Raw genomic sequence first — 115343 nt, forward strand, 5'->3', positions numbered from 1 at the left:
CTGAAAACGAATTGAACATCATCAACTGTCACCTAGGTAACGGTGCGTCTGTATGTGCGATCAAAAATGGTCAATCTGTAGACACTTCAATGGGTCTTACCCCACTTGAAGGTTTGGTGATGGGTACCCGTTGTGGTGATATCGATCCTGCAATCATCTTCCACCTTCATGACACCTTGGGGTATAGTGTTGAGCAAATCAACAACATGCTGACCAAAGAGTCTGGTCTGCAAGGTCTAACTGAGGTGACTTCTGACTGTCGTTTCGTTGAAGATAACTACGAAACTAAAGAAGAAGCAAAACGCGCAATGGACGTATTCTGCCACCGCCTAGCAAAATATGTTGCAGGCTACACTGCATCTCTTGAAGGTCGCTTGGATGCGATCGTATTCACCGGTGGTATCGGTGAAAACTCTGCACCAATCCGTGAGATGGTATTGAACCGTCTTGCAATCTTGGGTGTAGAAGTAGACAGCGAAGCGAACCTAAAAGCTCGTTTCGGCGGTGAAGGCGTGATCACCACTGATAACAGTCGCGTACCTGCGATGGTTGTATCAACCAATGAAGAACTCGTGATTGCACAAGATACTGCTCGTCTAGCAGTTTAAGTGTAAGCACAGATGGGGCGGCTGACTTAGGTCAGCCGCTCTTTTATAGGCATAGGTCGCCGTCGGTTGTGCGCCTCGGCCTTACCATGTTAAAGAGGAAACTAGAGTGTCCCGTACTATTATGCTTGTCCCAATCGGCGCTGGTGTTGGTTTAACCAGTGTGAGTTTGGGTGTGCTCCGTGCCATGGAACGCAAAGGCGTTCGTGTTTCATTCTTCAAGCCAATCGCGCAATCTCGCCAAGGTGGTACTCAACCTGACCTGACGTCTTCTATCGTGCGCGCTAGCAGCAACCTTACCGTTGCTGAATCATTCCCAATGGCTGAAGCTCGTGAGCTTATTCGTAACGACCAAGTTGATGTTCTTCTTGAGAACATTGTTGCGCGTTTCAAAGAATCAACCAAAGACAGCGAAGTTGCGCTGATCGAAGGTTTGGTGCCAACGCGTAAACATACCTTTGCTAACGAAATTAACTTCGAAATCGCCAAAACCCTTGATGCAGAAATCGTGTTCGTTGCCGTACCTGGCACCGATAGCCCTGCCATGCTTCAAGAGCGCATTGAGCTTGCATGTTCAAACTTCGGCGGTTTGAAAAACAAACAAATTTCTGGCGTGATCGTCAACAAGCTAAACGCACCTGTTGATGACGCAGGCCAAACTCGCCCAGACCTATCTGAAATCTTTGATGATGCAGATATGGCCAAAGTGGCAAACGCGGAAATGCCTCAACTTCTAAGCAACAGCCCTGTTCGTATTTTGGGTTGTGTGCCTTGGAGCATCGATCTCATCGCGACTCGCGCTGCTGATCTTGCGTCTCACCTTCACGCAGAAATCGTGAACAAAGGTGAACTTGAAACGCGCCGTATTAAGAGCATCACTTTCTGTGCACGCTCTATTCCAAACATGGTTGAACACTTCCGTCCAGACTCACTGCTTGTGACTTCTGCAGACCGTCCAGACGTGATCGTTGCAGCATGTCTTGCAGCGATGAACGGTGTGAAAATCGGTGCCATCCTGCTGACTGGCGGCTACGAAATTCCACAGCAAATCCTTGATCTTTGTAAAGATGCATTTGCCACTGGTTTGCCTGTATTCAGCGCACCTGGCAACACTTGGCAGACCTCTTTGGCACTGCAAAGCTTCAACCTAGAAGTACCAGCAGACGATAAAGAGCGCATCGAGTTCGTATACGATCACGTTGCAAGCCATATCGATGCACAATGGGTTGAGTCTATGCTTGAAGGCGCTGTACGTTCAGCTCGCCTAAGCCCACCAGCATTCCGTTACCAGTTGACCGAATTTGCACGCCGCGCGAACAAGCGCATCGTGCTACCAGAAGGTGATGAGCCACGTACCGTGAAAGCGGCTGCAATCTGTGCTGAGCGCGGTATTGCGGAATGTGTGCTTTTGGGTAACCCAGAAGAGATCAAACGTGTTGCAGCGCAACAAGGCGTTGAGCTTGGCGCTGGCGTAACCATCATCGATGCTGATTCAGTTCGTGAGAACTATGTGGCTCGTTTGGTTGAGCTACGTGGCGCGAAAGGTATGACTGAAGTCGTGGCTCGCGAGAAACTACAAGACTCAGTATTCCTTGGCACCATGATGCTTGAAAATGATGAAGTTGATGGCTTGGTTTCAGGTGCTGTGCATACCACTGCAAACACCATCGTTCCACCATTCCAAATCATCAAAACAGCACCAAGCGCGTCAATCGTATCTTCAGTCTTCTTCATGCTACTGCCTGATCAAGTACTGGTTTACGGTGACTGTGCGATCAACCCAGATCCAGATGCAGGCCAATTGGCTGAGATTGCAATCCAATCTGCTGATTCTGCGGCTGCCTTTGGTATCGAACCACGCGTTGCGATGATCTCTTACTCAACTGGTGAGTCAGGTAAGGGTGCAGACGTTGATAAAGTACGTGAAGCTACACGTATCGCTCAAGAGAAACGTCCTGATTTGATCATCGACGGTCCACTTCAGTACGACGCTGCAATCATGGAAAACGTTGCTGCTTCTAAAGCACCAAACTCTCCTGTTGCTGGTAAAGCTACTGTATTCGTATTCCCAGATCTAAACACCGGTAATACCACATACAAAGCAGTACAACGCTCGGCTGATCTCGTATCAATCGGTCCAATGCTGCAAGGCATGCGTAAGCCTGTGAACGACTTGTCTCGTGGTGCTTTGGTTGACGATATCGTCTACACCATCGCATTGACTGCGATCCAAGCGGATCAACAAAACGCTTAAGACAGACCCTATCTGTTGAAAAAGCCGCTCACTTGAGCGGCTTTTTTTATTTTCAGCACACATCATGGCAATGCTCAGCGTGCACAATTCCCATATTCAGTCACTATTGGCTGTGATAGGGTAACCCCTAGCGCAAGAGGCGCAGTTTGAATTCTGTTGTTCATGGATGATACAAATGTCTGAATGGTTGGCCCTTGGCCTGTTATTGCTTGGCGCGATCCTCGCCAATTTACTCTCTTCTCTTTCTGGCGGCGGTGCGGGCCTTGTTCAATTTCCCCTATTGCTGCTGTTAGGACTGCCCTTTTCAACAGCGCTTGCCACCCACAAAGTAGCCAGTGTGGCGCTTGGTATTGGCGCGACGCTCAAGCATTATCGTGCCGGTACCATTGATTGGCCCATTACCCTTTATGTCACGGTTGCAGGCACACTTGGGGTGATCATTGGCGCTAAGGTGATTTTATTTGTACCCAGTGAGATCGCCACCCGCGCATTGGGCGCACTGATTTTTTCGCTCGGCTGTTACTCCTTGCTGAAAAAAGATCTCGGTATGACGCCCGCACCCAAACACCGGAACCCTTTTGGACTAATCATGGGCGGACTTGGCCTTGCCAGTATTGGCATTCTCAACGGCTCGCTGACTGCGGGCACTGGGCTTTTTGTCACCCTCTTTCTCATTCACTGGTTTGGTTTTGCTTATCAGCAAGCGGTGGCAATTACGCTGGTCAGTGTCGGCCTGTGTTGGAACGGTATTGGCGGCCTCACCTTGGTCTATCTCAATGCCCCCATCTACTGGCCATGGCTGGCGATTTTACTGCTCGGCTCCTTTATTGGCGGCTATGCCGGCGCACACTTAGCGACCACCCATAGCAACAAACTCATTAAGCGCTGTTTTGTCACCCTCACCCTATTCATTGGTGCCAAACTCCTACTCGGGCTTTAAGTGCAAGCTAGCAATACAGCCCCCCAAATAAGCGACAAAGGAATGGATATGACGGATCAACACCCCCAGCAAGATCGCAACAAAGCGACTATCGATATCTACTACTGCCGTCAATGTAATTGGATGCTGCGCGCCACTTGGCTCAGCCAAGAGCTGCTACACAGCTTTAGTGAAGAGCTTCATTGCGTCAGCTTACATCCTGACACGGGTGGCTACTTTGAGATTTTCTGCAATGGCATCTCCATTTGGGAGCGCAAAAGAGATGGCGGCTTTCCTGAAGCCAAAGTGCTGAAACAGCGCGTGCGCGATCTTATCGCCCCTGATCGCGACCTAGGCCATAGCGATCGCACGCCAGTCTAATACTCACCAATGGATTCAAGCCAATGGATTCGAGCCCAAATAACGGCCACAAAAAAACGCAGCCTTGGCTGCGTTTTTTTATCACGACTTTTGCATGCACAATTTAGAGCGCGCCACTGACAATGGTATCGCCAGCAAAACTCATCACTGTAAATTGGCCATCTTGATACAACCCATAACTTGGCGCATAACCGCCCTTCGGGATCGTGGTCGAGCCGGGGTTAAAGATAAATTGCTCGCCCTGATACTGAGCCACGGGAATATGAGTATGACCATGCACCAAAGCATCGCCAGCGCGCATCGGCGGGCGTTTATCAGCATGATACAAATGGCCATGGGTCAAAAAGAGCCGACGCCCCTCTGGCAGCAATACCCAGTGGTGATCGCCCATCATGGGAAAGTGCAGCAACATTTGGTCTACTTCGCTATCGCAATTGCCACGCAGCGCAATAATTCGGTCAGCATAGGTGTTGAGTAATTCCGCCACTTGCGCCGGTGCATAATGCGCAGGCACCGCATTACGAGGGCCGTGATTCAGCAAATCACCAAGTAAAATTAAATGCTCAGCGCCGCTTTGTTCAAAAGCATTGAGCATGGTTTGAGTACTGGCCAAACAACCGTGCAGATCGGACGCAAAAAATAGTTTCATCAGCCTATCCTGTATCATGGATGGGAAAAGCCGCTATTTTACGGCTGGGGTCGCAGCATTGCTACCCTTTACCCATTGCCAAATCAGGTCTAGCTTCTTAGGCTAGAGATAACAACTTTTCGCTCAATAAGGATGTCCCGATGCGCGTGTTACTGACAGGTGGAACTGGATTTATCGGCAAGCATTTAAGCCGCTATCTCAATCAAGCACACCTCACTGTGGTCAGCCGTAATCCGACCCGCGCCAACGAACTTTTGGGCGACAACATTCAAATCATCTCCAGTCTTGAAGCGCTGCGCCATCTCAACGATTTTGATGCCGTCATCAATCTTGCCGGCGAGCCCATTGTCGATAAACGCTGGACCAAGGCGCAAAAACGCAAAATTTGCCAAAGCCGATGGAAAATGACCCGTGAGCTGGTCACCCTATTTAAAATGTCCACCCAGCCACCCAAGGTGTTTTTAAGTGGCTCTGCCATTGGTATTTATGGCGACCAAGCATGCCGAAAAATTGATGAAAGCTGGCATGATTTTCACCCCGGATTTACCCATGATGTATGCGCCGAATGGGAGCGTATTGCGCTCTCTCTTGAAGGCGTCACCCGCGTTTGCCTGCTTCGCACTGGCGTCGTTTTAGGCGCAAAAGCGGGCATGCTGAAAAAGCTACTGCCCGTCTTTAAACTTGGCTTAGGCGGGCCCATTGGTCGCGGCGAGCAGTTTCTCTCATGGATTCATATTGAAGATATGACCCGCGCCATTTTGTATCTACTCAATCATGACGCGTGCCACGGGGTATACAACCTCACCGCGCCCAATCCGGTCACCAACTTGGAATTTAGCGCCGCCCTTGCACAAGCGATGCATCGCCCGCTGATTTTTCGCACCCCTGCATGGACCATGAAACTAGCGCTGGGCGAAGCCTCAAGCCTCGTGCTTGATAGCCAACGCATCTACCCCAAACGCTTAGAGCAAAGCGGCTTTCACTTTCACCATCCCCAGCTATCCCCCGCGCTCAATCACCTATTGAGTCATGAGACCTGTTAGGCCAGGGCCTTCGATAAGCAATTCATCGAAGCCACTTATTTAGCAATTCAATATTCAGAGATAACCGGCCAATACAATTTCGCCTGCTCAAACATGGCTGATCTCGCAACAGTTTCGCGGTCAATCAAAGAAACGTCGGTAGCGAAAAGCCGACCTGACGCCTAATGCACTGTGATGTGATTGATAGACTCTTTCAACATAAAACAGCTAAAATACGCCCTCGCGGCTGCACATGAATTCCAGTCAACTTTAGAGAAAATACGATGATTGTAGAAAATGTGCTTCCTGAAAATTACGCAGAAATGCTGCGTGTTTGGGAAAACTCAGTCCGAGCAACTCATGACTTCATTACAGAAGAAGATATTGAGTTTTTTAAACCCATTATCATTGAGCAGGCTTTTCCTGCTGTCACCTTAAGATGTGTGAAAAATGACAGTGGTTCAATTTTAGGTTTTGTGGGTATTAACGACGCAAAGATTGAAATGCTGTTCATCTTAAACGAGGCAAGAGGACAAGGTATTGGTAAGGTACTACTGCAATATGCAATAGAGCAGTTAGGCGCAACCAAAGTCGATGTAAACGAGCAAAACCCAAAAGCAGTCGGCTTCTACGAGCATATGGGTTTTCAAGTTATTTCTCGCTCACCACTTGATGATCTGGGAAAACCTTTTCCAATTCTGCATATGACACTTTAAAGCTCGGTTTGTCGTAACCAGTTTGCCAGAAGAAACGCCCAAAGCTAATAACTTTGGGCGTTTCCGTATTCAACAAAAATCACATCGCAAAGCATTGCAGACTGATTCCTAACGCTTGCCATTCTCAGCTTACTTTGAGTTCAGAGATTATGTCACAATGGGTAAAGCGGCTAGCCTTGTTAACGCCTTAATTTAGCGTTTAAATTCGAGAAACCAGCACCTACACATGGAAGCTCACCAATGATACTCCCCACGGATTTATACCAAAGCGACGCCTTTCGCCTTGCCATAAGCGAGTGCCAACTTTTTCGGCTGAAATATCCGCAAGGGGGTCAATGCAATGATGGTTTTGCGCTGCTAGGTGAGCTTACATTTGTTGATGGCGCCGCGCTTTTAAAAGCCTTAGATACTTTGCAAGTGACCTATCACATCCATCGCGAAAAACCACCGATTTGGAGCCCGCCACCGCTGACTGTTGACGCTGAACAAATCTGGATCACCTATGCGCGATCCTGCGTTTGTTTGGGCTATCAGACACAGATCAAAATCAACACATCTATCCCTTCACTTGAATTCAATTTTAACGCTAAGAGTTGGTACGAGGTGACTTTGGATGATGTGAAAAGAGCGGTTTCCTTTGAGAAGATGCTGCGCTCACTTGGACTGCTTTGAACAAAAATAGCGCAAAACAGTTCACTGACTGATGCCAAGTTCTCTTTTTTGCCCCGTTCATTTTACTGCTAAGTGATTTTGATGCATTATGCTAGCTATAAGTGATTGTTAAATATGTGATTTATAATCAAATAGCTTAGGTGTAATATGAAAGATGTAGAACAATTTAAAACATCACTAGGCATTGAGCTCGCCAACTACTTCACCGCACAATTACCTTTCTTTGCTGACCACGAAATTAGAATTCTCGATTTTGAGTTATATCCATGGCACGACGGGCAATTGCTGATTAACTTTTTGGTGACGGGTGAGGATGCCTGTGAAGAAAAAGCAGCGCCCGACAGCGAATACTATACGCCCGATTGGCAATTCTTTTCCTTTAATCAAGATTTTGATGGTCATGAAAGTGAAGCGCTGAATGCCGTCATTTATGACTTTTTAGGCATCGATGCACAAAGCGTCATATCCGATGATGATCTCTTTCGATTATTTGCTAGTGTTGTGAAATCTGATCGAGTCATGGCTGCGATTCATCAATACAAGCTATCGAGTCAATTTGAAATTCGAGTCCGCGATCCAGACGATCAGGATAACGATTATTTTAAGTAATTCGATGTGAGTGCTCCTTCGCATATAGCCCTCGATGGGGAATCCCCGCTTATCGATATAAAAAAACCGCCCTTTCAGGCGGTTTTTTTATATCTGTGCAAATGCAGTCAGCGCTTAGTTACGACGACCCATAATACGCAAAATACGGAGGAACAGGTTGATGATGTCCATATAGAGCGCAGCGGCGCTATCAATGGCATTGTCTACGGTTTTCGGAATCATATTGGCACGTCCCCAATCGACACCGATATAACCACAGAAAATCAGCACCACAATCCAATCAATAATTTCGGGGTCTTGCTTAAAGAAGAAGATCATCACCAGTTCAACCACAATCACCACCAGCAGCGCAATACTCAAGGTGCGGGCAATGCCTTGGAAAAATGCGGGGAACAGGGTGCCCAGAACCATCATGATACCCGTCACCATGGCGGTCACTTGAATCGCTTGCATCACTAAGCTTGGATCGTATTGGCTCACCACTAGGTTAATAATGAAACCAAATGGCACCACCACAAGGTTGTAACCAATAAAACTCACCCATGGCTTATCTGACATACCAAACAGCATCACACCAGTGAAACAGGAAGCAAAATAGCCGATAAAAAAGACCCAAGGATTCACACTGGCAATTGTATAGGGCGAAATATTGGCGACCATCCACCAGTTCACCAAAAATCCCCAGCTCAGGGTAAGGCCAATCAATAGGTTATAAAGGTGACCACTAATAATAGGGTTACTTGTACTTCTGCGATCAAATACGCCAATGTCATCGGTCATAGCTGCTCTACTCATCTTGACGCAGGTTTGCGTCCTGCGCGTTGTTTTAGTTTGGTTGAGGTGTTTTGATATAAAATCAATCACATAGTATATGTGGGTCTTTTGCAAAATACTGCAACAACTTGAATTGATTGGTCATTTTACGAACAAATGCTGTTTTTTGACTGGGCGATGGGTAGATTACAATTTGCAATCAATCCTTTAGAAAATATCGACAAGGGTGTATAAACTCAAAAGGTTCAGCCACACTGATGGCGCCAATATAAAGAGAAACGCTATGAATCTTACTCGTATTGACAACAAAAAACGCCGTATTCGCAAAAAGCTTTACATGGGCGAATTCGCCATCCAAGGCTTTGAGATTGTTTGCCACACCTCAGTTGCTGATTTTGACCAGTATGATGTGTTTATCGACGATTTTATCGATTTTCTAGAAAGCATTGACCTTTGCTTTGCAGGCGGTGGTTTTGAAGTATTTGATGGCTTCATCTGCTCGACTGAACGTTATGGCTCAGCCACCCAAGCACAGCGCGACCAAGTTGCTGCATGGCTTGAAGCACGCGCTGAAGTGAGCCAAGTAACTACCGGTGAGTTGGTAGACGCTAACTACCTATAAGCCCATTACTTATAGACCAAGTCGTTATCGGCATGTCGTTATCGACCATGTATTTATCGGCTAATGAGTGGTAGGCCAACTGTCATTTACTTTGATTGACCTCGCCCGGCCTAAAAGCTCGATACTGGCAACTAAAATACGCAGCCCCTGGCTGCGTTTTTTTATGGCGGCTCACTGGTAATCTCACTTCACAGTGCTACCTTGATGTCATTGATAATTTGCATATCAAAGGCAGCATCATGACCCATACATACCAACCTCACGGACTCACCCTTGGTCTTCATCAAGAACAGGATCAATGGCTCTTTGAATTGACCGCTAAAGGCACCCTCACCCATGAGGATTACCAATATTTTACGCCACTTCTGAACTTTGCATTTGAGCGTTCACATGATGATCATGCCCTATTTTTGGTTGATATCAGCGAGCTTCGTGGCTGGACGCTACAAGCGGCGTGGGATGACTATCAAATCGGCCAAAAACATGGCAAACAATTTCAGAAGATCGCGCTCGTTGGTCACCACCAATGGCAAACCCTTGCGGCGAAAGTGAGCCAGTGGTTTACCGCCGGTGAGGTAAAAAGCTTTACCGATCGCGCGCAGGCTCGTGAGTGGCTTCTGGGCACTGAGGCGAGCAATTCATAACTGATTTGAAGCGATTGATATAACAGCTTAACGGCGTCATTTCAGCACGAATTAAACGTGGCTTTTGTAGCTATAAAACATGGTTTTCCAGTGATAAAGCGGGGTACACTCGCTTTATCGCGATTTCATCGCTGATGCCGTTTTCTGTTTTGCAATCTAACTTGCAGCTTCTTCTCATGGTCGAGTTTCATATTGATGATCCAAATTCTATCTGCCACCTATCAGGGACAACAGCGCGCCCATATTCGCGCCGTACGTGAGCATGTGTTTATTGAGGAGCAAAATATCGCGCCTGAAATTGAGTTCGATGCCCTCGATGCCAATGCCTTTCATGTACTGGCCTACGATCAAGCGCGACCTGTCGCGACGGGGCGCATGCTCAGTGATGGTCACATTGGCCGAATTGCCGTAGAAGCCAGCCATCGCCATCTTGGCATTGGTAAACAAATCATCGAAGCGCTACTTACTCAGGCAAAAGCACAGGGGTTAGCGCGCGTCTTTTTAGGCGCGCAGCAAAGTGCCATTCCCTTTTATCAAAAGCTGGGATTTGAGCCCTACGGCGAGCCCTTTATGGAAGCCAATATTGTTCACCAATCCATGGCTTGCACGCTTAAATAAGACACCAATAAAAATGCCGCACCCTTGAGTGCGGCATTTTTTAAATCAAAAACTGAAGTTTGGTCTGAGGGCTTAACCTCGATTCATCGCGCTATGCATCGCCAAGCGCTATTTATCACCGAACGCTATTCATAACCCAGTTCAAGTAGCTCAGGTGATAAAACCTGCTCGCAAATTCGTGTGAGCAACCAGTTGCCATCGGCTTGTCGTTTGAGCTCAAAAGTCACGGTGGTAGGAAACGCTTCGCCTTGTGTTTGCATCGTCACCTGCTCCTCACCCTGCCACTGCGCGCTCATCTGCTCTAACTGCTCAAAATTAAAAAATACAGGCGCAAAGTAAGATGGCTCTTGGGTAAAGACGCGGCAATGCGAAAGATCGACATTGGGCTGAGCATGAATGGCATTGATTTGCGCCAGCATTGGCGGCCATTCATCTTCCGTGTAATAAGGCTCATCGCTAAGCGACAATTGCGTCATGCACAGCGAACGCATAAGTTGCCAGTGCTGACAATAAAGCTGAATACGCTGAGTCGGCTCCATCACATGCTTGGCGATGTCCATGAGCTCAGTATTGGCTTTCAGTAAGTCTTCAAGCATCTGCCTATCTTCAGTGTCGTCAAAGATGTCGTCTGCTTCGAAGGCATATTGATCATATTCATCGCATTCATCAACACTTGCGTTGTGATCTTCATATACGCCCTCCTCTTGCTCGCCTTCATCAAGGGCAAGTTCAAGCAGCCAATCAAGATAAGGCCGCGCGAGACTGATATGTAACATCGAGGATTGATAATCCCCACCCAAGCGCAGCACAGGTGATAGCGCATAGACTTCATTGCGCTTTAATGAACCATGACACGCACGACTTTGCGCCAAAAGCTCAGATTGGAAAATTTCACGCTGCACCTCAGGATCAAGGCAGCACTCATTAAAGAAACTCGCGAGATCATAGGCTAAAACGCTCGTGCTTGAAGTTTGCGTATCGATATAAGCGACATCGCAAATAGCTTCATCAAGCTGGCGATAATAAATCAAACCACCAAATGCGGTAAGGGCAATGGGCAGACGGCTCATATCGGCTTCATCACGCATCAACCATCCCCAAAGATTGTCGCGATAATCATCGGGATTAATCAGCTGCAACAGGCCATCGCCATAAAAACCAAAACCGTGGGTTTGCCACAAATCCAAAAGCGATACAGGCAACCAGTCACGATAGCGATCCACCATCTCAGGCGCCGCAATTTGATTATGTGCAGATGGCGCAAGCGCCTGAATAAATGCAGAAAAAGACATAGCAACCCCGAACAATAAAGTTATCGCACCAAGTTGTATCAAAAGAGAAAGTCATAAAACCAATTTAATTCAGATAGTTACAACCACTATCACTCAATTTATTTCGATATTTCATTCACTTACAAAATAATCCCGCTGGCATAACAATCACCAGCATAGCGATCATCGGTATAGCAATCACCCTGTCATCGACAGCGATTGAGCCATAACAAAAAAGCCACCCGAAGGTGGCTTGTTTGATATGGATGGCGGGCGATTGCCTATGCCCTCTCAACTCATTGCTATGCCGACTGAGCAGCGCTTCGCGCCGCATGGCGAATAAAGACCGCCACAATCGCGCATACGGCCAATACCATGGCGTAGTAAGAATGGGTGATCACATCTACTGGCGATAGTTTAAAACTTGCGCCCACCAGCAGTGCCTGCGCGCCGTATGGAATCAGGCCCTGAACCACGCAGGAGAAAATATCCAGCAAGCTCGCGGCGCGTTTAGCGCTCACGTCATGACTCATCGCCAGCGATTTTGCGACCTGACCTGAAACAATAATGGCCACGGTGTTGTTGGCCACACACACGTTACTGGCGCTGACCAGAGTGGCAATACCCAATTCACAAGCGGGACGGTTTTTACCTTGACCACGGCTAACGCGCTCAATCACACGGTTAATCCACTGGTGCAAAGCCGCCAAGCCACCTTGCTTGCGCATCAACTCACCCAAGCCGCCGACCAATAGTGAGAGCAAGAAGATTTGCTGCATATTGGTAAAGCCTTTATAGATATCTTGCACATAGTGGGTCAGCTGATAATCAGGCATGGTTACAAGCCCTAAACCGCCGGCCATCAAGATACCAATGGTCAGGACCACAAACACATTCATCCCAGCCACGGCAAGTACCAGAATGGTCAAATAAGGCAGCACCTTGATCCACTCAATGGACTCAGGTACCGCTGGGACTTCGGTCACTTGATTGAGGCTAAAAAACAAAACCAACACGATGATCGCTGCGGGTAGCGCGATCCACAGGTTGGCTTTAAATTTATCGCTCATATTACAACCCTGAGAGCGGGTTGCCGCGATGGTGGTATCAGAAATAATCGATAAGTTATCACCAAACATGGCACCACTGAGCACCACGCCAGCCATCAGTACAGGATCGATCCCTGCACTTTGCGCAATACCATACGCAATGGGCGCGATAGCGCCAATGGTGCCCATGGAGGTGCCCATGGCGGTGGCAACAAAAGCAGAGATAATAAAGATGCCAGGCAACATCCATTGCGCTGAAAGCAGTGATAAGCCCAAGCCGACGGTGGCATCTACCCCGCCGGTGGCATCGGCAACGGTAGCAAATGCACCGGCGAGTAAATAGATCAAACACATCGCAATGATATCGCTGTGGCCCATGCCACTGAGGAAGCTTTCAATGCTTTGCGACAAACTGTGGCGATAACGCACCGCACCCAAAACGATGGCCAAAATAATCGCAGGCAAAATCGCAACTGGCGCTGGCAATTGGTAGAACGCGTAGTCCACACCTTGATGTGTTAAGTAAGCGCCCACCCCGACAAATAGGGCGATAAATAGGGCGAGCGGCGTGAGGGCTAAGAAGGATGCTTTGATCTCAGCATCTTGTGTTGCAGTCGTCATAATTATCATGATCTTGTTGTATGAGCAGCCTGCAGGGTAGAGACAATTATAATTCGAGTCAACATCTAGACGTCTAAACTTCTATAAGTTATTACCCCATCACTGAACATTGGTCTATTTATCAAGAGGGTGCGATGAAGCGCACAAGTTACGGTCAATTGACCTACCATTTGAGTGACAAATCTCCCACAAATGGACGCAGTTGCATAAAACACACAGGTGAACATTATCCCTCTGCCCAGCGTGATATGCACAGTAATCCATACAAATATGGAACGCGTTTTATCCTTTTCTTTCGCCCCACCCTTTCTTCAGAAAACGCACATTGACAGAAATATTAAGCAAAAAGTGAAAGTTATTGAGGCGATCACAGTCGTTGATTAATTAATCAATAAAACATGATGCTCAGCCAAGATATATTTGACTGGTTTTTTTATCATCAGCATCTGTTTATTCCATAGTGAAATATGCAACAGATCATGAACTTAACACTAAAACAAAAATTACTAGCAGCCTTTTTAAGCGCAATCTTAATTGCTTGCGTCTCATTAGCTACCTTTGCTTCAAACGCGCTTTTTCAACAAACACGCGACTCAATTGAGACACGTGCGCAAAGTCTTAGTTTGATTGCATCAGAGTCCATCTCCAGCTGGCTGGAGCAAAAACAACATATGATCGCCACCTTGGATTTTCTCAATCCATACAATGAACAAGCGGTGGATCATGACATGCTGGCGCTAAAAAAAGCGGGCCAGTTTTCCGATATTTTCTTTGGCCGACTCAATGGCGATTTTTATGTCGCTGGCCTCAATGGTCGCCATCCCACCATCGACGCGCGCAAAGCTGGATGGTTTCAACAGGCGCTCAAAGCAAACCAACTGATCATCACGCCTGTGTATGAAGGATCAGACAATAAAGGCGCCATGGTCACCATCGCGATCCCCATGCGCGCACAGGAACAAGTGATTGGCGTGGTCGGCGGTGATGTGCCGCTATCACACCTGCAAAAAGTGATTAGCCAATACAATGCGGGTACCAATACGCTCTCGATGCTGGTCGACAGCGATGGCCGTTTGCTTTCTCATCCGGAACCGCAGTGGCTTGGCAAAAATATGATGACATTTAATCCGCAAATGGATCGCGAGCTGGCTTATCAAAGTGCCAAAGATCGCAGCATGATGACCGTTGAGCGAGATGATGAACAAAAGCTCTACTTCTTTACTCCCATTCGCGGTAACCATTGGCTCTTTGCCATTGAACTCGATGAAAGCACGGAAGAAGCCGGATTCTACGCCCTGCTAAAGCAACAGATTATCTTCTCCATTGTGTTTATGGCGGTGGTGATTGGCCTACTCTCTTGGCTGGTCAACTATCTCTTCGTGAATCTCAAGCAAGTGTCTAACGCTATGGTTGCCATTGCGGCGGGCGATGCTGATCTCACCCAACGCATTGAGGTACATACCCAAGATGAAGTGGGCGAGCTCGCGCGCCAATTCAACGCCTTTTGCAGCAAAATGCATAGCATGATGAGCCACCTTCGCCAAGTCAGTGATGAGTTATCGTCGCAAGCCGATGATACCGCACATCACGCGCAGATTCGTGCTGAGCGTATCTCGCAACAGCAAGGGGAGATCAATATGGTGGCAACGGCAATGACAGAGATGGCCTCTGCGACCACGCAAATTGCCAGCCATGCGGAAAACACGGCGCACACATCAGGGGAAACCGTCGATCATGTTGAGCAAGGCCGCTTTGTGGTGAGTCAGAGTCAGCAGTCAATCACCAACCTTGCTAGTGAAGTGGACAATGCTACCACGGTGATTGCTGAGCTCAGCAACCATGCCAATAATATTTCGAGTATTTTGTCGACCATTCAGGATATCGCCGATCAAACGAACCTTTTGGCGCTTAATGCGGCGATAGAAGCGGCGCGCGCTGGTGAGCAAGGGCGTGGATTTGCCGTGGTAGCCGATGAAGTGCGGGTGCTCAGTCAGCGCACCCACGCCTCCACCTCGGAGATTCAACAAACCATCGAAACCTTGCAGCAAATTACCGAGCAAGCAGTGACACTGATGCGCGGCTCAAAAACGCTGGCTGAAACCAGTGTTGAAGATGCCAATAGCGCCAATGATAGCCTCAGCCAAATCAATCAGTCCGTCACCCGCATTAGCGATATGGCCACGGAGATTGCCTCTGCGGCTGAAGAGCAAAGCGCCGTGACCGCTGAAATTACTCAAAACACAGAAACCGTTCGCGAGGTTGCCGAAGAACTGGCACAGGAGGCAACCGATGCCCTCAATCAAGCCAACCAACTGAAGCATTTAGCAACAAGTCTTAATCAAGAAATTGGCCGCTTCAAACTTTAATTAGAAGCCAATCCGGCCGCACCTGTTCGGCGAGTTTTGCTGCCACTCTTCCATCAGCAAAACTCGCCTTTTTTATTGCTTTTTTTCACTGCCACCCATATTCCAACGCGAAAAGCACGCATAAAAAAACCGCTCAGGCTGAGCGGTTTTTGATGGATCTTGATACAGATTTTTATATCAGCGTCGGGGCTAAGCGTTAGCCACCCGATTTTTTAGCCAATGGCGATTGGGCTAAAGCTTTTTACCAAATCATCCAATTGTTTTACCTGCGCCAAGAATGGCTCAAGTTGATCCAATGGGAAGGCTGATGGGCCATCACAACGCGCATCATTTGGTGTTGGGTGCGCTTCCATAAATAGACCCGCAATCTTGGTCGACATCCCCGCAAAGGCAAGCTCAACTGTTTGCTCACGACGACCGCCAGAAGCTGCGCCCAATGGATCGCGACACTGCAATGAATGTGTTACGTCAAAAATAATTGGCGCGCCTTTGGTCGCTTTTTTCATCACGTCAAAGCCGAGCATATCGACAACAAGGTTGTCATAACCATGGCAGCTACCGCGCTCACAAAGAATGATGTTCTCGTTGCCACACTCAGCAAATTTCTCAGTGATGTTGCCGGTTTGACCTGGGCTCATAAACTGCGGTTTTTTCACGTTGATCACTGCGCCTGTTTTTGCCATCGCTTCCACAAGATCAGTTTGACGCGCCAAAAACGCAGGTAGCTGAATCACATCAACCACTTCAGCAACGGGTTGCGCTTGCTCAATTTCATGCACATCGGTAATTACTTTAACGCCGAACTCTGCTTTTAGATCAGCAAAAATGCGCATCCCTTCCTCAAGACCAGGACCACGGTAAGAGTGCACAGATGAGCGGTTTGCCTTGTCAAAAGAGGCCTTAAAGACATAAGGGATCCCCAATTTGTCAGTCACTTTCACATAGTGCTCACAAATACGCATGGCTAAATCACGTGATTCCAGGACGTTCATCCCGCCGAACAAGACAAAAGGCATATCGTTGGCAACCGTAATGTCACCAATTTGAACTCGTTTTTGTTGCATCATTCTATTTCCATTAGTGAATGGTCAGGGGCTGCTGCGCCAATAATTTCACCTGCGCTTTTAAAATATCGGCCGCGGGATCTTCAGGGCAGTGCTCAATAAAGTAATTAAAATCGCTCAGCGCGGCATGGTAACAGTCCAATTGCTGAAAAATAAAACCACGATCACGAATTTCGTATGGATCATCGGGCGAAAAGCGCAGCGCAAGCTGACTACATTGTAGTGCCAATGCAAATTGCTCTTCGCGCATTAGGGCACTTTTCATCACCGCGAGCCAGCGACCAATCAATTCAGCATGACCGGTCGGCGCCAAGTGGGCTGCAGTGAGCAAAGTAAAAGGCCCCTCATTACCCTTGAGCCAAGCTTGCAGTACATGTTCGCTGACAAACTCACCATCAAATGGGTTGATAAACTGGCGCGGCGCATCCGGCCAATCCACACGAAGTAAAAATTGGGTGGGAAAGCCCACTGGTGAAATCGGTAACTCAAGTTTGGTGGCTAAGTGCAGAAAAATAGCACCCAAACTAATAGGGATCCCACGACGGCGCTCAATTACGCGGTCGATAAACACATTGTCCGAGCTAAAATATTGCTCGCGATCGCCGGCAAATCCCCATTCGCGATAAAACAGGCGAAGCAATCCCTCTAAACGCAGCGGTAGGTGGGACTCTTGCGCCAATAGATGCTGCGCCTCTTGGTCAAACTTTTCTAATTGAAATAGTGACCATTGGCGGCGATCAGAAATACCAATTTGCTCTGCGAGCGCCAGCGCTCCCTCGGCAAGGGAAAGAGAATCAATATAGGTATCTGTCAGTTGTTGCATAACTTATCTTTATGAATTTAAACCGCAATCCATCGTGGTAAGCAACGATGGCAAAACCAAATCTATTTTATCGATACAACATAGAAAAGCAGTGCGCTTTGCTGAGCACTGCTTTTGATTAACCAAATAGATAGCTTTGCTTGGTCAATGAAAGCGTCACTGCCATCACCACCCAGCCAAGGGCACCTAAGCCACAAAATGTACGGAACAATCGGCCACGCGCTTGGTTCATCGCCATAACGCCCAGTGCAATATAAGCAAATAGGCAGGTGAATTTTTCAAGTAACCAACGGTGCTCTGGCGCTAGTGGGTTGATCTGCAAACTCAGCATCAACATTAAACCAGTCACAATCAGCAGTGTATCGACTGCGCGTGGCAGCATTTTCATCATTCGATGCTGTTGCCACGGCTGACGAGCAAGAGATGGCACCAGCAAGGTAGAAAAACGAAAAGTGAACAAGCTGACGCTCAAGATCACCAGAATAATATGGCTGTAGTGCATGATGGAAATCATTGTGACTCCTTATTGTTGTTCTATTTTGTGCTGCTATTTTTGTTCGGCTATTTATTGTACTTCTATGGCTGCCATTGACCTAAGGTGACGCGATCGCGACCACCATAGTCTTGTTCGGTGCGAACTTGGCAATACCCTTTTTGTTGTAGTAGCTGTCGAACTGCCAAACCCTGATCGTAACCATGCTCAAAGGCCAACCAACCACCGGATTGCAAATGGTCAATGGCATGCGTGCTAATCCAATCGATATCCGACAAGCCGTGATCACCAGCCACCAAGGCAGAGCGAGGCTCAAAACGTACATCACCTTGCTCAAGATGGGGATCGGCATCATCAATATAGGGCGGATTAGAAACAATGAGATCAAAACGCTGACCAGCCAAGGCATCAAACCAGTTGCTCTGTACAAAGCGAACCTGTGGCAGGTTGAGTTTTTGTCCATTGCACTGCGCAAGCTGCACCGCACCTTCAATGCGATCCACCCCAGTCACCGCACAATCGCGACGCTCACTAGCTAACGCTAAAGCAATCGCGCCTGTACCTGTACCTAAGTCCAAAATACTTGCCGCTGATGCGGGAAGCAGTTCCAGCGCAACTTCAACCAAGCGCTCGGTATCAGGCCGTGGAATCAAGGTATCGGGGGAGACAGACAAAGGCAGTGACCAAAATTCACGCTCGCCAATTAAATAAGCCACGGGCTCACCTTGCTGACGACGGCTAATCAAGTTTTGGTATTGCTGCCACTGGACTTCTGAAAGCTGTGCATCAGGCCAAGTAAAGAGATAGCTGCGCGGTTTATCCAGCACAAAACACAGCAAAAGCGCCGCATCGAGTTTGGCGCTTTCACTTTCAAATTGGGCGCAGGCAAATTGCTGCGCCTGTTCAAGGTTTGGCAATGCTGCCATTAGTTTTGCTCAGAGAGCGCCGCCAATTGGTCGGCTTGATACTCTTGCAATACCGGCTGCACCATACAATCCAAATCACCTTCCATCACTTCAGTCAGACGGTAAACCGTCAAGGTGATGCGGTGATCGGACACGCGGCCCTGTGGATAGTTGTAAGTACGAATGCGGTCAGAACGGTCGCCCGAACCAAGCAGGTTACGACGGGTACTCGCTTCTTCCGCCTGACGTTTGTCTTTTTCAGCTTGCGTGATACGCGCTGCAAGTACAGACATCGCCTTGGCTTTGTTCTTATGCTGTGAACGCTCGTCCTGACACTCCACCACAATACCTGTTGGCAAGTGGGTAATACGAATGGCTGAGTCCGTGGTGTTAACGTGCTGACCACCCGCGCCTGAAGAGCGGAAGGTATCGATTTTCAGATCGTTGGTGTTGATCTCTGGAATTTCAGCTTCTGGCACTTCAGGTAGCACGGCAACCGTACAAGCCGACGTATGCACACGCCCCTGAGATTCGGTTTCAGGAACGCGCTGCACGCGGTGACCGCCTGATTCAAATTTCAGTACGCCGTAAGCACCATCACCATTGATTTTGGCGATCATCTCTTTGTAACCACCATGCTCAGCATCGTTCGCGCTCATCACTTCCACACGCCAGCCACGCTTTTCTGCATAACGGCTATACATGCGGAATAGATCGCCAGCAAAGATACCCGCTTCATCGCCACCAGCACCGGCGCGAATTTCCACAAAGCAGTTGCGATCATCATTTGGATCTTTTGGCAGTAGCAAAATTTGTAGCTCAGCCGTCATGGTTTCCATGGCTGCTTTCGCCGCTTTGATCTCATCTTGCGCCATTTCACGCATCTCAGGATCATCTTCCTGCGCCATCTCAAAAGCGGCATCTAAATCTTGCTGTGCTTGCTGATAGTTTTGGAAACACTTGGTCACTTCCTCGAGCTGCGAGTACTCTTTTGAAAGTGCGCGGAATCGGTCTTGATCGCCAAGTACGCCCGGATCACCCAATAGGTGTTGCACTTCTTCATAGCGCTCAACCAAGGCTTCTAATTTGGCTAAAATCGATGGTTTCATAGGTTTTGTTTCACTCTTGAGAATCCAAACCCAAACTCTCGCAAATCACACGCAATCGGTCTGGATCACCCGCTTTCGCTGCCGTTTGCATGGCAACGGTGGGGGCATGGATCAATTTATTGGTTAACTTACTAGTCAAAGTCTGCAGCACACGCTCTGGGTCTTGACCATTGGCAATTTGCTGCAATCCCTGTTGTATCAATTCTTGGCGCATTCGCTCTGTTTGCTGGCGATATAACTTAATATGATCCACCGCAAGCAAGGCACGTAGCTGCTGCATAAATTCAGCGCTATGCTCAGTCACCATCACTTCCGCTTTGACCGCTTCAACGCGGCGCTGTGCTTGGTTCTGAGCGATAATGGCGTCAAGCTCATCTAAGGTATAGAGGTAAGCATCATTGAGCTCGCCCACCTCAGGTTCAATATCGCGTGGTACCGCAATATCCACCAGCAGCATTGGCCGCTGACGGCGTGTTTTTAATGCACGCTCCACCATCCCTTTACCAACAATTGGCAGTGGGCTTGCTGTGGAACTAATGACGATATCAGCGCGAGCGATTTGCTCGCTAATTTCTGGCAAACCAATCACCTGAGCTTGATATTGCTCAGCGAAAATTTGCGCATTATCTAAATTACGGTTCGCCACAATGAGCTGGCGACAGCCATGCTCATGAAGATGCTGAGCGACCAAAGCGATGGTCTCGCCTGCGCCCACCAACATCACAGTGGCTTGCTCTAAAGATTCAAAAATCTGACGCGCCAAAGAGCATGCAGCATAAGCCACAGATACCGCGTTACCGCCAATATCTGTTTCTGTACGCACCTTTTTAGCAATGGCAAAGGTACGCTGAAAAACGCGCTCAAGCGTCGAACCAAGACAGCCGCCTAGCTTGGCGTCTTGGTAGGCCTTTTTCACTTGGCCTAAAATTTGAGGTTCCCCGAGAACCATGGAGTCTAAGCCGCAGGAAACACGCATCAGGTGTTTCACCGCCGCTTGCTCTTCATGGATATAAACACTTGGCATCAACTGCTCTAAAGACACTTGATGAAATTGACTCAGCCAGTCCAGCATGACTGCCGCGCCTGCTTGTCGCATCGCGCAATAGAGTTCCGTTCGATTACAGGTAGAGACAATCACCACCCCATCTACATCTGGGTGGTCTTTCAGTTGAGTTAGTGCCTGCGTTAATTTCTCTGGGCCAAACGCCACCTGCTCTCGCAGGGCTAAGGGCGCAGTTTGATGATTGATGCCAATCGCAAGCAAAATCATAACGTGGAATGGTCTCGTAACAGCAAAGGAAGCAAGTGCGCCTCTGAAAAAAAAGCTATCGGCGGATTCTACTTGATGGCCGCCTTCATGAAAAGCAATGACACGGGTCATTCACAGGAAAAGCCCGCTAATGGTACACTGTTTGTTCGTTTATCAAGATATTATCAGTGTTGCGCTGCTTTGCCGCAAATTACATCACAAGGATAAATGGATGTTTAGCACCCTATTTTCGCGCAGCTCTCGTCTGCTCAGTTTGGCACTGATTTTACTGGTCAGTGGTTGTAGCATTACCCCCTCAGACCAATCTGTGAATTGGCCCGAACAAGTTCAAGCACTCAAGCAAGTCGACAACTACACGGTGCGTGGCAAACTGGGCTATATCAACACCCAACCCAAAGAAAAATTTTCGCTATCACTATACTGGCGTCAGCAGCAGCGTGATTACCAAGTGCGGCTCACGGATTTTATGGGCCAAACTCGCCTGCTACTGGAAGTTGAAGGCGGCACTGCCACTTTGATTGATGATGACGACCAGACCTATGTGGGCACCAATGCCCCAGCACTCATTTGGCAACTCACTGGCCTACAACTACCAGTGGATACCCTGCGCGATTGGCTCAAAGGCCTGCCGACCGATGCCGACGATATTGTCTTTGACGACAAAGGCCGCGTCGCACAGCTCACCAAGTGGCATCAAGGTCAGCACTGGACGTTGGTCTATCACAGCTACCAAGATGTGGTGGTTGATGGTCAGCTTTATGTATTGCCACTGAACCTCACGCTATCGCACGACACCTTAAAAATAAAAATCGCCATCTCCGAATGGCAGCTAGACCAATAAGCGAAAACGTAACCAATGAGCATTGCTATGACTGCAGCACAGAATCCCTATCTCAATCAAACAAGCCAATGGCCAGCGCCCGCCAAGCTCAACCTGTTTTTGTATATTACGGGGCAGCGTGCCAATGGTTATCACGATCTGCAGACCCTTTTTCAATTTTTAGATTATGGGGACACCCTCACCATCACGCCCAATGCCAGTGGCGAGATCACCCTGACCCCTGAATTTGCCGATGTACCGCTCGAGCAAAACCTCATTTATCGCGCGGCCAAACACCTCAAAGAACACAGCCAATGCGAGCTTGGTGCACACATTCATATCGATAAAATTTTACCCATGGGTGGCGGTTTAGGTGGCGGTTCGTCTAATGCGGCAACCACCTTGGTCGCGCTCAATGCACTATGGCAAACCCAATGTTCGCCGCAACAACTGGCTGATTTGGGTCTGAGCTTAGGTGCTGATGTGCCCATTTTTGTACACGGCCATGCTGCGCTTGCAGAAGGTGTCGGTGAGCTCTTTACCCCCGCAGAACCAAAAGAAAATTGGTATTTGGTTGTCAAGCCAGATGTACAAATTGCCACGGCGAGCGTCTTTGGTCATCCACAGTTGACACGCAACACACCAAAGCGTAGCGCTGAAGCCTTATTTGACGCGCCTTACGGAAACGATTGCGAAAATATCGTGAGAACTCTGTATCCTGAGGTTGATATGGGACTTTCATGGCTGCTAGAATACGCGCCGTCTCGATTGACCGGAACGGGTGCTTGTTTATTCGGTGAATTTGCCGATAAGCAGCATGCACAGACTGCGTTTCAAGCGAGACCGCACTGGTTAAGTGGATTTGTTGCCAAAGGATTGAACCAATCACCTTTACTCGCGGCACTCAAGCGCAACACTTAACCGAACAACAATTTAAATGGATGCAACCCTGAGGTTTCCACCGTGCCTGATATGAAGCTGTTTGCCGGTAACGCGACACCGGAACTAGCCCAACGTATTGCCGACCGCTTATACATCTCCCTTGGCGACGCCACCGTAGGCCGTTTTTCTGACGGCGAAGTTTGTGTACAAATCAATGAAAACGTACGTGGTAGCGATGTTTTCATCATTCAATCAACTTGTGCACCAACCAATGATAACCTAATGGAACTGGTGGTGATGATCGACGCCCTTCGTCGTGCATCAGCAGGCCGTATTACCGCAGTTATCCCTTATTTTGGCTATGCCCGCCAAGACCGCCGCGTTCGTAGTGCTCGTGTGCCAATCACCGCAAAAGTTGTTGCTGATTTCCTATCAAACGTTGGCGTTGACCGCGTATTGACTGTTGACCTTCACGCAGAACAAATCCAAGGCTTCTTCGATGTGCCTGTAGACAATGTATTTGGTAGCCCAGTGCTACTTGAAGATATGTTGGCTAAGAAACTTGAAGATCCAGTGGTTGTTTCTCCAGATATCGGTGGCGTTGTCCGTGCACGCGCTATCGCGAAACTTTTGGATGACACTGATATCGCAATCATCGACAAACGTCGCCCACGTGCAAACGTGTCTCAAGTGATGCACTTGATTGGTGATGTTGAAGGTCGTGACTGTATCATCGTGGACGACATGATCGATACTGGCGGTACCCTATGTAAAGCGGCTGAAGCGTTGAAAAACCGCGGTGCAAAACGTGTATTCGCTTACGCAACGCACCCAGTATTCTCAGGCACTGCAGTAGAAAACATTCGCGAATCAGTATTGGACGAGATCATCATCACTGACTCTATTCCACTTCGTGAAGATATTCTGGCAACCGGTAAAGTGTCTCAATTGACTCTTTCTGGCATGCTTGCTGAAGCGATTCGTCGTATCAGCAACGAAGAATCTGTTTCTGCGATGTTTGAACACTAATCGCACCTCAGGTTGAAAAAACGCCTCGCAATGCGAGGCGTTTTTGTTTCTCGTTTGAGCTCATCGCGTGGTTAGTGATAACATAACGCGCTTTTTTGGGCCGAGGCCCTTTGACCATCAAGGATTTCTCATCGTGAACGCAGATATTTGTCTTCTCGTCGGTTTGGCCAATCCAGGCCAACAATATGAGGCTACACGCCATAATGCGGGTGCATGGGTGGTACAAGAGTTGGCACGCCAACATCAAGTCACACTTAAAGAAGAAGCGAAATTCTTTGGCTACACTGGCCGCATCAATACCGCGAAAGGTGAGTTACGCTTATTGATCCCAACAACGTTTATGAACCTTTCAGGAAAAGCGATTGCGGCCATGGCGAAATTTTATCGCATCAGCCCAGAGCAAATTCTGATCGCGCATGATGAGCTCGATCTCCCACCTGGGGTTGCTAAATTTAAACTCGGTGGTGGTCATGGTGGTCATAATGGCCTACGCGATACCATCAGCTCGCTAGGCAATAATAAAAACTTCTATCGCCTACGTATTGGTATTGGTCATCCGGGCCATAAAGATAAAGTGGCGGGCTATGTGCTTACCAAAGCACCCACCGACCAACAAATTTTATTGGATCGCAGCGTCGATGAATCCGTACGCTGTTTGGATATTTTACTCTCAGAGGGTTTAGCCAAAGCGCAAAACCGTCTTCACGCTTTTAAAGCAGACTAACAAAGGGCTCTATCATGGGTTTTAAATGTGGCATCGTTGGCTTGCCTAACGTCGGTAAATCTACCCTATTTAACGCACTCACCAAAGCTGGTATCGAAGCGGCAAACTTCCCTTTCTGTACCATTGAGCCAAACACAGGTGTGGTCCCTGTTCCTGATCCACGTATGGAAGCGCTGGCAGAAATCGTAAAACCAGAGCGCATCCTGCCAACGACAATGGAGTTCGTGGATATTGCAGGTTTGGTTGCTGGCGCTTCAAAAGGTGAAGGTCTTGGCAATAAATTCCTTGCCAATATTCGTGAAACCGATGCCATTGGTCACGTGGTTCGCTGCTTTGAAAACGAAAACATCGTACACGTTGCTGGCCGTATCAACCCACTTGAAGATATCGATATCATCAACCTAGAACTCGCCATGGCTGACCTTGACACCTGTGAGCGTGCCATGCAGCGCCTTGCAAAACGCGCAAAAGGTGGTGATAACGATGCGAAATTCGAAATCAAAGTGCTAGAAAAAATGCTGCCAGTACTGACCGAAGGTGGCATGGCGCGTTCTATGGATCTGAGCAAAGAAGAGATGGCAGCCATCGATTACCTGCACTTCTTGACACTCAAACCAACCATGTACATCGCCAACGTCAATGATGATGGCTTCGAAAACAACCCATTCCTTGATCTTGTGATGGCACGAGCAGCAGAAGAAAACGCAGTTGTGGTCCCAGTTTGCGCGGCAATGGAATCAGAAATTGCTGAGCTTGATGATGCTGACCGTGAAGAGTTCTTGGCAGATATGGGCATCGAAGAACCAGGCCTTAACCGTGTGATCCGTTCTGGTTACGAGCTTCTTGCGCTGCAAACTTACTTCACCGCTGGCGTGAAAGAAGTCCGTGCATGGACCATCCCTGTGGGTGCAACAGCGCCAAAAGCAGCGGCAGTGATCCACACCGACTTTGAAAAAGGCTTTATTCGTGCAGAAGTCGTCGGTTATGACGATTTCATCACCTACCGCGGTGAAAACGGTGCGAAAGATGCCGGTAAATGGCGCTTGGAAGGTAAAGAATACATCGTCAAAGATGGTGATGTAATGCACTTCCGCTTCAACGTTTAATCACGTTTAGCGCAATAAAAAACGCAGCTTCGGCTGCGTTTTTTTATGTGTTTTATTCAAAATTTCGACGCAACATTCTTTTCTAGTCACCAACTATTCTTTTCTAATCACGAACGGGCTTATAGCTAAGCGCCTAAATCTAGCCAGCAAAATATGGGAAGATCCTAGGCAAAGCGCAACAAAACGCCAAAAAATAAGACAAGGCAACACAATTTTGCCTGTCAGCAAATCACTCACGACGAAAGCACGTCAATATCATTGGCTATATCTTCAGCGACATTTGCAAACACGCTTTTCAGTCACCTCTTTTGCTTCGCCCGAACGCCATGATGCATGCATTTAATTTACAAACCAGCAACCGATTTTTGATGTTTTTTACAGCGACTTTTGTCGCACTATCAATCGCTTTGTTTAAAATCCACGCGAACGCGCTGAGAATCGCGTTTTTTCCAAAAAAATGGTTGACGCTTTTCCCTGAGATTAGCATAATGCGCCCCGCAGTCAGGACGGAGACCACAAAGCAGTGAGCCACCGACCGATGCAAAATATGTAGGCTACGTAGCTCAGCTGGTTAGAGCACATCACTCATAATGATGGGGTCACAGGTTCAAATCCCGTCGTAGCCACCATTCTCACCTAAACGTGAGAACACAATTTGAATGCGGAAGTGGCGAAATTGGTAGACGCACCAGATTTAGGTTCTGGCGCCGCGAGGTGTGAGAGTTCGAGTCTCTCCTTCCGCACCATTCAAGTTGTAATAGTTCATTCAGTTGAACACTGTAGGTCTATCGCCAAGCGGTAAGGCAACGGGTTTTGATCCCGTCATCCCCTGGTTCGAATCCAGGTAGACCTGCCACAAATTCTTTGTTACACTGCTCCGCCCTTGTGCTAGCAGGGTAAGAAAACAAGATGGCTACGTAGCTCAGCTGGTTAGAGCACATCACTCATAATGATGGGGTCACAGGTTCAAATCCCGTCGTAGCCACCATTCTCACCTAATCGTGAGAACACAATTTGAATGCGGAAGTGGCGAAATTGGTAGACGCACCAGATTTAGGTTCTGGCGCCGCGAGGTGTGAGAGTTCGAGTCTCTCCTTCCGCACCATTCAAATTGTAAAGTTCATTCAATTGAACACTGTAGGTCTATCGCCAAGCGGTAAGGCAACGGGTTTTGATCCCGTCATTCCCTGGTTCGAATCCAGGTAGACCTGCCATATTTTAGTTGTTTTGCTGATAAGCGGAATGACGATAAAAATTTGCGGAAGTGGCGAAATTGGTAGACGCACCAGATTTAGGTTCTGGCGCCGCGAGGTGTGAGAGTTCGAGTCTCTCCTTCCGCACCATAATTTAGATAGTAAAAACTATCGCTGTAGGTCTATCGCCAAGCGGTAAGGCAACGGGTTTTGATCCCGTCATCCCCTGGTTCGAATCCAGGTAGACCTGCCACAAATTCTTTGTTACACTGCTCCGCCCTTGTGCTAGCAGGGTAAGAAAACAAGATGGCTACGTAGCTCAGCTGGTTAGAGCACATCACTCATAATGATGGGGTCACAGGTTCAAATCCCGTCGTAGCCACCATTCTCACCTAATCGTGAGAACACAATTTGAATGCGGAAGTGGCGAAATTGGTAGACGCACCAGATTTAGGTTCTGGCGCCGCGAGGTGTGAGAGTTCGAGTCTCTCCTTCCGCACCATTCAAATTGTAAAGTTCATTCAATTGAACACTGTAGGTCTATCGCCAAGCGGTAAGGCAACGGGTTTTGATCCCGTCATTCCCTGGTTCGAATCCAGGTAGACCTGCCATATTTTAGTTGTTTTGCTGATAAGCGGAATGACGATAAAAATTTGCGGAAGTGGCGAAATTGGTAGACGCACCAGATTTAGGTTCTGGCGCCGCGAGGTGTGAGAGTTCGAGTCTCTCCTTCCGCACCATAATTTAGATAGTAAAAACTATCGCTGTAGGTCTATCGCCAAGCGGTAAGGCAACGGGTTTTGATCCCGTCATTCCCTGGTTCGAATCCAGGTAGACCTGCCATTATTCTCTAAGGTTTGCCTTAGAAAAGTTGGCTACGTAGCTCAGCTGGTTAGAGCACATCACTCATAATGATGGGGTCACAGGTTCAAATCCCGTCGTAGCCACCATTCTCACCTAATCGTGAGAACACAATTTGAATGCGGAAGTGGCGAAATTGGTAGACGCACCAGATTTAGGTTCTGGCGCCGCGAGGTGTGAGAGTTCGAGTCTCTCCTTCCGCACCATTCAAATTGTAAAGTTCATTCAGTTGAACACTGTAGGTCTATCGCCAAGCGGTAAGGCAACGGGTTTTGATCCCGTCATCCCCTGGTTCGAATCCAGGTAGACCTGCCATATTTTAGTTGTTTTGCTGATAAGCGGAATGACGATAAAAATTTGCGGAAGTGGCGAAATTGGTAGACGCACCAGATTTAGGTTCTGGCGCCGCGAGGTGTGAGAGTTCGAGTCTCTCCTTCCGCACCATTAATTAGATAGCACTGGCTGTCATCTGCAGGTCTATCGCCAAGCGGTAAGGCAACGGGTTTTGATCCCGTCATTCCCTGGTTCGAATCCAGGTAGACCTGCCACTTTTCTCTAAGATTGAAAAATCTTAGAACTGACAACGAAACAATTGCACCAGAGTTCAACTCAGCCACGCAATTGATTCTACAAACATGCGGAAGTGGCGAAATTGGTAGACGCACCAGATTTAGGTTCTGGCGCCGCGAGGTGTGAGAGTTCGAGTCTCTCCTTCCGCACCATGATTGAGCCCAGCAGTGATATTCATTGCTGGGCTTTTTCTTTATCGATATTTTTCCCTTCATAGCCTCACATCAAATCAGGCAACATAACGCTCTAATCACGCGACTGAGCTATATGTTTTCGCTCCGCCCCCATAAGCGACAAACCTTAGATATAAAAAAGCCGCATCACTGCGGCTTAGAACAAGTTGCCTCACTTAAACGCGAGGATCGCATTGACTTAAAGTCCTAGGGCATAACTCAGGGCCAGTTTTTTCAATGGCCCGGCTCGCTGAGCGAGCGCCAATCCCGCATTGCGAGCGATCTTCAGCGGCAAACAGTCATTACTAAAACCTAAGTAGAAACTATCCATAGCACTTTGCATCAGCCAGTTATCGGGTTGTCTGCGCTGCTGATAGACTTGCAAGGTCTCTTGCTGACACCAATGCGCCTGACGCTTTTCCATCTCTTCGAGTAGCACGGCCACATCTTTAAAGCCGAGATTCACACCCTGCCCCGCTAATGGATGAATGGTATGAGCTGCATCCCCCAATAACGCCAGACTCGGCGCGATATAGGTTTTGGCATGGCGACGACGCAGTGGAAAACTGCCACGAGAAATAATCGCGACTTCACCAAGCTTCTCTGGAAATGCCTGCATCACCTGCTCGCTAAGCTGTGATAGATGCATCTGACTTAACGCTTGAATGCGTTTAGGATTGTCATACCACACCAAGCAAGTGTGCGATTCACTGAGTGGCAGTAAAGCGCGCGGGCCGGATGGTGTAAACCACTGCCAAGTTTGCTCAAGGTGCGGTGTTTGCGTTTCAGCAATCATCAGTAAGCAGTGCTGCCGATAATCAAATTCAGACAGACCAATCATCGCTTGCTGGCGGACCCAAGAATTGGCGCCATCGGCACCAATAAGCCAGCGCGTTTCAATCGCACGGCCATTTTCAAGCATCAGCTGATAATGGTCGCCACATTGAGCATTTTCACGATGCTGAGCATGAGGACTGCGTTGCCAAGACGCGGCTTTGCTTTCAACCAATTCAACCTGCGGATATTGTTTGAGCTGCTGCCACAGTGCCCATTGAATAGCGCGGTTTTCGACCATATAACCCAGCATATCGCGATCGAGGGCTTTGGCATCAAAACTCACCTTTGATTGGCCCAGCTCCCAAGTAGCAAGACTGCGATAAGGCGTTGCGCGTTGCGCTAAAACATCAGGCCAAGCACCCAATGACTCCAGCAAAGCAATGGAGCCAGCGGAAATCGCAGAGATGCGTAAATCATAGGGTTCGCTTGCGGCCACCGACTTTGGTGGCATTGTTTCTAGCAGCGCAACTTTCAACCCTAATCGAGCGCTACCAAGCGCCATCGCGGCACCCACCATGCCACCGCCAATAATGGTGATATCAAACATTTTGTCATCATCAATATGAAACCTTGACTCAAGTGTACCTAGCTCAAGTCCATCCAGCTAGTTTCACGATATTCACAGCAGATGATTCGAAATTTTACCGACAAATCTTAGGGTTATTTTCCACACAATTGGAAGCAAAAGTGACACAGGTCAGCATCTAGTCAGCACGGTTTGAAACGAGTACAATACGCCGCTTGCTAGCGATGTCAGCAGGAAGATCCGCACCCTATCTGGGTTGCAGGCTCAACACGAAGCACACATAAGTATGAGCGATAGGTAAAATGTCAAAGAAATTACTAATCAAAACCTGGGGCTGTCAGATGAACGAATACGATTCATCAAAAATGGCCGATCTTCTCAATAGCACCAATGGCTACGAGCTGACAGAGATCCCAGAAGAAGCTGATGTGCTGCTTTTGAATACCTGTTCAATTCGTGAAAAAGCGCAGGAAAAAGTATTCCATCAGCTCGGTCGTTGGAAAACACTCAAAGATGCACGCCCACACATCGTCATTGGTGTTGGTGGCTGCGTTGCTACCCAAGAAGGCGATCACATTCGTGAACGCGCACCTTACGTTGACGTGATCTTTGGTCCACAAACCCTGCACCGCTTACCTGAGATGATCAAACAATCTCAAAGCGATGAAGCGCCAGTGATGGATATCTCATTCCCTGAGATTGAGAAATTCGACCGCCTGCCTGAGCCTCGTGCAGAAGGTCCAACGGCTTTCGTATCCATTATGGAAGGCTGTTCTAAATACTGTACTTACTGCGTGGTGCCTTATACCCGTGGTGAAGAAGTGAGTCGTCCAATGGATGACGTACTTTACGAAATTGCGCAACTTGCAGAACAAGGTGTGCGTGAAGTAAACCTATTGGGTCAAAACGTAAACGCTTACCGCGGCGCAACGTTTGATGGTGAAATCTGTAGCTTTGCTGAGCTACTTCGCCTTGTGGCATCCATTGATGGTATCGATCGTATTCGTTACACCACCAGCCACCCAATCGAATTTACCGACGATATCGTTGAAGTGTACAAAGACACCCCTGAGTTGGTGAGCTTCCTACATCTACCGGTACAAAGCGGTTCCGATCGTATTTTGACCATGATGAAGCGCCCACATACAGCGCTTGAGTACAAATCAAAGATTCGTAAGCTACGTGAAGCGCGCCCTGGTATCGCCATTAGCTCTGACTTTATTGTTGGCTTCCCAGGCGAAACTGAAGCTGACTTTGAAGCAACCATGAAGCTGATTACGGATATCGATTTCGATATGAGCTTTAGCTTTGTCTTCTCACCTCGCCCAGGGACACCAGCGGCAGATATGCCAGATGACACCCCAGAGCAAGCGAAGAAAGAGCGCTTGTACCGTTTGCAACAGCAAATCAACAGCCAAGCGATGCGCTATTCTCGCTTGATGCTTGGTACTGAGCAGCGTATTTTGGTTGAAGGCCCATCGAAGAAGAACCCAATGGAGCTTCGTGGCCGTACTGAAAATAACCGTGTGGTGAACTTTATTGGCCAGCCTGAGCTGATTGGTCAATTTGTTGATGTCACCATCACTGATGTATTCCCGAACTCACTCCGTGGTGAGTTGGTTCGCACCGAGCAAGAGATGGGTCTACGTAGCATCACCTCACCTGCTGAGATGATGAGCAAAACCCGTCGTGAAGATGAGCTAGGTGTTAGCGTCTACACACCTTAATATTTCGATGCCGCCCTTCGGGGCGGCAGCTATGAGGCTAATGTGAACAAACTGACAACCTTAGAACTGTCCCTCGAACCTGCTGATAACCACCGTCTTGCCAATCTTTGTGGCCCTTTTGATGACAATCTAAAGCTGCTTGAACGCCGCCTTGGCGTTGAAATCAACTATCGCGGCAATCAATTTTCTATCGTTGGCGAACCGCATACCAGTGAAGCGGCAAAAGCCATTTTGACCCGTCTTTATGTCGATACTGCGCCAGTCAAAGGCCAAATCGGTGACGTAGAGCCAGAGCAAATCCATTTGGCAATCAAAGAGTCTGGTGTACTTGAGCAAAACCTAGAGAGCAGTATTCCCTACGGCAAAGAGGTGATGATCAAAACCAAAAAAGGAATCATCAAACCACGGACCCCAAACCAAGCCCAATATGTGATGAACATGGTCACCCATGACATCACCTTTGGTATTGGTCCTGCGGGAACCGGTAAAACCTACCTTGCGGTTGCTGCAGCGGTTGATGCATTGGAGCGCCAAGAGATTCGACGCATTTTGCTGACGCGCCCTGCGGTTGAAGCCGGCGAAAAATTGGGCTTTTTGCCTGGCGATCTCAGTCAAAAAGTCGACCCATATTTGCGCCCGCTCTACGATGCCCTGTTTGAAATGCTTGGTTTTGAGCGTGTTGAAAAACTGATTGAGCGCAATGTAATTGAAGTCGCGCCGCTGGCTTATATGCGTGGCCGCACCCTCAATGATGCCTTTATCATTTTGGATGAAAGCCAAAACACCACGGTTGAGCAGATGAAAATGTTCCTCACCCGTATTGGCTTTAACTCACGCGCGGTGATCACCGGTGACGTTACGCAAATCGACTTACCTCGCCATACGAAATCTGGCCTGCGTCATGCTATTGAAGTGCTCGCAGAGGTCGATGAGATCAGCTTTAACATGTTCCAATCCACCGACGTCGTTCGCCATCCTGTGGTTGCGCGTATTGTCGATGCCTATGAAAAGTGGGATGCAGAACAAGCAAAAATTCAAAAAGCTGCAGCGCAAGCTCGACGTGATGCGGCAGAACACACAGCAAAACCAGAGGTTGAATAATGGAGCTGTATCTTGATCGCCAAGTCGCATGCGATGAAAGCAATCTACCTAATCAAGCTGAACTGGAAACTTGGATTCGCGCCGCATTAAGCGGTGCTGATTATCAAGATCCTGAGGCTGAGCTCACCATCCGTTTTGTGGAGCCAGCGGAAAGCCAACAACTGAACTGTGATTACCGTGGCAAGGATAAACCGACCAATGTGTTGTCCTTTCCATTTGAAGCACCTCCAGGTGTGCCAATGCCACTCCTTGGCGATCTCATTATTTGTAAACAAGTAGTTGAAATTGAAGCCAAAGAGCAGGAAAAACCAGAAATCGCACATTGGGCGCATATGGTTGTACATGGCTGCCTGCATCTGCTAGGTTATGACCATATCGAGGATGAGGAAGCCGAAGAGATGGAATCCCTCGAAACACAAGTAATGATCGGGCTTGGTTTTGCTGACCCCTATCTGGCTGAAAAAGAGTAAGCCACTTGTTGCCCGCTGCGGGCGATGCGCAGTAATTTGTATATAAGAGAGACAATGAACGACGACCATTCGCAAAGTTCTGAAGGTCCCAGTCGAAAGACCTTCTTTGGACGACTTGGCCAACTTTTTCAAGGTGAACCCAGAGACAAACAAGATCTAGTCGATGTGTTCCGCGATTCAGAAGAAAATGCCCTTATCGATCACAACACCCGCGATATGCTTGAAGGGGTGATGGAGATCGCCGAGATGCGAGTTCGGGACATTATGATCCCTCGCTCCCAAATGATCACCATTGAGCGCTCTCAACCGCTGGAAGAGATCATCGATATCATCATCAGTGCCGCACATTCGCGTTATCCGGTGATCAGCGATGATAAAGACCATGTGGAAGGGATTTTGCTTGCCAAAGACCTACTTCGCTATCTACGCTCAGATAGTGAAGCCTTTGATCTCGATAAGGTTCTACGTGAAGCTGTTGTTGTTCCTGAAAGTAAACGAGTGGATCGTCTACTCAAAGAGTTTCGTGAACAGCGCTATCATATGGCCATTGTTGTGGATGAGTTCGGCGGCGTGTCCGGCGTTGTCACCATTGAAGATATTTTGGAAGAGATTGTCGGCGACATCGAAGATGAGTTCGATGACACCGAAGGCGATGATATTCGCGCACTCAACAAACATACCTTCTCGGTCAAAGCGTTGACCACCATTGAAGATTTCAATGACATGTTTGCCACCCACTTCAGTGATGAAGAGGTGGATACCGTGGGTGGTTTGGTGATGACAAGCTTTGGTCATTTGCCATCACGCGGTGAAGTGGTGACCATTGCGGGTTACCAGTTTAAGGTCTCTGCGGCCGATAATCGCCGCGTGCTGCAGCTTCAGGTGACCATTCCTGAGGATGCGCCCGCGCCTAACCTCACGGCGTAATTCAATGTCATGATGAGCAAATCAACGCGAATCATTCATGCCCTACTGGCGCTGCTTTGCGGCGCCAGTGCTACATTGGCCTTTGCCCCTTATGGCATTTGGCCTTTGGCGTTTTTTAGCGTCACCGCATTCTTTATCTTAATCAATCAGCGCAGCGCGAAATCCGCAGCCTTGCTTGGTTTTTTCTGGGGTCTAGGCCAGTTTGGCACTGGCATCAGTTGGGTCTATCACAGCATTGCCAAGTTTGGCGGTTTACCGCTACCAGCAGGCATTGTGATTATGTTACTTCTGATTGCCTATTTAGCCCTTTACCCAGCCCTTTTTGCCTACCTCACCAATCGCTTTTTTAATCCGCAGCATTGCCGCCCATGGCTCAGATATTTAATCGCCATGCCCTTGCTCTGGCTACTTTGCGATGCGATTCGTGGCAGCCTATTTACCGGCTTCCCTTGGCTTTATTTAGGCTATAGCCAAATTGACAGTCCCCTATCGGCCATTGCCCCTGTGTTTGGCGTTCAAGGGATCACCTTAGCCATTATTTTATGCGCTAGTGCCTTGGCTTGGAGCCTAAAATGGCGCAGCCTAAAGCCACTAACCACCCTTATGGTCGTCGCGGGTGTGTGCGCGCTCTGCTGGTGGGGACAGCCTAAGTGGCTCAAAGCTGGCGAACAGAGCTATCAGGTCAGTATGATTCAGGGCAATATTCCGCAGCATCTTAAATGGCAACCACAAATGCGTGGCATCACCCTGATGCGCTACTTCGAACTGACCCGTCAACACTGGGACAGCGATATCATCATTTGGCCTGAAGCTGCACTGCCGGTGTTTGAAACCGATGTACCAGAATATCTTGCGAGTGTGGATAGTGCCGCGCGCAAAAATGGTGTCAGCGTACTAACGGGGATTATCGATCTGCGGCCAAATCATGGTGATATCTACAATAGCATTTTGGTATTAGGTGACAGCGAGCAAGACAGTTACAACTACGATACCGCGCAGCGCTATAACAAGAACCATTTAGTGCCCTTTGGTGAATTTGTACCCTTTGAGTCGTTGCTGCGAAAACTTGGCCCGCTCTTTAACTTACCCATGTCTTCGTTTAATCGCGGACCTCGTATTCAGCCTAATCTGATTGCTCATGGACTCTCCATGGCATCTGCGCTTTGCTATGAAATCGCCTTTTCTGGTTTGGTACGTAGCAATGTGCACGCGAATACCGGCGCGATTCTAACTCTGTCCAATGATGCTTGGTTTGGTAATACCATCGGCCCACACCAGCACCTCGAAATTGCACGAATGCGCGCCTTAGAGCTTGGCCGCCCAGTACTTCGCGCGACCAATACAGGAATTACCGCAGCCATTGACCTTAATGGCCAACTGATGGCAACGCTGCCGCAATTTAAAACCCAAGTGCTGACCACCACCATTCATCCCGGGGTAGGCGCCACACCATTTTGGAAATGGGGCTATCGCCCACTGTGGATTGCCAGCATATTGCTCACCATTTGGGGCCTGTGGCAGCGACGCAAGCAGAAAAAAGTGCTCAGCCAAAGACAGTAGCGCAATCAGCCAGAACAAGAGCCCCCCAAATCAATGGCTCAGCATCTGAATCACTGGCGTCATAAAAATCGGAATAAAAAAAGCAGCCTAGGCTGCTTTTTTCGATTATGGCTCAAAGGATTTTCGATGAAAGCGCTGGCAACCACACTCGGGGCAAGCATCAATCACCTCAGGATAAGTGATCATTTTTTGCCAGTGGCACGACTCGCAGCACAAACGGCCAAAACCAATCATCTCACCGGCATGATAAACACCATGATGCTCTAAATCTTGAGTCAGCTCATGCCACTCCACTTGGGTCTTATCGGTAATATCGGCAAGCCCAGCCCAAATCGAGTCACTGACCAGCTGATAAAATGGACTGTCAGTAAAAGAGCTTTCCTGACTTTCCTTTAAATCCTTGCGAAACTCACTCATATCACGTTTGACATAAGCAGCAATTAAAGACCATTCATCCTTGGTCATCTCTTCCAGCGCATCCAAATAGGGTGCCCCTTGGTCTAACCAACGCTTCAACTCCTCGGGACTGTTGGCCATGCTGCGGGTAATTTTCGCCAATAAGGCTTCATAATCGGCTTTTTGTTTACTCATAAAGCACCTTTCTCATTCAGCTATTGTTGACACTAGCGCCTTTGGTTATCCTATGCCGATTAAGTATTATCGGTTCCAACCGAACTCACAAATCTGAAGATAACCGGACATCACTGATGCAAGATCAATATAACCCGCAAGAGATTGAACAGAAGGTTCAAAAACACTGGGATGAAAACCAGACCTTTGCCGTCACGGAAGACGACAATAAAGAGAAGTTCTACTGTCTATCCATGTTCCCGTACCCAAGTGGTCGACTGCACATGGGTCACGTGCGCAACTACACCATTGGTGATGTGATCTCTCGTTATCAACGTATGCAAGGCAAAAACGTGATGCAACCTATTGGCTGGGATGCCTTTGGTCTGCCTGCGGAAAACGCTGCGGTGAAAAACAACACAGCACCAGCGCCTTGGACTTACGAAAACATCGAATACATGAAAAACCAGCTCAAACTCTTGGGCTTTGGTTATGACTGGAACCGTGAATTTGCCACCTGTACCCCTGAGTACTACCGCTGGGAACAAGAGTTCTTCACTAAGCTTTACGAAAAAGGCTTGGTTTACAAAAAGACCTCTTCAGTAAACTGGTGTCCAAATGACCAAACCGTGCTTGCCAACGAGCAAGTGGAAGATGGCTGCTGCTGGCGCTGTGATACCCCTGTAGAACAAAAAGAGATTCCACAGTGGTTTATTAAGATCACCGCTTACGCGCAAGAGCTGCTAGACGATCTTGATAGCCTTGAAGGCTGGCCTGAGATGGTAAAAACCATGCAGCGCAACTGGATTGGTCGCTCTGAAGGTGTGGAGCTAAAATTTGCAGTTGCAGGTCAATCAGACCTTGAGGTTTATACCACACGTCCAGATACCCTCATGGGTGTGACTTATGTAGGTATCGCAGCAGGTCACCCACTAGCAACACTCGCAGCGCAAAGCAATCCAGCACTGGCGGCATTCATCGATGAGTGTAAAAACACCAAGGTTGCAGAAGCTGAGCTTGCGACCATGGAGAAAAAAGGGATGGATACCGGCCTGACCGCGATCCACCCACTCAACGGTCGTGAAGTGCCAATCTATGTCGCCAACTTCGTATTGATGGATTATGGTACAGGCGCTGTCATGGCGGTTCCTGCGCACGACCAACGTGACTTTGAATTCGCAACTAAGTACGGCCTAGACATCATTCCTGTGATCAAGCCAGCTGATGGTAGCGCACTAGACGTCTCAGAAGCAGCATACACCGAAAAAGGCGTATTGTTTGATTCTGGCGAATTTGATGGTCTTGCATTCCAAGAAGCATTCGATGCCATCGCAGCCAAGCTTGAAGCTGAAGGCAAAGGCGTGAAAACCGTGAACTTCCGTCTTCGTGACTGGGGTGTTTCACGTCAACGTTACTGGGGTGCGCCAATCCCAATGGTGACCACTGAAGATGGTGTTGTTCATCCAGTACCAGCAGAACAACTACCCGTGATTCTGCCTGAAGATGTGGTGATGGATGGTGTAACAAGCCCTATCAAAGCGGATAAAGAGTGGGCGAAGACCACCTTTAACGGTGAGCCTGCGCTACGTGAAACTGACACCTTTGATACCTTTATGGAATCATCTTGGTACTACGCACGTTACTGTAGCCCTCAAGCCGACGATATTTTGGATGCTGATAAAGCCAACTACTGGCTACCGGTTGACCAATACATCGGTGGTATCGAACACGCCTGTATGCACCTTTTGTACTCACGTTTCTTCCACAAGTTGCTGCGTGATGCAGGTTATGTAACGTCAGATGAACCATTCAAGAAGCTACTTTGCCAAGGTATGGTGCTGGCAGATGCCTTCTACTACACCACAGACAAAGGTGGTAAAGAGTGGGTGGCGCCAACAGATGTTCGTGTTGAGCGTGATGGTAAAGGCCGCATCGTTGCTGCGACCGACAATCACGGTCGTAACGTTGAACACTCTGGCATGATCAAAATGTCGAAGTCGAAAAATAACGGCATCGACCCACAAGAGATGGTAGATAAATACGGCGCAGATACCGTTCGTCTATTTATGATGTTCGCATCACCTGCTGAAATGACCTTGGAATGGCAAGAGTCTGGCGTTGAAGGCGCGAACCGCTTCTTGAAACGTATTTGGAAACTGGTTCACGACCACGTGAGCCAAGGTCCAGTAGACGCGCTCAATGTTGCAAGCCTCAATGGCGATCAAAAAGCACTTCGCCGCGATGTGCACAAAGCGATTGCCAAAGTAAGTGATGATGTGGGTCGTCGTCAGACCTTCAACACCGCAATCGCTGCGATCATGGAGCTGATGAACAAGCTTGGCAAAGCGCCACAACAAGAGTCGCAAGATCGCGCCATCTTGGATGAAGCACTAAAAGCAGTTGTTGCCATGCTTTACCCAATCACCCCGCACTTTAGCTTTACCCTATGGGAAGCGCTGGGTGAAGCAGATGTGGATCACGCACCATGGCCGAATTTTGATGAAAGCGCTTTGGTTGAAGATGAGAAGCTTATTGTGGTGCAAGTGAACGGTAAAGTTCGCGCTAAAATCACAGTTGCAGCAGATGCATCTTCTGAGCAAGTGCAAGAACTTGGCCTCAGCGATGAAAATGTCGCTAAATTTACTGAAGACAAGACCATCCGTAAGGTGATCTACGTTCCGGGTAAATTGCTCAACATCGTTGCCAACTAAGGTTGGCAACCCTGTTTCGCAACATCATTCGGACCGAATAAAAGGAACTCAATATGCCCCGTACTTTGCTGCGTTGGAGTGTGATTATGCTGGTCGCCTTGGTGACCAGCGGTTGTGGTTTTCACCTGCGAGGCTCCTACAGCCTACCTGCAGAAGTGACTGAACTCTCCATCACCAGTTTTGACACATACGGCACCTTAACGCGTTATTTGAAAAACCAAATTCGTCAACAAGATGTAACTGTGGTTGCGCCGCATGCCAGCGTTCCCAATTTGCATCTTCAGTCTGAATCCTTTGGTGAACGCACCGTGTCGCTTTATCAAAACGGCCGCGCAGCTGAGTATGAGCTGAGTTTAACTGTGGCTTATTCAGTCACAGTTCCCGATATGGGCACTCGCCAGTATTCCACTATGGTGCATCGAAATTATTTAGATAACCCATTAACGGCGCTGGCAAAATCTGTTGAGCGCGACAAGATTGAAAATGAGATGCGCCAGCAGGCGGTACAGCAGATCATTCGTCAATTGGGTCGTCTCAACACCACCTATGATGCTCAGCACGATCCCGATTCGGTGAAAGTGCGAACCCTTGAAAGTGCGCAATAGTTTCAATGCGCACTTATCCAGAACAGCTTCAGCAAAAATTAAATCAAGGCCTTCACCGCAGTTATCTTATCTGTGGTGATGAGCCTTTGCTAAAACTTGAAAGCCAACAAGCCATTATTCAGGCCGCAAAAGCCCAAGGCTTTTTAGAGCGGCATGCATTTACCCTTGATGCCAGTCTTGATTGGCAGCAAGTCTATGACTGCGCAAATGCATTAAGCCTTTTTGCGCAAAGACAGATCATTGAGCTACAAATTGGCGACAAAGGTATTGGTAAACACAGCCAAGCCCTGATTGAGCTCTGCCATATGTTGCATGATGATCTCATTTTGATTGTCAGTGGCGAGCGTCTCAACAAACAGCAGGAAAATAGCAAATGGGCCAAAGCGATCATGGCTCAGGGTTTATTTGTCCCTTGCTTGACGCCAGATAGCCAACGTCTGCCACGCTTTGTTCAGCAGCGCTGCCAGCAAGTGGGATTCAAAGCGGATACCGCCAGTATTCAGCTGTTATGCCAATGGCATGAAGGCAATTTACTCGCGCTGAGCCAAAGCCTTGAAAAACTCTCACTGCTCTACCCTGATGGTCTATTAACACTGCCACGGCTTGAAGAGGCGCTTAGCCGCCACCATCACTACACACCATTTCAATTGGTTGATAGTCTTTTGGCAGGCCAAGGCAAACGCAGCTTACGCATTTTAGAGCAGCTTGAAGCAGAAGGCGTGGAGCTCACCATTTTACTGCGCACGCTCCAAAAAGAACTGGCACAACTCATCACCCTAAGCCAAGCCATGGCACAGGGTGAAGCCATGAATCAAAGCTTTAATCGCCTACAAATTTGGCAAAATAAGCGCCCCCTTTACCAGCAAGCACTTAGCCGTTTTTCGGCCGAGTATTGGCGCCAAACTTGGCACCAACTGGCCATGCTTGAAATTCAAGTCAAACAAGATTTTGATGGCCAACATTGGCCCATGCTAAAACAATTTTGCCTGCGCTGGTGTCCACCTCATGTGAACCAGCCCCATAGCCTCACATTTGGGCATATGCAGACAGCACAATAAGGCAAAACGCCGTGCTATACTGCGCCCCTCAAGTTTTATCGGAAGGAATTTTCGTGCAAATCGAACACCTAGAACAATTCGCGGTCGAAGCAGTGGATGATATGAAAGCTGAAGCGATCGTCACCCTCAATGTAGAAGCTTTTAGCTCAATCACCAGCCGTATGGTGATTTGTACTGGTACCTCCAATCGCCATGTACATGCCATTGCCCACCATGTGGTGGAAAATGCAAAAGCACTGAAGCTGTCTGTATTTGGCACCGAAGGTGAAAAAGAGGGCGAATGGGTCGTGGTCGATCTAGGCGATGTCATGGTGCATGTGATGCAGCAAGAATCTCGCGAACGCTACCAACTCGAAAAATTGTGGAGTTAGTCGCGGCATGAAAATTCAATTAATTGCCGTGGGCACCAAAATGCCAAAATGGGTAGAGCAAGGCTTTGCTGAGTATCAACGCCGCTTTCCCAAAGATATGCCGCTTGAACTGGTTGAAATTAGCGCAGGCAAGCGTGGCAAAAATGCAGATATTGCCCGTATTTTACAAAAAGAGGGACAAGCAACGCTGACCGCAATTCCCAAGGGTAACCGAATCGTCACCCTCGATATTCCTGGCAAACCGTGGACCACACCACAGCTTGCAGAACAATTAGAACAATGGAAATTGGATGGCCGAGATGTCTCCATTTTGATTGGTGGTCCTGAGGGACTATCGCCTGAATGTAAAGCGGCGGCCGATCAAAGCTGGTCGCTTTCACCCTTAACGATGCCCCACCCTTTGGTGCGTATCGTGATGGCTGAAAGCCTCTATCGCGCTTGGAGTATTACCACCAACCATCCCTATCATAGAGAGTAGTTGTGCTGTCCTATCGTCGCACTGAAATTCGAGACCACAATGCGGAATCGGCGCTGTTTTTCCGTCGCGCCGTGGTCTCTTTTGCCGGCATTCTTGCGCTGGTCGGCGTGTTATTGCTCAATCTTTACCATATTCAAGTAAACGAGCATCGCGATTATCAAACGCGCTCCAATGACAACCGCATCAAGGTCGTTCCTGTAGCGCCGAACCGCGGCCTCATTTACGATCGCAACGGCATTCTGCTGGCAGAAAACCGCCCTGTCTTTAACTTGGAACTGACCCCTGAAAAGGTCAAAGATATTCCAGACACATTGGCTCAGCTCAAACAATTGCTGGATCTCTCCGATGATGATCTCAATCGTTTTGATCGCGAACGCCGTCGCACCCGTCGATTTGAAACCGTACCGATTAAAACCCAGCTCACTCAAGAGCAAGTCGCGGTCTTCTCGGTAAACCAACACCGCTTTCCTGGGGTGGAAGTCAAAGCCTATCTCAAACGCTATTACCCCTATGGGGATGCACTGACCCACGTTCTTGGCTATGTTGCGAAAATCAACGACAGCGATCTCGCGCGCTTAGATAAAGAAGATAAACTCGCCAATTACAAAGCCACACGTGATATCGGTAAGCTTGGCATCGAGCGTTTTTATGAAGATACACTTCACGGCACAGCTGGCTATCAAGAGGTAGAGGTCAATAGTCGTGGTCGTATCATCCGCACCTTGAAATACGTACCGCCAGTACCCGGTAAAGATATCGTACTTAACTTAGATATCGACCTGCAGCTGTATATTGCCAAGCTACTGGACAACCGCCGCGGTGCTGTGGTCGTCGTCGACCCGAAAGACAGTGGCATTCTCGCCATGGTCTCAAGTCCAAGCTATGATCCAAACCTGTTTGTGCATGGTATTTCAGGCCGTGAATATGGTGCCCTGCTCAATGATTTAGACCGCCCATTGGTCAACCGAGCCACCTTGGGAATTTACCCCCCTGCTTCCACGGTGAAACCTTTCATTGCTGTTGCTGCGCTCACTGAAGATGTGATTACCCCAACCACCACCCGTAATGATCCGGGGATTTGGCGTATTCCAAATTCAAAAACCCGACCATTCCGTGACTGGCTTCGTTGGGGCCATGGCCCTGTTAATATAGTCAAAGCCATTGAAGAGTCAGTGGACACTTTCTTCTATCAAATCGCTTATGACATGGGCATTGATCGCTTATCCGCATGGATGAAACTTTTTGGTTTCGGCCACCAAACAGGCGTCGATATCCATGAAGAAAGCCCAGCGAATATGCCAACCCGCGAATGGAAACAAGCCCGTTACCGCCAACCTTGGTATCAAGGTGACACCATTCCGGTCGGGATTGGCCAAGGCTACTGGACTGCAACACCGCTTCAGCTTGCTAAAGCCACCACAGTGCTGGTCAACGATGGTGTGGTGCGTGCGCCGCATCTACTTCGTGGCCGCATGGTCAACGATCAAGTTGCCATTAAATCGGTTCCTGTAGAGCACACTATTGTCGGTGTTGACCAAAGTTATTGGGATATTGCCAAAGAAGGGATGCGTCTTGTCGATCATGGTCGCAAAGGGACTGCGCGCCGCGCCTTTGCCAAAACGCCTTATATGACAGCAGGCAAATCAGGCACTGCGCAGGTCTTTGGCCTAGGTGAAGATGAAGATTATGATGCCGATGAAGTGGCTGAGCATCTACGTGACCATGCCCTCTTCACAGCCTATGCCCCTTTCAAGAAACCAGAAGTAGTGGTCTCTATGGTGCTCGAAAATGCCGGTGGTGGCTCCAGTAATGCTGCGCCAATTGTACGTGAAATTTTTGACCACATTTTAGTGGATACAAAAAAGGATAAGAAATGAGTTTGGTTCATTCGCATCGTCAGTCACTGTCGCAGCGTTTTCATATCGATATGCCTCTGCTCTCTGCGATTTTAATCTTGATGGGCTTTGCGTTGATCGTCATGTATAGCGCCAGCGGTCAAAGTATGGGGATGATGGAGCGCCAAGCATTTCGTATGATTTTGGCGCTGGGCGTAATGTTTTGTCTTGCCCAAATTCCGCCGCGCCACTACGAAAATTGGGCACCGCACCTCTACTTTGTCGGTATCTGCCTGTTACTTGGCGTATTGCTCTTTGGTGAAACTTCAAAAGGTGCCCAGCGCTGGCTCAATTTAGGGGTGATTCGTTTTCAGCCCTCAGAGATGATCAAGCTCGCAGTGCCACTGATGGTTGCTCGCTATATCGGTAATAAACCACTGCCGCCAAAGTTACGCTTTATTGCCGTAGCGCTGATGATGGTCTTTGTGCCCACTATTTTAATTGCGAAACAACCCGACTTGGGGACATCAATTCTCATTGCCGCCTCTGGGGTCTTTGTGATCTTTTTATCTGGCATCAGCTGGCGTTTACTGGTGTCTGCAGCCGCTGCTGTAATGGGATTTTTGCCTATCCTCTGGTTTTATCTGATGCATGATTACCAGCGAACCCGCGTGTTAACGCTGTTTAATCCAGAGTCTGACCCACTAGGCGCGGGCTACCATATCATCCAATCAAAAATTGCCATCGGCTCTGGTGGTTTATTTGGTAAAGGCTGGATGCAAGGCACGCAATCACAACTTGAATTCTTGCCTGAGCGTCACACTGACTTTATCTTTGCGGTAATCGCCGAAGAGTGGGGATTAATTGGCGTCATGGCTTTGCTTTGCCTCTACCTTTTTATTATTGGTCGCGGCTTAGTTTTGGCCTCGCGCGCGCAAACTGCTTTTGGCCGAATGATGGCAGGGAGTATTGTTTTAAGCTTCTTCGTCTATATTTTTGTAAACATCGGCATGGTCAGCGGCATCTTGCCCGTGGTTGGTGTGCCACTGCCTCTCGTCAGTTATGGCGGCACCTCCATGGTGACCTTGATGGCAGGCTTTGGTATTTTGATGTCCATCCACACCCATAGAAAATTACTATCGCGAGCGAACTAATGCGTCGATTCCTGTTTATCTTCACAGCCTTACTTTTAGCGGGCTGTGCAAAAGAAGCACCAAAAACTGACGGCCGTTATGAGCTTGCCAATGATGTTGCGCCTGCGCAGCTACCAAGCCATATTCATCAAGAGAGTGCGGTGCCACGTTATGAGCCGCCAAGCCTTGCCGGCAACAAAGACTACACTGTGCGCGGCGTACGCTATCAGGTCCTCAAGAGCCCAACAGCGTTTAGCCAAACCGGCGATGCATCTTGGTATGGTGAAAAGTTTCATGGCCATAAAACCTCCAATGGTGAGGTTTATGACATGTACTCCATGACTGCAGCGCATAAAACATTGCCGCTTCCAAGTTATGTGCGTGTGACCAACTTAAATAACCAAAAAAGTGTGATCGTCCGCGTCAATGATCGTGGCCCATTTCATCAAGGTCGCATTATTGATTTAAGCTATGCCGCTGCACTTAAGCTAGATGTCATTCGAACTGGTACCGCGCCAGTTCAAATTGAATTAATTCCAATGACGCCACCGAATGATAAAGCAGAGTGGCAGTCGAGCAGCACGCACAATTATTGGATTCAACTTGTCGCACTTTCCAATGCAGAAAAAGCAAAAGAAAAAGCAATGGAACTTTCTAAGCAATTTGAGACACCAATAAAGGTTCGCAGTGAAGGTCAAGTTCATCGCTTACGTGCTGGTCCATTTACAAATCGCCATGATGCACTAATGTGGCAGCAAAAATTACAAGCAAAGGGTTTTGACCAAGCGTATATCCTGACCGAAGCCCATTAATTTTACCAATGCTGACATTTGAAGCTGAGCACTGTCTTGGTTTCTTTGGTATAGTATTTGGTAATTACACTCGAATTTAACTTAAGCACTTAAATTTCAATGATGAAAATCTCAACAATTCTAAAAACAGTGGCCACTGGTGCCATGCTCATGTTGTCATCTACCGCGATGGCAGTGCCTTCTGTTGTGCCGGATGCACCTGATATTGCAGCCAAAGGCTATGTCCTGATGGATTTCCATTCAGGCAAAGTGATCGCGTCTAAAAACGCAGAAACACGCCTGCACCCAGCAAGCCTCACCAAGATCATGACCAGTTATGTGATTGGCCAAGCGATCGCTCGTGGCGACATCAGCCTTGACGATACCGTTGTGGTCAGCAAAAACGCATGGTCAACCAACTTCCCTGACTCATCGAAGATGTTCATTGAAGTCGGCACCGAAGTTAAAGTTGCTGACCTGAACCGCGGTATCATCATCCAATCAGGTAACGATGCCTGTGTCGCTATGGCAGAACATGTTGCAGGCTCAGAAGATGCCTTTGTTGATTTGATGAACGCTTGGGCAAAACAGCTTGGCTTGACCCACACTCATTTTGCTAACGTGCATGGCTTGGATAATCCAAACCTATACACCACACCAATGGATATGGCGAAACTAGCGCGTGCGCTGATTCGTGATGTACCTGAAGAGTACAAAATCTACGGCGAAAAAGAGTTCACCTATAACGGCATCAAACAATACAACCGTAACGGTCTATTGTGGGATACCAGCTTGCATGTTGATGGCATGAAAACGGGCCATACCAATAAAGCAGGTTATAGCCTAGTCAGTTCAGCAACTGATGGCGACATGCGTCTGATTGCAGTGGTAATGGGCACAGCGAACGCCAATGCACGTAAAGCTGAAAGTAAAAAGCTATTGAACTATGGCTTCCGCTTCTTTGATACCGTTTCACCACACAAAGCCAACGAAACGCTGATTTCTGAGCGTGTATGGATGGGTGATACCGACGAAGTTGCTCTTGGCGTCAAAGAAGACACCTATGTCACGCTACCTCGTGGTCAAGTGAAAGACCTCAAAACTAACTTTGAAATGAGTAAAGAGTTGGTTGCACCAATCAAAGAAGGTGATGTTGTCGGTACACTTTATTATCAAGTCGATGGTAAAGATGTTGCCAAATATGATCTTGTTGCATTGAATACAGTAGAAAAAGGCGGTTTCTTTAGTCGTTTGATCGACTACATTTTGATGCTGATTCAAAGCTGGTTCTAAGCACATTGAATCTAATGAATAAAGGCACCCACGGGTGCCTTTATTATTTGAGATATTACTTGAAACTTTGTTAGTTAGACCAAATTGCTTCAGACTTGAGTTCTGATGCGAACCCCATTAAGATGCACAGCCACAAATTTCGGCCTGTGAGGAGTACCTATGGAACAGCAAGCCACACTTCGAGATCTACTCGAGTTCCCTTGTCAATTTAGCTATAAAGTCATGGGTCATGCTAATCCTGAACTTGTTGGACGCGTGCTTGAAGTGATTCAGCGTCATGCGCCAGGTGATTACAATCCCAAAGTGACACCAAGTGCAAAAGGGAATTGGCATGCCGTGTCAGTTACCATTACAGCCACAAATATTGATCAAGTCGAAACCCTCTATAAAGAGCTAGGCGAAATCGATATCGTCAAAATGGTTCTGTAATACCCCTACTTTTTGGCGGCTGATCTTTCGGCCGCCAATGGTATACTGCCTCCATTGACCTTGATGGAGTGCCTTATCAGTGTCTCAAATTCTAATAAAAAATCTTGGCCAATGTGAGTATTTACCCACATGGCAAGCCATGGTGGACTTCACCAATCAGCGCGATCAACATACAGATGATCAAATTTGGTTAGTGGAACACCCTGCTGTTTTTACCCAAGGACAAGCGGGTAAAGCAGAGCACCTCCTCAATACCGGTGATATTCCTGTCGTGCAAAGTGATCGCGGCGGACAAGTGACTTACCACGGACCGGGTCAAATTGTCGCTTATGTTCTTATTGACCTAAAACGCGCAAAAATCACTGTGCGTGAACTGGTCAGCGCCCTTGAAAATAGTGTGATTGCTACACTCGCCCATTATGGCGTTGAATCGCGCGCACGCGCAGATGCCCCGGGAGTGTATGTTGGCGATGACAAAATTTGTTCATTGGGACTACGAATTCGTCGCGGCTGCAGCTTTCATGGATTGGCACTTAATATTAATATGGATCTTCAGCCTTTTGAGCGAATCAACCCCTGTGGTTATGCGGGCATGAAAATGACCCAGCTCAGCCAACTGGGTGGGCCAACACAGATAGAAGCGGTCATTCCAGTGTTAACCGAAGCCCTTATAAAAGAAATCAACCGCAACCAGCATTCAATGGAAAGCAATTTATGAGCAAACCAATCGAAATGGAACGCGGTGTTAAATACCGCGACGCCGATAAAATGGCGCTCATTCCAGTCAAAAATATGCAGGTCGAAGAAAAACCTGTATTGAAAAAACCAGACTGGATGAAAATCAAGCTCCCTTCGGACAGCAAGCGCATCCAAGAGATCAAAGCAACCATGCGGGAGCATAAGTTGCACTCTGTTTGTGAAGAAGCATCCTGCCCAAACCTAGCTGAATGTTTTAACCACGGTACGGCGACCTTTATGATTTTGGGCGCCATCTGTACCCGTCGTTGCCCATTCTGCGATGTTGCCCATGGTCGTCCATTAACACCAGACGCCAATGAGCCAGCCCATCTTGGTACCACCATTCAAGCAATGAAACTCAAATATGTGGTGGTGACCTCAGTGGATCGCGATGATCTTCGAGATGGCGGCGCGCAGCATTTTGCTGACTGCATTCGTGAAATTCGCGGCCAGAATCCAGGTATCAAAATTGAAACCCTTGTGCCCGATTTTCGTGGTCGTATGGATGTGGCATTGGATCTACTCAAAGACAATCCACCGGATGTCTTTAACCACAACCTAGAAACTGCACCGCGCCTTTATCGTCGCGCACGTCCAGGTGCCAACTACAAATGGTCTTTGGAGCTACTGAAACGCTTTAAGGAGATGCATCCTGAAGTACCAACCAAATCTGGTTTGATGATGGGTCTAGGTGAAACCAAAGAGGAGATCGTTGAAGTTCTCAAAGATCTTCGCGCGCACGGTGTCACCATGCTCACGCTTGGCCAATATTTAGCACCAAGCCGCCATCACCTTCCTGTGGAGCGCTACGTGCCACCAGAAGAGTTTGACGAGCTCAAGGCCATTGCACTAGAGCTTGGCTTTACCCATGCAGCCTGTGGTCCATTTGTACGTTCGTCGTACCATGCTGACCTACAAGCGCAAGGTGTGGATGTAGGCTAACGACAGAACAGCCATGCCATTTGCAATAAAAAAGCGAGCTTCAAGCTCGCTTTTTTGATGTCGATAAAACTTACGCAGCATCATTATGCGCGAATCAGATCGTCACCAATACCAATCCATTTATAAGTCGTTAACGCTTCCAGCCCCATTGGGCCTCGGGCATGAAGTTTTTGCGTACTTACGGCCACTTCTGCGCCCAAACCAAATTGGCCGCCATCGGTAAAGCGAGTCGAGGCATTGACATATACAGCCGCCGCGTCCACTTCATGGGTAAAACGCTCTGCATTGTGTAGTGATTGCGTCAAAATCGCCTCTGAGTGCTGTGACGTATGCTGACGGATATGAGCAATGGCTTCATCCAAATCAGCCACAATCTTGGCATTTAGATTCAAACTCACCCACTCTTGGTCAAAATCACCGGCTTTTAGCGCTTCAACGCTCATACCACCTTGCTCAAGCCAAGTTTTTGCCTCGCCTTCCGCATGACCAATCACCTTTGATTGGGCCAAGGTTTGCGCAAGCTTCGGTAAAAACTGCTGCGCCACGGCTTGGTGAACCAATACAGTATCCAGTGCGTTACACACGCTTGGGCGCTGCACTTTGGCATTTTCAACCAGCGCGACCGCTTTATCCAAATGTGCACTTTCATCAACGAACATATGGCAAATGCCAATCCCACCGGTGATTACTGGAATCGTTGATTGTTCTTTGCAAAGCTGATGCAAACCTGCGCCACCGCGAGGAATAATCATATCCACATATTGATCAAGCTTAAGTAGCTCAGCCACATAGCGGCGGTCTGGATCGCGAATATATTGAATCGCAGTGGCTGGCAAACCAGCGTTTTCAAGACCCGCTTGAATTTGCTCAATCAACACCAAATTAGAATGAATGGTCTCTTTACCACCGCGCATAATCACTGCGTTGCCCGTTTTCAGGCACAAACCCGCAACGTCTATGGTTACATTTGGGCGCGCTTCATAAATCGTGCCCACCACGCCAAGCGGAACGCGGCGACGGCTTAAGCGCAAACCATTTTCAAGCGCGCAGCCATCAATCACCTCCCCCACAGGATCAGGTAGTGCAATCACATGGCGAAGGTCAGCAATAATGCCAGCTAAACGACCTTCATCAAGCAATAAACGGTCTAACAATGCATCAGATAAACCATTGGCACGCCCTGCTTCAATATCTTTGCCATTGGCCGCAAGGATCGCCGATACATTTTGCTCAAGCTGAACCGCAATGGCTTCAAGCGCTTGGTTTTTTTGCGCGGTATTCAGCATGGCAAGCTGATAACTTGCTTGGCGCGCATCGGCGCCCATTTTTTGCATGTCCATGGGGTTATCCTTATATCAAAACAAGATCGTCACGGTGGATTGCCACGTGACCATATTCATAGCCCAAAATTTCACCAATGCGATCGCTGTGCTGGCCCATAATCAGTGCCATCTCTTTGGCATCATAACGGCATAAACCGCGACCAATGACATGACCTTCAGCATCACACAAACGCACTAAACAGCCACGGCGAAAATCACCACGAATCGCAGTGATCCCCTTCGGTAGTAGACTGCTATTTTTAGTCGTGACAGCAGCGACAGCGCCAGCATCCAGCACAATATCACCCGATGCTGGCGGCCCAGCTAAGATCCATTGTTTACGACTTTCAAGCGGCGAAGTCATAGCCAGAAAACGCGTGCCCTCGGCATCACCATTGACCACATCCTGAATCAGCTGTGGCTGACCACCAGCGGCAATCGTTACTTCAATTCCAGCGCGGCGCGCGATATCCGCCGCTTGTAATTTAGTCGCCATACCGCCCGTACCAAGCGTCGTGCCACTGCCACCCGCAAGTTTGCGCAAGGTCTCATCAATGGTATGAACTTCGCGAATCAGCTCTGCATTTGGGTTTGTGCGTGGATCAGCAGTAAATAAACCGCGCTGATCAGTCAACAAAATCAGTTTATCGGCATGTGCCAAAATGGCCACCATGGCGGACAAATTGTCATTATCTCCCACTTTAATTTCAGTGGTCGCCACCGCATCATTTTCGTTAATGACAGGAATAATATCGTGTTCAAGCAATGTCATTAAGGTATCACGGGCATTCAGGTAACGACCGCGATCATCTAAATCCGCGCGCGTTAACAACATTTGTCCAACGTGATAGCCATAAATAGCAAAGAGCTCTTCCCATACATGAATCAAGCGACTTTGGCCCACCGCTGCAAGCATCTGTTTACTTGCCACGGTTTTGGGCAATTCCGGGTAACCCAAATGTTCGCGACCCGCAGCAATCGCTGCAGAGGTGACGACAATGACTTGGTGCCCTTGGCGCTTAAGCGCAACGCACTGGCGAACCAATTCCAGCATATGGGCGCGATCAAGCTTTAATGAACCGCCAGTAAGCACGCTGGAGCCAAATTTTACCACCACACGTTGTGATGGTCGGGTTTCCATTTCCGAAAGCCGCTGTTGCATGGGTTTTACTTCATCAATAAAAAAAGAATGGACACTTCTTTTATCAATCACGCCATCAAAGGGCAAGTGCTTTATTGCAATTGATATTTTGGTCTTTGGATAATGATGTAAAAGCGCCTTTCATTAGAGAAGGATGCCAGTTTTTCAGTGCTTTTTAACCGATCCTTTGGCGCACAAAAAAGACCACCTTGGTGGTCTTTTTGAGAGCGGCAACAGCTTAAATCAACTCACTGAGCTGAGCGCGGCTGAAGCGCGCAATTGTAATTGCCACTGGTCTTCCACCACAGCACTCAATTTATCGAGAAAATCGTGCAGCGATTGATCCACGTCCGATTTGCGTTTGGCGGGTATTTCTGTGTCCAGCCACTCTCCGCGCTCATCATATTTGCCATAGTGAACTTGATACTCAAAACCTTGTTCAGAAGGCGTTAAATAGAGCCACCACCCCCAAAATTCACGCGCTTCAGGCGCTTTTTTGGCATTTAAACAAAACGAAAGACAATCAAAAAAATAACTGGATTCACTACTTTTCTGCTCACGCAAATAGGGGCCAATGGCATTAAATTTAGTAATGGTACGGCCATAACTGAGCGGCTGAGCTGATGGCGTTGTTGTATTTGGCATAAGCGACATCCCTGTTGTTGTTATCATGACTAATGAATTGTTATGAAATCAACACAACAATTAACATCTTTATAACACACAAGATTCTCACGCTAAGGTTCAAATCTCAACAATTTGAGATGTCACACAACTATTTGTCTTAAAGAAAAGACTTACACCAATCAATCGCTGTCGCAATGCATTGGTCATAGGCATCCAACAAAGGTTGCTTACTCACCATTTTTGCGGTGCCTTTTTGGCTGGCACGCGCCAGCAAATCTAAATCCGATTTAGGGCAGGTGAGATCATCATGGATTCCCAATGCTAAAATAGGCACTGACGTTGCACGACCTGACAATAATCCCTGCGTTTTCAGCGACCATGCTGGCAATTGGCGCAGCAATGAATCTCGCTTGATATTTTGCACGCCCATGCGTGAAGCAAAAATATCCAAATACATTTGTGGCACTGGCCAGTGTTTCGGGGCATTGGCTAAAAGGTGATGAAACATTCCTTGCAGCACCACCACACCTTTGAGTTGTGAAGGCGCCATAAAGGCCAAGCGCGCTGCAACATTGCCGCCAAAGCGAAAACCAAAAGCAAAGACCTGATGATGATCTACCCATGGTACTTCTGGTAAATAATCCAACAATGATTGGTGCAAATGACTGGTGTCTTGGGTTAAAGAAAAACTCTGATTGGTTCCCATAGAAGGCATATCTAGGGTTAACATCGCAATCCCTGCCGGCGCTAAATAATGCTCAAACAACTGCCAATAATCGCTCTGTAAGCTATCCAAACCACCGCAAATAATGGCCACAGGCTGCGTGCGCTCCGTAGTGGTCAGGTGCAGCGTTGCCTGAATGGTTTTACCTTGGTAGATCCATTCCAACTGCTTAACCGGATAATCTTGCAGTGTCATTGCCTCTTTATAGGCTTTTTGTGCCAGTGTTTCAGATTTGGTGGCAAGCACATCCCCTTTGATATGTGGAAAGCCCGCAATACTAAAATAGAGACTGGCTTTGAGCTGCTCTTGCTTGGCGCGCTCACGGTCCTCATCCATCTTGGCTTGAATCGCCAATTTTTGATGTGCCATGGCCTGCTGATTCCACTCGTAGCCCCAGTTACCAGGAACATCGCCAATCACGGTATCAAGCCAGCTTGCTTCACTCCGTGGATTATCCGACGCCGCAATACGCGCCAAAATTTGTTCAACTTCAACAGGATCAGTACCCAGCCATGCCCAATAGGCGCGGCGTAAATGGCGATACCAAGCCCCCTCAATCGGCACTTGGTTATCCTCACCAACGCAGCGCACCAAGGTCGATGTCTCTGGTACTTTATATTGGGGTTTAAAAAGCTTTTCCGATAAATTCTGTCGCGGCACGACGACCTCTCCTCAATCCTTTACCGACCATAAAAAAATGGCCCATTAGGGCCATTTTAGGTAATTATTTCTCGGCAAATCAATGTTTGCTGATCGGCTCAATGTAACCAACCACCATATCCCATGGTTGCTCGATCCATGTGTCTTGCGCAATATCGACCACGTAGTCATCAACCAGATGCGCACCCGCAGGTTTTGCACACACAGTAACAAATTTGGCCTTTGGATAGATCTCACGGATCACTTGCGCAGTGCCGCCACTGTCCACTAAGTCATCGATCACGATAAAGCCTTCACCGTCACCTTCGGCTTTTTTCAACACACGCATATCACGTTGATGATCATGGTCATAGCTAGAGATACAAATGGTATCTACATAGCGAATACCGAGTTCACGAGCGAGAATTGCAGCTGGAACCAAACCGCCACGACTTACCGCAATAATGCCTTTCCACTGCTGTGCAGGAAGAAGACGACTCGCAAGCTCGCGGGAGTACATTTGCATGTTGTCCCAGGTGATGATGAATTTTTTAGTCATAATTTAGAACTACCTTCGGGTCGAAACCCTTATCTTTCTTTAAGTGCTGCATCTGCAGTGGCATTAAGCCACTGCAGCAAAAATCATTTGGCTCGCATCACCCATTTGTGGCAATAGCATTGAGACCGCTTCAGCAGCTTCTTTTACTGTTTCATCAGCAAAGAAGGTCTTTTGTAAGTAAGGTACAAGATACATCAGAACAAACACAGTTGAGATGATCCATGTCCCAACGCTGATTTCACGAGCGCGGCCACTGAAAACTTTAATCGCAGTATACGAAATAAATCCAAGAACGATACCGTGAGCAATCGAGTATGTTAGCGGGATCATGAGTGCCACAATTACCACAGGTGCCGCTTCAGTCAAATCACGCCAATCAACGCTCACCAAACCAGCCATCATCAAAATCGCAACATAGAAAAGTGCGCCAGCTGTGGCATAGCTTGGAATCATCCCCGCCAGCGGTGCAAAGAACAGGCTCACCAAAAATAGGCAACCGACAACCACAGCCGTTAGACCAGTACGACCACCAGCAGCCACACCGGCCACACTTTCAACATAAGAGGTGGTGTTTGATGTACCCAACACAGCACCGACAGTGGTTGCCGTACTATCCGCAATCAAAGCGCGACCCAAACGAGGAATACGGCCATCTTCTTTAATCATATCGGCTTTTTGCGCGACGCCTACCAAGGTGCCAGCGGTATCAAAAAGGTCAACAAAAAGGAATGCAAAAACAACCGTGGCAAAGGAGATCACCGCCGCCATGGTGGTTGGGTTTTTCTCAGTCACGGTATACATCGCACTGAAATCAAGCTGGGCAAAAGTTGGCGCCAAGCTCGGTGGCATGCCGATGATGCCCGTAAATTCGTGGTCGGTGAAAATCAAACCAATGGTGGTGATCAGCAAAATCACCAACAAAGTTGCGCCGCGGACGCCGCGCACAGACAGGGCTACGGTCAAGAAGAAGGCCAGACCCGCCATTACTACTGGGAACTGCGCCAAATTACCCATAGAGACCAAAATACCTTGCGCATCAACCACCAAACCTGTGCCCTGCGCTGCAATAAAGGCAAGGAACAAACCGATACCTGCCGAAATGCCAAGGCGTAAAGATTTTGGAATAGAGTTAATAATCAGTTCACGAATGCCAAAGAGGCTAAGCAAAATGAACAGCACACCTGAACAGAATACGGCAGCCAACGCAGCTTGCCAGCTATACCCCATGCCAAAGCAAACGCTAAAGGTAAAAAAGGCGTTCAAACCCATACCTGGTGCTTGCGCCACAGGATAGTTCGCCAAAAAGCCCATCACAAAACAGCCAATCGCAGCAGCCAAAGCGGTAGCAACAAAGACTGCGTCTTTATCCATCCCTGTCATCGACAATAAATTTGGGTTAACCGCAAGAATATAGGCCATTGCAAGGAAAGTGGTGATCCCTGCGGTGATTTCAGTGCGCACCGTGGTGCCGCTTTCTGAAAGTTTAAACAGTCGCTCTAACATGGTTCTCGGTTCCTTGGAGAATAAACGATTGATTTTTTAGTGACGGCAACGTTTGCGTTGCTCATATGGCGGGCGATTATAAGGTCGAAAAACGGTGTTTTCCACTCATTTAATAACAATTTCCTGAATAATGCGTTAAAGGCAGAAGGAAGCTTTTCAGGCACTTTGCACATCATTTTGAATTGAGAGCAAAAGCAAGTTTTATATCAATTAGATAGATAAATAGAGGGGTAAAAAGATTGGCTAAACAAGCGGGGTTATGAATCACATTACAGGCTTAGAGCAAGCGTTTACTTGCGTGTGAAAAGTGTTCTTTTTATCGCACATCCTCACCAACACTCCAGATACGCAAGGCTCGGGGGAAATTGAGGATAAAAAAAACCAGCCGAGGTCGGCTGGCACGAATATCAAAATTTAACTTCCATGAAAAGTTAATCTGTTCAACAAAAAGAAATAGGGGGTGAAACAAACATCAGTCACACCAGTTTCAATACTATTTAGTAACCAAAACTAGTTGGGTAAGGAAACATCCCCGTATACACATTGGGCATGTTCCAAAATTGGTGAGATACAAAACCACTCATCACAAAAACCTCAATCAAATAAAACACTTAAAAGTGTCTAAACCAGCTACAAAAGTAGCTTCCCTGATCTCGGTTCCATGGAGAATACTCTCATCCTTGCAACGTCAATGCGATGTCCATTGACGATGATTGCAGTATACTTGTTTGTAATTTAATTACAAGACTTTTTGTAAATTGACGATCAAAAAAACAAAACAAGCGCATTAATGCACCACAAAACACTGCGTTCTGTAATTTAATTACCATAATTTCATCATGGGAAAATTAGACCGCTGGTCGAGCCAGATCTCCGGTGTTATGCTAAACGCTTCGTTCTACATTGACCAAGGAGTCACTGTGTCTGACATCAGTAAACTAGAACCACAACGCCTATGGCGCTGGTTTGATACCATCTGTCAAATTCCTCATCCATCCAAACATGAAGATGCGCTCGCTGCACATATCGTGTCTTGGGCACAATCTCGCCAGCTAGATGTAAGCCGCGATTCAGTTGGCAACATTCGCATTGCTAAACCTGCGACAGCAGGTATGGAATCGCGTGCGGGTGTGATTATGCAGGCGCACCTTGATATGGTGCCGCAAAAAACAGATGACAGTCACCACGACTTCACCACAGACCCAATTTTGCCCTATGTCGATGGCGAATGGGTGACCGCCACACAAACCACCCTTGGTGCTGACAATGGCATGGGGATGGCAGCTTGTTTAGCAGTGCTTGAAAGTGATGATATCGCGCATGGTCCGTTAGAAGTCCTACTCACCATCGACGAAGAAGCGGGCATGACCGGTGCCTTTGGTTTGCAATCAGGTTGGTTACAGGGCGAATACTTGCTCAATACCGACTCTGAACAAGAAGGTGAAATCTATATGGGCTGCGCCGGTGGCGAAGATGCGCTCATCACCTTGCCCATTACTTGGCAAACCGCGCCTGCAGATACGACCCATCTACGAATTGAAATTAGCGGCCTGAAAGGTGGCCACTCCGGTTGTGATATCGATACCGGTCGTGCCAATGCCAACCAACTGCTCGCACGTTTACTCAGCAAGGCACAAAATCAATTTGATTTTGAAATCAGTGCCCTCTCAGGCGGTACGCTTCGCAACGCAATTCCACGTCAGGCTGAAGTGATCCTTCATAGCAAGCAATCTTTGGCTGATTGGCAAAGCTTTGTCTCTGCATTTGAAGCAGAACTTAAAGCGCATTTGGGCCATACCGAAACTGGGCTGCAATGCACCCTTGAAAGCAGCGATGCAGCGAAGCAAACACTCACCGCCGCGAGCCAAATTCGCCTGATCTCTCTTTTAATGGCAGCACCAAATGGCGTGATGCGTATGAGTGACGTGATCCATGGCGTGGTTGAAACCTCCCTCAACCTTGGGATTGTTCGCCTTGAGTCTGATCATGCCAGCCTTTGTTTCTTGATCCGCGCACTGCTTGATGAAGGCAAAGAGATGGTGAAACATCAGCTCACCAGCCTTGCATCACTTAGTGAAAGTGATATTGCTTTTGCTGGCAGCTATCCTGGCTGGGCACCGGATGATCAATCACCCTTGATGCATTTGGTAAAAGCTTGTTATGTCGATGCCTATGGCTTTGAGCCAAAAATCAATGTGATTCACGCCGGTCTTGAGTGTGGTCTATTCAAACAGCCTTATCCGCATTTGGATATGATCTCCTACGGTCCAACCATCAAGTTCCCGCACTCACCTGATGAGAAAGTGGAAATTGCAAGTGTGGCTAAATTCTGGCAACAAACACAGCTGATTTTGGCGAACATTCCACAAGCGAAATAACCGCTCGCAATCCCATTGAGAACGGTCATAAAAAAGAGGCGTTATGCCTCTTTTTTATAGCTTGCGCGATACACTTTGTTAAAACAAACCATCTACCTTATCTTTGGCTTCATCGGCTTGGTCATCCATTCCCTCTTTCATCTCATCGCCATAACCGTCGACTTTATCCTCGACATGATCCATATCTTTTGTCGCATCGTGCTCCATATCTTTCACTTTATCTTCCATCTCAGCCATTTTGGCTTCTTTTTTCTCGTGTGCTTTTTCCTGCATATCTTGGTTTAGATTGGTGCTAAAGCTTTCGTCATGCTCTACGGCATTGGCTTGCTGAAGCGGTTTTTTCAAGGACTCTGGCACACCATCAAGATGACTTTTTGCTTCATCGACCATCTCTGAAATGCTTTGTGAATCGTGACCATCTGCCCAAGCAATATGGGCACTAAAGGCCATCATCAGCGCTGTCGCAACACTCATTGTTGTTTTCACTAAACTCATTCACCCTACCTCTGCTGATTTAACATCCCTTCAAGTGTGTGCGAAAAACAAAGGGACACCAGCGAAGTGATGACTTAATTTTGAAACGCTGCGATAAAAAAACAGCCTGCATCCGTTAGAAAATGCAGGCTGGCGCCAAGTCAGTAAGCCAGATTAAAGCTCAAATCTCGCCACCAATGTACCCAGCTGATTGGAAAGCTGTAATAGCTCGTCGCTGGACAGATTCAAGGCTTTAGTCATCTCTGCCGTTGTTGCGATCCGTTGATGGATATCTTCCACATTTTGATTGATATCGTTCACCACACTGGATTGTTCTTCTGTGGCTGTTGCCACTTGAATATTTTGATCATTGATACTGGCCACATGCTGATGGATACGATCCAGCACTTCAGTCACACGCGTGGCAAACTCCACCACCTGAATATTCTGCGCCTGCCCTTTTTCCATCGCTTGAACTGCGCGCTGTGATTCCCCCTCAAGGGAGTCAATCACCCGCTGAATCTCTTCCGTTGATTCAGCCGAGCGACTGGCAAGCGTGCGCACCTCATCTGCAACCACGGCAAATCCACGCCCCTGCTCACCTGCGCGCGCCGCTTCAATGGCAGCATTGAGCGCTAATAAATTAGTTTGTTCTGAAATGCCGCGAATGATGTCGAGGATATCGCGAATCGCATAAATCTGAGTGGCAAGCGTCGACACCACTTGCGCCGCTTGATTGAGCTCTTGATCAAGTACTTTAACGTGGCTACGTGCTTGACCCATAATCTGCTGCCCCTGATCTGCATCCACATTGGCAAGCTTGGCGCTCTCTGCAGCATGCGCGGCATTATTCGCAATTTCGCCCACAGTCGCCCCAAGCTCATGCATGGCTGTTGCGACTTGCTCTACACGATCGCGCTGCTGCATACTATTTTGCTCCGTATCCTCGGCGCGCGAATAGATGCCTTGAGAGACCTTGGCAAGCGTCTGCGCCGATTGACTCACCTCGGTCAGCGCTTGATGAATATTGCCTACAAATTGGTTATAACTTTTGGCAATGGCCGATAGCTCATCTTGCCCTGACAATTCTATATGCTGTGTTAAACACAAATTTTTCGTTGCATCATCAATACCGCGGCGCAGCATATCCACTCGCAAGCGCATTTGATAAACAATCCAGCCAGCACACCCCATGGAAATGAGGAGTCCAAGCCCGACAACAATCGGCTCTTCACGATGCGCCGTTTGCGCAAATGACTCAGCTACTTGATATTGCGCTTTCGCCTCTTGAACAATGCTATCAAGCAGTGATTCCGCCTCTTTTCTCGCGCTGCCATAGCTCGACGCATAACGCGCATAGTAGCTTTGCGCCGTCACAAAATCGCCAGCCTCAAGCGCAACAAACATCGGCTCCAGCTCTTGGCTCACCATCTGATTAAAGTGTGATTGAAATGCCTTCGTTTGCTCTATGAGCTCAGGCTTCACCTGTGATTGAATCGCAGTTTCAAGCGCTTGCTGCATCTGCGGAATATCTTCATTACGCGCATCCTGAATACGCGAGATCACACCGCGTGCATCACGCAGTCCCGTTTGCTGTAAAAACATCATGTCGATGCCAACGCGCATACGTGGAATTCTGGAGGAAACTTCAGCCATGGAACGAAGCGGCATCACGCTATTGCGGTATAAATGATCCGATTGAACTTGCATCGCAGAGATGGACCACATGCCAAGAATGCCAACGCCAAGCAAGGCAATACATGGAATTGCAACAGCGATAACCAATCGCATTCTGATAGTTAGACGATCGATAAACATACATTTTCCCTTATCAATGATGGGCGCCATGCCCGCATCGTGCTTTCATGAGAAAACGAAGCAAAAGGGATGCTCAAATTGACCAATTGGTATTTTATCGTTCAGATTTTCGCCAGATATCACAGCGCAAAGTTAAATAGTAAAGGGTTACATGAAAAACTCAGCAGCGCCGCATAAATATTATTTTATTTATAAAATACAAAATGATACAGAGCAAAGATAAAGGGGGGCTAAAGCTTAAAGCGGCAAAATTTTGTCAGAAAAAAACCAGCCCGAGGGCTGGTTTTATGCATTGAGAATATTGAATTATGAAAATTTAGATACGTCGCCAAGTGGTCCCTTGCGCGCCATCTTCAAGGACAATGCCTTTTGCCGTAAGCGCATCGCGCGCGGCGTCTGCTGCAGCCCAGTCTTTACTGGCGCGAGCATCGTTACGCGCTTTGATCAGCGCTTCAATTTCAGCCACATCATCATCGCCGCCTTGTGCGCCTTGGAAAAAGGCTTCGGCATCTTGAGTCAGTAAGCCCAGCACTTCACCGAGCTGACGCAAACGCGCAGCAAGCCCATTGGCCGCGGCAACATCATCTGCTTTCACGCGGTTGATTTCTCGCGCCAAGTCAAAGAGTACTGAATAGGCTTCAGGGGTATTAAAGTCATCATTCATCGCAGCTTCAAAGCGGCTGACAAATTCTTCACCACCCGCCGCTTCAACTGAGCAGTCCAAACCACGAAGCGCCGTATATAAACGCTCCAATGAAGCACGCGCTTGATTGAGGTTCTCTTCGCTGTAGTTCAGCTGGCTACGATAATGACCAGACATCAAGAAATAGCGCACAGTTTCAGCATCATAATGGCCAAGCACATCGCGAATGGTAAAGAAGTTACCCAATGATTTAGACATCTTCTCGCGATCGACCATCACCATACCACTGTGCATCCATGTGTTCACATAAGGGGTATCGTGAGCACAGCAAGATTGTGCGATTTCGTTTTCATGGTGCGGGAATTGAAGATCCGAGCCGCCACCGTGAATATCAAAGTGATCACCAAGCACGGCTGAGTTCATCGCTGAACATTCGATATGCCACCCAGGACGGCCAGGCCCCCATGGCGATTCCCATGTTGGCTCGCCAGGTTTTGACATTTTCCACAATACAAAGTCTAAAGGACTGCGTTTTGCTGTTTCAATATCAACGCGTGCACCCGCTTGTAGCTGATCCAAATCTTGTTTTGAGAGCTTGCCGTAATCATCAAATTTCGAGACTTCAAACATCACATCGCCATTGCTTGCAACGTAGGCAAAACCACGTGCAATCAAACGCTCAACCAAGGCAATGATCTCAGCAATATACTGGGTTGCACGCGGCTCAATATCAGGACGCGCAATATTTAGGGCATCGAAATCCTGATACATGTCTGCAATCAGACGCTCAGTCAGCTCACCACAGGTTTCGCCGTTCTCTTGTGCGCGTTTAATGATTTTGTCATCGATATCCGTGATATTGCGGACAAACGTCAGGTCATAGCCCAAATAACGTAGATAGCGAGCTACCACGTCAAAGGAAACAAAGGTGCGACCGTGACCGATATGACACAGATCGTAAATGGTTACCCCACACACATACATGCCAACTTTGTTGGCTTCAATTGGCTGAAATTTTTCTTTTTGGCGGGTCAACGAGTTGTAGATCTGTAACATAAAGGGTCAAACTCACATAAAAAATGAAGTGTATTATTACACCGTGAAAGCAGTACTGACGCAAGTGTTCACAATCGCTTGCATGAAGAAATATGCTGCTGCGTGCTACTTTCAAGGCAAGACGCAATCCGTTAGAATCGCCAACGAGTTAACAATCCGCAAAGGACACAACATGGTTATCCTGCACACCACTTATGGTGACATCACCATCAAGCTATTTGAACAAGAAGCACCTGAAACCACTGCAAACTTTTTGCAATACTGCCGCGACGGTTTTTACACTGATACCCTATTCCACCGCGTCATTGACGGTTTCATGATCCAAGGTGGCGGCATGACTTCAGGCCTTCGCGAAAAAGAAACACGTGCGCCAATCAAAAACGAAGCGAACAACGGCCTGAGCAACAAAATTGGTACTTTGGCCATGGCGCGTACCATGGAACCACATTCAGCAAGCTCTCAATTCTTCATTAACGTCAATAATAACGACTTCCTTGATTTTCGCTCAGAAACATCACAAGGCTGGGGTTACTGCGTATTTGGCGAAGTGGTTGAAGGCATGGATGTTGTGAACAAAATCAAAGGTGTGACCACAGGTAACTTTGGCTTTGTGCACCAAGATGTTCCTGTTGATGAAGTGTTCATCACTGGCGCAACCATCACTGAATAATTGTTTGTAAGGACTCGCTGTGCGCACCACCCTATTTATTGCTGACTTGCATCTCAGTGAAACCACACCCGCAATCACCGATTGTTTTTTGCGGTTTCTCGAGACCGAAGCCAGTCAAGCTGAAGCCCTCTATATTCTTGGCGATCTCTTTGAATATTGGGTGGGTGATGATGATAACAGCGATTATTTTTGGTCCATCAAACAAGCGCTCAAAGCGTTGGTCGAGCGCGGTGTTTACTGTGCCTTTATTAATGGCAACCGTGACCTGCTGATTGGCCATCGCTTTGAACAGCAAACTGGGGTCAAAGTCTTACCTCAAGAAACCTTAATCGATCTCTATGGTCGCCCCACATTACTCTTGCATGGCGATACCCTCTGTATCGATGATGTTGCCTATCAAGCCTATCGTGCCAAAGTGCATAATCCACGCAATCAACGCATCTATTATTGGTTGCCCTTGTGGCTTCGCCGTCGTCTAGTGGCAAAAATTCGTGCCAAAAGTAAACAAGGCAAACAGCAAAAATCAGCTGAGATCATGGATGTGAATGAAGCAGAAGTTGCGCGTGTATTACGCCAATACCATATGCCTTTAATGATTCATGGCCACACCCACCGCCCCGCCATTCATCAAATTGAGCTCGACGAGCAAACCACTCAGCGCATTGTGCTCGGCGATTGGTATACCCAAGGTTCAGTACTTCGCGTTACTGAACAAGGGGTTGCCCTTGAACAACTGGCATTTAAAAAATAGCCGCCAAATTTGCAACTGCGAGCCATTCTCTTTAAATTGGGATCACCTTTAAGCAGTATGGTGACATCGAGTCGATGAAACTTGATGATTTAAATTTCTTCCGTCATGTGGTGGAGCAAGGGAGCTACACTGCCGCTTCTCGCAAAACTGGGGTTCCAGTCGCGACGCTCACCCGCAGAATCCAAGCCTTAGAAGAGTGTCTAAATATACGTTTGCTCAATCGGCATGCACGTAAATTATCGCTCACCGAGGCCGGCGAACGCTTTTATCAAGAGTGCAGCCCACTCCTCAAACAACTGATTCATGCCAGCCACCAGCTCACCGATGACTGCCGTGGCGCCGCAGGTCGACTGCGCATCGCAGCACCATCCAATCTCACTAAAGTTTTGCTCCAGCCAATGCTCAACGCATTTATGGCGACCTACCCTGATATTCAATTGGCACTAGGCGTAAGCAATCAAACCGAGCAACTTGACCCAACGGATTGGGATGTCATTTTCCGCGTTGGACCGCAGCGAGACTCCACCTTAATTGCCCGCAAAATTAGCCAAGTGGAAGATATTCTGGTCTCTACCACCTGCTATTTGGCGCAATATCCAGCCCCAGCCCACGCACAGGACTTAAGTGAGCATATGCTGCTCAAAGGTCATCCATTGATGCGCTGGCGTTTGAGTCACCAGCCGAGCAATGAGCTCATCACCATCAATGAGCAGGGTCGCTTTGAAGCCAGTGAGCTTGGTGTCGTTCGTGAAGCCTGTTTGGCTGGGTTAGGGATCGCGCTACTGCCAAATATCATGGTGCAGTCCTGTTTAGAGGACAATGCCTTGGTTCGCGTCTTACCCCAGTGGTCAGCCAATACGCGAGATGTCTTTTTGCTCTATAACCATCGCGAGCACCAACCCGAAAAACTGCGCCTATTTATCGACTTTGCCAGCCAATACTTTTCGCTGGGTCAAAGTGATACGCATGCTTAAACTTGCTCACAGCTGATTTTCACGAAATAAAAAACCCGCGTCGCTGCGGGTTTTTTATGATCGTTGTTCACTCAGCGGCTTAAACGCCTTCGTTGTAAAGCTCTAAGCTGGCGAGATCTTGCTGAATATTTTGTTCCGTTTTCGCATCATCACTGCGAAGCGACTCAAGGTGCTCAAGATAGGCCTGATCGACGCCATCCGTGATGTACTCACCATTAAACACTGAGGTCTCAAATTGGGTGATCTGCGGATTCCCTTCAGCCACAGCGGCTTCTAAATCGCTGAGATCTTGGAAGATCAAACCATCAGCACCAATGATACGGGCAATTTCTGCAACATCACGGCCGTGAGCGATGAGCTCATGCGCTGATGGCATGTCGATACCATAAACGTTCGGGAAGCGAATCTCAGGCGCTGCAGAAGCCATATACACTTTCTTTGCGCCCGCTTCACGTGCCATCTCAATAATTTGCTCTGAGGTGGTGCCACGCACGATGGAGTCATCCACCAACAAGACCGCTTTATCTTTAAACTCAGCATTAATTGCATTGAGTTTACGACGCACCGACTTACGACGCTGGGTTTGCCCCGGCATAATAAAGGTACGGCCCACATAGCGGTTTTTCACAAAACCTTGGCGATAAGGCTTATCAAGAATTTGTGCAATCTCTAGAGCGATATCGCAAGAGGTCTCAGGGATTGGGATCACCACATCGATTTCGAGATCATCCCACTGACGGCGAATCTTCTCACCCAGCTTTTTACCCATATTAACGCGCGCAGCATAGACCGAGACGTTATCAATAAAGCTATCAGGACGCGCAAAGTACACATATTCAAAGATACATGGATTGAGTTGCGGGTTATCTGCACACTGCTGGGTAAAGAGTTCCCCTTCAAAGTTGATATACACCGCCTCACCTGGGGCGATATCACGCATAAAGTCAAAACCGACAGAATCTAAGGCCACAGACTCAGAGGCCACCATGTACTCAGTGCGGCCATCAACAAGCAATCGTTTGCCTAAACAAAGCGGACGAATACCATGAGGGTCGCGAAACGCCACCATACCGTGACCAATGATCATCGCCACCACGCCATAAGCCCCCGAAACTTTACGGTGCACTTCGCGAACAGCTTGGAACATATCGGCCGCCATCAGCGGGTAGTTGGTGGTGAGTTCTAGCTCATGAGCCAGCATATTAAGTAATACTTCAGAATCTGAAGTGGTATTGACATGACGACGACCTTTGGCAAATAGATCATCACGCAAATCATTGGCATTGGTCAGGTTACCATTGTGCGCCAATGTAATGCCGTAAGGCGAGTTCACATAGAATGGCTGCGCTTCAGAAGCACTTGAGCTACCCGCGGTTGGGTAACGCACATGGCCAATACCTACAGTCCCTTGCAAGCGTTGCATATGCTTGGCTTCAAATACGTCGCGCACTAAACCATTGGCTTTGCGCAGACGAAAACGATTGCTTTCGATGGTAATAATACCGGCCGCATCCTGGCCACGATGTTGTAACACCGTCAGTGCATCATAAATCGCTTGATTCACTGGGGTAAAACCAACAATTCCTACAATACCACACATGTTATAAGTACCTTACTCACCTTAGCTGGAGAGCCTCAAACTGGCGTTTGAGGCAGAAAACTGGATGTATCTTTCAAATAGGTAAAGAACCACTCAATCACCACAGCAAAGCGTGGAATGAGGACAGAGTCGCGCCACCAATCCGAATCGGAGAAGGTGGTAAAGGCATCAAGGAAAAACAGCACCGCAGCGACAATCAAGACACCACGAACGCCACCAAAGACCACACCAAGAACGCGATCCGTGCCAGAAAGGCCGGTCTTTTGTACCAATTGACCAATGATGTAATTCACCATGGCACCGAGAATCAGCGTTGCAATAAAGAGCACAGCAATCGCCGCGCCGTTTCGCAACAGCTCATCTTGAATTTGGGTAAAGTATTGTGCCAGTTGCGGATAAAACTGACTGGCGACAAAAAAGGCAGCAAACCAGATCACCAACGATAGCGCTTCTTTGACAAAGCCGCGGATCAAGCTCACTAGAGCAGAAAAGGCAATAATGCCGATAATGACGTAATCAACCCAGATTAACATGCTTGTTTTTTATTCCGTAGGGATGAATGGCGCGCATTCTAACAGAAAAGCGCGCCAAAAAACGACTTTTATAGTGCTCTTTTATGGCGCTAAAGGATCAAAACGTAAAACCTGACCTTTCAGGCCGGTCAAAGTCTCAAGTTTCACCACTTGCTTTTCAAGTGCCCCTTTATCGAGCGCAGGCCCCACCACCACACGGTTGAGGCTACTATCAGAGACCCCTTTGGTGATCACTTGCGCATCAAACCCTTGGCCCTGAAGTTTTTTCACCAAGCGCTGCGCATTATCATGATTGCTAAAGACACCCAACTGAATCACCCAAGCACTCTGGCTAAAATCAGCTTTCGGATTCGCAGGCGCTTCCAGCGTCACTGAGACTGGCTCAGATACAGCCTCGTCCGCCGAATCAGGCTCCATTGGCTCATTTCCTTGCTCAGCACCATTGGATGCATCCACAGTCATCGACACGGTTTGCGTTTGCGTTGGTGCTACCGTTTCGATGCTATCCATGGCTTCAGGTGCTTGCACCACTAGGTTCTCATGATTTACATCAGGCGAGAGTGGAATCGGCTCAAATTGCTCACTGTGCTGCGCTTTTTCACCATCAAACAGATCAGGCAAAATAATGACCCCAAGTGCCACCAAAATAATGGTGCCCACTAAACGGCTTTGAAATTGACTAGCCATGTTGCTCCTCAATTTGCGTCAAAATTTCATCGCGAACTTCGCCCACGGTATGAAATGAGCCAAAGACAATAATTTGATCTTCAGGCATCGCATCGGCACAAGCGACATGCCACGCGGTCACGGGATTGTGAAAAGACATCGCCGTTGGCAAATGCTGACACAATTCATCCGCTTTTGCCGCGCGCGGCCCACTGAGATCAGCGCAATACCAGGCATCGACGCTATCTTGCATCACCGCTAAAGTCCCTGCGATATCTTTATCATGTAACATACCAACCACTGCCAGTACTCGCCCTTGAGGGCGACACAGCTTGAGCTGCGTCGCTAAATACTGCGCTGAATGTGGGTTATGTGCGACATCCAAAATCACCTGTGGCTGACCTTTACCAAGTGCAATACGTTCCATACGCCCAGCGAGCTGAACGGTTTTTAAACCTTGCTCAATATGCTCATCGGTCAATTCAAGCTCAGCGCAACCCAGCGCCATCAACGCCGTGGCTGCATTGGCAATCGGCAAACCCGGCTTTGGCAAATGGGTTAGGTCAAAGGCGCCGCAGAACCAATCCCAACTATCCTCGTTGACTTGATAGCGGAACTGATAACCCACTTGGTGTAACTTTGCACCAATTTCATCGGCATGAGCTGCAACGCTGGCCGGTGGCTCTGGCTGACCACAAATCGCTGGCTTGTCAGTACGGAAAATGCCCGCTTTTTCAAAACCGATTTGCTCAATGTCATCGCCTAGCCAGTCAACATGATCCACGGCAAGGCTGGTGATCACACAAACATCATGATCCACCACGTTAGTGGCATCAAGACGACCGCCCAACCCCACTTCCAAAAGCACCACATCCACTTGCTGCTCACGAAACAGCCAAAGCGCCGCCAAAGTACCAAATTCAAATAGGCTTAAACTGGTGGTATCACGGGCCTGCTCAATGGCATCAAAGGCACGGCAATGCCAGCTGTCTTCGAGCTCTTGGCCATTGATACGAACACGCTCGTTATAACGGCTCAAATGCGGCGAGCTGTAAACGCCAACGCGATAGCCTGCTTGTAGCAAAATCGCTTCCATCAGCGCACAGGTAGAGCCTTTGCCATTGGTGCCGGCAACGGTAATGATGGTGGGTGCGGGTTTGGTTAATTGCGCGTCTTGCGCCACTTTGGCAACACGCTCAAGCCCCAAATCGATCGCGGAGGTATGAATTGACTCAAGATAAGTCAGCCACGTCGCTAAAGAGGACGTGGCTGACGGAAACACTGCAGTTGACATGAACTCACTCGGTTAGAATGTGGAATCCGGTTCCGTTTTGTCCATGTTATCAACTACTGGCAGCTCTTCAACACCTGCAGGCACAGGAACCACCAAAGGAGAGGGTTGATTGGTCATTTTTGCTACCAAACTAGCAATTCGCTGACGCATTTCACGGCGATCCACAATCATGTCGATGGCACCATGCTCCAACAAAAATTCGCTGCGTTGGAAATCATCTGGCAATTGCTCACGTACGGTTTGCTCAATCACGCGGCGACCAGCAAAACCGATAATCGCTTTTGGCTCACCGATATTGATATCACCCAACATGGCAAAACTTGCAGATACACCGCCGTAGGTTGGATCTGTCATCACTGAAATAAATGGCAAACCTTTTTGTGATAAACGCTCAAGCGCGGCACTGGTTTTCGCCATTTGCATCAATGACTGCAAGGCTTCTTGCATACGTGCGCCGCCAGAGGCTGCGAAACAAACCAAAGCACAGTTATCGGCAATCGCTTGGTCAACTGCACGAACAAAGCGCGCGCCAACCACAGAGCCCATGGAGCCGCCCATAAACGCAAACTCAGATGCACAAGCGACCATAGGTACGCCCATCACTTGGCCTTTCATTACGATCAATGCATCTTTTTCACCACTGGCTTTTTGCGCAGCAACGATGCGATCTTTATATTTTTTAGAATCACGGAACTTGAGGACATCTTGTGGCTCGAGCTCATCGGCAATCTCAAAGCGACCTTCTGCATCCAAAAATGTTTCTAGACGACGACGTGCTTTCATTCGCATGTGATGGTCACATTTTGGACATACTTCGAGGTTACGCTCTAGTTCAGCATGGTAAAGCACTTGATCACAAGCGGTACACTTGGTCCATACACCCTCAGGAATCGACGCTTTGCGCGTTGAACCGATATTGCTTTTTGTCAGAATTCTTTCAAGCCAGCTCATGAATGACCTTTCTTTACTAAACTGCACCGAATCATTCAGTGCATAGGAGAATCAAATAAACTTGCCAGATTAAATCATAAACCTTGGCAAGTGTTGATAAAAAACTGGTTGTACCTATGGATTTAGGCGATCCATGCCAGCCAAATCACACCCTCGGACGCACAATGTAACATCCTCTCACGAGCGCTTACGAAAGGAACAGCGGACCCAAGCTAACACGTGGTAAATCAAATTCTTGCGGATAATCCACATCGACTAAATAAAGCCCTTCAGCCTTTGCGGTAGCCGCGGCTTTGGTGCGATCTTTAAGCGCAAGCAAGGTTGCCATCCAATCTTCTGGTTGATTACCACAACCGATTTCAATCAAGCTACCGACGATATTTCGTACCATATGATGAACAAATGCGTTGGCTTTAATATCCACAATCACATAATCATTGTGTCTTGTGACCTCTAAATGCATCAAATTTCGCCAAGGTGAATTTGACTGACATTGCATCGCGCGAAATGACGTAAAGTCATTTTCACCCAGCAGCGCTTGACCGGCACGATGCATTTTATCGGCATCCAAAGGCTGGTGATAATGGCTCACACCATGCGCTAAAATCGCCGGACGATAGCGATGATTAAAAATAATATAGCGGTAACGACGCGCCGTTGCGCTAAAACGCGCATGAAAGTCATCGGGAACTTCTTTCGCCCAACGCACGCCAATATCACGCGGCAAATTGGTATTGGCACCCATGGTCCAAGCTTCCATTTTGCGCATTACTGGCGAGTCAAAATGCACCACCTGCCCTGTGCCATGCACACCCGCATCGGTGCGCCCCGCACATTGAACTTCAATCGGCGTATTGGCCACTTTTGACAACGCCGCTTCTAGGCGCTGCTGCACGCTATCGACGTGTCGTTGACGCTGCCAACCTGAATAGTTCGCGCCATCATATTCAATTCCAAGGGCAATACGCATTGATTCGTTTCTCTATCACAAATGAGGCGTGGGATTATAAAAAAAGGTGGCAACTCACGCTACCACCTTATTCATTTCATCGCTGATTTAACTCAGCGTTTTCATCAGCTGCTTGGCTTCTTGAATGGATGCTAAGTCGCCATCACTAATCACCTCTTGCAGTAGTGATTCAGCCGCTTCCATATCATTCATATCCAAGTAAGCACGCGCCATATCAAGCTTGGCCGTTGCATCATCACCATGACCCATGGCATTGACATGATGAAACACATCATCAAAAGATGCATTGTCTTGTGCTGATGATGACATCGCCTGCGAATGCTCCTCGTGAAGTAACGCATCAATATTCAGATTAGATTCTGGCGTCGCTTCATTCGATAGCAATTCACTGCTACCACCAAAGCTGTCTTCGTCCATCAAATCAGGATCAAAGGCGTCGATATCACTATCTTGCACATTGGGCTGCTGACTCCAATCTTCCGCTTCTAGCTCAGGCTCCGGCGTACTTGCTGTTTGCCAAGCCAGCGCTTCATCACCCTCAAGCATGCTATCTAAACTGCTTAGATCGCCACCTGCGTTTTCAAATTCAGCAAATGGATCATCGCCTGCATCGCTCTCAGTTGGCCCTGCGCTTGCCAGAAAATCATCCAGCTCACTCACACTCTCGTTGCCGCTCTCATCGAACAAGCTATCGATTGGCGAATGCACATGCTGCGCGCCATCCAAGTCATTGGCAATGCTATCTAAATCATCAGAAAGAGACGCACCACCTAAGCCAGAAGATTCGGCAATCTCATCTGAAAATTCATCGCCGGCCAAATCATTGAGCATGTCTTCCATAGCCTGCTCTTCTGGATTGAGACCAATCACCACCTCATTGTCAGTTGACGCTGAATGTAGCAGTACCACATTGTCTTCATCTACAGAAAAGTCAGACAGGTCGGAGAGATCATCCAACTCATGAGAGATCTGTGCATTTGCGGTTGGCTGCAAATCATCAATCGTTGCCACCAAATCAGCATCATCAGCGCTTAAAGGCGCCGCATCAAAGTCTTCACGGCTTAGCTCTGCAATGCCATGGTCAAACTCTGGTGCTTCCTCTGCATCGACCGAGCCAAGCTGGGCCAAGATATCATCAAGCTCACCGCTATCATCAAGACCTAGCTCAAAGCCATGATCATTTTCATCCGCCAGACCTTGCGCAAATTGCGCCAATTCATCATCCACAAGATTCGGACTGTCAGAAACCAGTGATGATAAGTCGTTCATCATCTCAACGGCATCAGGCTCACCCTGCTCTTGCGCAGCCATACGGGCCAAATCTGCGCTGAGATCATCATCCATTAAGGAATCAACGCCCATATCCGCCATGGCGCTTAAATCGGTCATCGCTGCAAGATCATCTTGGCGTGCCAATTCATCAAAATCGAAAGACTCATCAAAATCAGGCTGTGACTGGAACACTTGCGGTGTATCTCGGCCAGTATCCTCAAGCTGCTCGATATCGCTCTGATGACTATCTAGCGCAAGATGGCTAGAATCCACAGGAGATATCATGACTTCTTCTGGCGCTTCATCTGCCGTCAGTTCATGTACATCACTTAAATTAAGATGACTTGAGTCAACTGCACTTGGCATGGCCTCATCTGTTTCTAAGTTCTCAACCAAAGCGCCATGATCATTGAGGGCTAAATGACTTGAGTCCACCATAGCCGATTCAACTTCAGGCTCAGCAAGTTCATCCACACTGGCATCATGATCGGCCAAATCAAGATGATCACTGCTCACCGATGCGGTGGTTTGTGGCTCATCTTCTGCTTCAATTAATCCATTATCTTGATCAAATTCAAGTGGCGTATTTAAGTCACGTAATGTCGATGCCGGTGCCGCGTTTTCTTCGCTATACTGCGGCGCCATATTTGACTCTAGAGCATCAAGCTCAGCGCTAAAATCATCGCCCGCTTCAGCTGAGTCTCCTAACAGCGCATCTAGCTCATTGTCACTTGAGTCATCAGTGCCGACCAAGGCATCGATTTCACTTTCATCGGATTGATTAAAATCAGCAAAGGCATCAAGCTCACTATCACCAGTAGCATCAAAGCTTTCAAAAGCGTCAAGTTCACTGCTATCACCATCATCATGGCTTGCAAACGCATCGGCAAAGGCATCAAGCTCGGCTGCACGCTCATCTTCATCAAAGTGCAGCTCTGGTGCTAAATTCAGCGGTTCACCTTGCGCTTCGGACCAATCCATCAGCGCATCGCTATCTAGCTCATCATCCTCGATGGCACTTGGACTGAAATAATCATCGTCATCATCGCTATCAAGCATGGCTAAATCGCGCATCAGACTGTTGTCCATATCATCGACTACCTCTGAGTCCACACTTGGCGTTGTCGATGGAGCTGCTGCCTCGTGGCCACTCGATGGATCAGAAAGCAATGCGCCCATATCCAAACCGGCCGTATTAAGCATATCTTCGGTTAACTGCTCATCAACACGATTGATTGGCGGCAACATCTGCTCATGGTTTTCATCCAGCTCTTGCTGCTCTTCAAGCGCAGCAACTAAGGCATCATCTTCACTAAATTCAGGTAAATCCGAGAGCTCATAGGTTGCATCGCTAAAATCAAAGGCGAATGGATCGGCTGCTGGCTGCGAAAGATTATCTTGCTCAGCACTCGCCATCGATGGGCTCTGCTCATTGAGATCTGCAGCCATTTGCGCCATCTGCTGATCCAAATTCGCCAGCGATTGCGCGCTACCTGAGATATCAATGCTGTTATCCATATCGGCATCATCAGCACCTTCCCAAGGCGCTAGCTCTTCATCGCTCAGCGCATCCTCTTCATCAAAGGCAAACTGAGACAGATCGAGCACCTCGTCATCGCTATCATCTGCAGCTGCGACAGCATCCGTCGCGATATCATCAGTTGCGGCAATACTATCCGTTGTAACATTTTCAGCTGGCAGATCCTGTTCCTGAATACCTGCAACCCTAGGCTCATGATCTTCGTGCGCTTTGGCAACCGCATCGCTTACCGATTCGCTTTCAGCGGGTGCATTGAATGCACTATCAGCATCCTCAACATCAGAAGAAAGAAATTCAGGTGCTGGCGGCTCAGCAAAATTAGCTTGAGATGACTGCTCAAGGCGCGCCTCAGGACTCAATGCCATCGCTGATGATTCAGCAAGTGGCTGGTCTAGTCCATCAGCCGGTACCGCAGGCGTTTGTGACGATTTCGCTGTGAGCTCAGCCAAAGGATCCATGTCATGTTCCATTGGCGTCGATAAATCCAGCGGGCCTGCATCTGCAAGTAGGTCATCTAATTCAGCGTGCGCTTCGTGTTGCTGTGGTGAAGAGAGGTCAAGCGGACCTGCGTTATCTAATAGCGCTTCAAATGCAGCGTCATCTACTTGCTGCGCATCTTGGTCAAGCGCAGCCAAAATATCATCGGCACTTTGCTCGCCATCAAATAGCAAATCTGTGTCATCGTTTTCATCAAACAGACTGAGCACATCATCACTATCATTTGCATCCAGCGAAAGCGTATCCAAAATATCATCTGATGCTTGCTCAGACATGGCCTCAGGACGGCTTTCATCCGCTGTTAAAGCAGCCGCTAAATCGGTAGTAGGTTCGGCAAAGCCGTCGAGATCATCAAACGCGATATCATCGGCCATATCATCAGCTAGGCTGAGTTCATGCACCAAAGGCTCAGGCTGCGCGGTCAAAGCGTCTGAATCTGCGGCAACATCCTGATTTAAATCAAGAGCATCAAGTACATCTACTTGGTCATCATCCGCTTGACCAACAGCCGCAAAATCAGCCGCGTCATCATCAAGTAGGGCGATCTCATTGACCATCTCAGATGACGAGCTTGAATCTTCTGGTACTAAGGCTTCAGATGCTGATTCTTCTGATGTAAGTACGTCTAAATCAGATGCTTGATCAACGTCGTCAACAAAACCAAAATCATGCGCAGCAAAAGTCTCTGCTGGCTCAGTCGATGCTAATTCTTGTGCTTGAGATAGCGTTTCACTCTCAACATCATGCGCCAGCACATCATTAGCGTGTTCGTCAGCAAAGGACAGATGATCACTCAATGATGGCATTACATCATTGACTTCGATTTCAGCCTCTGCCTGCGGCGCATCCGCAATCTCATCGGCGTCATCGGCAAAGGCCAGCAGATTATCCAATGGATCAGCAGGGTCGTGCGCTTCTTCATCTAATGCCAAGAATGGCTCATCGCTTGGCATCTCTTCATCATCAAAAAGCTCATTAAGCAGCGCATCATCTTCTAATTGCAGACTTGGATCGCTTAACAACGCACCATCATCCTCGTCAGCCACTAACTCATCCAGCAGCGATACGCTATCTTCAATGAGCTCAGGTGCATCAGTGCTATTGAGCAATGGATCTGCTTGGTCCACCAGCTCATCCAGCAGCAGATCACTGTCATCAGTCAGATCAAAATCATCACTTGGATTACCATTTTCATCGACTAAATCACCAATACTGACTTGCTTGCGCTCATGAACAGAATCATTGAGATCTTGCTCTGAAGCGCCTTCCATCATGTCAAATAGTTGGCTAGCTGCGGTGTCGTCATCCAATAGCTCACTGGCGACATTGGCCATGGCCATATCGGCCGTTGGTGCAGGTGCAAAATCATCATCGTCATCAGCAAGTAGCGCCATGGCGGCCGCCAACATTGGCGTCTCTACATTTTGTTGAGCCGCAGCTGGCTGCGAAGGCAATGCTTCTGCTTCTGGCTCATCCATCTCCATACCACTGAGCAAATCGTCCAGCGCTGATTGATCAATGCCCTGGAAGCCAGTGTCTTTGCTATCGGTAATGGAAAGGTCGAAATCATCTTCATCAGCACTGCTCGCAGCAGGCTGAGATTCGGCGTCAGATTGCTCCCGTAAGCTTTGTTCCCACGCGGCTGCAAGCGCATCATCTTGCTGATCAGCTTCTTCGCTCAGCTTATCAATGGCGCGCTCCATATCTTGCAGACCCAGCGCATTGCCATCATCGTTTGGCGATAGATTTGGCTGATCCAGCGAGTCGCTGAGCACATCGTCATCAAGTAAATTGTCTTCGAGCAAGTTAAGCTCATCATCGCCATCGCTGAGTAAGTCCAGCTCGCCGTCATCTTCCAAATCAAGCATTGGCGGCTCAATTAGGCCATCTTCGCGGTTGAGGTCATCCTCAGTAAAGAGCGCCAAATCATCGTGATCATCCAAGTTCAGCTCTGGCATTGAATCGTCATCAAGATTCATCGCTAAACTATCAGGCTCAGCTGCAACAGCAGCGGCACCTGCACCTGCCGCTGCGGCCATTGCAGGCGCAGCCATGCTCATCTCTGGTGCATTAGCACTCGCATTGGCTTTGGTTTCAGATTTATTGGAACGACGAGTCAGAAGCAGCGCCACAATAATGCTCAGCAAAATACCCGGAACTGAGCCAAAGATGGCCAGCAACATCGGATCATTCATAATTTGCTGCCAAATGGATTGCTGTGGCTGATTTTGCTGTGCTTGCCACTCAGCGAGTGCACGTTTGACTTCCGTATTCACTTGTTCTGAGTCTTGAAGCTGGCTTTGTAGCGAATTGATCTCTTGTTGCATTTCGCTTAAACGCAGGCGAAGCAACTTGCTGTTTTCCTGCATTTGTTCAAGCTCAGCATCGGTAATTTTGAGATCTTGCTGAAATGCTTGTGGTTTTTTCGGTGCAAACTCTGAAGCCGTAGGGGCTTGCTCGGTAAATTCTTGTTCTGGCTTGAGCGTACCTGTTTGCACCACAGGTGTTTTAGGTTTCTCGACCTTGGCGGGTTTCGCCGCTTCAGTCACAGGCTTTGGTTGACGCACGGGCGCAGGCTTTGCCGGACTGGTCGCAACGGGCGCTGTATGCGCATGGCTGAGTCGACGCTTGTCTGCTGCCATACGATCAAGGGCATCTTGGGTGCTCCACTGCTTGGCATAGGCTGCTGTTGGCAGGCGAAGCATTTGGCCTGATTTCAATTTATGAATATTGTCGTCATCAAATGCCGATGGATTGAGCAAAAAGATCGCGTGCAATGTCTGATGTACTGACACTGAATTATTTGGGCGCGCTTTTTTTGCAATCGACCAAAGGGTTTCATTGCCAGAAGTGGGACCATAAAGCTTATTTTGCGCTTCATGTGCAGGCGAAACTTGCGATTGTTTTAAAGTTTCACCGTTTGGACCTTTGAGCTGAATCGTATTTGCGAAAGACACGGAAGAGATTGCCAGCGGTGTGATACACAGAGCAGCAATAAAAATGCGTCGCAGACGCTGCGAAAGAGTCGAGTTGCAATATGGCACTGCCAATATTCCTCTTGGCCTGAGATGATGACGATTAACTTAGCACTATATCGGAATCAACCCGCAAAACTGTAGCAAAGCGACTGAATTTTGCGGGTTGCGATCCAGATTCGTGACCCTGCCCGCTTCCTTGTTGCAGGGTCGTGAATCGACGGTGAAAAAAACCGCTCAATTAGAGGTAGTCAGAGACCAATAATTCAGCAATTTGTACCGCGTTGGTGGCGGCGCCTTTGCGCACATTATCAGCGACAACCCACATGTTGAGACCACATGGATGACTGATATCTTGGCGAATACGTGAAACCATCACTGCATCGCTACCCAATGCATTTTCAACTTGGGTTGGAAAATCCATTTCATCAAAGACTTCAACGCCAGCTGCACGCTCAAGCAATAAACGCGCTTCTTCTGCACTGATTGGCTGCATGGTTTCAATATGGAGTGCTTCAGCATGGCCATAAAAGACAGGAACACGCACACAAGTCGGGTTTACCGCAATACTGTCATCGGCAAAGATCTTTTGTGTTTCTAGCACCATTTTCATCTCTTCACGGGTATAGCCGTTGTCGAGCATGTCATCAATTTGCGGTAAACAGTTAAAGGCGATCTGCTTGCTGTAAACATTGTTTTCAGCAGGCATACCGTTGAGCAAACGTGCCGTTTGACCTGCTAGCTCATCCACCCCTTTCTTACCAGAGCCAGACACCGACTGGTAGGTTGCAACGTTAATGCGTGCAATACCCACCGCATCATAAATCGGCTTCAAAGCCACCAGCATTTGGATGGTGGAGCAATTTGGGTTGGCGATAATATTACGGTTACGAAAATCAGCAATCGCTTCGGGGTTCACTTCTGGCACCACCAAAGGAACATCAGGCTCTTGGCGGAACGCCGAGGTGTTATCAATCACCACCACGCCATGGTCTGCTGCAATTGGCGCCCAATATTGTGAAACATCGCTACCGGCAGAGAACAATGCAATCTGCACTTGGCTCCAATCAAATTCAGCAACGTCCTGAACGATAATACGCTTGTTCTTATACTTAACGGCTTCGCCTGCACTGCGCTCACTGGCCAGTAGGAAAAGCTCACCCAGCGGAAAATCACGCTCAGCAAGGCGTTCAACCATGGCTTCACCGACTAGGCCGGTCGCCCCTAAAATTGCCACATTAACTGTTTGGCTCATGTTTCAACCTATTTCACGTTTTGATTTATTGTGTGATGACACGAAAACCCAATTGGGCCAATCGCTGTCCATCCACGACATCGTTCGTTTGCACGGTTAACGCGCTATATTCGCGGCGATCCCAATAATATTTACGCATCGCATCAAAGCTCTCAGGACTATTGACGCTTAAACGAAATTCACTGTCATCGCGGCGAATATCATAAATAATTTGGGTCAAATGACGCAGTAATGCTTGATCGCAAACTGTGGTCAATTGCACCGAAGAGATGGGTGCTTGCGGCAATAAGCTCGCAGCTTCAACCCGTGATTCTTCACCTAAAAACGCGCTATATGCGTTATAAACCATGGTGGTGCCGCGCGCCTTGCCTTCCAAACCATAGCCAGCGATATGTGGCGTCGCAAAGTGCAGCAGTGCGACCAACTCAGGATCAACTTCCGGTTCAAACTCAAAGGTATCGAGCACGGCAGTGATCGACCCTTGTTGCAAACGGCTTTTGAGCGCAGCGTTATTGACCACAGGACCGCGCGCAGCATTAATTAAAATCGAGCCAGGCTTCATCGCATTGAGCTGCATCTCATCTATCAGATGATGGGTCGCATGTTCGCCGTCATAGGTCACAGGCGTGTGTAAGGTCAGCACATCACAGCGCTCAATCAAGGTATCCAACGAGTGAAATTCGCGGGAGTCACCTTCAGCAGCTTTGAGTGGATCACAAAGCAAATGGTGAATATTCAGCGCATCTAAACATTGGCTTAAATAACTCCCCACTTGACCGGCACCCACAATGCCAACCACGCGATCACTGAGCGTAAAGTCTTGTTCCATCGCCAGCACTTGCAGCGCGCTCAGTACATATTCAGCCACCCCTACTTTGTTACAGCCAGGCGCGGCAGTAAAGGCGATGCCACGCTTGGCAAGTAGCGCTTGATCAATATGATCCATACCCGCAGTAGCGGTGCCAACGAAGGCCAGCCGATTGGCTTTTGCTAACAGCGCTTGATTCACTTTGGTAATGGATCGCACCATCAAGGCATCAATATCCACCAAATCATCCGCAGTCAAGCTGCGTCCCGGCATCGCAACCACTTCACCAAAGTGCACAAAGAGTTCGCGCGCGTAAGGCATTGCCTCATCGACTAAAATACGCTTCATCAATCATCGACCTTCCGTTAGCAAAAAAGCCCAGCAATGCTGGGCTTTTTTATTATGCCAATTTTTATCCATCATCAACAGATGAAGGGCAAAATTAACCTTGGTATTTCTTCATCACCAATGTGGCATTGGTACCACCGAAGCCAAAGCTGTTTGACATCACAGTGGTCAATGCTTGCTCGCGCATCTCGGTAACGATATCCAACCCGTGGGCTGCTTCATCAAGGTTTTCAATGTTGATGCTTGGTGCAATAAAGTCATTGTCGAGCATCAACAGTGAGTAGATTGCTTCATGTACACCCGCCGCGCCCAATGCGTGACCTGTCATCGCTTTGGTTGCTGAAATCGCTGGGCTGTTTTGACCAAATAGCTCTTGGATTGCCGCAAGCTCTTTCACATCGCCCACAGGGGTTGATGTGCCGTGGGTGTTCACGTAATCAATTGGCGCATCCAGATCTTTCATCGCCATCTTCATACAACGAACCGCACCTTCACCTGATGGTGCAACCATGTCGTAACCATCTGAAGTTGCGCCGTAGCCAACAACTTCTGCGTAGATTTTCGCGCCGCGCGCCAAAGCGTGCTCAAGCTCTTCTAGTACCAACATACCGCCGCCACCAGAGATTACGAAACCATCGCGGTCTGCATCATAGGTGCGTGATGCAAGCTCTGGTGTGTCATTGTATTTGGTTGACAATGCGCCCATGGCATCAAACATCATCGTCAGTGTCCAGTGCAGCTCTTCACCGCCACCTGCGAACACAACATCTTGTTTGCCAAGTTGGATCAATTCAGCCGCGTGGCCGATACAGTGCGCAGAAGTCGCACAGGCAGAACTCATAGTGTAGTTCACGCCTTTAATTTTAAATGGAGTCGCCAAACAGGCTGAAACTGTTGAAGACATGGTACGTGGCACCATGTAAGGACCGATGCGTTTCACGCCGCGCTCGCGAAGCGTATCCACTGCAACCGCTTGGTTTAGTGAAGATGCGCCGCCAGAACCAGCCACAAGACCAGTGCGCTCATTTGAGACTTGCTCTTCAGTTAGGTTGGCGTCTGCAATCGCTTGTTCCATTGATAGGAAGGCGTAAGCCGCAGCATCACCCATAAAGCGCATTTGTTTACGATCGATATGGTCAGCTGGGTTAATTTTTAGATCGCCCCACACTTGGCTACGAAGACCCTGCTCAGCAAACTGCTCAGAGCGAGAAATCCCAGATTTACCTGCTTTCAAAGAAGCCTTCACTTCTTCTACATTGTTGCCGATACTTGAGATAATCCCCATACCGGTGATGACAACTCGTTTCATAATACTTGTCTTTCCTTACACATCAATTGCCTCGATGATAACGACTTTATCGGAATAAAGTGGTCAGCTTTCCTCGCAATTGGCTACAATCAGCGCCAATCTTAACAAATTCTCAAAGTCTATGAGCCAAACACGCCTTACATCCGCAAATATTAGCTGGAACGATGCGGGTACACCCGTCTCACATCAATTTGATGATGTCTATTTCTCAAATGACAATGGCTTAGAGGAAACGCGCTACGTTTTTCTCAATCAAAATCAAATCCCTGAGCGTTGGTTAACGCATACCAATCGCCGCTTTGTGATTGCAGAAACAGGATTTGGTACCGGACTCAACTTCCTTGCGGCGTGGCAAGCCTTTGATCAATTTCGCGAGGCAAATCCCACAGCGACGCTCAACCAATTACACTTCGTCACCTTTGAAAAATTTCCCATTGCCCTGAGCGATCTAAAAAAAGCGCATGCTCAGTGGCCGGAACTTGCAAGTTGGGCAGAGCAGCTACAAAGCCAATACCCGCATTTGATTTCAGGTTGTCATCGCCTGATTTTTGCAGGCGGCGCTATCACCTTGGATCTTTGGTTCGGTGATATTCACCAAACCCTACCCGAAGTGGTCAGTGGCGAGCATGGCATCGTGGACGCGTGGTTCTTAGATGGCTTTGCGCCCAGCAAAAACCCTGAAATGTGGACCGAAGCGCTGTTTCAAGGTTTGGCGCGTCTAAGTAAAAACCAAGGCACTCTAGCCACCTTTACCGCAGCCGGGTTTGTCCGCCGCGGCCTCATCGAGGCTGGCTTTGAGATGCACAAAGTCAAAGGCTTTGGCCATAAGCGTGAAATGATTGCTGGTGCGCGTAGGCCGCGAGCACAAAGCGAGGCGACGCCCTACGCCAGCCCAAGCGCTCATCAAAAAGATCCTCAGCAGTCCATCGCCATTATCGGTGGTGGTATTGCTGCGGCCTGCATTGCACATCAGCTTTTACAGCGCGGCGATCGTGTCACCATTTACTGCGAAGACAAACAAGCTGGCCTTGGCGCATCAGGCAATCGTCAAGGGGCACTTTATCCCCTACTCAATGGCCAGCATGATGAGCTATCGCAAATTTATGCTCAGGCCTTTGGCTTTGCTCGCCGTCAATATGACCAATTGGCTCAGCATCTCGACTTCGCCCATGATTGGTGCGGCGTCCTGCACTTGGGATTTGATGAGAAGCAGCAACAAAAAAATGAACAGATTGCCGCTGGCCCATTTAGCAGTGAACTCATCACTCCACTTTCAGCCGAGCAAAGTAATCAAACCGCAGGACTTGCGCTTGATCAACCCGGTTTATTTTATCCGCAGGGTGGCTGGCTGTGCCCGCAGCAGCTTTGCCAAGCGCTGTTTGCCGCTATTGATGCCCATGCATTCGGGGAGATTTGCTACCAAACCCATGTCGAAACCATCGCATCCCATCCAAATGGATGGCAGCTCAAAGGTCAGTACGGTCATGACCAAACACTGGATGTGCGCCATGAGCTGGTGATCCTTGCCAATGGCTATCAAGTGACGCAATTTGCACAAACCCAAGCCATGCCGCTGTATCCGGTGCGCGGTCAGGTTACCCATGCCCCCAGCAATGCGCAGATTGCGCCGCTTCGTACTGTGCTTTGTGCCGATGGTTATTTCACGCCGCAGGATCCTAAACACCACACACACTGTTTGGGTGCAAGCTATGGCCGCAATCAAACCGATTTGGCCATTCGCTCAAATGAGCAGCAAGAGAACAAAGCCAAGCTTTGCGCCTCCCTGCCACATTGCACTGCGTTAAATGCCATTGATAGCGATCATTTGGACGCCCGTGTAGGCGTGCGCTGTGCCAGTCGCGATCATCTGCCAGCGCTAGGCATTGTGGCCAACTACCAGCAAAACATTGATGATTATCAGGCAGCCAGTGACATGCAAGATGGACAAAAGATCCACTTAGAACAGGTACCGCTAGCTTATTATGACAATCTCTTTGTTCTTGGCGGCCTTGGTGCGCGCGGTTTGTGTAGTGCACCGCTGCTTGCAGAATCTCTCGCATCGCAAATTCATGGCGAGCCCATCCCCCTCAGTGCCTCTCAGCTCAAAGCGCTGCACCCAGCGAGGTTTTGGCTGCGCCGCCTACAAAAAGGCAAAGCCTTACCACAAACAGCTGACGCGCAAAAACTGAAATAAAAGCGCTGAAACAGCCCCCTTTGATGGGCTTAAACCAGCAAATCAAAACATATAAAAAAGGCCTCGATTGAGGCCTTTTCTGTTGCAATGACTAGCAATGATAGCGCCATTAATTTCTATTTTTCAGCGCATCACAGGGGCGATGGTGCTCGCCGTGTAAACGAGCCAATTCATTCATCACCGCCAACATTTTTTGCTCACCACACTGCGCTAGCCAATGCATGGGGCCGCCCAAAAACGGTGGGAAACCAATGCCAAACACAGCACCGATATCGGCAGCATTGGTATTAGCAACCACCCCTTCATCTAAACAGCGCACTGCTTCATTGACCAAAGGCGCGATACAGCGCATGGCGATATCTTGCTTATCCAGTGGCGCTTTCTGGGTGATGTTGAGCAAACGATAGACGCCATGATCCACTGGCCGCTTTTTACCGCGCAAGGTTTTGTATTGATAAAAACCGCGCGCATTTTTACGGCCAAATCGCTTGGCTTCTATCAAAGTGGTTAAGGCGGCAGGCGGCTCAAATCGCTCACCCAAGGCTTCAACCAAAATCGGCGTAATTTTCGCGCCAATATCCAAGCCGACTTCATCCAGCAATTGAAATGGCCCCACAGGAAAACCAAATTCACGCATCGCTTTGTCAATATGATCAATGGGCTGCCCTTCAATCAGCAAGCGAACGGCTTCATTGATATAGGGTGTCAAAATGCGATTCACATAAAAACCTGCGCAATCAGCCACCACTATCGCTGTTTTACCCTGCGCCTTTGCAAGCGCCAAAGTTTGACTCAAGGTTTGCTCATCAGTGCCAGCATGGGGGATCACCTCGACCAGCGGCATTTTTTCAACCGGGCTAAAGTAGTGCAAACCAATCACCCGCTCAGGCGATGTCGCCTGCGCGGCAATTTGTGCAATGGGCAATGATGAGGTGTTAGACGCAAAAATAATCGGCCGCTTGGCATCCGCACTCACTTGCTCCACAAGCGCTACCATTTGCTGCTTTAAGGGCAAATTCTCAAAGACCGCCTCTATCACCACGTCGCATTGACCAAGCGGCGCATCTAAGGTGCCGCCCTGCACGCGATTGAGCAAAGCACGGCGCTCTCGCGGTGTTAAACGACGACGTTTTTGCAGCGCTTGCAAGCGCTCATCAATATATTGATAGGCGCGATTGACCCCTTCTGGCGTAATATCCTTAATATAAACGGGGAGTTTGGCACGCTGAATACTCGTCAGGGCGATTCCCGCGCCCATCAGCCCACCGCCCAGAACACCCATTTGCGCGGTATGATGTTCTACTTTTTTTGGCTTCGCCGCTGGCTTTTCTGTGCTGGCAAAAAATAGATGACGCAGCGCTTTTGACTCTAGCGTTTGGCTTAGCTCACCAAATAATTTGGCTTCTAAAGCTAAACCGGCCTCAAGGCCATCCGCCAAACCCTTTTCCAGCACTTGTAGCAGTGCTGGCAAGGCAGGATAGTGGCCGCCACTTTGTTTTTTGGCTTTTTTCCCTGCCAGAGCAAACACTTGTTTTCGCGACACAGACCAGCGGCAACTTTGATCCATCAGTGAGTGCTGATACCAAGCTTTACGCTGTGGTTTTGCTTCTAAAGCGCGCTGTTTGGCAACGCTGATCAAAATTTCAGACGCCACACACTCGTCCACCAGCCCTTGCTTATAGGCTCGGCGCCCATCCAAATTTTTGCCCGTAAGCAGCAATGGCATGGCGCGCATTAAACCAATCAGACGCGGGAGTCGCTGAGTACCGCCCGTTCCCGGAATCAAACCCAATTTCACCTCAGGCAATCCAAGCTTGGTTACCTTGGCATCCGTTGCGATTCGGCTATGACAGGCCAGCGCTAACTCTAATCCGCCACCGAGGCAAGGGCCGTGAATCGCCGCCACCACATGAATGGGTAAAGCGGCAATCTCAGCAAACAGCGCCTGCCCCGCTAGCGCTAACTGCTGCGCCTCTTCTGCACTCTCGCAAGCGCTGATCATATGAATGTCGGCACCGGCTATAAATTGATCCGGCTTGGTGGAGTAAATCACCAAGCCTTTGAGCTGGGGTGCCGCCTTGAGCTGTGCCAAAATAGGCGTGAGCTCGTCGATAAAGCTGGCTTGCAGCGTATTGACCTTTTGTTTGGGTACATCGATGGCCAGCATCGCCACTGGTTGGTCTAAATCCGTGAGGGTAAATACAGATGAACTCATGATGCCGCCTCCAAAATCATTGCTGCGCCCAATCCACCGGCGGCGCATGCCGTCACCAATGCATATTGCTGCTGTTTTTGCTGTAATTGATACAACGCTTGGGTGACCAAACGGGCGCCCGTAGCCGCAAATGGATGCCCATAGGCCAAGGAGCCCCCTTGTTGATTGAGCACCGCGTCATCGATTTCACCCACAGCCTGACTGCGATTGAGATGCGCTTTGGCAAACTGCGCGCTGGCAAGGCACTCTAAATTGGCCAGCGCTTGCGCGGCAAAGGCTTCATGCATCTCGACCACACCGCAATCTTTCAGTGATAAACCCGCCTTATCTAAGGCCAAAGGCACTGAGTATGCAGGCCCCAACAGCATATTTTTTTCCACACCAATAGCATTGAAGGCATAGCTTTTGAGGTAACCCAAAATAGCATGACCTTCACTTTTGGCTTTTGCCTCAGACATCAATATCACTGCTGCTGCACCATCGGTAAGCGGCGTACTATTACCCGCAGTCACCGAGCCGTGGCGCTTATCAAAAGCAGGACGAAGCCTGCCATAGCTTTCTAAGCAGGAATCAAAGCGAATATTGTCATCTTGCAAAATGGGCGCATGAAATGGCGGTGCGTAATCCACCATCACTTGCGCCGTTAATGCCTGATTTTGCCATGCACTGGCGGCAAGCTGATGAGAGCGATGGGCAAAGGCATCCTGCGCTTGTCGTGAAATCGCAAAGGTCTTGGCCATTTGCTCTGCCGTTTGGCCCATGGACAAGCCGGTGCTGTATTCAGCGACCGCAGGCGGCACAGGGACTAAATGCTTCGGGCGTAATGTTTTAAGCGCCGACCAACGTTTGGACCATGTTTTGGCCTTTTGCAATTTTAGCAGCGCCGCTGCCAAGGGCTCAGAGACGCCAATGGGTAGCATGGAACTTGAATCCGCGCCACCAGCCAACACCACCTCAGATTCGCCAGACAAAATACTCTGCGCACCACTCACAATGGCTTGTAAGCTCGTGGCACAAGCACGGGTCACACTAAAGGCGTCAATTTCATTGGACCAGCCCAGTCCCAACACGATTTCCCGCGCAATATTTGGCGCAGCAGGCGTTTGAATCACCTGACCAAAAATCACCTTATCGAGATCGCTGGGCAATAAACCTGAGGATTGTAAAAGCGCATTGGCGACGCGCTGGCCTAAAAACATCGCATGCTGCTGCTGATAAGCGCCGCCTTGGCGAAGAAATGGTGTGCGCAGACCCGCCACAATGGCGACGCGCGAACTTCCCTGATTCATAAACACCCCTTTGGGTTTGCAAGGTATAAGGTAAGTGTAATCAGGGTATTAGCATTTGCCAGTTCAGGTCTGATCAGCGCGATATGGGTGTAAAAATGGCAAAAAAAAACCACGCATCGCGTGGTTCTAAAAAAAGAAAAAAGTCGTTTCTCATTACTTGATGGCAAATGCACATCAAAACTCAGACAAAGCCTGATAGGAGAAAGTAAAGTCAGCCTTCAAAAGGAAGTTGTCATCTTGCTCATGACCTTGCGGTCAGATGACGCTAAACAATATAGCGTCTCCATAGCGCGAGATTTTGAAATAGATCAATTTTTTGCTCGATATTCACATTTGGCGTCAAAAATAGTGACAAAGCTCCGTCAAATTTTAGAACATGCCGTACCCTGAGCAATTTGAGCGAACAAAATCGATTCATTCGATAACAGAATTCATATAAAAACAGTCAGATAAACCACTAATAATCAAACTATCAAATAACAAATTTGTGGTATTTCATCCAATTAGCATTTGAGCTTTTAACGTACACTTGTAGCCTCAAATCATGATTTATATTGACAAGTGTACGCTGAAATAAAATAGAGGTCAGTCCAGTCAAGTCCAATTTGTAACATCTATCAGCACAATATTGACGAATTTGCAGTTTTTTATGCTGAAATTTCCATTTTTGCAGTCATAGAATTCATTATTCTAATTCGAGGCGTATGATCTCGGCTTTTCGGTCTTAAACCGTTTGAGCGAACAGAGTAATGATGAATAAGAAGAAACTATCACTCGCTGTTGCAGTTGCAATGGCTCTTCCAATGACAGCGCAAGCAGCAGGTTTCCAACTTGCCGAATATTCTGCAACTGGCCTTGGTCGTGCATTTGCTGGTGAAGCAGCAATGGCAGACAATGCTGGCGCTCAATGGCGTAACCCAGCCATGTTGACCTATTTAGATGGCACGCAAGTTTCCACAGGTCTGATCTATGTTGATCCAAATATTGATGTAGATGGTTATGTAACTAAAGGTTTGGCCACCGGTGGTAAAACCGTCGCGACATCATCACATGATATGGCGCCATCAGCCTTTATTCCGAACTTTTATCTATCCCATAAACTCAATGACCAATGGGCTGTTGGCCTAGCGATCGCGACCAACTTTGGTATGGAAACTGAACTTGAAAATAGCTTCCTAGCAACTCATTTTGGTAATGAAACATCAGTAACCACCATTGAATTTAATCCAAATGTAGCATACCAACTGACCCCAGAACTTAGCATTGGTGGTGGTTTGCGTTTAGTTCATGGTGAAGGATCCGTGGGCGCAAAAACACCATCCAATGTAACTGTGGCTCCAGGCGTCACCATCCCTAAAGGCCTACCACTTAAATATATGTCCGGCGACGATCTTGCCTTTGGCTGGCAATTGGGTGCAGCATGGCAACTCAACCAAAACAACCGTATCGGTGTAAGCTACCGTTCAGAAGTTGATTTAAACCTTGAAGGTAATGCGCAAATCTTTAATAAAAAACAAATGAAGGTTGTTCATGCCCCTGGTAGCCTAGAGCTAACCCTACCCGCGACAGCTGAAATTGCCTCGTACCATCAACTGACCGACAAATGGGCAATGCACGCCAGCTTTAACTGGACCGATTGGAGCAGTTTTGAAAAGCTAGAAGCCGATATTCCAACAATGGGCGGCGCAGTGCCTGTTAAAAATGAATACTGGGAAGATAACTACCGTTTCGCCATTGGTACCACCTACCAATATAGCCAAGCACTGACACTACGCAGCGGTATCGCCTATGACACCAGTGCCGTATCCGATGCCAATCGCACGCTATCAATTCCTGAAACCGATCGTACTTGGTTAAGTCTTGGTTTAGGCTATCAGGCAACACCACAACTAACCATTGATGCTGCCTTTACTTACATTATCGCCAAAGATGCAAAAGTATCTGAGCCTCGTGCTGTAGGCGATGACGGTGAAAAAGAAGGCTCGCAATTATACGGTCAATTCCATGGTAATGTGACTGGTAGTATTTGGCTTGCAGGGGTTCAAGCGAGTTATCATTTCTAATCGCTTAGAAATCGATATGCCCATAAAAAAACGCGCCCATGGCGCGTTTTTTTATAACATCCCCATTATTTAGTTATATTTTTGAGCTCTAGAGGCATATGGTAGGCAAGGGCTAATACAATCGAAACAAATATTGCCGAGTACCCTCCTGAAATTCCAAAAAAAAATCCCACACCTAAATACGCAGTAAAAACAAATACAAATGCCCAAGATAATGTATGGAACAATGCAGCCTTGAAGCTTTTAAAAAACACTACCCACAGAAAAATGATATAAGCACAAAAAAATAAAATGCCATGCATTGAAAATGCATTTAAGAATATATTATGGTGATCACGAAATGAAAACTGACCATTAAGTCTACCATTCAATAAATCGACACCAATAGTATTTTCAATGAATGGGGTAAAGTATACATCTAGTTGATGATAGCCAGTTCCAAATAAAAATAGCCCTAAATTATTTTCCATGTTATCAAGCTGAAACAGTAACGCGTATTTCCACATATATAACCGTGCAATATTTGAGTAGTTATCCTTGATATTTGCAATACTTTCGAGGCGTAATACCACCACATCAAAAATATTTGGAGATAGCCAAATCAATATACTAAATGCGATAGCAAGTGCTGCGATTATGCTTATCTTCCAATTACGCACTTGGGATAATGTCCACCCACCAACCAATAGAATCAACATCAATAGTGGTGCTCTAGATCCCGTCCATAGCAATGGAAAAATCATGAACAAACTTATGCATAAGAAAATAATCCAGTGTCGCTTACTCGCTTCACCATAAGGGAATATAAGCAACATAAAATAGACGATAAACTCACCCCATCGGCTTATATCCCAAAATGAACTCACACGGGTGTTTATATCAAGAACAGACACATGAATTACATTCCAATAACTAAACAAACCGCCGATCAGCATTCCTAAGGATAATAGAACAACAGACATCCTCCAACTTTTCCGATTTTGAAAGAAAAAAACAAAATACGGAGCAAGAATCAAGAATATATAGTGCCTTGCATATTCTGATAGCGACACTCTCCAACTACCCGATAGAAAAGATGAGACGACACCCAATGCAAATACAAACACCATCAGCTTAAAAATATTATTTTTTAATATAAAAAATCTAAATTCACCCGAAAAAATCACCCTGGCTAAATAAGATAAAATAATAAAAGAAATTGAAATATTAAGACCAGCCTTGGATATAGGCATGATAAATAATGTGAACAGGAAAAAAAATCTTTCTAGCTTCAATAACAAATCAATATTTTTATCATTCAAATTCATCGATAAACTCATTAAGATCTTCATCATCTTGCTCGTCTTGCTCAAGGTTAATTTCTCCGCCTGAGGCGCGAAAATCCCTGTTTTGCAAATACGCATCACGAACAAAAATATAACTATCTGGCGACGCTTCAATAAGCGGCTCTTGACCCACTGCGGCTGCGCGATCATCCAATCCCTGTAATCCCCATTTCGCTGCGCCCTGATAGAAATTTAAGTCAAACAAGGTGGGAACAAAAAAACCGCCAATATCACCCGTGCCTTCTCGAAAGGTCGTTGGGCCATAAAATGGAATCATCAAATAAGGACCATGCCCGACACCATAGTGCCCTAAGGTATCACCTAACTGACGCTCTTCGGCAACAATACCCGCAGCGCTGGCGACATCAAAAATGCCCGCAATACCAAAGGTCGAGTTAATCCAAAAACGGTTGAAGTGATCCAGCGCAATCTCGCCCTCACCCATCAATAGGGTGCTGACAAAACTAATGGGTTCATCAAGGTTGGCGAGAAAATTGGCGGTGCCCGTTCGAATCGGCGATGGCACATATTCAGCATAAAAAAGCGCAGTTGGACGGTAGAGGTATGGATCCACAATATGATAGTTAAAATCCCACATCACACGGTTTACCGGCTCAAATGGATCAGAGACTCCATCTGAGTTGGTACTACTACAACCAGTTAAAGCTGCGAGCATCACCGCGATGCTTACCCCATATCGCATTGTTTTATCCCTAATTATGCTGATAAAAGAAGCGCCGATTATACACGGCGCTTAGTTTTCATTAAAGTAATGGCTCAGTCATACTGCTGATCGATTTTCAGCGTAATAGCTTCACCAAGTGGGATAGGTTTGGATTCAGCAAACCAGTTTCCTGACTTCGACATAATGTCGCGATCGTTATCCAAACGAACTTTGACCACCACCTCTTTTAATGAAGATAGTTGGCGATCAGGCATCATGCTATCGCCATCCGCCAATTGAACGGTTTGTGGCATGCTGCTTACCGTCAATTGCTTCACCGCTACCGGGACTGCCACGCCTGGGCTATAAACTGCCACAATCAAGTTTGGATATTGCTTTAGATTGATCTGTTTCGCCGCTTCAATGGTAATGGTTTGCAGTGGTTGCGGCACAATACCCAGCTCGGCTTGCGCTTTGGCAATGCTGCGATCCAACATCAGTTGACGTGAATCGCCAGCTGGCATCAGCTGCTTCATCACCTGCCAAGCACCGATGGCCTCTTGATAGGCTTGACGCTGGAATGCATCAAAGGCCAGCAATGAGAGCGCTTGTAGATTTTGATGATCCTGCGACAACACAGTACGAAGCAATTGACGCGCTTGCTGATGCGATGCCTCATCATTGCTAAGTAGCAAACTTTGCGCATAGGCGAGCTGCGTTAAAGGGCTATTGGGTTCAAGCAGATAAGCCTTATGGGTCGCGCCAATGGCCGTTACCAAATCACGACTATTTAGTGCCACTTCCCCCAACGTCAGCCAGCCATCGACATCTTTAGGATTTTTATCAAGCTCGGTGCGCAGTGCCAAAATCAGTTGCTCTTGCTCAGCATCTGTCAACGGTGCCCAAGTGGTTTCCTGTTGTCGCTGTACCAATTCAGGTAAACGCAAACTGGCCTGTTGCCACTGGCGCACTTCACCATAACTGCCCAACTGCCAGTAAAGGCCATAACACAGTGCCACCAAAAGCACGACGGCAGGCGCCAGTCGCCATGCAGAAAGATGCGATTGTGTTTGCTCTGATTGATTTGCGGACTCAGGCACATCGGCCAATAGACGATGTTGCAATTCCAATTGCATTGCCTGCTCATCTTGCACCAAGCCCTGCGCCGCTTCATCACTCAATTCAGCTTTGCGTGCATGGTACAAGGCTTGGTTGAGATGATCGCGCGCCGCTTGTTCATTATCAATGTCTTGATGACGAAAGGCGCTGCGAAGCCCCCAAACAATGGCAATCAATAATAAAACAGTGAGAAAGAAAAACATCAATCCACTCATGCATCTTTCTCCTTCTGATCTTGATTCTGTGCTTGTTCCTGATCTTGCATCAACGCAGCTAAACGAGCGCGTTCTTCATCGCTTAAATGTTCAGGTGCCGCTTGGCTACCACGCTTACTCATGCGCCATAACACCAAAGCGCCAAACAATAGGAAAAGCACCGGACCAAACCAAAGGATCGCCGTCGATGCCGTTAGCGGCGGCTCATAACTAATAAAATTGCCATAGCGCGCTTTCATATAATCGACGATCTCATCGCGCGACTTGCCCTCTTGCACCATCTCGTATGTTTTACGGCGCAAATCACTGGCAAGCGGCGCATTGGAGTCCGCCAAACTATTGTTCTGACAGGTTGGACAGCGCAGCTCTGCACTGAGCTCATGAAATAGGGTTTCTTGCTTGGCATCATCAAATTGATAAACCTCAGCCGCCATCACAGAGCCGCTTAAGAGAATGCCTAAAACCAACATCATCCAAGTTTTCATGGTTGCACCTCATCCAGTAGCGCTTGAAAACGAGGGAGAAGCTCCTCTTGCCAGTTTTTGGCATTCACTTCACCCACATGGCGATAACGAATCATGCCATTGGCGTCAATCAAATAGGTTTCTGGTGCGCCATAAACGCCGAGATCAATGGCCAATAAACCGGTGGGATCCGATAGCGTCACCTGATAAGGATTGCCCTTGGTTTTAAGCATCTGAATCGCTTTTTCGCGATTGTCCTTGTAGTTCAGGCCAATCACTTTCACGCCTTCACCGGCGAGTTGATTAAGATAAGCATGCTCAGCAAGGCAGGTTGGACACCAAGTCGCCCAAACATTCAGCAGCATGGGCTCACCTTGAAAGAGGCTCTTGTCATACTGCATCTGCGGGTTAAACAGATCATTGAGCTCAAAATCAGGCATGGGTTGTCCCACCAACACAGACTCCAACTTAGTTGGTCCCTCGCCCTGTGCATTGCGCATTAACTGCACCGCAAAAAACGCCACAAAGGCAAGGAAGATCACCAAAGGAATAAAGAGTAATGGTCGTTTCATCGGCTACGCCTTCTCATCTGCTTGCTTGGCTGTGCGCGTTTTACGAAAGCGATAACGCTTATCGGTCAGTGCAATCAACGCCGCAATGGCCATCAAGATCGAGCCACCCCAAATCCAGCGAATAAAGGGTTTGTAGTACACCCGCACTTCCCAAGCATTGTTTTCCACTTGCGCGCCCAAAGCGACATAAAGATCGCGAGTGAGCCCCCAATCAATGGCCGCTTCTGTCATCATCGAGCGCTGCACGTCATAAAAACGTTTTTCAGCATTCAAAATCGCAACCAAGTGGTCATCGTGGGTGACATTAAACTGACCAGTAAAACCTTGGTAGTTCGGACCATCACTTTGCAGCAAGCCTTTAAAGGTAAAATCGTAACCCGCCACTTCTACATGCTGACCCGGTTTAAGCAGCACATCGCGCTCAATGCCATGATTTTCAGTCAGGGTGATACCAATCATGGTCACAGCCAAACCAATATGGCCCAGCACCATCGCCCAGTGACTATTGCCGAGCTTACCTAAGCCCGTCGCCAATGAATGACGATGGGTCGCGCGCAAATAGGTTTCATAGCCATGCCACAACACAATCCACCATGCGAGGAATATCCCCATGGCCGTCATGCCTTGCGCTGGCTCATCCATTTGCCACATGCAAAATGCGGTCAGTAGTGCGGCAATCAAACCCATAATCAACGATGGCTTGATAAAATCGCGCCAGTTGTCTTTACGCCAGCGCACCAAAGGCCCAACACCCAAGAGCAGTGCAAATGGCAACATCAGCCAAGCAAATAAGCTATCAAAGAAAGGCTTACCAATGGAGATTGAGCCAAGTCCCAAGGATTTGTGAAACAGCGGTAGCAAGGTGCCAAGCAGCACCACAATAAGGCTTGCAACCAACAATAGGTTGTTGCCGAGCAGCATATTTTCACGGGAAAACAGTTGATAGTTGCCGGGCGTGCGCACCTGCGCACCTTTGAGCGCATAAAGCAGCAAAGAACCGCCAATAACCACCACAAGGAAACCGAGGATAAACATGCCACGCGCAGGATCGGAAGCAAAGGCATGCACTGATACCAAAACCCCAGAGCGCACTAAAAATGTGCCGAGCAAACTCAATGAGAACGCCGCAATAGCCAAAAAGACAGTCCAAGCCTTAAAGGTGCCGCGTTTTTCAGTCACCGCCAGTGAGTGCATCAAGGCCGTACCTGCCAGCCAAGGCATTAAAGAGGCATTTTCAACGGGATCCCAGAACCACCAGCCGCCCCAGCCAAGCTCGTAGTAAGCCCACCAAGAGCCTAGTGCGATACCCAAGGTTAAAAATAGCCACGCTGCTTGTGTCCAAGGGCGAGACCAACGTGCCCATGCGGTATCCAAACGCCCTGTCATCAAAGAGGCGATGGCAAAGGCAAAGGCCACAGAGAAGCCCACATAGCCCATGTAAAGCATTGGTGGATGGATAATCAAACCCGGATCTTGCAGCAGCGGATTAAGGTCACGACCATCCACAGGGAACAGTGGCAATGTGCGGGTAAATGGGTTGGAGGTCAGCAAAATAAACAGTAAAAATCCGACACAAATCATCCCCATCACCGCCAATACGCGGGCAACTGCTGCATCTGGCATACCGCGACTAAAGCGCGCTACCGCAACCGCCCACAGCGATTGAATCAATACCCAAAGCAGCAATGATCCTTCATGCGCGCCCCAAACAGCAGTTAAACGGTAATACCAAGGCAGCAAACTGTTGGAGTTTGATGCCACATAGTTCAGGGTAAAATCGTTGCTATAAAAAGCATAAAGCAAGCATAAAAAGGAGAGCAGCAAGGCCGCGAACATGCCATAGCTCAATGGTCTGGCAAGTCGTACATAGGGCAAAATGCCGCGCTGAGCACCGTAGAGCGGGTAGAAGCTCAGCAAAATTGACAAGCCAAGCGCCAGAATCAGCGCAAAGTGACCCAGTTCAGCAATCATGGCGTCAGCCCTTTTTGTTGTGGGGTATATTCAAGCGGCTGATGGATTTTGCCCATCTCTTCGGCCACTTCTGGCGGCATATACTCTTCATCATGTTTAGCAAGAATGGTGCTTGCTTTTAGCTCATTTGGGCTAATCAATTCACCTTCCGCCACAATGCCCTGACCTTCACGGAACAGATCCGGCAAAATACCGCTGTAATAGATGGTCACCGCAGGTCCTACGGTAGAGACTTTAAACTGCATAGCCAAGGAGTCAGACTCGCGGATCACTGAGCCTTTTTCCACCATGCCACCAATGCGAATGCGCTGACCGACTTCAGGAATGTAACCATCCTTATTGCCGTAAATCACTTCCGTTGGGGTAAAGAAGAAATTGATATTTTGACGCAGCGCATAAACCATCAATGCGGTGGCAACACCGGCCAATAGCAACAGCGCAACCGCCCAAATTAAACGTTGACGACGACGTGGGGTCATAGTGACGACTCCTTAGAAGCATCCTTGGCAGCTTGAATACGCTGCTCTCGGCGTTGCTTGGTTAAGATCATTTGGCAAATTTGGCGGTGGTGACGATAACTACTCATCACCAACCACAGCAGCATCACAAAGGAGATACCATAGACACCCCAGATAAATCCGGCGTAAGCGCCAAAATCAAGGCGTTCAATTAGAAACTGCATTAGCGCTTCTCCTTCGCAGCAATGGCTTGCGCCCATGGGCGATTGATATCTTGTAGTAAGAGCTGATTGCGAAAACGCACCACACTCAGCCATGCAAAAATAAGGGCAAAGGCCGCCAAGTTAATGAGCAATGGCCATAGCATTTCAGGTGCGATGGAAGGCTTGGCAAATTTGGTGATCGACGCGCCTTGGTGCAGCGTTTTCCACCACTCTACTGAGAAGTGAATAATTGGAATATTGACCACACCCACCAAGGTTAAAATGGCCGCCGCTTTAGCGCCTGTTTTCTGATCGTCAAAGGCTTGGTAAAGCGCAATCACACCAATATAGAGAAATAGCAGAATGAGCTCTGCGGTGAGTCGTGCATCCCACACCCACCATGCGCCCCACATCGGCTTGCCCCAAAGCGCACCAGAGATAAGAGCGATAGCAGTAAACACCGCGCCAATGGGGGCCATGGCAGCAATCGCCATGCTGGACATGCGATGCTGCCAAACCAAAGCGATAAAAGCAGCAATCGCCATGGACATATAAACGCCCATGGACCAAACCGCCGCAGGAACGTGGATATACATGATTCGTGCTGTGCTGCTTTGCTGGTAATCATCCGGCGCTAAAACAAGCCCCCAAAATGATCCCACCACGAGGGCAGCAAGCGCACAAATCGCCAATGGTGTTTGTAATCGCTGGCACAGCTGGTAGCTGTTCTCAGCCTTAGTAAATGGATGCAACCATTTCCACATTCTCGTTACCTACATTGCTCAAAATTCAAAATTATTTTCTGTTAAGCGTAGCGGTTATTGCACGCTGACGCGCAGAGCCGCGGCGGTGGCAAAAGGCGCAAGACCCACCGCAACCAACATCATTGCCGCCAGCATCGCCAGCTGACCGCTATAGGGCATGCCAAGCTGCGCCGCTTGAATAATGCCCGTTGAAAAAATTAGCACTGGAATATACAGCGGCATCACCAACAAGGTCAGCAATACACCGCCGCGACGCAGGGCAACCGTCAAGCCCACACCAATGGCGCCAATCAAGCTTAAAATCGGTGTCCCCACCAGCAAAGAGAGCGCCGTGGCCTGCCAAACTTGCATATCAAGTCCCAGTAGCAGCGCCAAAATTGGACTGAATAAAATCAGCGGCACGCCTGTGAGTAACCAATGGGCAAACACCTTTGCCAATACCACTAAAGACAAACTGCTAGGCATCAGCATCTGCTGCTCTAAGCTGCCATCGAGATAATCATCGCGAAACAGACGTTCCAGCGAGAGCATCGCAGCCAGCAAAGCCGCGACCCAAATAATGCCCGGTGCAAAGATTTGTAGATTCTCAAGAGCCGGACCAATGGACAGTGGAAACAGCGTTACCACCATCACGAAAAACCACAGCGGATTTACAATGTCAGCGCGCTGGCGAAAAGCGATCAACATTTCGCGGCGCAGCACCTGCCAAAACACATTCATCAAGATGCTCCCAATCGAATTCGCTTAATTTCGCCTTGCGGTAACACCAAATCTTGGTGCGTGGTCATCACAATGCTGCCGCCCGCGGCAACATGCGCGACAAAACGCGCGGTCAAATGCTTGACCCCTTGTTTATCAATAGCAGTTAATGGCTCATCAAGAATCCATAACGGCTTATCACTGAGCCAAAGTCGTGCCAATGACACGCGGCGCTGCTGACCGGCTGAAAGCTGCCCTGCTGGCACATGTTCAAATCCCAACAGCCCCACATCGGCAAGCGCTTGTTCGATAGCGTCCACATCCGCTTGGTGGCCGTGACATTGGGAGTAAAAGGCTAGATTTTCATAGGCACTGAGCTGCGCCTTTAAGCCGGGTTGATGACCGAGAAAGAGTAAGGCATCATGAAAAAGCAAACGATTGTCTGACGTGCGCTCGCCTTGCCAGCGCACACTGCCGCTATCTGCTTGAGATAAGCCAGCAAGAATACGTAGAAGAGTGGTTTTACCTGCCCCGTTGGCACCTTCAATTTGGACCAGCTCGCCAGGATGAACCGAGAAACTCAAGTGCTCAAATAAGCACAAGTCACCGCGTTGGCAACTGAGGGCATCGACATCAAGCATGAAATATTGCAAAGCTGTTATTATTTTTGCTTACTTTATCACAACAATGCGTTAATCGTTAGCATTCTGCAGTCATTCCGTCTGCTTTCCCTTCGCCATTGGTATGATTTATGAGCAATTCTTTAACTTTAAATTTTAACAATGCAACAATTTCGCAACTATCGCGAATCCTGTCACCAAATTTAACTGCGCCTGAGCTGACAAATTCAAATCAGACTACAACGCAGAGCGCGCCGAGCAGCCCGCAACTCAACCTTCAACAGCTGAATCCGCAACAACTGAGCCAGCTGCTTACCCACCAGCAAAGCCTGTTACCTATTTTGTTGGCACTGAAAAGTCCGCAGCTACTGCCTTTAGTGCAAAGCCTGATGATGCCACGCGATCCAGCCCAGCTTGCGCAGTGGCTCAAACAGCGCCCTGAAGATCAGCAGCTACAACAGCTCATGGCGCAACTCACATCCGAAGATACTTTCAGCGATGTCGAGCAAGCGCTGATTCGTCTTTTTTCAGAGCGTCGCAGCAGCGAGCAAACACCCACTCATTTGCATTGGCAAATGAATCAGCCCTTTGCGCCGCACCTGCCCATCAGTGTGTCGGTGGAGCCACCGCCAGCACAAAAGCCCGAGCAAGGCTGGCACCTCACCCTTTGTTATATTTGCCAAAATGGCGATAGCCTCTATTGCAAGGTGGGTCTGAAACAAACCCTTTCGCTGCATTTCCAAAGTGAATCGGCAGCGCTTTTAGAGCGTGCCAAAACGCACCAACAACTGCTGTGTGATCACTTAGCCAAAGCGGGCGTACAATGCCAAGCCCTGCAATTTAGCTTGCAACCCAAACGCAACCCATCGGACAACCAACCACCTCATTACCTTGCCAAGGTTTAGGAGCCATCATGACCAATCGCAAGAAAACGCATCGCGCCATTGCGCTTCATTATGATGGTATTCAACCGCCCAAGGTGCAGGCAAAAGCCTACCAAGAGCGTGCACAAGCATTAGTTGAAGCGGTGCGAGAACAAGGTGGCCTGATTCATCAAGATGAACAGCTAAGCCAATGGCTGAACCACCTCAATGTGGGTGAGGAAATTCCTGAACAACTCTATCGGGTGATCGCCGAGCTGATCGCCTACGCCTGGTTTCTCGATGGCAAACAACCGCCCAACTATGACGGGATAAATACCAAGGTTTAAAGCGCAGCAACAGTGCGGAAAGTTTCAATGAGAAATGCGGAGTGAGCCAATGAATGAATGGCGATTTCGCGCTAAATTGATGAAAATACTTGATTGTACAAACCATACATGCAGCTGAATATACTGTTAGCACTACAAGGAGATATATCGTGACAATTAGCAATGAAGCAGACTTAGGTGAAGCCCTAAAAAGTGAGCAGGACACTATCGAAATTGAGGGTGACTTAAAAAATAAGGTATTGAAAATTAAAGCGACCGGCAAAGCAGCCTGGACAATAGCTATTGGTGCAATAGGAATCGCAGTAACTGTGTTAATTACTTCAGGAGGAACCGGTGCTCCAGCAAGTGGAATTATTGGTAGTGGTGCTGTAGCTGTATTAGGGCTACCAACAGCTATTTCAGCAATCTCTATCGCTGTAGCCGCGGGAGGGGTAGGAGCACTCAACTCTCTACGGAATTATGAAATAGCCGATCAATCCAATGGCAGATTAGTGCTAAAAAGGAAGTAGCTATGCCTGGCTTTTTTCCGGGCGCACCGTATTTTTTTGTTTGTAAGAGTTGCGGTCACAAGTTTTGCCGCAAAATAAAACTAGGGATTATGTGTCCCAAGTGTAAATCACTAAAAGTTCAAAGTGATCTTCCCGTGTGTAAGTAGTACTAATAAGTTTCTCAAAAATACATAAACGCTTGGCTTGCGCTCCTTCATTGCTCATTTTAGCCACATATTTACGCCTCTTCACAAGGAATTAGGAAAACAAAAAATGAGGGCGCAGGTCATGTATTTTGTGCAACATGCAAGACCCGTCTCTATTGCGACTCGTCTCTTAACTCATAAAAAACACCTTCATGAAAATAACCCAAGCAGAATTATCAACGAGTCTCTGCCCCCTCTGTGGCAGAGGTAACGCCTGCGGTAATCTGAACCCCAAAAATGGGCAATGCTGGTGTGCGGATCCAAGCGTAACCTTTCCAAGTGGGCTGTTAGTGCTGGTGCCGCCAAGCTTAAAGGGGAAAGCCTGTATTTGCCGTACATGCGTTGAAAAATACCATAAAGGTTTAACGTAACGGCCTGCGATTTTTCCCATATGACAGGCAATAAAAAACCACCTTGCGGTGGTTTTTTATTGTTCTTGATATGAGCAGTGGTGCAAATAATGCGCGGGGCTCTAGGCGCTATGCTCTAGACACTATGAATTGCGCATTCTTTTTTGCAGGTTCATCAGCAGTTCGGCTTCAGCCTTTGGCAATTCGCACTCGGTCATCAGCTCTTCGATATCAGCGCCCAGTTGCACCATTTTACTGGCGCGGCTGTAGAGTCGGCCTTCTGGGTCATTACGCTGCGCATCTTGCTGACGGGCTTCGATCTCTTGCATCTCCTGCGCAAGTTGAGTCACCTTTTGACTCATGCTGATCACACCAGTACGCAGCTCATTGAACTGCTTGGTGATGCTATCATTTTGCTTGCGAAAGGCGCGCAGCAGGATCTCGGCATTTTGGAACTTCTGCTCCAATTTTTGCCGCGCTCGGCGCTCCATCGCAATGGCCACCACCGCATACAAAAAAGTGCAGATGGTGATCGCGAGAGTAATGTAAGCAAGATAATCGAGGATCGCCATTACAGCATGCTCATCTCTTCCCACTCTTCATCAGAGAGCAGTTTGTTTAAATCAACAAGGATCAACAACTGACCATCGCGATTGCTCACGCCCTGAATAAAGCGTGCGCTTTCTTCGGTACCAACGCTTGGTGTAGTGTCGATGTCTGAACCTTTCAGATCAACCACTTCGGCAACGCTATCCACCAAAATACCAATCACTTGTTTTTCAGCTTCAATAATCACGATACGGGTATTGTCTGTGATCTCACCAGGCATCAAACCAAAGCGAGCACGGGTATCAATCACAGTGACCACGTTACCGCGAAGGTTGATGATCCCTAGTACATAATCCGGCGCACCAGGTACAGGTGCAATTTCAGTATAACGCAGCACTTCACGTACTTGCATAACATTGATACCGTAGATTTCTGCTTCCAATTGGAAGGTAACCCACTGAATCACACGATCATTGCTATCTTCTTTATACATTTCAGCAGCATTAACCTGAGTCATTTGTTGTCCTCTTTGTACAAACTAGGCGACGCCGTTAACATCCAGTCCAGCGTTCAACATGTTAATCATCGCTTCAACATGGATCAAAGCACACATTTTCTCTTTGACCATGCCGGCTAGCCAAGGTCGTTTTCCTTCCGACTCGCGCCAGCGCACATCTTCTTTTACGAGAGTTTCGGTGCCCATCAGTTTATCACTGGCGAGCCCCCATTTGCTGTCACCCAGCATTACAATATATTGATAATCTTCACGATGTTGATCATCAGTGATCTTATCTGGCATCACCCAGCGGGCTGTATCTACCACGTCGAGCTGTTGCTCTCTTGAGGTTTGCAAACCCAAATACCATGCAGGGCGACCTAGAAGAATATTGGTTTCAGCGAGTCGGTGAATGCCCCCTAAATTGTTCAGCGGCACAGCAAAGGTGACGCCAGCAATCAGGAAGTAAAGCACCTGAAACTCATAACCTGTTTCAATATTATGCCAATCAGAATCCAAGGCTTTTTCAGCCGGTGCAAGCTCAGTTGCGACCTCAGTGTCCACTGCGATATCAACCGCGGTTGTCTCTAAGGCTTCAACAACTGTTTCCGCTTTAGTTTCAACTTCAGTTTCAACGACAGTATCGACCAGCGTCTCAACAGCCACTTCAGGCTCAGCAAGTTGCACTTGCGTTGCGGCGTCGTGGGCCGCTTCTTCAACCAGCGCGGCTTGCCAATCAGGATCGAGCTGATCCGAGAGCGTCTCGGTCTCAACCTTGGTTTCTGTTTCAGTTTTAGTTTCTGTTTCAACTGCCACGGCAAGCTGTGGCACCGTCTCTGTCGAGACTTGGCTAAGCAGTCGTTGCAGCTGAATTTGCTTATCGCTTTCAAGCTCTACATAGGGCTTAGCGCTCGCACTGACCGCAGCGGGCTGAGGTTGAACGGCAAGTTGAACCTCAGGCGGCACTTCAGACTCGGTCGGCATCTCAAGTTGAGCCGGTACCTCATCTTCTTCCAGCAGCGCCATGAAGTAATCATCAAGCGCCTGCTCACTATTTAAAGGTGCCCGATTAGTGCTCATCTTGCTCTAAGCGCTCCAGATAATTCAGTAGTGTCTTATAGGCAAAAACGCCGCGACAGCCCTTGGCATAAAGTGATGGCGGCATGTTTTTCAAGCTCGCATCACGGAATTTAGTATCGATTGGAATGGCGGAAGCCCACACCTGCTCTTGAAAACTCTGTTTTAAAGACTGCAAAGTTTCTAGAGAAGCGCGCGTTCGCTTGTCATACATGGTCGGCACAATACAGACTTTAAAAGGCGCAGGACGCGATTTTTGCATGATTTGCAAAGTGCGCATCATTCGCTCCAAACCTTTCATCGCCAAAAATTCCGTTTGTACCGGAATCAAAATACGACGACTCGCCGCCAAGGCGTTGACCATCATCACCCCCAAAATAGGTGGGCAATCGATGAGCACGTAGTCATATTCATCTTCAATGGTGGCCAGTGCTTTTTTCAGCACCAGCCCCATACCGCCCTTGGTTCCCATGACACGGTCAAGGGTCGCCAAGGACATATGCGCAGGAATCAAATCAATGCGATCATACTTGGTTTGAATGATCAGCTTTTGTACTGCGTCGCGTGTCACTTCTGGCACTTGAAACAGGTCAAACAGACTTAATTTCAGCTCATCACTTTCATAGTTGAAATAAGTGGTGAGCGATGCATGAGGATCAGTATCAACCAACAACACGCGCTTTTTGCGTTCACTTAAAAGCCCCGCCAAAGAGACGGTTGTGGTGGTTTTCCCTACCCCACCTTTTTGGTTCGCGACACTCCAAACGATCACTATGCGATTCCTAATTCAACTTTAATCCGTTCAGCGATGCGGTCGATGGGTAGGTCTTCTGTGGAAATACCTGCTTTTGCCACCGCCTGTGGCATACCATAAACCACACAGCTTTCCTCGTCCTGAGCCCAGATTGTGGCGCCCGCTTGCTTAAGCATGCGTGCACCTTCGCGGCCATCGGCCCCCATCCCGGTCAGGATCATGGAGAGCACTTTATCACCAAAGACTTTGGCAGCAGAGCCAAAGGTGACGTCAACGCAGGGCTTGTAATTCATTTTGTCGCCGCCATCAAGAATTTTGAGGCGAGCGCTACCTGGGCGACCATCCAACATCATTTGCAAACCGCCTGGAGCCAAATAAGCCACACCCGGACGAAGTAGATCGCCGTCCTGTGCTTCCTTGACTTCAATCTGGCATAGATTGTTCAAACGGCTAGCGAACGCATTGGTAAAGGTTCCCGGCATATGCTGAATCAGCACAATCGGCAGTGGGAAATTACGCGGTAAAAGCGTCAAAATTTTCTGCAATGCCACTGGACCACCGGTTGATGTACCAATGGCCACCAACTGATAGTTTTTACCCGTTGCACGAAAACGTGCTGGCGCCATGCTTGCAGCAGGGGCACGCATTGGCGCCGCTGTTTGCGTTGGCGCATGGGCTGTGGTGTGCGCGGTTGTATGCGCAGCACTTGCCGCTGGCGTGCTGGTGCGAAGCGGTGTACGCGCAGCAGGTGCTGGCGCAGCGGTATGCGCTTCAACTGATGGGCGTACTGGGCGCATGCCCAGACGCTTGCGAGATAATTCCACCACGCGTTTTTGTAGCAAGCTGACGGCTTCTTCGCGATCGCGGGCGATGTCTTCAAACTTTTTCGGAATGAAGTCTAAAGCACCGGCATCCAAAGCATCTAAAGTTGCTTGCGCGCCTTCATGGGTCAGTGATGAAAACATCAAAATCGGCACAGGGCGCTGCTTCATAATTTCGCGCACTGCGGTAATCCCATCCATCACTGGCATCTCGATGTCCATGGTAATGACATCAGGACGCAGTGAAAGCGCCTTTTCTACACCTTCTTTGCCATTGTTGGCGGTGTCGATCACCTCAAGGCGTGCATCTGCATTGAGGATCTCACTCACACGGCGGCGAAAAAAACTTGAATCGTCGACGACTAAAACCTTAATTGCCATTGCGTCTTTTGACTCCTATTTTTTAGTGGGCGTAGCGCTTCAACAAGCTAGGAACGTCCAAAATCAAAGCGATATGACCATCACTAGTGATGGTCGCCCCAGCCATACCTGGGGTTCCTTGGAGCAGGTTATCCAGTGGCTTAATCACCACCTCTTCCTGACCGATCAAGGAATCGACCACAAAGCCGATACGTTGGTGACCGATTTGCACAATCACCACATGCCCTTGATCGCGGCTATGTTGACAACCTGATCTATCCAACCAATCTTGTAGATAGAACAGTGGAATCGCCTTATCTCGCACAATAATGGTCAGTTGACCATCCACAGTGTTGGTTTTGGTTAAATCCAAATGGAAAATTTCGTTCACACTGGCCAAAGGCAGCGCAAATGGCTGTTGACCAATACCCACCATCAGCGTTGGCAAAATCGCCAAAGTCAGTGGCACTTTAATCGCAATAACGGTACCGCGACCTAAACCTGAATCGATATTGATGGTGCCGTTCAACTGGCTAATGCCGGTTTTCACCACATCCATGCCAACGCCACGACCTGAGATATCTGAGATCTCTTTTTTAGTCGAAAAGCCCGGTGCAAAGATGAGATTGTAGGCTTCAGTGTCGCTTAAACGCGCCGCTGCATCGCTATCCATCAAGCCACGCTCAATCGCAATTGAGCGCAATTTATCTGGGTCCATACCGCCGCCATCATCAGAAATGGTCAGCAAGATGTGATCGCCTTCTTGTGACGCTGCAAGGGTCACCGTACCTTTACGTGGTTTACCAGCTTTCTCACGGACATCTGGCATCTCGATGCCATGGTCAACGGAGTTGCGCACCAAGTGGACCAAAGGATCGGCCAAGGCCTCAACCAGGTTTTTATCCAAGTCGGTTTCTTCGCCGCGCAGTTCAAGACTGATCTCTTTATTCAAGCTACGCGCCAAATCACGAACCACGCGAGGGAAGCGGCCAAACACTTTTTTGATTGGCTGCATGCGGGTTTTCATCACCGCGCCTTGCAGATCAGCGGTCACCACATCTAGGTTGGCAACAGCTTTCGACATCTCTTCATCGTTGCTGTTCAGACCAAGGCTCACCAAGCGGTTGCGCACCAACACCAGCTCACCCACCATATTCATAATGGTATCGAGGGTTTGGGTATCCACACGCACAGTGGCTTCTGCTTGCGGTTTGGCTTTATCCGCTGCTTTTGCCGCAGGCGCTGCGGATGCAGCTGGTGCAGGCGTTGACGCAGGGACTGATTTCGCCGCTTCAATTTTCTCAACCACAGCTTGCGCCGCAGCAAGGTTGGCAGAGGCCGGTTTGGTTGCTGCTTCTAACTCTTCTGCACTTGGGCCTTTACCCGCACCATGCAGTTCGTCCAGCAGCTTTTCAAACTCAGCATCGGTCATGATATCGCTATCGCCGCTGGCTGCGGGTGCTGCGGGTGCGACTGGCGCAGGTTCGCTGTGACCTGATGGGCCATTACCGGCACCATGCAGCTCATCAAGCAAACGTTCGAACTCATCATCAGTAATGTCACCGCTTTCGCTGATCACCGATGCTGCCGGCGCTGCAGGTGCAGCTGGCGCAGGTTCGCTATGAGCCGATGGGCCTTTACCGGCGCCATGGAGCTCATCCAATAGCTTTTCAAATTCGTCGTCAGTGATGTCATCGACAGACTGGCCTGAAGTGATCTCTGCATGCGGCGCTGCTGAAGCGGCTGGCGCTTCAACATGAGTTTCAACGCTCGTTTCAACAACAGGCGCTGGCGCTTCGATGACAGGCTCAGGCTCGACAACAGGGGCTGGCGCACCGCCTCCCAACGCAGCTTCCGCTTGCTCTTGGGTCAGGCTGGCATCACTTAATTTGTGTAGCGCTTCTAGCAATTCAGCTGGCGCTGGCGACAGGGGTTCGCGCTGCTGCACCAATTCAAACATTGCATTGATGGTGTCTAGCGCTTGCAGAATCACATCCATCAAGGTGGTTGTAACGCGGCGTTTGTCATTGCGCAGCAAGTCAAAGACGTTTTCTGCACCGTGACAAGCATCCACGAGCTCACCCAAGGAAAGAAAGCCTGCACCACCTTTTACGGTGTGGAAACCACGGAAAATTGCGTTTAGTAAATCGCGATCATCTGGACTTTGTTCAAGTTCCACCAGCTGCTCAGAAAGTTGCTCTAAGATTTCACCGGCTTCAATTAAAAAGTCCTGAAGAATATCTTCATCCACTTCGAAACTCATACTATTCCCCTAGAACCCGAGACTTGATAGCAAGTCGTCGACATCATCCTGGCCATTGACCACATCCTGACGTTGATCCGGATGGATAATGGGCCCTTCTGCTTGCGCTGAGTCCACAGTGGGTTGCTCAACCTGCTCAGGCTCAATACCAAAGGCTTTTAAAATCTCAACCAGCTGCTCTTCAACTTCATGAACCAAAACGATCACGCGGCGAATGGTTTGCCCCGTGAGATCCTGAAAGTCCTGTGCCATCAAAATTTCAGTCAGTTGATGTTTCACTTCCCCGCTATCGCCCTCAATGTGCGTCAGCAGGTCTTCAACTTCGTGACATAGATTTTTAAATTCAGCTAGTTTTAAGTCGCCGCGCATCAGCTGATTCCAGCTAGGACGCACCTGACCAATGTGTTCCCCAAGTTGCTCTGCCATAGGAAGGCAGCGCTCAACGGCATCCATGGTACGGTTTGCCGCTTCTTCTGTTTTATCGATCACATAGGTCAAACGATCCCGAGCGTCTGGAATTTCATAGGTCGCCAAAGCGCCTAGTCTCGGATCAATTCGAAATTCAGCTAAAGAGTCATGAAGCTGACGCGTGATGCGCCCAACTTCGTGATAAATCGGCAGCGTACTTGCTTCAATAATTTCTCCAATCAATTGATTGGCTTGGCCCTGTTCACCCTGTTCTAACAAGGTAACTAGCTGTTGGGCCTGCTCGAGCGTTATCATTCGTTTTTCCTTCTTTCGCTCGTGACATCAACAGCGGTTACATACGCTCAAAAATTTTATCGAGCTTCTCTTTCAAGGTGGCTGCTGTAAATGGTTTCACGATATACCCGTTCACCCCGGCTTGCGCCGCTTCAATGATCTGTTCGCGTTTTGCTTCCGCGGTGATCATCAAGACAGGGAGATGTTTGAGGCTATCGTCAGCGCGAATATGACGCAGCAGGTCGATGCCCTGCATGCCTGGCATATTCCAGTCGGTAACGACAAAATCAAATCCACCCTTGTTGAGCATAGGTAACGCTGTCAGGCCATCATCCGCTTCATGGGTGTTGTTAAAACCCAAGTCACGAAGAAGGTTTTTGACGATACGACGCATTGTTGAGAAATCATCAACAATCAGGATTTTCATATTTTTATTCAAAGTTGCCTCCACTGAGGTCTCGTTATTGCTTTAGTATTCATCGTCGCGCCAAGCCGATAGCTTGGCTCGTAGGCGTTGCATAGCTTGACTGTGAATCTGGCTTACACGAGATTCACTCACACCAAGCACAGCACCAATCTCTTTTAAGTTCAGTTCTTCGTCGTAGTACAGCGATAGAACCAAAGCTTCTCGCTCAGGTAGGGTCTTAATTGACTCGATCAAAGCCAATCGAAAACTCTCCTCAGCAACCCCGGCAAAGGGAATGTTCTCTTCTGACTGATCTTCATGATGGATGGCATCTTCCGATACCCCCAGATCTTCAATCCCCAACAGACGACCACAACTGACGTCGTTGAGCATTTGGTGATATTGACTCACCGAAACTTCTAGATGTGCTGCAATTTCCACATCCGTTGGATCGCGGCCCAATTCATGCTCAAGCAGATTGATGGCCTGGCTGATCGCACGGCTATTGCGATGCACAGAACGCGGCACCCAATCGCCGCGACGAATTTCATCAAGCATGGCACCGCGAATACGAATGCCTGCAAATGTTTCAAAACTTGCGCCTTTGGTGGCGTCATAGTTTTGCTGCGCTTCAATCAAGCCAATCATCCCGGCTTGAATCAGGTCTTCGAGCAAAACGTTTGGTGGTAAGCGGCCAATTAAATGATGGGCAATTCGTTTCACCAAATCACGATGGCGCTCAATAAACGCATGCGGACTCTCCTTGACCTGATGATAGGTTGCCATTTTATTCACTCAGCCGCTCCCCCATCATCTCACTTTGTGGTCGCATCAATAGTTTCTCAACGAAAAACTCAAGATGCCCACTTGGATTCGACGGTACTGGCCAGGTGGCCGCTTTGGTCGCCAAGGAGTTCAAAGCCAAGGCGGCAGGTGAACGCGGCGCGGCGTCAACCACCAATTTTTGGCGCTTCACCGATTGGCGCACATTGTCGTCCAATGGAATACAAGCCACCAACTCTAGATTGGCGGTCAAGAAGCGCTCAGTTACGCGAGTGAGCTTAGTAAATAGCTCACGTCCTTCGCGGTAGCTACGCACCATATTGGCCACCACTTTAAAGCGCGGCACTTGATACTCACGACTCAGTATTTTTATCAAAGCGTAAGCATCGGTAATAGACGTTGGTTCATCACAAACGACCACAATCACATCTTGCGCCGCTCGTGAGAAGCTGAGCACCATATCAGAGATACCCGCCGCTGTATCGACAATCATCACATCGACATGCTCTTCAAGCGAACTAAATGCGCGGATAAGACCGGCATGTTGCGCTTCATTGAGCTCTGCCATGGAACGTGTGCCTGAGGCAGCCGGCACAATTTTGACGCCGTATGGGCCTTCAACAATGATGTCTTCCAGCTCGCAACGACCGGCAAGGACGTGCGATAGGTTCAAAGTCGAACGCAGACCCAACATCACATCGACGTTGGCCAAACCTAAGTCGGCATCAAAGACCATCACTTTTTTGCCCTGTTTGGCCATGGCAACGGCCATGTTTAGGCTGACGTTGGTTTTACCAACACCACCCTTGCCACCAGTCACAGTAATGACTTTGGTTGAGGTCGGCTGAGTTAAACGGCGGAGGCCGCTGGCTTGATCATGCATATTGGTTTCAATCATAACTGTCCGCCACCGAGTAATCTGATGGGTCATTCCCCCAGAAATGAGTCTGCTGTTCTAAATCATATTCGAGCAACTTTTCTGCTCGAGATACTAAATTCTGGCCTGTCGCAGGCTTAATATCTTCCGGTACACGCTGACCATCGGCCAAATAGGCCACAGGGAGTGCATTGCGAATGGTGACGCAAAGCAGTTCACCCAAACTCAATGACTCATCCAACTTGGTCAAAACGCAGCCCGATAATGGAATTCTGCGGAAATGATCAATGGTTTCTTGCAACACACGGCGCTGCGCGGTTGCGGGTAAAACCAAGAAGCTTTTGATCTTGGCACCACTGTTCATCATTAATGTATCTAGTTGTTCTGAAAGACGAATATCACGCTGACCCATACCTGCGGTATCCACCAGAACTAAGCGTCGATGGCGCAATTGATACAATATATCGGCCAGTTCATCCGCATCTTTAGCAACTTTTACGGTGCAACCCATGATTCGTCCATAGGTTGCCAATTGTTCGTGGGCACCAATCCGGTAAGTGTCTGTTGTCACTAGTGCCACTTCGTCAGGGCCATGCTCCATCGCTGCGCGTGCAGCCAGCTTTGCGATAGTGGTGGTTTTACCCACACCCGTTGGGCCAAGTAGCGCCACAACGCCGCCTGTTTCGATGATGCACTCATCCAAAGTAAGAATCTGATCCGACAGCATTTCCATCAGTGTCGGCCAGGCTTCATGTGGGGTCATGACTTCTGGAATATAACTTGCGAGCTGGTCAGCCAACTCTTCAGACAATCCCATACGCTGCAAGCGTTTAATCAGCAGGGCGCGAAGTGGCTCTTTGCGCTCCACCTCTTGCCACATCAAACCAGACAACTGGTGTTCGAGCAGGCTTCGAATGGAAGCCATCTCTTGGCGCATGGTGGTCAGTTCATCAGGCTGCTGCTCACGGCGACGCATTGGTGAGTCATCGTGACGTGCACGGCGCTCTTGACCACGGTTAAAGGTCTCTTGCGCTTTTTGATGACGCTGCTCTTTACTGCGCGTCAAATCATAACGGTCATCTTGCGCTTGGCGACGTGGCGCTGGCGCGCGACCGCCACCTTGCTGACGCTGCTGGCGTTCAAGCAAAGCCGCCAAAGAATCGGCTTCGGTTTCTTCATGGCGCGGGCTTGTTTGCTGCATCTGATCCAGCATCCCAGCAAAGCGGCTATTGCCATGGCTTGGTGCTGACTGTGATTGACGCATCGAGCGCTGCGACAACTGAACTTGGTCGTCGAGCAATTTACGGCGCGCAGAGCTATAACCGCGATCAAGTTGCGCTTCAGCTTGCTGCTTTTGCACCGATGGTGCAGCGGGTTCATTGTCCACTGCTGCAACAATTTCTACGCCGCCGGTCACACGCTTATTGGACATGATCACTGCATCTGGGCCGAGCTCTTCTTTCACCTCAGCCAAGGCAGTGCGCATATCTTTGGCAAAAAATCGTTTTATTTTCAAAGTGACTACCTAAGTGTTATGCCCATAAGAGCGCTCGTATCAATTGCCGACCGCGTGCACGATTCGAATCTGTTTCTCATCCGGAATCTCTTGGTAAGAGAGCACGCGAATACTAGGAATCGTGTTTTTCACAAACTTAGCGAGTGTGCTACGCAGCACCCCGGAAGTAAGCAAAATAGCTGGCTCGCCCTGCAGTTCCTGTTTCTGAGTTGCTTCCATCAAGGACTGCTGCATACGCTCTGCCAAACCCGGTTCAATACCGGTGGATTCGCCGCCTGACGCTTGCATAGTTTTATGCAATAACTGTTCCAACTCTGGCGTCAGAGTAATGACTGGCACTTCCGGCGAGATACCATTGATTTCCTGTACGATCATCCGCTTCAAGGCAATGCGCACAGCGGCTGTCAGAATGTCAGGATCTTGACTCTTTGGTGCGTATTCGGCCAAGGTTTGGACAATGGTGCGAATATCGCGAATCGGAATATGCTCATGCAGCAAGTTCTGCAAGGTCTTGACCACAGCACCCAAAGGCACCTGATCGGGAATAAAGTTCTCCACCAATTTCGGCGCACTGCGACCCAGCATCTCCATCAAGTTCTGCACCTCTTCATGGCCAAGTAATTGCGCCGCATGGTTGGTCAGCACTTGACTCATATGGGTTGCCAGCACAGTCGCGGCATCCACCACGGTGTAGCCCAAGGCCTGCGCATGCTCTTGCTGTGGTCCGCGAATCCAAACCGCTTCAAGACCAAAGGCGGGATCGCGGGTATGCTCCCCTTCTAATGGGCCGTAGACTTGGCCTGGGTTAATCGCCAGCTCTTGATCTGGGCGAATTTCAGCTTCGCCGCACGCCACCCCCATGAGCATAATGCGATAACCATTGGGCGGCAGTTCAAGGTTGTCTCGAATATGAACCGGTGGAATCAAAAAGCCAAAGTCCTGAGAAAGCTTCTTGCGCACCCCTTTGACCCGCTCAAGCAATTCACCACCTTGCTCACGGTCAACCAAGGTAATCAGGCGATAGCCCACTTCAAGGCCGATAATATCCACGGGTTGTACGTCATCCCAAGAGAGCTCTTTGGGTTTTGGCGGCTCAACAGGCTCAAGCGCCATGGCTTCTGTTTTTTCTTCTTGCTCTTTTTGCTTGCGAATTTTCCAATAAGCCGCGCCCCCTGCGAGTAGCGCAAAGAGCAAAAAGGCGAAGTGCGGCATGCCGGGGATAATCCCCATGATGAACAAAATACCCGCGGTGATGCTCAGCGCTTTCGGGCTGTCAAACATCTGACTCACCATGGCCTCGCCCATATCTTCTTCGGTATTCTGACGCGTCACCATAATGGCTGCGCCGATGGAAAGAAGGAGCGATGGGATCTGAGCAACCAGACCGTCACCAATGGTCAACAAGGTATAGATTTGCATCGCTTCGCCAAAGGGCAAACCGTATTGCGCAATACCGATACTTAAACCGCCAATGATGTTGATAAACAAAATCAAAATACCGGCGATGGCATCCCCTTTGACAAACTTCGAGGCACCATCCATAGAACCGTAGAAGTCAGCTTCTTTGGTTACTTCAAAACGACGAAGGCGCGCTTGCTCTTGGTCAATCAAACCGGCGTTTAAGTCGGCATCGATGGCCATTTGCTTACCGGGTAATGCATCCAAGGTAAAGCGAGCACTCACTTCTGAAATACGGCCTGCACCTTTGGTGACAACCATGAAGTTAATGATCATCAAGATCAAGAACACCACCATACCCACGGCATAGTTACCGCCGATCACCACGTTACCAAAGGCCTCAATCACCTGACCGGCCGCGCCATCACCCTCATGACCGCGCAGTAACACCACCCGCGTCGAGGCCACGTTCAATGCCAAGCGCAGCAAGGTTGCGACCAACAGCACCGTTGGGAAAGCAGCAAAGTCCAAGGGGCGACGGGTATAAATCGTCACCAAAAGCACCACCATGGCCAGCGCGATATTGAATGAGAACATCATATCGAGCAAAAACGGCGGCATTGGCAGCACAATCATGCCCAAGGTTGCCAGCACGATAAAAGGCGCACCGATCCCTTGAATCGAACGCAGACGCTGCAGCGGCAATTTATTTGCCAGTGTTGAGGTAAATTGTTTCATCTATGTGCAAGCACCGAAATAGGTGAAATTTGAAACGGGTTATGCCCGTCGATTACAGGGAAGGAAGCAAAAAGGATACCAAGATCAAGCCAATAAATTGACTCTGCGGTGACTGAATCACATTTCACTTACATAAACAGAAGGTTAGTAGCGCATATCTTTTGGAATATCGATCTTCTGACCATCGAATTTCGGCCTTGGCGCCCGCCCTTTTTGGAACTGTTTGAGCTGGTAGATGTAGGCTAAAACCTGCGCGACAGCGACAAACAAACCGTCAGGAATTTGCTGCTCAAGCTCCGTGGTGTGGTACAGCGCACGAGTCAGTGGCGGCGCCGGTAATATCGGAATATCGTACTGGGCGGCGATTTCACGAATCTTCATCGCATTGTGGTCAATCCCCTTGGCGATCACAATCGGCGCACTATCGACACTTTGGTCATAGCGAAGCGCCACTGAATAGTGCTCCGGGTTGGTGATCACAACATCAGCCTTAGGCACTTCAGCCATCATACGCCGCTGCGCCATTTCACGTTGCAACTGACGAATTCGCCCTTTGACTTCGGGACGACCTTCGGTCTCTTTGTATTCGTCGCGCACTTCTTGCTTGGTCATTTTCAATTGCTCATTGTGCTGACGAATTTGAAAAGGCACATCGATCGCCACCACAATCAGCAGCGAGCAGCAGATCAACAGCACAAAGTCCATCAGCATATCCAGCGCATGATAAACATTACTTGGGTAGTGTTCGCGATTAAGCAAAAAGAACTCTTCAACGCTGTCGGTGATCAGGGAATAGGCCACCCCCACCACCAAAGCCACTTTCAGAATGGATTTGAGAAGCTCTACCAGGCTTTGCTTACCAAACATCCGTTTGACCCCAGTCAGCGGGTTCATTTTGGACATTTTCGGCATTGCCGCTTCGGTGGAAAAGCTAATGCCACCTAAACCAGAGGCGCCGATAAAGCCAGCAATAAACAGCAAAATCAACACGATGGACATGGGGATCAGCAGTGAGCCCAAAGCCTGAAATAGAATATTGAGCAGCTTAGGGAAATCGAACACTTCATCGCGAGAAAGCGAAAAAAGGCGGCGCATCACCGCAGCCAATCCCTCGCCAATACTTTGACCAAACCACATCAATGCCAAAGCGCCAGCGACCATCACTGCAACGGATGCCAATTCTCTTGAGCGCGGTACTTGACCCTTCTCCCGCGCCTGCTGAAGCCTTCGGGCTGAGGCGTCTTCTGTTCTTTCTTGACCGTCGGACTCTGCCATACCTCACTCCTTGCGCGTTAAGCGCAATCAACGCCAATGAGATTACAGATTTGCTCCACCCCAAACTGCCAGTGCTGGCTGTAATGCGGATAGAGCTCAAGTAGCAAATACCAGCTGATCATCAAACCGATCAACAAGGTAAAAGCAAAGCCCAGCGAGAAAATATTCAGCTGTGGTGCCGCGCGGGTCATCACACCAAAAGAGATATTGATGGTAAGCAAGGCGATGATCCCAGCCAGCGACATGCTCAGTGCGGCCTGAAACATCCAACCAAACCATTTCGATAAATTGAGAAAATCACCGACCTGCAAAAATTGCCCCACGGGAAGTGAGGTAAAACTGTGCACCACCATTTGTAGCATCAACAGATGCCCATCAGTGACCAAAAAGAACATCACCGCCAACATCATATACAGCTGGCCCAGCACCGGGGTGTTTTGACCATTAGCGGGATCCACCATGGAGGCGAAACCCAAGCTCGATTGCATCCCGAGAATTTGACCAAGAATGACGAAGGTCTGAGTGACAAACTGGGTAATAATGCCCATGGCCACACCGATCAGCAGCTGCTGCGCGGTGATCAAAAAACCATGCAGTGAGAAGAGTTCAATATCTGGCACGATGGGCAGCGCAGGCATCACCGCAAAAGTAATAGCAAGCGCGAGAAACAGGCGAATGCGAGCGGGCACAAAACGCGCACCAAAGAAGGTCATTACCATCATCATTGCAGAGATGCGTGTCAGCGGCCAAAAATAGTTGGCCAGCCAAGTTAGCACCACATCTGCTGAATAGGACACTCGCTCACCTAATAGAGAAGATTAGGGATCTCTTCAATCAATCGAAAGAAGTATTCCATCAACATCCGCACCATCCAATGACCAAAAAACATCAAGGCCAATAAGGTCACAATCAAGCGCGGCAAAAAGCTTAAGGTTTGTTCGTTAATCGAGGTGGCCGCCTGAAATACAGCCACCACCAAACCAATCAGCAAACCGGGGATCACGATCGCCGATACCAGAATCAGCACTAAATAAAGGGCATCTCGAAAGATATCGACGAAATACTCTGGGGTCATGGCCCACCTCCGCCAAAACTTGCGGCCAGTGTCGATAGAATCAAATTCCAACCATCCACCAGCACAAACAACATCAGTTTAAATGGCAAAGAAACGATCATCGGAGACAACATCATCATACCCATGGCCATCAAAATGGAGGCCACCACCAAGTCGATAATCAAAAATGGCAAAAACAGCATAAAGCCAATTTGAAAGGCGGTTTTAAGCTCCGAGGTGACAAAGGCAGGGATCAGTACCGTCATCGGCACTTCTTCTGGATCTTTGGCAGTTGAGCCTGACATATTGACGAAGGTTTCCAGATCTTTGACCCGCGTCTGCTTGAGCATAAAGGCGCGCAGCGGTTTTTGTGCTTCTGTAAATGCCTGACGTGCCGTCATCTGCTCATTGAGATAGGGCTGAACCGCCTTGGTATTAATCTGATCGATCACCGGCGACATAATAAAGAAGGTCAAAAACAGCGAAATACCGATCACCACCTGATTCGATGGCGTTTGTTGCAAACCCAAGGCTTGACGCAAAATCGCCATCACCACCACAATACGGGTAAAAGAGGTCATCAAAATGACGATGGCCGGCAAAAAGCCGAGCATGGTCATTAAGGCCAGAATTTGTAGGGTAACCGAGTAATCCTCGGTGCCATCCGGGTTGACAGTAACCGTCATCGCCGGAATACCGCCACCACCTTGCATTGGTAGTTCTATGGTTGGCTCGGGTACTGCCAGGGTTACAGGCTCAGGCGCAGCATGGGCGGCGCTGGCAAAATAGGAACACAGTAGCAAGATGAGGGTGAGGGTCATCACGACATGGCGACTCATTGCGATGACTCCTGTGAATGGGTCGACTCAGTATCTTCAGAAACTGAGGCTGACACTTTGGTTTTCTTACCTTTTTGCCCCTGCTGTTTGAGCAAGCGGCCAAGCTGGCTGGCAAAATCCGATGAGCTTGGC

104 protein-coding genes, 19 tRNA genes and 1 pseudogene (2 of these 124 running past the window's edge) are annotated in these 115343 nt (G+C 48.5%); 63 read left to right on the forward strand and 61 right to left on the reverse strand.

Translation table 11 applies throughout. The annotated features are described in order from the left end of the window. From L9P36_RS09235 to L9P36_RS09250, 4 genes are all read left to right on the forward strand, one after another. A protein-coding gene (locus tag L9P36_RS09235; RefSeq protein WP_237466407.1) for an acetate kinase crosses the window boundary here: on the forward strand, positions 1 to 608 show its 3' portion. It extends 586 nt beyond the left edge of the window; 608 of the gene's 1194 nt are visible here — the last part of the coding sequence; its start codon lies beyond the left edge, outside the window; it ends in the stop codon at positions 606 to 608. A gap of 106 nt (positions 609 to 714) precedes the next feature. Continuing rightward, on the forward strand, positions 715 to 2859 hold the full coding sequence (pta, locus tag L9P36_RS09240; RefSeq protein WP_237466408.1) for a phosphate acetyltransferase: 2145 nt from the start codon (positions 715 to 717) through the stop codon (positions 2857 to 2859). A 175-nt stretch (positions 2860 to 3034) separates the two neighbouring features. Further along, positions 3035 to 3799, forward strand: a complete 765-nt coding sequence (locus tag L9P36_RS09245) for a sulfite exporter TauE/SafE family protein (RefSeq protein WP_237466409.1) — start codon at positions 3035 to 3037, stop codon at positions 3797 to 3799. Between the two features lie 48 nt (positions 3800 to 3847). Further along, positions 3848 to 4159 (forward strand): Rdx family protein, encoded by a 312-nt coding sequence (locus L9P36_RS09250; protein ID WP_237466410.1) that lies wholly within the window; start codon positions 3848 to 3850, stop codon positions 4157 to 4159. A gap of 103 nt (positions 4160 to 4262) precedes the next feature. Here the strand turns inward: L9P36_RS09250 and yfcE are convergent, their stop codons facing one another. Next, positions 4263 to 4808, reverse strand: a complete 546-nt coding sequence (gene yfcE, locus L9P36_RS09255; protein ID WP_237466411.1) for a phosphodiesterase — start codon at positions 4806 to 4808, stop codon at positions 4263 to 4265. Between the two features lie 140 nt (positions 4809 to 4948). Here yfcE and L9P36_RS09260 point away from each other — a divergent pair, with 140 nt between their 5' ends. The 4 genes from L9P36_RS09260 to L9P36_RS09275 all read left to right on the forward strand — a co-directional run bounded on the left by L9P36_RS09260 (position 4949) and on the right by L9P36_RS09275 (position 7827). Continuing rightward, positions 4949 to 5851 carry a TIGR01777 family oxidoreductase gene (locus L9P36_RS09260; protein ID WP_237466412.1) on the forward strand — a complete coding sequence of 301 codons (903 nt, stop codon included), beginning with the start codon at positions 4949 to 4951 and terminating at the stop codon, positions 5849 to 5851. A 263-nt stretch (positions 5852 to 6114) separates the two neighbouring features. After that, a complete protein-coding gene (locus tag L9P36_RS09265; RefSeq protein WP_237466413.1) occupies positions 6115 to 6546 on the forward strand; it encodes a GNAT family N-acetyltransferase in 432 nt (143 codons plus the stop codon). Positions 6547 to 6786: 240 nt separating this feature from the next. Then, on the forward strand, positions 6787 to 7218 hold the full coding sequence (locus L9P36_RS09270) for an RNA-binding protein (protein WP_237466414.1): 432 nt from the start codon (positions 6787 to 6789) through the stop codon (positions 7216 to 7218). A gap of 147 nt (positions 7219 to 7365) precedes the next feature. Beyond that, positions 7366 to 7827: a hypothetical protein gene (locus L9P36_RS09275; RefSeq protein ID WP_237466415.1), complete on the forward strand. Its 462-nt coding sequence runs from the start codon at positions 7366 to 7368 to the stop codon at positions 7825 to 7827. A gap of 114 nt (positions 7828 to 7941) precedes the next feature. On the opposite strand, the gene L9P36_RS09280 is transcribed toward L9P36_RS09275, so the two are convergent. Next, complete coding sequence (locus L9P36_RS09280) at positions 7942 to 8607, reverse strand: Bax inhibitor-1 family protein (protein ID WP_237466416.1); 666 nt, start codon at positions 8605 to 8607, stop codon at positions 7942 to 7944. 277 nt (positions 8608 to 8884) lie between these two features. On the opposite strand from L9P36_RS09280, the gene L9P36_RS09285 reads away from it, so the two are divergent. The 3 genes from L9P36_RS09285 (at position 8885) to L9P36_RS09295 (ending at position 10485) form a co-directional block, all read left to right on the forward strand. Further along, a complete protein-coding gene (locus L9P36_RS09285) occupies positions 8885 to 9223 on the forward strand; it encodes a YggL 50S ribosome-binding family protein (RefSeq protein ID WP_237466417.1) in 339 nt (112 codons plus the stop codon). A gap of 239 nt (positions 9224 to 9462) precedes the next feature. Beyond that, entirely contained in the window at positions 9463 to 9867 is a 405-nt protein-coding gene (locus tag L9P36_RS09290) for a SpoIIAA family protein (protein ID WP_237466418.1), read from the forward strand. A 195-nt stretch (positions 9868 to 10062) separates the two neighbouring features. After that, on the forward strand, positions 10063 to 10485 hold the full coding sequence (locus L9P36_RS09295) for a GNAT family N-acetyltransferase (RefSeq protein ID WP_237466419.1): 423 nt from the start codon (positions 10063 to 10065) through the stop codon (positions 10483 to 10485). Between the two features lie 125 nt (positions 10486 to 10610). Here the strand turns inward: L9P36_RS09295 and L9P36_RS09300 are convergent, their stop codons facing one another. After that, positions 10611 to 11777 (reverse strand): GAD-like domain-containing protein, encoded by a 1167-nt coding sequence (locus L9P36_RS09300; RefSeq protein WP_237466420.1) that lies wholly within the window; start codon positions 11775 to 11777, stop codon positions 10611 to 10613. A 281-nt stretch (positions 11778 to 12058) separates the two neighbouring features. Continuing rightward, on the reverse strand, positions 12059 to 13429 hold the full coding sequence (locus tag L9P36_RS09305; RefSeq protein WP_435532777.1) for a Na+/H+ antiporter NhaC family protein: 1371 nt from the start codon (positions 13427 to 13429) through the stop codon (positions 12059 to 12061). A 476-nt stretch (positions 13430 to 13905) separates the two neighbouring features. Here L9P36_RS09305 and L9P36_RS09310 point away from each other — a divergent pair, with 476 nt between their 5' ends. Next, on the forward strand, positions 13906 to 15792 hold the full coding sequence (locus L9P36_RS09310) for a methyl-accepting chemotaxis protein (RefSeq protein WP_237466422.1): 1887 nt from the start codon (positions 13906 to 13908) through the stop codon (positions 15790 to 15792). 212 nt (positions 15793 to 16004) lie between these two features. Here the strand turns inward: L9P36_RS09310 and kdsA are convergent, their stop codons facing one another. From kdsA to hemA, 6 genes are all read right to left on the reverse strand, one after another. Next, positions 16005 to 16859, reverse strand: coding sequence for a 3-deoxy-8-phosphooctulonate synthase (kdsA, locus tag L9P36_RS09315; protein ID WP_237466423.1), 855 nt, complete (start codon positions 16857 to 16859; stop codon positions 16005 to 16007). Between the two features lie 10 nt (positions 16860 to 16869). Further along, positions 16870 to 17679: a SirB1 family protein gene (locus L9P36_RS09320; RefSeq protein ID WP_237466424.1), complete on the reverse strand. Its 810-nt coding sequence runs from the start codon at positions 17677 to 17679 to the stop codon at positions 16870 to 16872. Positions 17680 to 17797: 118 nt separating this feature from the next. Next, positions 17798 to 18193 (reverse strand): SirB2 family protein, encoded by a 396-nt coding sequence (locus L9P36_RS09325; RefSeq protein ID WP_237466425.1) that lies wholly within the window; start codon positions 18191 to 18193, stop codon positions 17798 to 17800. A 62-nt stretch (positions 18194 to 18255) separates the two neighbouring features. Next, complete coding sequence (gene prmC, locus L9P36_RS09330) at positions 18256 to 19098, reverse strand: peptide chain release factor N(5)-glutamine methyltransferase (protein WP_237466426.1); 843 nt, start codon at positions 19096 to 19098, stop codon at positions 18256 to 18258. Next, positions 19098 to 20186, reverse strand: coding sequence for a peptide chain release factor 1 (gene prfA / locus L9P36_RS09335; RefSeq protein WP_237466427.1), 1089 nt, complete (start codon positions 20184 to 20186; stop codon positions 19098 to 19100). Before prfA ends, prmC begins: the two co-directional genes overlap by 1 nt. A 10-nt stretch (positions 20187 to 20196) precedes the next feature. Beyond that, the gene (gene hemA, locus L9P36_RS09340) at positions 20197 to 21456 is read right to left on the reverse strand and encodes a glutamyl-tRNA reductase (RefSeq protein ID WP_237466428.1); all 1260 of its coding nucleotides are present in this window, start codon (positions 21454 to 21456) and stop codon (positions 20197 to 20199) included. 211 nt (positions 21457 to 21667) lie between these two features. Here hemA and lolB point away from each other — a divergent pair, with 211 nt between their 5' ends. From lolB to L9P36_RS09460, 24 genes are all read left to right on the forward strand, one after another. Continuing rightward, positions 21668 to 22297, forward strand: coding sequence for a lipoprotein insertase outer membrane protein LolB (gene lolB / locus L9P36_RS09345; protein ID WP_237466429.1), 630 nt, complete (start codon positions 21668 to 21670; stop codon positions 22295 to 22297). 27 nt (positions 22298 to 22324) lie between these two features. Next, complete coding sequence (gene ispE, locus L9P36_RS09350; RefSeq protein WP_237466430.1) at positions 22325 to 23197, forward strand: 4-(cytidine 5'-diphospho)-2-C-methyl-D-erythritol kinase; 873 nt, start codon at positions 22325 to 22327, stop codon at positions 23195 to 23197. A 42-nt stretch (positions 23198 to 23239) separates the two neighbouring features. After that, on the forward strand, positions 23240 to 24187 hold the full coding sequence (locus L9P36_RS09355; RefSeq protein WP_237466431.1) for a ribose-phosphate pyrophosphokinase: 948 nt from the start codon (positions 23240 to 23242) through the stop codon (positions 24185 to 24187). Positions 24188 to 24320: 133 nt separating this feature from the next. Next, positions 24321 to 24911 carry an aminoacyl-tRNA hydrolase gene (gene pth / locus L9P36_RS09360; RefSeq protein ID WP_237466432.1) on the forward strand — a complete coding sequence of 197 codons (591 nt, stop codon included), beginning with the start codon at positions 24321 to 24323 and terminating at the stop codon, positions 24909 to 24911. 14 nt (positions 24912 to 24925) lie between these two features. Further along, positions 24926 to 26017: a redox-regulated ATPase YchF gene (ychF, locus tag L9P36_RS09365; protein WP_237466433.1), complete on the forward strand. Its 1092-nt coding sequence runs from the start codon at positions 24926 to 24928 to the stop codon at positions 26015 to 26017. Positions 26018 to 26569: 552 nt separating this feature from the next. Next, a tRNA-Met gene (locus L9P36_RS09370) sits at positions 26570 to 26646 on the forward strand. A 32-nt stretch (positions 26647 to 26678) separates the two neighbouring features. After that, positions 26679 to 26763: transfer RNA gene (locus L9P36_RS09375), tRNA-Leu, on the forward strand. Positions 26764 to 26798: 35 nt separating this feature from the next. Then, a tRNA-Gln gene (locus L9P36_RS09380) sits at positions 26799 to 26873 on the forward strand. 55 nt (positions 26874 to 26928) lie between these two features. Continuing rightward, positions 26929 to 27005, forward strand: a tRNA-Met gene (locus L9P36_RS09385). A gap of 32 nt (positions 27006 to 27037) precedes the next feature. Continuing rightward, positions 27038 to 27122 (forward strand) — tRNA-Leu (locus L9P36_RS09390). A gap of 34 nt (positions 27123 to 27156) precedes the next feature. Beyond that, positions 27157 to 27231 (forward strand) — tRNA-Gln (locus L9P36_RS09395). A gap of 44 nt (positions 27232 to 27275) precedes the next feature. Further along, positions 27276 to 27360, forward strand: a tRNA-Leu gene (locus L9P36_RS09400). A 28-nt stretch (positions 27361 to 27388) separates the two neighbouring features. Continuing rightward, a tRNA-Gln gene (locus tag L9P36_RS09405) sits at positions 27389 to 27463 on the forward strand. A gap of 55 nt (positions 27464 to 27518) precedes the next feature. Next, positions 27519 to 27595, forward strand: a tRNA-Met gene (locus L9P36_RS09410). Between the two features lie 32 nt (positions 27596 to 27627). Further along, positions 27628 to 27712: transfer RNA gene (locus tag L9P36_RS09415), tRNA-Leu, on the forward strand. 34 nt (positions 27713 to 27746) lie between these two features. Further along, positions 27747 to 27821 (forward strand) — tRNA-Gln (locus L9P36_RS09420). Positions 27822 to 27865: 44 nt separating this feature from the next. Further along, positions 27866 to 27950: transfer RNA gene (locus tag L9P36_RS09425), tRNA-Leu, on the forward strand. Positions 27951 to 27978: 28 nt separating this feature from the next. Beyond that, positions 27979 to 28053: transfer RNA gene (locus tag L9P36_RS09430), tRNA-Gln, on the forward strand. Positions 28054 to 28083: 30 nt separating this feature from the next. Then, positions 28084 to 28160 (forward strand) — tRNA-Met (locus tag L9P36_RS09435). A gap of 32 nt (positions 28161 to 28192) precedes the next feature. Then, positions 28193 to 28277, forward strand: a tRNA-Leu gene (locus L9P36_RS09440). Positions 28278 to 28311: 34 nt separating this feature from the next. Further along, positions 28312 to 28386 (forward strand) — tRNA-Gln (locus tag L9P36_RS09445). 44 nt (positions 28387 to 28430) lie between these two features. Continuing rightward, positions 28431 to 28515: transfer RNA gene (locus L9P36_RS09450), tRNA-Leu, on the forward strand. A gap of 29 nt (positions 28516 to 28544) precedes the next feature. Beyond that, positions 28545 to 28619 (forward strand) — tRNA-Gln (locus L9P36_RS09455). An 89-nt stretch (positions 28620 to 28708) separates the two neighbouring features. Beyond that, a tRNA-Leu gene (locus tag L9P36_RS09460) sits at positions 28709 to 28793 on the forward strand. A 220-nt stretch (positions 28794 to 29013) separates the two neighbouring features. On the opposite strand, the gene L9P36_RS09465 is transcribed toward L9P36_RS09460, so the two are convergent. Then, the gene (locus tag L9P36_RS09465) at positions 29014 to 30198 is read right to left on the reverse strand and encodes an FAD-dependent monooxygenase (protein WP_237466434.1); all 1185 of its coding nucleotides are present in this window, start codon (positions 30196 to 30198) and stop codon (positions 29014 to 29016) included. A gap of 281 nt (positions 30199 to 30479) precedes the next feature. On the opposite strand from L9P36_RS09465, the gene miaB reads away from it, so the two are divergent. The 5 genes from miaB to lnt are packed head-to-tail and all read left to right on the forward strand — an operon-like array spanning position 30480 to position 35962. After that, positions 30480 to 31904, forward strand: coding sequence for a tRNA (N6-isopentenyl adenosine(37)-C2)-methylthiotransferase MiaB (miaB, locus tag L9P36_RS09470; RefSeq protein WP_237466435.1), 1425 nt, complete (start codon positions 30480 to 30482; stop codon positions 31902 to 31904). 42 nt (positions 31905 to 31946) lie between these two features. Continuing rightward, positions 31947 to 33005, forward strand: a complete 1059-nt coding sequence (locus tag L9P36_RS09475; protein WP_237466436.1) for a PhoH family protein — start codon at positions 31947 to 31949, stop codon at positions 33003 to 33005. Then, on the forward strand, positions 33005 to 33475 hold the full coding sequence (ybeY, locus tag L9P36_RS09480) for an rRNA maturation RNase YbeY (protein WP_237466437.1): 471 nt from the start codon (positions 33005 to 33007) through the stop codon (positions 33473 to 33475). The genes L9P36_RS09475 and ybeY overlap by 1 nt, the downstream gene beginning before the upstream one ends. Before the next feature lie 54 nt (positions 33476 to 33529). Continuing rightward, positions 33530 to 34402, forward strand: a complete 873-nt coding sequence (corC, locus tag L9P36_RS09485; RefSeq protein ID WP_237466438.1) for a CNNM family magnesium/cobalt transport protein CorC — start codon at positions 33530 to 33532, stop codon at positions 34400 to 34402. 9 nt (positions 34403 to 34411) lie between these two features. Next, positions 34412 to 35962: an apolipoprotein N-acyltransferase gene (gene lnt / locus L9P36_RS09490; protein ID WP_435532739.1), complete on the forward strand. Its 1551-nt coding sequence runs from the start codon at positions 34412 to 34414 to the stop codon at positions 35960 to 35962. A gap of 105 nt (positions 35963 to 36067) precedes the next feature. On the opposite strand, the gene L9P36_RS09495 is transcribed toward lnt, so the two are convergent. After that, a complete protein-coding gene (locus tag L9P36_RS09495) occupies positions 36068 to 36553 on the reverse strand; it encodes a zinc ribbon-containing protein (protein WP_237466440.1) in 486 nt (161 codons plus the stop codon). 116 nt (positions 36554 to 36669) lie between these two features. Here L9P36_RS09495 and leuS point away from each other — a divergent pair, with 116 nt between their 5' ends. The 12 genes from leuS to lipA all read left to right on the forward strand — a co-directional run bounded on the left by leuS (position 36670) and on the right by lipA (position 48916). After that, entirely contained in the window at positions 36670 to 39243 is a 2574-nt protein-coding gene (gene leuS / locus L9P36_RS09500) for a leucine--tRNA ligase (protein ID WP_237466441.1), read from the forward strand. A gap of 53 nt (positions 39244 to 39296) precedes the next feature. Beyond that, the gene (locus tag L9P36_RS09505; RefSeq protein ID WP_237466442.1) at positions 39297 to 39848 is read left to right on the forward strand and encodes an LPS-assembly lipoprotein LptE; all 552 of its coding nucleotides are present in this window, start codon (positions 39297 to 39299) and stop codon (positions 39846 to 39848) included. Positions 39849 to 39853: 5 nt separating this feature from the next. Beyond that, positions 39854 to 40906, forward strand: a complete 1053-nt coding sequence (holA, locus tag L9P36_RS09510; protein ID WP_237466443.1) for a DNA polymerase III subunit delta — start codon at positions 39854 to 39856, stop codon at positions 40904 to 40906. 53 nt (positions 40907 to 40959) lie between these two features. After that, the gene (rsfS, locus tag L9P36_RS09515) at positions 40960 to 41277 is read left to right on the forward strand and encodes a ribosome silencing factor (protein WP_290368688.1); all 318 of its coding nucleotides are present in this window, start codon (positions 40960 to 40962) and stop codon (positions 41275 to 41277) included. A gap of 7 nt (positions 41278 to 41284) precedes the next feature. Next, the gene (gene rlmH, locus L9P36_RS09520) at positions 41285 to 41755 is read left to right on the forward strand and encodes a 23S rRNA (pseudouridine(1915)-N(3))-methyltransferase RlmH (protein ID WP_237466444.1); all 471 of its coding nucleotides are present in this window, start codon (positions 41285 to 41287) and stop codon (positions 41753 to 41755) included. A gap of 5 nt (positions 41756 to 41760) precedes the next feature. After that, positions 41761 to 43632, forward strand: a complete 1872-nt coding sequence (gene mrdA / locus L9P36_RS09525; protein ID WP_237467904.1) for a penicillin-binding protein 2 — start codon at positions 41761 to 41763, stop codon at positions 43630 to 43632. Next, positions 43629 to 44744 carry a rod shape-determining protein RodA gene (gene rodA / locus L9P36_RS09530; RefSeq protein WP_237466445.1) on the forward strand — a complete coding sequence of 372 codons (1116 nt, stop codon included), beginning with the start codon at positions 43629 to 43631 and terminating at the stop codon, positions 44742 to 44744. Before mrdA ends, rodA begins: the two co-directional genes overlap by 4 nt. After that, positions 44744 to 45535, forward strand: coding sequence for a septal ring lytic transglycosylase RlpA family protein (locus tag L9P36_RS09535; RefSeq protein ID WP_237466446.1), 792 nt, complete (start codon positions 44744 to 44746; stop codon positions 45533 to 45535). Before rodA ends, L9P36_RS09535 begins: the two co-directional genes overlap by 1 nt. Positions 45536 to 45637: 102 nt before the next feature. Continuing rightward, positions 45638 to 46807 carry a serine hydrolase gene (locus L9P36_RS09540; protein WP_237466447.1) on the forward strand — a complete coding sequence of 390 codons (1170 nt, stop codon included), beginning with the start codon at positions 45638 to 45640 and terminating at the stop codon, positions 46805 to 46807. A gap of 159 nt (positions 46808 to 46966) precedes the next feature. Next, complete coding sequence (gene ybeD / locus L9P36_RS09545; RefSeq protein ID WP_237466448.1) at positions 46967 to 47236, forward strand: DUF493 family protein YbeD; 270 nt, start codon at positions 46967 to 46969, stop codon at positions 47234 to 47236. Between the two features lie 79 nt (positions 47237 to 47315). After that, on the forward strand, positions 47316 to 47954 hold the full coding sequence (gene lipB / locus L9P36_RS09550) for a lipoyl(octanoyl) transferase LipB (protein ID WP_290368689.1): 639 nt from the start codon (positions 47316 to 47318) through the stop codon (positions 47952 to 47954). Next, positions 47951 to 48916, forward strand: a complete 966-nt coding sequence (lipA, locus tag L9P36_RS09555; RefSeq protein ID WP_237466449.1) for a lipoyl synthase — start codon at positions 47951 to 47953, stop codon at positions 48914 to 48916. The genes lipB and lipA overlap by 4 nt, the downstream gene beginning before the upstream one ends. An 83-nt stretch (positions 48917 to 48999) precedes the next feature. Here lipA and L9P36_RS09560 read toward each other — a convergent pair whose 3' ends face one another. The 6 genes and pseudogenes from L9P36_RS09560 to L9P36_RS09585 all read right to left on the reverse strand — a co-directional run. Next, positions 49000 to 50256, reverse strand: coding sequence for a glutamate-5-semialdehyde dehydrogenase (locus tag L9P36_RS09560; protein WP_237466450.1), 1257 nt, complete (start codon positions 50254 to 50256; stop codon positions 49000 to 49002). Positions 50257 to 50266: 10 nt separating this feature from the next. Then, a complete protein-coding gene (gene proB, locus L9P36_RS09565) occupies positions 50267 to 51379 on the reverse strand; it encodes a glutamate 5-kinase (protein ID WP_237466451.1) in 1113 nt (370 codons plus the stop codon). A gap of 243 nt (positions 51380 to 51622) precedes the next feature. Further along, positions 51623 to 52024 carry a sigma factor-binding protein Crl gene (crl, locus tag L9P36_RS09570; protein WP_237466452.1) on the reverse strand — a complete coding sequence of 134 codons (402 nt, stop codon included), beginning with the start codon at positions 52022 to 52024 and terminating at the stop codon, positions 51623 to 51625. 139 nt (positions 52025 to 52163) lie between these two features. After that, the gene (frsA, locus tag L9P36_RS09575; RefSeq protein ID WP_237466453.1) at positions 52164 to 53390 is read right to left on the reverse strand and encodes an esterase FrsA; all 1227 of its coding nucleotides are present in this window, start codon (positions 53388 to 53390) and stop codon (positions 52164 to 52166) included. Positions 53391 to 53469: 79 nt separating this feature from the next. Beyond that, positions 53470 to 53928: a xanthine phosphoribosyltransferase gene (gene gpt / locus L9P36_RS09580; RefSeq protein WP_237466454.1), complete on the reverse strand. Its 459-nt coding sequence runs from the start codon at positions 53926 to 53928 to the stop codon at positions 53470 to 53472. A 183-nt stretch (positions 53929 to 54111) separates the two neighbouring features. Continuing rightward, a pseudogene (locus L9P36_RS09585) lies at positions 54112 to 55431 on the reverse strand (NCS2 family permease); the annotation flags it as partial. 920 nt (positions 55432 to 56351) lie between these two features. Between L9P36_RS09585 and L9P36_RS09590 the strand changes: the two are divergent. Next, a complete protein-coding gene (locus tag L9P36_RS09590) occupies positions 56352 to 57809 on the forward strand; it encodes an aminoacyl-histidine dipeptidase (RefSeq protein ID WP_237466455.1) in 1458 nt (485 codons plus the stop codon). A 78-nt stretch (positions 57810 to 57887) separates the two neighbouring features. Here L9P36_RS09590 and L9P36_RS09595 read toward each other — a convergent pair whose 3' ends face one another. From L9P36_RS09595 to cysS, 3 genes are all read right to left on the reverse strand, one after another. Next, the gene (locus L9P36_RS09595; protein WP_237466456.1) at positions 57888 to 58304 is read right to left on the reverse strand and encodes a hypothetical protein; all 417 of its coding nucleotides are present in this window, start codon (positions 58302 to 58304) and stop codon (positions 57888 to 57890) included. A gap of 153 nt (positions 58305 to 58457) precedes the next feature. Further along, a complete protein-coding gene (locus L9P36_RS09600; RefSeq protein ID WP_237466457.1) occupies positions 58458 to 60101 on the reverse strand; it encodes a methyl-accepting chemotaxis protein in 1644 nt (547 codons plus the stop codon). A gap of 316 nt (positions 60102 to 60417) precedes the next feature. After that, entirely contained in the window at positions 60418 to 61800 is a 1383-nt protein-coding gene (cysS, locus tag L9P36_RS09605) for a cysteine--tRNA ligase (RefSeq protein ID WP_237466458.1), read from the reverse strand. 172 nt (positions 61801 to 61972) lie between these two features. Between cysS and L9P36_RS09610 the strand changes: the two genes are divergently transcribed. From L9P36_RS09610 to L9P36_RS09620, 3 genes are all read left to right on the forward strand, one after another. Continuing rightward, positions 61973 to 62470: a peptidylprolyl isomerase gene (locus L9P36_RS09610; protein ID WP_237466459.1), complete on the forward strand. Its 498-nt coding sequence runs from the start codon at positions 61973 to 61975 to the stop codon at positions 62468 to 62470. A gap of 19 nt (positions 62471 to 62489) precedes the next feature. Beyond that, on the forward strand, positions 62490 to 63221 hold the full coding sequence (gene lpxH / locus L9P36_RS09615; protein WP_237466460.1) for a UDP-2,3-diacylglucosamine diphosphatase: 732 nt from the start codon (positions 62490 to 62492) through the stop codon (positions 63219 to 63221). A gap of 74 nt (positions 63222 to 63295) precedes the next feature. Continuing rightward, a complete protein-coding gene (locus tag L9P36_RS09620; RefSeq protein WP_237466461.1) occupies positions 63296 to 64195 on the forward strand; it encodes a LysR family transcriptional regulator in 900 nt (299 codons plus the stop codon). A gap of 79 nt (positions 64196 to 64274) precedes the next feature. Here the strand turns inward: L9P36_RS09620 and purF are convergent, their stop codons facing one another. The 10 genes from purF to fabB form a co-directional block, all read right to left on the reverse strand. Beyond that, positions 64275 to 65795 carry an amidophosphoribosyltransferase gene (gene purF / locus L9P36_RS09625; RefSeq protein WP_237466462.1) on the reverse strand — a complete coding sequence of 507 codons (1521 nt, stop codon included), beginning with the start codon at positions 65793 to 65795 and terminating at the stop codon, positions 64275 to 64277. A 35-nt stretch (positions 65796 to 65830) separates the two neighbouring features. Further along, positions 65831 to 66328: a CvpA family protein gene (locus L9P36_RS09630; RefSeq protein ID WP_237466463.1), complete on the reverse strand. Its 498-nt coding sequence runs from the start codon at positions 66326 to 66328 to the stop codon at positions 65831 to 65833. A gap of 81 nt (positions 66329 to 66409) precedes the next feature. Further along, positions 66410 to 67015, reverse strand: coding sequence for an SPOR domain-containing protein (locus L9P36_RS09635; protein WP_237466464.1), 606 nt, complete (start codon positions 67013 to 67015; stop codon positions 66410 to 66412). After that, positions 67008 to 68288, reverse strand: coding sequence for a bifunctional tetrahydrofolate synthase/dihydrofolate synthase (gene folC, locus L9P36_RS09640; protein ID WP_237466465.1), 1281 nt, complete (start codon positions 68286 to 68288; stop codon positions 67008 to 67010). The genes L9P36_RS09635 and folC overlap by 8 nt, the downstream gene beginning before the upstream one ends. 12 nt (positions 68289 to 68300) lie before the next feature. Next, a complete protein-coding gene (accD, locus tag L9P36_RS09645; protein WP_237466466.1) occupies positions 68301 to 69239 on the reverse strand; it encodes an acetyl-CoA carboxylase, carboxyltransferase subunit beta in 939 nt (312 codons plus the stop codon). A 187-nt stretch (positions 69240 to 69426) separates the two neighbouring features. After that, the gene (gene truA, locus L9P36_RS09650; protein ID WP_237466467.1) at positions 69427 to 70209 is read right to left on the reverse strand and encodes a tRNA pseudouridine(38-40) synthase TruA; all 783 of its coding nucleotides are present in this window, start codon (positions 70207 to 70209) and stop codon (positions 69427 to 69429) included. A gap of 87 nt (positions 70210 to 70296) precedes the next feature. Further along, positions 70297 to 76563 (reverse strand): FimV/HubP family polar landmark protein, encoded by a 6267-nt coding sequence (locus L9P36_RS09655; protein ID WP_237466468.1) that lies wholly within the window; start codon positions 76561 to 76563, stop codon positions 70297 to 70299. 172 nt (positions 76564 to 76735) lie between these two features. After that, positions 76736 to 77749, reverse strand: coding sequence for an aspartate-semialdehyde dehydrogenase (locus L9P36_RS09660; protein ID WP_237466469.1), 1014 nt, complete (start codon positions 77747 to 77749; stop codon positions 76736 to 76738). 25 nt (positions 77750 to 77774) lie between these two features. Beyond that, complete coding sequence (locus tag L9P36_RS09665) at positions 77775 to 78905, reverse strand: 4-phosphoerythronate dehydrogenase (RefSeq protein WP_237466470.1); 1131 nt, start codon at positions 78903 to 78905, stop codon at positions 77775 to 77777. Positions 78906 to 78999: 94 nt separating this feature from the next. Continuing rightward, entirely contained in the window at positions 79000 to 80214 is a 1215-nt protein-coding gene (gene fabB / locus L9P36_RS09670; RefSeq protein ID WP_237466471.1) for a beta-ketoacyl-ACP synthase I, read from the reverse strand. Between the two features lie 121 nt (positions 80215 to 80335). Between fabB and mnmC the strand changes: the two genes are divergently transcribed. Further along, a complete protein-coding gene (gene mnmC / locus L9P36_RS09675; RefSeq protein ID WP_237466472.1) occupies positions 80336 to 82408 on the forward strand; it encodes a bifunctional tRNA (5-methylaminomethyl-2-thiouridine)(34)-methyltransferase MnmC2/FAD-dependent 5-carboxymethylaminomethyl-2-thiouridine(34) oxidoreductase MnmC1 in 2073 nt (690 codons plus the stop codon). 109 nt (positions 82409 to 82517) lie between these two features. On the opposite strand, the gene fadJ is transcribed toward mnmC, so the two are convergent. Together fadJ and fadI are read right to left on the reverse strand one after the other, a co-directional pair. Next, positions 82518 to 84623, reverse strand: coding sequence for a fatty acid oxidation complex subunit alpha FadJ (gene fadJ, locus L9P36_RS09680; RefSeq protein ID WP_237466473.1), 2106 nt, complete (start codon positions 84621 to 84623; stop codon positions 82518 to 82520). Next, positions 84620 to 85912: an acetyl-CoA C-acyltransferase FadI gene (gene fadI / locus L9P36_RS09685; RefSeq protein ID WP_237466474.1), complete on the reverse strand. Its 1293-nt coding sequence runs from the start codon at positions 85910 to 85912 to the stop codon at positions 84620 to 84622. Before fadI ends, fadJ begins: the two co-directional genes overlap by 4 nt. 752 nt (positions 85913 to 86664) lie before the next feature. Here fadI and L9P36_RS09690 point away from each other — a divergent pair. Next, positions 86665 to 87975 (forward strand): outer membrane protein transport protein, encoded by a 1311-nt coding sequence (locus L9P36_RS09690; RefSeq protein ID WP_237466475.1) that lies wholly within the window; start codon positions 86665 to 86667, stop codon positions 87973 to 87975. A 65-nt stretch (positions 87976 to 88040) separates the two neighbouring features. Here L9P36_RS09690 and L9P36_RS09695 read toward each other — a convergent pair whose 3' ends face one another. From L9P36_RS09695 to ccmA, 11 genes are all read right to left on the reverse strand, one after another. After that, positions 88041 to 89282: an O-antigen ligase family protein gene (locus L9P36_RS09695; protein ID WP_237466476.1), complete on the reverse strand. Its 1242-nt coding sequence runs from the start codon at positions 89280 to 89282 to the stop codon at positions 88041 to 88043. Then, positions 89269 to 90003 (reverse strand): MlaA family lipoprotein, encoded by a 735-nt coding sequence (locus tag L9P36_RS09700; protein ID WP_237466477.1) that lies wholly within the window; start codon positions 90001 to 90003, stop codon positions 89269 to 89271. The genes L9P36_RS09695 and L9P36_RS09700 overlap by 14 nt, the downstream gene beginning before the upstream one ends. Before the next feature lie 74 nt (positions 90004 to 90077). Next, complete coding sequence (ccmI, locus tag L9P36_RS09705; protein ID WP_237466478.1) at positions 90078 to 91298, reverse strand: c-type cytochrome biogenesis protein CcmI; 1221 nt, start codon at positions 91296 to 91298, stop codon at positions 90078 to 90080. Continuing rightward, the gene (locus L9P36_RS09710) at positions 91295 to 91783 is read right to left on the reverse strand and encodes a cytochrome c-type biogenesis protein (RefSeq protein ID WP_237466479.1); all 489 of its coding nucleotides are present in this window, start codon (positions 91781 to 91783) and stop codon (positions 91295 to 91297) included. The genes ccmI and L9P36_RS09710 overlap by 4 nt, the downstream gene beginning before the upstream one ends. Continuing rightward, on the reverse strand, positions 91780 to 92334 hold the full coding sequence (locus tag L9P36_RS09715; protein WP_237466480.1) for a DsbE family thiol:disulfide interchange protein: 555 nt from the start codon (positions 92332 to 92334) through the stop codon (positions 91780 to 91782). The genes L9P36_RS09710 and L9P36_RS09715 overlap by 4 nt, the downstream gene beginning before the upstream one ends. A 3-nt stretch (positions 92335 to 92337) precedes the next feature. Next, a complete protein-coding gene (locus tag L9P36_RS09720) occupies positions 92338 to 94305 on the reverse strand; it encodes a heme lyase CcmF/NrfE family subunit (RefSeq protein WP_237466481.1) in 1968 nt (655 codons plus the stop codon). Then, on the reverse strand, positions 94302 to 94784 hold the full coding sequence (ccmE, locus tag L9P36_RS09725; RefSeq protein ID WP_237466482.1) for a cytochrome c maturation protein CcmE: 483 nt from the start codon (positions 94782 to 94784) through the stop codon (positions 94302 to 94304). Before ccmE ends, L9P36_RS09720 begins: the two co-directional genes overlap by 4 nt. Continuing rightward, positions 94781 to 94987: a heme exporter protein CcmD gene (gene ccmD / locus L9P36_RS09730; RefSeq protein ID WP_237466483.1), complete on the reverse strand. Its 207-nt coding sequence runs from the start codon at positions 94985 to 94987 to the stop codon at positions 94781 to 94783. The genes ccmE and ccmD overlap by 4 nt, the downstream gene beginning before the upstream one ends. Continuing rightward, positions 94987 to 95730 (reverse strand): heme ABC transporter permease, encoded by a 744-nt coding sequence (locus tag L9P36_RS09735; protein ID WP_237466484.1) that lies wholly within the window; start codon positions 95728 to 95730, stop codon positions 94987 to 94989. The genes ccmD and L9P36_RS09735 overlap by 1 nt, the downstream gene beginning before the upstream one ends. Before the next feature lie 54 nt (positions 95731 to 95784). After that, a complete protein-coding gene (gene ccmB / locus L9P36_RS09740) occupies positions 95785 to 96453 on the reverse strand; it encodes a heme exporter protein CcmB (RefSeq protein ID WP_237466485.1) in 669 nt (222 codons plus the stop codon). Next, positions 96450 to 97070, reverse strand: coding sequence for a cytochrome c biogenesis heme-transporting ATPase CcmA (ccmA, locus tag L9P36_RS09745; RefSeq protein ID WP_237466486.1), 621 nt, complete (start codon positions 97068 to 97070; stop codon positions 96450 to 96452). The genes ccmB and ccmA overlap by 4 nt, the downstream gene beginning before the upstream one ends. A 110-nt stretch (positions 97071 to 97180) precedes the next feature. Between ccmA and L9P36_RS09750 the strand changes: the two genes are divergently transcribed. From L9P36_RS09750 to L9P36_RS09765, 4 genes are all read left to right on the forward strand, one after another. Beyond that, the gene (locus L9P36_RS09750; RefSeq protein ID WP_237466487.1) at positions 97181 to 97954 is read left to right on the forward strand and encodes a hypothetical protein; all 774 of its coding nucleotides are present in this window, start codon (positions 97181 to 97183) and stop codon (positions 97952 to 97954) included. An 8-nt stretch (positions 97955 to 97962) separates the two neighbouring features. Next, entirely contained in the window at positions 97963 to 98259 is a 297-nt protein-coding gene (locus L9P36_RS09755; protein ID WP_237466488.1) for an EscU/YscU/HrcU family type III secretion system export apparatus switch protein, read from the forward strand. 149 nt (positions 98260 to 98408) lie between these two features. Next, on the forward strand, positions 98409 to 98768 hold the full coding sequence (locus L9P36_RS09760; protein ID WP_237466489.1) for a PM1101 family membrane protein: 360 nt from the start codon (positions 98409 to 98411) through the stop codon (positions 98766 to 98768). 337 nt (positions 98769 to 99105) lie between these two features. Continuing rightward, entirely contained in the window at positions 99106 to 99324 is a 219-nt protein-coding gene (locus tag L9P36_RS09765; RefSeq protein ID WP_237466490.1) for a cysteine-rich CWC family protein, read from the forward strand. Positions 99325 to 99446: 122 nt separating this feature from the next. Here L9P36_RS09765 and L9P36_RS09770 read toward each other — a convergent pair whose 3' ends face one another. The 17 genes from L9P36_RS09770 to fliO form a co-directional block, all read right to left on the reverse strand. Beyond that, the gene (locus L9P36_RS09770) at positions 99447 to 99875 is read right to left on the reverse strand and encodes a DUF2802 domain-containing protein (RefSeq protein ID WP_237466491.1); all 429 of its coding nucleotides are present in this window, start codon (positions 99873 to 99875) and stop codon (positions 99447 to 99449) included. Further along, positions 99875 to 100369, reverse strand: a complete 495-nt coding sequence (locus L9P36_RS09775) for a chemotaxis protein CheW (RefSeq protein WP_237466492.1) — start codon at positions 100367 to 100369, stop codon at positions 99875 to 99877. The genes L9P36_RS09770 and L9P36_RS09775 overlap by 1 nt, the downstream gene beginning before the upstream one ends. 21 nt (positions 100370 to 100390) lie before the next feature. After that, the gene (locus L9P36_RS09780; RefSeq protein WP_237466493.1) at positions 100391 to 101428 is read right to left on the reverse strand and encodes a chemotaxis protein CheW; all 1038 of its coding nucleotides are present in this window, start codon (positions 101426 to 101428) and stop codon (positions 100391 to 100393) included. Continuing rightward, complete coding sequence (locus tag L9P36_RS09785) at positions 101418 to 102197, reverse strand: ParA family protein (protein WP_237466494.1); 780 nt, start codon at positions 102195 to 102197, stop codon at positions 101418 to 101420. The genes L9P36_RS09780 and L9P36_RS09785 overlap by 11 nt, the downstream gene beginning before the upstream one ends. Further along, a complete protein-coding gene (locus tag L9P36_RS09790) occupies positions 102197 to 103381 on the reverse strand; it encodes a protein-glutamate methylesterase/protein-glutamine glutaminase (protein WP_237466495.1) in 1185 nt (394 codons plus the stop codon). The genes L9P36_RS09785 and L9P36_RS09790 overlap by 1 nt, the downstream gene beginning before the upstream one ends. 22 nt (positions 103382 to 103403) lie before the next feature. Continuing rightward, positions 103404 to 105623 (reverse strand): chemotaxis protein CheA, encoded by a 2220-nt coding sequence (locus L9P36_RS09795; protein ID WP_237466496.1) that lies wholly within the window; start codon positions 105621 to 105623, stop codon positions 103404 to 103406. A gap of 9 nt (positions 105624 to 105632) precedes the next feature. Beyond that, entirely contained in the window at positions 105633 to 106346 is a 714-nt protein-coding gene (locus L9P36_RS09800; protein WP_237466497.1) for a protein phosphatase CheZ, read from the reverse strand. A 37-nt stretch (positions 106347 to 106383) separates the two neighbouring features. After that, entirely contained in the window at positions 106384 to 106752 is a 369-nt protein-coding gene (gene cheY / locus L9P36_RS09805; RefSeq protein WP_237466498.1) for a chemotaxis response regulator CheY, read from the reverse strand. Positions 106753 to 106794: 42 nt separating this feature from the next. Further along, complete coding sequence (locus L9P36_RS09810; protein WP_435532740.1) at positions 106795 to 107526, reverse strand: RNA polymerase sigma factor FliA; 732 nt, start codon at positions 107524 to 107526, stop codon at positions 106795 to 106797. After that, a complete protein-coding gene (locus tag L9P36_RS09815) occupies positions 107519 to 108412 on the reverse strand; it encodes a MinD/ParA family protein (protein WP_290368690.1) in 894 nt (297 codons plus the stop codon). Before L9P36_RS09815 ends, L9P36_RS09810 begins: the two co-directional genes overlap by 8 nt. Continuing rightward, on the reverse strand, positions 108405 to 109877 hold the full coding sequence (gene flhF / locus L9P36_RS09820) for a flagellar biosynthesis GTPase FlhF (protein WP_494338356.1): 1473 nt from the start codon (positions 109875 to 109877) through the stop codon (positions 108405 to 108407). Before flhF ends, L9P36_RS09815 begins: the two co-directional genes overlap by 8 nt. 69 nt (positions 109878 to 109946) lie before the next feature. After that, positions 109947 to 112043, reverse strand: a complete 2097-nt coding sequence (gene flhA, locus L9P36_RS09825) for a flagellar biosynthesis protein FlhA (protein WP_237466500.1) — start codon at positions 112041 to 112043, stop codon at positions 109947 to 109949. A 144-nt stretch (positions 112044 to 112187) separates the two neighbouring features. Continuing rightward, positions 112188 to 113318: a flagellar biosynthesis protein FlhB gene (gene flhB, locus L9P36_RS09830; RefSeq protein ID WP_237466501.1), complete on the reverse strand. Its 1131-nt coding sequence runs from the start codon at positions 113316 to 113318 to the stop codon at positions 112188 to 112190. 17 nt (positions 113319 to 113335) lie between these two features. Then, positions 113336 to 114115 carry a flagellar biosynthetic protein FliR gene (gene fliR, locus L9P36_RS09835; RefSeq protein WP_237466502.1) on the reverse strand — a complete coding sequence of 260 codons (780 nt, stop codon included), beginning with the start codon at positions 114113 to 114115 and terminating at the stop codon, positions 113336 to 113338. An 8-nt stretch (positions 114116 to 114123) separates the two neighbouring features. After that, entirely contained in the window at positions 114124 to 114393 is a 270-nt protein-coding gene (fliQ, locus tag L9P36_RS09840; protein ID WP_237466503.1) for a flagellar biosynthesis protein FliQ, read from the reverse strand. Beyond that, a complete protein-coding gene (gene fliP / locus L9P36_RS09845) occupies positions 114390 to 115211 on the reverse strand; it encodes a flagellar type III secretion system pore protein FliP (protein ID WP_237466504.1) in 822 nt (273 codons plus the stop codon). Before fliP ends, fliQ begins: the two co-directional genes overlap by 4 nt. Next, positions 115208 to 115343: the final stretch of a flagellar biosynthetic protein FliO gene (gene fliO, locus L9P36_RS09850; protein WP_237466505.1), read on the reverse strand. Its footprint extends 317 nt past the window's final position; the window shows 136 of its 453 coding nt (coding positions 318-453); its start codon lies beyond the right edge, outside the window — the gene reads right to left on this strand; it ends in the stop codon at positions 115208 to 115210. The genes fliP and fliO overlap by 4 nt, the downstream gene beginning before the upstream one ends.

The sequence above is a fragment of the Vibrio stylophorae genome (assembly GCF_921293875.1).
Classification (GTDB): domain Bacteria; phylum Pseudomonadota; class Gammaproteobacteria; order Enterobacterales; family Vibrionaceae; genus Vibrio_A; species Vibrio_A stylophorae.

Excerpts from the sequence above, each read along its gene's own strand:
- L9P36_RS09245 (WP_237466409.1), top strand. The coding sequence starts at position 3,035 with ATGTCTGAATGGTTGGCCCTTGGCCTGTTATTGCTTGGCGCGATCCTC.
- L9P36_RS09250 (WP_237466410.1), top strand. The coding sequence starts at position 3,848 with ATGACGGATCAACACCCCCAGCAAGATCGCAACAAAGCGACTATCGAT.
- yfcE (WP_237466411.1), bottom strand. The coding sequence starts at position 4,808 with ATGAAACTATTTTTTGCGTCCGATCTGCACGGTTGTTTGGCCAGTACT.
- L9P36_RS09260 (WP_237466412.1), top strand. The coding sequence starts at position 4,949 with ATGCGCGTGTTACTGACAGGTGGAACTGGATTTATCGGCAAGCATTTA.
- L9P36_RS09265 (WP_237466413.1), top strand. The coding sequence starts at position 6,115 with ATGATTGTAGAAAATGTGCTTCCTGAAAATTACGCAGAAATGCTGCGT.
- L9P36_RS09270 (WP_237466414.1), top strand. The coding sequence starts at position 6,787 with ATGATACTCCCCACGGATTTATACCAAAGCGACGCCTTTCGCCTTGCC.
- L9P36_RS09275 (WP_237466415.1), top strand. The coding sequence starts at position 7,366 with ATGAAAGATGTAGAACAATTTAAAACATCACTAGGCATTGAGCTCGCC.
- L9P36_RS09280 (WP_237466416.1), bottom strand. The coding sequence starts at position 8,607 with ATGACCGATGACATTGGCGTATTTGATCGCAGAAGTACAAGTAACCCT.
- L9P36_RS09285 (WP_237466417.1), top strand. The coding sequence starts at position 8,885 with ATGAATCTTACTCGTATTGACAACAAAAAACGCCGTATTCGCAAAAAG.
- L9P36_RS09290 (WP_237466418.1), top strand. The coding sequence starts at position 9,463 with ATGACCCATACATACCAACCTCACGGACTCACCCTTGGTCTTCATCAA.
- L9P36_RS09295 (WP_237466419.1), top strand. The coding sequence starts at position 10,063 with ATGATCCAAATTCTATCTGCCACCTATCAGGGACAACAGCGCGCCCAT.
- L9P36_RS09300 (WP_237466420.1), bottom strand. The coding sequence starts at position 11,777 with ATGTCTTTTTCTGCATTTATTCAGGCGCTTGCGCCATCTGCACATAAT.
- L9P36_RS09310 (WP_237466422.1), top strand. The coding sequence starts at position 13,906 with ATGAACTTAACACTAAAACAAAAATTACTAGCAGCCTTTTTAAGCGCA.
- kdsA (WP_237466423.1), bottom strand. The coding sequence starts at position 16,859 with ATGATGCAACAAAAACGAGTTCAAATTGGTGACATTACGGTTGCCAAC.
- L9P36_RS09320 (WP_237466424.1), bottom strand. The coding sequence starts at position 17,679 with ATGCAACAACTGACAGATACCTATATTGATTCTCTTTCCCTTGCCGAG.
- L9P36_RS09325 (WP_237466425.1), bottom strand. The coding sequence starts at position 18,193 with ATGATTTCCATCATGCACTACAGCCATATTATTCTGGTGATCTTGAGC.
- prmC (WP_237466426.1), bottom strand. The coding sequence starts at position 19,098 with ATGGCAGCATTGCCAAACCTTGAACAGGCGCAGCAATTTGCCTGCGCC.
- prfA (WP_237466427.1), bottom strand. The coding sequence starts at position 20,186 with ATGAAACCATCGATTTTAGCCAAATTAGAAGCCTTGGTTGAGCGCTAT.
- hemA (WP_237466428.1), bottom strand. The coding sequence starts at position 21,456 with ATGATTTTGCTTGCGATTGGCATCAATCATCAAACTGCGCCCTTAGCC.
- lolB (WP_237466429.1), top strand. The coding sequence starts at position 21,668 with ATGTTTAGCACCCTATTTTCGCGCAGCTCTCGTCTGCTCAGTTTGGCA.
- ispE (WP_237466430.1), top strand. The coding sequence starts at position 22,325 with ATGACTGCAGCACAGAATCCCTATCTCAATCAAACAAGCCAATGGCCA.
- ychF (WP_237466433.1), top strand. The coding sequence starts at position 24,926 with ATGGGTTTTAAATGTGGCATCGTTGGCTTGCCTAACGTCGGTAAATCT.
- L9P36_RS09465 (WP_237466434.1), bottom strand. The coding sequence starts at position 30,198 with ATGTTTGATATCACCATTATTGGCGGTGGCATGGTGGGTGCCGCGATG.
- miaB (WP_237466435.1), top strand. The coding sequence starts at position 30,480 with ATGTCAAAGAAATTACTAATCAAAACCTGGGGCTGTCAGATGAACGAA.
- ybeY (WP_237466437.1), top strand. The coding sequence starts at position 33,005 with ATGGAGCTGTATCTTGATCGCCAAGTCGCATGCGATGAAAGCAATCTA.
- corC (WP_237466438.1), top strand. The coding sequence starts at position 33,530 with ATGAACGACGACCATTCGCAAAGTTCTGAAGGTCCCAGTCGAAAGACC.
- lnt (WP_435532739.1), top strand. The coding sequence starts at position 34,412 with ATGATGAGCAAATCAACGCGAATCATTCATGCCCTACTGGCGCTGCTT.
- L9P36_RS09495 (WP_237466440.1), bottom strand. The coding sequence starts at position 36,553 with ATGAGTAAACAAAAAGCCGATTATGAAGCCTTATTGGCGAAAATTACC.
- leuS (WP_237466441.1), top strand. The coding sequence starts at position 36,670 with ATGCAAGATCAATATAACCCGCAAGAGATTGAACAGAAGGTTCAAAAA.
- L9P36_RS09505 (WP_237466442.1), top strand. The coding sequence starts at position 39,297 with ATGCCCCGTACTTTGCTGCGTTGGAGTGTGATTATGCTGGTCGCCTTG.
- holA (WP_237466443.1), top strand. The coding sequence starts at position 39,854 with ATGCGCACTTATCCAGAACAGCTTCAGCAAAAATTAAATCAAGGCCTT.
- rlmH (WP_237466444.1), top strand. The coding sequence starts at position 41,285 with ATGAAAATTCAATTAATTGCCGTGGGCACCAAAATGCCAAAATGGGTA.
- rodA (WP_237466445.1), top strand. The coding sequence starts at position 43,629 with ATGAGTTTGGTTCATTCGCATCGTCAGTCACTGTCGCAGCGTTTTCAT.
- L9P36_RS09535 (WP_237466446.1), top strand. The coding sequence starts at position 44,744 with ATGCGTCGATTCCTGTTTATCTTCACAGCCTTACTTTTAGCGGGCTGT.
- L9P36_RS09540 (WP_237466447.1), top strand. The coding sequence starts at position 45,638 with ATGAAAATCTCAACAATTCTAAAAACAGTGGCCACTGGTGCCATGCTC.
- ybeD (WP_237466448.1), top strand. The coding sequence starts at position 46,967 with ATGGAACAGCAAGCCACACTTCGAGATCTACTCGAGTTCCCTTGTCAA.
- lipA (WP_237466449.1), top strand. The coding sequence starts at position 47,951 with ATGAGCAAACCAATCGAAATGGAACGCGGTGTTAAATACCGCGACGCC.
- L9P36_RS09560 (WP_237466450.1), bottom strand. The coding sequence starts at position 50,256 with ATGGACATGCAAAAAATGGGCGCCGATGCGCGCCAAGCAAGTTATCAG.
- proB (WP_237466451.1), bottom strand. The coding sequence starts at position 51,379 with ATGGAAACCCGACCATCACAACGTGTGGTGGTAAAATTTGGCTCCAGC.
- crl (WP_237466452.1), bottom strand. The coding sequence starts at position 52,024 with ATGCCAAATACAACAACGCCATCAGCTCAGCCGCTCAGTTATGGCCGT.
- gpt (WP_237466454.1), bottom strand. The coding sequence starts at position 53,928 with ATGACTAAAAAATTCATCATCACCTGGGACAACATGCAAATGTACTCC.
- L9P36_RS09595 (WP_237466456.1), bottom strand. The coding sequence starts at position 58,304 with ATGAGTTTAGTGAAAACAACAATGAGTGTTGCGACAGCGCTGATGATG.
- L9P36_RS09600 (WP_237466457.1), bottom strand. The coding sequence starts at position 60,101 with ATGTTTATCGATCGTCTAACTATCAGAATGCGATTGGTTATCGCTGTT.
- cysS (WP_237466458.1), bottom strand. The coding sequence starts at position 61,800 with ATGTTACAGATCTACAACTCGTTGACCCGCCAAAAAGAAAAATTTCAG.
- L9P36_RS09610 (WP_237466459.1), top strand. The coding sequence starts at position 61,973 with ATGGTTATCCTGCACACCACTTATGGTGACATCACCATCAAGCTATTT.
- L9P36_RS09620 (WP_237466461.1), top strand. The coding sequence starts at position 63,296 with ATGAAACTTGATGATTTAAATTTCTTCCGTCATGTGGTGGAGCAAGGG.
- purF (WP_237466462.1), bottom strand. The coding sequence starts at position 65,795 with ATGTGTGGTATTGTAGGAATTGTTGGTTTTACCCCAGTGAATCAAGCG.
- L9P36_RS09630 (WP_237466463.1), bottom strand. The coding sequence starts at position 66,328 with ATGTTAATCTGGGTTGATTACGTCATTATCGGCATTATTGCCTTTTCT.
- L9P36_RS09635 (WP_237466464.1), bottom strand. The coding sequence starts at position 67,015 with ATGGCTAGTCAATTTCAAAGCCGTTTAGTGGGCACCATTATTTTGGTG.
- folC (WP_237466465.1), bottom strand. The coding sequence starts at position 68,288 with ATGTCAACTGCAGTGTTTCCGTCAGCCACGTCCTCTTTAGCGACGTGG.
- accD (WP_237466466.1), bottom strand. The coding sequence starts at position 69,239 with ATGAGCTGGCTTGAAAGAATTCTGACAAAAAGCAATATCGGTTCAACG.
- truA (WP_237466467.1), bottom strand. The coding sequence starts at position 70,209 with ATGCGTATTGCCCTTGGAATTGAATATGATGGCGCGAACTATTCAGGT.
- L9P36_RS09660 (WP_237466469.1), bottom strand. The coding sequence starts at position 77,749 with ATGAGCCAAACAGTTAATGTGGCAATTTTAGGGGCGACCGGCCTAGTC.
- L9P36_RS09665 (WP_237466470.1), bottom strand. The coding sequence starts at position 78,905 with ATGAAGCGTATTTTAGTCGATGAGGCAATGCCTTACGCGCGCGAACTC.
- fabB (WP_237466471.1), bottom strand. The coding sequence starts at position 80,214 with ATGAAACGAGTTGTCATCACCGGTATGGGGATTATCTCAAGTATCGGC.
- mnmC (WP_237466472.1), top strand. The coding sequence starts at position 80,336 with ATGAGCCAAACACGCCTTACATCCGCAAATATTAGCTGGAACGATGCG.
- fadJ (WP_237466473.1), bottom strand. The coding sequence starts at position 84,623 with ATGAGTTCATCTGTATTTACCCTCACGGATTTAGACCAACCAGTGGCG.
- fadI (WP_237466474.1), bottom strand. The coding sequence starts at position 85,912 with ATGAATCAGGGAAGTTCGCGCGTCGCCATTGTGGCGGGTCTGCGCACA.
- L9P36_RS09690 (WP_237466475.1), top strand. The coding sequence starts at position 86,665 with ATGAATAAGAAGAAACTATCACTCGCTGTTGCAGTTGCAATGGCTCTT.
- L9P36_RS09695 (WP_237466476.1), bottom strand. The coding sequence starts at position 89,282 with ATGAATTTGAATGATAAAAATATTGATTTGTTATTGAAGCTAGAAAGA.
- L9P36_RS09700 (WP_237466477.1), bottom strand. The coding sequence starts at position 90,003 with ATGCGATATGGGGTAAGCATCGCGGTGATGCTCGCAGCTTTAACTGGT.
- ccmI (WP_237466478.1), bottom strand. The coding sequence starts at position 91,298 with ATGAGTGGATTGATGTTTTTCTTTCTCACTGTTTTATTATTGATTGCC.
- L9P36_RS09710 (WP_237466479.1), bottom strand. The coding sequence starts at position 91,783 with ATGAAAACTTGGATGATGTTGGTTTTAGGCATTCTCTTAAGCGGCTCT.
- L9P36_RS09715 (WP_237466480.1), bottom strand. The coding sequence starts at position 92,334 with ATGAAACGACCATTACTCTTTATTCCTTTGGTGATCTTCCTTGCCTTT.
- L9P36_RS09720 (WP_237466481.1), bottom strand. The coding sequence starts at position 94,305 with ATGATTGCTGAACTGGGTCACTTTGCGCTGATTCTGGCGCTTGGCTTG.
- ccmE (WP_237466482.1), bottom strand. The coding sequence starts at position 94,784 with ATGACCCCACGTCGTCGTCAACGTTTAATTTGGGCGGTTGCGCTGTTG.
- ccmD (WP_237466483.1), bottom strand. The coding sequence starts at position 94,987 with ATGCAGTTTCTAATTGAACGCCTTGATTTTGGCGCTTACGCCGGATTT.
- L9P36_RS09735 (WP_237466484.1), bottom strand. The coding sequence starts at position 95,730 with ATGTGGAAATGGTTGCATCCATTTACTAAGGCTGAGAACAGCTACCAG.
- ccmA (WP_237466486.1), bottom strand. The coding sequence starts at position 97,070 with ATGCTTGATGTCGATGCCCTCAGTTGCCAACGCGGTGACTTGTGCTTA.
- L9P36_RS09750 (WP_237466487.1), top strand. The coding sequence starts at position 97,181 with ATGAGCAATTCTTTAACTTTAAATTTTAACAATGCAACAATTTCGCAA.
- L9P36_RS09755 (WP_237466488.1), top strand. The coding sequence starts at position 97,963 with ATGACCAATCGCAAGAAAACGCATCGCGCCATTGCGCTTCATTATGAT.
- L9P36_RS09765 (WP_237466490.1), top strand. The coding sequence starts at position 99,106 with ATGAAAATAACCCAAGCAGAATTATCAACGAGTCTCTGCCCCCTCTGT.
- L9P36_RS09770 (WP_237466491.1), bottom strand. The coding sequence starts at position 99,875 with ATGGCGATCCTCGATTATCTTGCTTACATTACTCTCGCGATCACCATC.
- L9P36_RS09775 (WP_237466492.1), bottom strand. The coding sequence starts at position 100,369 with ATGACTCAGGTTAATGCTGCTGAAATGTATAAAGAAGATAGCAATGAT.
- L9P36_RS09780 (WP_237466493.1), bottom strand. The coding sequence starts at position 101,428 with ATGAGCACTAATCGGGCACCTTTAAATAGTGAGCAGGCGCTTGATGAT.
- L9P36_RS09790 (WP_237466495.1), bottom strand. The coding sequence starts at position 103,381 with ATGGCAATTAAGGTTTTAGTCGTCGACGATTCAAGTTTTTTTCGCCGC.
- L9P36_RS09795 (WP_237466496.1), bottom strand. The coding sequence starts at position 105,623 with ATGAGTTTCGAAGTGGATGAAGATATTCTTCAGGACTTTTTAATTGAA.
- L9P36_RS09800 (WP_237466497.1), bottom strand. The coding sequence starts at position 106,346 with ATGATAACGCTCGAGCAGGCCCAACAGCTAGTTACCTTGTTAGAACAG.
- cheY (WP_237466498.1), bottom strand. The coding sequence starts at position 106,752 with ATGAAAATCCTGATTGTTGATGATTTCTCAACAATGCGTCGTATCGTC.
- L9P36_RS09815 (WP_290368690.1), bottom strand. The coding sequence starts at position 108,412 with ATGATTGAAACCAATATGCATGATCAAGCCAGCGGCCTCCGCCGTTTA.
- flhF (WP_494338356.1), bottom strand. The coding sequence starts at position 109,877 with ATGCGCACTGCCTTGGCTGAGGTGAAAGAAGAGCTCGGCCCAGATGCA.
- flhA (WP_237466500.1), bottom strand. The coding sequence starts at position 112,043 with ATGAAACAATTTACCTCAACACTGGCAAATAAATTGCCGCTGCAGCGT.
- flhB (WP_237466501.1), bottom strand. The coding sequence starts at position 113,318 with ATGGCAGAGTCCGACGGTCAAGAAAGAACAGAAGACGCCTCAGCCCGA.
- fliQ (WP_237466503.1), bottom strand. The coding sequence starts at position 114,393 with ATGACCCCAGAGTATTTCGTCGATATCTTTCGAGATGCCCTTTATTTA.
- fliP (WP_237466504.1), bottom strand. The coding sequence starts at position 115,211 with ATGAGTCGCCATGTCGTGATGACCCTCACCCTCATCTTGCTACTGTGT.